This window comes from Campylobacter concisus, from assembly GCA_002092835.1.
GTDB lineage: Bacteria > Campylobacterota > Campylobacteria > Campylobacterales > Campylobacteraceae > Campylobacter_A > Campylobacter_A concisus_K.
Map to the genome: position 1 here is coordinate 1 of LVWL01000001.1, position 115343 is coordinate 115343.

The following is a 115343-nucleotide window of genomic DNA, read 5'->3' on the forward strand; positions in this document are numbered from 1 at the left end:
GGCTTGTCTATTGTACTGGGGTACAGTGTTGAAAAATTTGTGTGGCTAGCTTTTATCGTAGCCCTAAAATTTAGCCTTTGCGTTTAAAATTCTTAGCATTAGTTTTAGTAGAGATTGATTTTATTTAAAAATTTAAAGACCTACTAAAATACAAAGTAAGTCTTTAAATATGATCTTATAAAGCCTTTATATCTCCACCGATAACTCTTAGCCCTCTACTATCAAATATCGCCTTTACGCCAGCTACTTCTATCACGACGCTTGATCCTTCTATCGTTACTTTTGTGCTACCTACTTGATGGATTATCTTATCTTTGGCATTTACCTCATAAGTCGTCTCTATATTACTAAATTTTGAATCAGCAATCTCTGTGTGCTGGGCAGCTGTTTTTGTTGTGAAATTTGACTTAGCATTTATATCAATGTAGCTATTTGCCTGAAGCACAATATGCTCGTTACTAAATTCATTTATGCCTTTTTGTGAATTTAGCTTATAACCACCATCTATATTTTGCTCTTTTGTGCCTTTTACCTCTTTCATCTCATCATTATGTATAGTCGTATTAAGATTTGATTTTACTTCTACAAATTTATCATGTCCTACAAATTCATGACTATCTTGACCTACTCTTGTATTGTTATCAACAGCTACATTTAGCGTATTTGAGACGCCCACTACTGTATCTTTTGAAAGTCCGACTGTTGTTAGATATTCAGCTCCCACATTTACATTTTTTGCTAGATCTATCGTCTGAATGTGGGCTTTTTTTACTCGCTCAGTATAACTTCCATGCACCTGTGAGCTTTTATCATTTAGTATTGTTTGAGAAAAGTCGTTATTTACAAGCTCGTCATAGTCCTTTTCTGCTTTTACATAAATTTGTTCTTTATTTTTTAAATTTGATAAAGTAATCTCGTTTATACCGGTCTCATTTGCGCCAATTGTCTTTGAGCTAAGAGATGTTTGGTGATAGTTGCTATCCACATTTACAAGTGGCGTATTTGAGGCATTATATAGGCTACCGCTTACTACTGGGTTATCTATGTCATTTTGTAAAAACGAGATGATAACCTCATCGCCGATCCTTGGTATGGCAAAAAAGCCTGAGCTATTGCTAGCAATAGGCGTTATCACTCTTAGATAAGCACTCTTGTGATAGCTTGCGTTGATAGCGTCGTCTTTATCGATTATCTCTTGTGTGCTAAAAGCATTTAACCTCACCTTTACCCTACCATAGCTATCAGTATGGATCGTGTTATTTTGGCTGTTTAGCCCATCTTGACCGACTACAAGACCTAGCGTGATGTCTGGTGCTTTTGGTTTTTGTTTGTAGCTTGGGACAAATTTCACACTACTTGGAATGATGCTTATCTCATTTGTGTATGAGCTTATAAATTTTTTATCTTTAAATGGGACATTATCGCCTAAATTTAAAGTATTTTCTAAAACGCTCTCATCAATATAAGTATGCTTTAAAGCTATTATTTTAAACTCATATTCGCCCTTGCTAGCATCAATAGCTACCGAGATATTGTCATTTAAACTTAATGCAAATACATTTGAGCTAGCGGTAAATTCTTTTAAAAGCATATCGCTTCTTAGTTTCTTAAGGTAGGTGCTAACTTCAAGCAAGCTAGTATCACTAAATGAATACTCGTCCAAATTTATATGCTTATCATAGATATTTACCTGCTCGTCAAATATCTTTTCATTTTTACTCTCCAACACATTTGGATAAGCTGTATTTTGAAAAGAGTGCGTAAAGCTATTTGCTTTTAGCGTCTCGCTCTTTGTTATTTTATTTATGTGTTCGGTTGCTAGATTATTATTCAAATTTACATTAAAGCTTACTTTTCTAGCTTCCTTGCCACTGCTTGTATCGCTTGAAGTAAAATTTTCATTTTGATTGCTATAAGCTAGTATAAATGTATCATGAAAATAAATTTTTTCATTATCTTCATAAAAATATATACCACTATCATGGCAAAGTCTTGTTATAAAGGCTAGGTCGCTTTCATTGTACTGGGCTATAAATTCTCTTTTGTTGTAGTTATTTTTGATATTTGAGAAGTCTAGCTCTTTGGTTAGCCTTTGTTTATTAAAAGTCAAAATATCCTTTACTACTTCTAAAATGCTCTGGTCTGTATAAATTCTATTTGCTCTATTTATGCTTAGTCTATATAGTGGCGAAGTTAGCTTGAATTTAAAGAAGTATTTTTTATCTATATTTGTACTAGTCTCATCGTCTACGCCAAGATACTCTACATCGCTTACTATTCCACTAAAGTGCATATCGTTTGAGCTACCATCTGGAACGATATTTTTATTTGTTGAAGAAGGCCTTTTTATGCTTAGCTTTATACTTTTATCAAGATATTTATATATGCTTGAGTAACTTTTATCGTTATTGTAGATGGTGTCTAAATTTTCATAAAGCGGGTTTTTGACCAAATTTATATAGGCAAAGCACTCTATGTTAAATATACTTTCTAAATTTTCATAAATATCTGCACGTGTAACGATAAATTTATCGTTTGACTCGTTTGCTATCTGAAGAGTTGAGAAAGTATCGTTAGATACGCCGTAGTCCACAAAGCCATCTGTTGCCACTGAGTTGCTGGATGCTAGCATGACAGGCTTGGTCAGTGATGATGTTGGCGATGTTAAATTTTTGTCCATTTGTTGCTCTTTCAATCTTTTTTCGTTTTCTTCTTCTTGTTGTAATGCCTTTTCAAACATTTCAATATCGGTGTCGGTGAGATTACGATAGTTTTTAAACCACTCTATTTGGTCCATTTGCTTAGCACTTTTAAATTCTCTGTAATGTATATTATTAATAGTATCTACACCTGATTTCACTAAATCAACGACCTCATTACATGTTCCACAACCTAAAGCACCAAATGCTTTTCCAGTACCATCAATAGCATCTTTAGCTCTTGTATATTTATCTTGCTCGCTAAAGTCTTCTAAATTTGTATTATCGTTTTTTATATCAAGTTTCTTTTTATTTATATTAAAGAAATCCATTATTTTTTCCAACTATTAAGTAAAATATCTAAATCTTTTTCATCATTTATGAGTGTCAAAATATATTTTAAATATTTGTAGTCTTTAGGGTCTTGCCCGTATTGTAGTTGCTTTTCAATTAATTTAAATTTTTCTTCTTTAAATTCTTTATATTTTGGAGTTTTTATAAATTCTAGTAGCTCCTTGCTAGGTATTTTACGCTCGAATCCAACTCCATTATCTTGAAAAAAGAATAAAAATTCTGATCCCATAGAAAAAGCTAATCTATCATTTGGCTTTGTGCCCTTATCTAAAAGGTTATCAAAAGTCTTAAATTTTTTCATTAAAAAAGCGATTTCTAATAAATTTGGCTCATATCTAAGTTCATTACTTTTTAAAGTTATATTCGTATCGCAATTAAACTTATCTATATAGTAATCTATGATTTTAATGGTATTCCCATCACTTACATTTTTATCAAATATAGCGGCGAACATATCCGTACAATTTGCTTCGTGTGAATATAAAGATGTTATGAGAAATATGATTATTGCCAATTGCTTCATTGCGCTAATTCCTTTTGAGTTTCATTCTTTAATAAATTATCTAAAACCTCTTCATCATTTACAAGCGTTAGTACTTTCTGTAAAAGAATATAGCCTCTTGGGTCTTGTCCATGTTCTAAGAGTTTTTTGATTAGCTTAAATTTCTCTTCTTTAAATTCTTTATATTTTTGAGTTTTAATAAATTTAAACAACTTAGGACTTGGGGACTGTCCTTCTAGCTTAACACTATTTTCTTCGAAAAAAAGCAAAAAGTCTAATCCTATTGAACCAGCCAACCATACATTAGGTACTGCACCTTTTTCTAAAATCTCGTCAATACTTTTAGGCTTATTTGCACTATATGCAAATTCTAATAAACTAGCTTTCATTGTGAAATTCGGTAAATTTATACTAGCATTAGCATCACATCCTAGATCATCTATGTAGTATTTTATATACTTAGCCGTTTCAGCGTCACTTAAATTTTTATTAAAAATGAGCCCAAACATATCCGTGCAGTTTGCTTCATGTGAATATAAAGATGTTATGAGAAATATGATTATAACTAGGTGTTTCATATCGCATTTCGCATATCATATTAATTTAAAAGATAAAGATAAAAAGGGCTCATCTGTGTCCTTCTAGCTAGAAGATGATTTTATTAACCCTAGGGGTAAACCCTAGGTTGGTTTTAAGCTTTTTTAGTAGCTTCTCTCCAGTCATCGCTTCCGCTTGTACCTGCAGCTACGTGTTCCCAAACTATCTTTCTATAGTTCATTGAAACTTTGAAAAGCTCTGTTTTGTCGCTGTTTAGCTTATCTTGAGCATTTGGGCTTACTAGAGTAATATCTGTTATAGTTGCATCTTCTAGTTTTGTAGTAAAGAAATGCTCCGCACCACCACTAGTTGATGTTCTATACCAATAGATCTCAACCTCTGGAAGTCTTTCACCTTGTGTTAAAGCATTGTAAAGAAGTGGAACAGCTTTATTTAGTGATGTAGTAAAACTAAATGGCTTATGGACTCTTTGACCTGATGGTTGGCCACTTTGTGGATCAGTTGGAACTGTTACTATATGAGAAACCTCTTGAGCCATGATCTCATCTTCATGACCCGACTGATAGCGATTACCTATACTAGCTTCTGTTGAAGCACCACTTGAAATAAGTCCTTGTGTAGAACCTTTCACTTTAATATACACTGGTTGTGACATATTTACTCCTATTAAAAAGTTTGGATTATTCTATCTTTTATTTACTTTCTGTTTTATTAAAAACATTACTTTTTTAACATATAGCTTTGAAGAGCTTTATGTAATAGATAATTAAACGCTTCCTTATCTTCCTTAGTGCTTTTTAGTACGGCTCCTGAAAGATATTTAAAAAATGAGTTGTTCTCGACTATATCATACATTTGGCTATATAGCTCTTTGCAGATAAGCTTAACCAAAACCGCATTTATTAGCTCTGTTGAGTCACTAAGAGGAAGAGTTTTCATGATTGTTTCCATATCTTTTGTATTTAAAGTCCTAGTCTGCTCACTTATAGGGCTCATATTTGGTTGCAATTTTATACTCTCAACTATCTTTGTCAAAAGCTCATCCATGCTTTTTGCAGTTAGCATATTTTGATTATTTGCATTTTCTTCTTCATCAAAATTTTGAGCTATCTCATTTAAATTTAAAACTGCATCGTGCACATTTTCATTTAAAGTGATATCTTTTTTATCATTTATTAATGAGTTTATCTTTGGCTCTTCTTTAAAATCAACATTTGAAATTTTACCAACTGGTTCAAAACGTTTATCATCGAGTTTGTCAAAATTTTTTGTATTTTCTATTATCTTATGGGCTTTCCCTATATATTCATCAATTCTAGAAGGATCTATAAATATAAATTTTAACTCCCCTATCCTAAAGACATCGCCCAAATTTATGACACTCTCATAGTCATCTGGAAGCTTTGAATATGAATCACTATAAAAAATTTCACAATCTTTATAGCCACAAATTGTGAAAACCCCCTCTTCAAATCCAACATGAGCGTGTTTTGGTGCGATTGAATCGCTCATATCATTACAAGAAAATTTTGTAGTATCTAACGAGCCTATATCACCGCCATTTTCATCAAAAATGATAAATTGAGCTGAAAAGCTTGACGCTTTATCGTAATTTTGTATAACTGCTGCTATTTGTTGCATATTTTTTCCTTAATAAAGCATCTTCTTTGGTAAATTTATCGTTGGTATGATATCCATAAGCTCTAAAAGCTCTCCTCCATTTGGTGTTACTTCAAAGCCAAAATAAGAATCTCTTCTACCATAAAAATTAAGCGTACTAACACCAACACTACTAAAATTTGAAGCTTTTAATATCTTATACCAGCCCCATTCTCCATCAAAGCTTAGCTCTTTTCTCTCGCTTCCAGTACTTGAAACTGCATTGAATTTAAACTGTGTTGATATATCAAAATTTTTACTTGAAACTATCAAATTTGAGGCAATTGTATGATCGTAAGTCAAAGAGTTATTAGAATAGCTAATATTTATATGGCTAAAATTTGCCGATAAGTCGACAGCTTTTAAATTATAATTTAATTTTAGCTCATCATTTGAATCAAGCATTAAATTTGAAATTCTGTCTATATAGGCAATATTTTTAAGGAAATCCCTACTAAATCTTAGCTCTTTTGCATATTTTGGTCTTATTTTATAACCATCAGCAGTTTTACTTAAGATTTGTTTTAGATATCTATCATAAAAGCTATTCCAAGTTCCGTTTTTGCCAAAGAATCTTTTAAATTCTTCTATACTGACAGCCTTTGGAGATTGTTCGTTAAATGGATAAAATGGCTTGATAAGACTTTCAAAATCATCAAAAACATCATCTCTATATGCTGTTGATAAAAGCGCTGAAGCGCCATTTTCTACTTGTTTCCATGCAAGTGTCGATAACTTTTGATAATATTCATTTAACTCATCTGGAAGCTTCTTAGCATCATTATTTAAGACAACAAATGGATCGTTTTCGTTTTTTATGCCATTTATTGCATAAACTATTTTATCATCGTTGCTTTGAAGCATTTCAAAGTTATAGTCACTAACTTTTTTATAAACGCTTGTTACATCGTTGCTTATAATATCTAGCAAGTCATTAGAATTTAACGCATGATAGTTAGTAAATTTAGCACTAAAATCACTGAAAACACGCTTTATCTCACTTGAAGCAAATCCTAGAGAGTAGATATATTTTAGTAAATTCTCATCATTTAAATTTGTATTTTGATTAGTTAATTTTATTAAAGAATTTAAAGGATTTTCTCTCTTTGACAAGATGTCGAGCTCTTCTATGACCTCTTTTTTTGTAGTAAATTCATTTGGTTCTATTTCTCTTAAAATTTGGCTCCACTTATCAGCATAATTTTGCAAATAAAGCTCTATTACAGCAATGCTTAGCTCTTTCTTATCATTTGAGCTAATATCTTTTAAAGAAGAATTTGTCTCCATTAGCCAAGATTCTATTCCAGCTGTTTGATCTATGTTTGAGCTAAGCTTTGACAAGAAATCTCTTAAATTTTCTTTTGTATAAATTTTATTAAATGGCTTAAATGCTTCTTTTTCTTGGACTACTGTGTATAAATTTTCAACATCTTTTTTAATATCGTAAAAAGATTTATCGTCCTTGAATGATATGAACTCAAGTATATAGTAGAGCCTTTGTACTCTTTGAACAGGTGATAGCCTCGTATTTGCTATACTTTGAGCAACTGTATCTGCAGTTATGTTTAAATTTTCTGCCTTTAAAATAGCCTCAATATGAGCTAAAAATTCATCTTTTGCAACGCCATATTTTTCAAATTTATCCCAGTTTGTACTAATCCAAATTTTAAATAAATCCACATTTGTGTAATCTTTATCAAAGAGCGAATCATACATATAAAATGCTTTTATTAGCTTATCTGGATCGCTTTCATTTTTTAGTATATTTTCCATTTCAGTTAAAACTGTATTTTTGAAAAAATCAGCATTCAAATCATAGTAAAGTGCTTTAACTGGAGTGAAGCCTTTATAAGAAGTATCTAGTGTTATATACTCAAATTTAGTATCGCCGCTAAAGATTCTTGGATAGTCATTTAGACTTTGTTTTAGTAAATTTAGAAGCTCAATCTTTTGTGTTGGAGAGAGATCCTTGTATTTTTTACCATCAAGGTATGAAGAAATTTTATTTGCATTATTTATAGCATTTTGCTCTTTTATATTTTTGGTCTCTAGAATAAAACTAGAACCCAAATATACTCCAGCACAAAGTATGGCTACTAAAACAAAATTTACAAATTTTGTAAATCTATTTTGAGCACCAAATTTATTTAAGTTGGCTTTAAAAGCTATCTCTTTTAAAAATGATTTTACAAAATAGCTTTGTTTACTATAGTTATTTACTGCTCTTAAAAGTGGTTTTTTGATATTATATCTATCACAAATAGTGTTTGTAAGGTAGTTTATAGGTATATTTTCTTGATAAGCACTTACGAAATAAACTCCATTTATGGTTGAGCTATTTTTAAGTGCATTTTGAGAGCTTAGCTTTGTTACAAAATCTTTCACTAAAGCAAAAAAATTATCAAGTTGTTTTAAAAAGAGATATGAACGTTTTTTATCTTCCAATAAATGCGAAATCGAATTCTTACTCATGAGATGTTTAAATAATGACTCGCTTAGGTTTTTTAGTTCAGTTTCTAGTGATTGTTTTGAGAAATTTGGATCTAAGTTTATTCCTAGAGCTTTATTTGCCACATCTTCATTGAAAAGCCTGAAATAATCTCCCATGCCATCTATTAAGTCAAGTTTGCTAAAAACAATATAAATAGGGAATTTAATATTTAGATGTTTCTCGCAGTCATTAACCCTTTTTATCATATATCTAATTAATTCATCAAAATATTCTTGAGTGCCTTCGAGGAATTTTTTAGTATCTATTATTAAAACCGCACCACTTAATCTAGCGTTAAAATCATTTCGTTTTAAAAAGTGTAAAAATTCACTCCAGATACTTTTTTTAAGCAAGTAATCCCTATTTTTATCCACATCATCTTCAGGAAGCTCTTCAGTAGCTGTTGGCTGGTACAAGCTCTCTTGTGCAAAATGTATACCCTCAGTATCTAAAAGTGCGCCAAATTTTGAAATGTAAAGATTAAAGTTTGTTGTACTTTTGTGTATTTTTTTATAAGTATCTAAACTATCAGATAGTGGAAATTCGATATTTGAATAGTTTATAAACGCACTCTTTCCAGCACCTTCGTTACCCATTATCATTATTAAAGGTAATTTTTTAAAATTTATATCTTTTTTCCATGTTGTTTTGGCATCTTTCAAAGAAAGCATAAAATTTCTTTTTGCCTTACCAAAGCTATCCATAGACTCTTTTTTTATCTCTTTTAGCTTATTATTTTTTTCATCTTTTTGAGATGCTAAATAGTGCATTAATGGTTTGATTAAAACAAAAAAACAAAATAACTACCCAAAATGCAATTAATATAGTGACTCTTGAACTTATACTAGCAAAGCTATATACATCGTTAAAAGCTATAAGTGGAGCGTAAAGCCAAAATAAGATGCTTAATGCAATAGAAGCTACCAAAATGGTACTGTGTTTAAATCTAAAAAAGACAAAAAATCTTCTTAGGTAATCGATAAATGCCATTGATGCACATCCTTTTACAAATAAATATATTTCTTTAATGTAATAATAACAAATATTTTAGATTTTATATCTGAAAATTTAAGAGCAGAGCCTAAATTTTATAAAATTTGACATATTTTTATTACTTTTAAGCCTTGTACCAAGGCCTATTTTACTATAACCTTCATCCATCCCAAGCTTTAATTGCATCTTTGGAGAATAGTTTATTTTTATGTATAAATCGGCAACAAATTCATTGTTCGTAAAAAAGATAAGAGTATCTTGAAGCTCTTTAAACTTTCTTCTTTTTGGAAAAAAATCAATAGCTTCTTCATAATCTATGCCATCTATATAAACTGCTATTTTAGTTTGTTTCTCAAAAAGCTTTTTACCAAGTATAAAATTTCTGCCCAAAGTCCTATTTTTGATACCAAGCGAATTTAAATTTGAAGGCGCTATGAAAATTTGATTTGGTAGATTTTCTAGCAAAAATAGTTTATTTTTTAAATTAAAATGACGCTGCAAGGCAAACTCAATCTCTCTTTTAGGCCTTCTTTGGCTAATAATAAGCGGAGAAAATGGTAAGAATTTTTTTGCTAATTTTTTATTGCTTATGTTTAATATATCTAATAAAATCTTTGAAATTTTATCATCAAGCTCTTTTTCAAAGGATCTTGCATAATTTTTTAGGCTAATGCTATCAAAGAAAAGCCAAAGCAAGTAATTGTCAAAAAAGTCAAAAAATTTCTCAAAATCATTATCGCTACTCTTTGAAATCTTTTCTAAAATATAACTTGTAAGATGCGAGCCGCTTCCCAAAAGACCCATAAAATTTACGACGATTTTTACTGCATCCTCTTTATTTAAGCTCTCAAGCTCATTAATCGGATAGGCAAAACTTGGGCTATTTTTTAAAAAGATATCTCTTCTATCGTGGTGCTTTAGGCAGTTCTTTACTAATTTAAAAAAAGAAGCTTGATTTAGTTCTTTGTTCATATTAATTTTTTTGTACCACCCAAGAAGTCATAATTAAGCAAAATTTTACTCTTTATACACTTTATTTTAAGTTCACAAAATGAATTGATTGATGCAAATTTTGATAAAAATTTAGCCAAATTTATACCTAAAGCATAGACATTTCCAATACTCTCAAATTCACTTTCATCTATATAAAATATGCAGAGCAACCCTCTTTTTGCAAAGCCTTGATCAACTCTATAAATTTGCTTTGTTTTTATATCATAAAGCGAGTTTGCAAATTTTTTAAAAAACTCATCATCTGGCGTGCTAAAGGTATTAAGAAGTGCTAAAAAAGAGCCCTTCTCTAGTATACTTTGATAACTAAAAGATAATATGCTAACTAGTTTCCAAAGAAGATTTCCATCTATTTTTACTCGCTTTACACTAGTTGGAATGGTTAAATTTTTAGTTGTTACACCTTGATGAGATAACACTCTATCTATCTCACCAAGTCTTAGCTTACAAGGCAAATCACCATTGCAGCAAAGTGTATCTATGCTAATGGTTTGATCTTTAGAGTCGCTTTTAAAAAAAGAAATTTCTTTATATGAGTTTAGTTTTATATCTGTTTTATTGCTGACAAAATAATAATCTTTTGCTCGCTCATCATTTAAAAATTCAAATCTCTCAAAACTTTTATAGTTTTTTAATATCCTTTTTTCATTATTACTACTATGAGCGACCACCTTATTTATTGAAATGATTTCATAAGCATCGATATTTGAGCGATCTAGAAAAATTCTATATTCGCTTCGTCTATTGTTATTCAAAATAGGCTCGGCACTCATTACAAATAAATTTATTGCAGGCGTAGCAAAAAGAGAAAAATACTCTAGCCTTGGCACATATCCACTTGGCATATCTTTTGAAAATATAAATTTAATATTAAAGCTTTTTGCGGAAAAATTTTTAAGAAAGCTAAGTCCATTTAATCGCACAAAATTTAGCTTTGAAGGAAAAAATGATAGCTCTTTTAAAAGCTCAAACGCTTCAAATCCAAACTCATCACTCTTTATCAAACGCTCATCAAACTCATCTAAACTAAGTTTATCAGGGCTTAACTTTATCTCTTGATCGCTATCTTCAAAACTTATTGTAATAAATTTCAAGTAATTTTTTAGCCACATTAAGAGCGTAGAAGAGAAGTAAACATTATCTCCAAGATATAAATTTAAAAAGTCTACATCAAGTTCTTTAGTGCTAAGCTCGTCCTTTGTAACGCTTATATTTAAATTTAGAAGATAATCACTCTTATTGTTTGACATAAAAGCTTTTGTTATCTTTAAGGGAAGCAAATTTATGTCAAAGATTGTTTGAAATTTGCACGTTACGCCATTGATCTGCTTTGACTCGACTATACTTCCTTTTGGTATAAATTCTTTTACCCCAGAGAAGTCATCTCTTAATGTAAATTCTTGCATACAAACTGATGGAAAAGGATTTGTATAGCTTGGCATTAATATATTTACTAAAGACTCAGCGATTAGTGGGATATTTTCATCTAGTTCTTGCCTGATCCTCGATGTTAAAATAGCCATATTTTCTATTATACTCTCAACATCAGGATCTTTGCTTTTAGTATCTAAAAAGGGTGCTACTTTTGGAAAATTTTTAATAAAAAGGGCTCTTGTTTCATCAAGATATGCCATCTCTTTTTGAAAATAAGCTAGATTATTTTCATTATAATCCATTATAAAATCTCACAATATCTATTGTTTTTAAAAATAACTTTTAGCAAATACTCTTTAAAATTATCATTTTTATGCTTGTAGTTTATATTAAAGATGATACGCCAAGGCTTTAGTGAGTCATCGTATCCGATAGATGTTACTTCTATTCTATTCTCATTTGAGCTGATTAATTCATATATTGCCATACCAAGTTTATGACCAAGCTCGTTTATCTCAACACCCATCGACCAAAGATCAATAATACTATCATTTAATCGGCCGTAGTTACCAAGTCTAGAGTTTAAGATAGTATCAATGTGATCTTTTATGTCGCTGTCTAGATCTTTAAAATATGGACGTAGTTTTGATTCGTCACTAAATTCATATAAAATTTTATCTATCAGCGACATAGTAAGCTTACTCTTTGTCTAGTTTTCCGACCAAAGAAAGCTCGAAATTTGCTCCCATAAATTTAAAGTGAGGTCTAGCCAAAAGCTCTATTTTGTACCATCCAGGCTCGCCAGCTATATCACTGACGATTACTTTTGCGCTTCTAAATGGTCTTCTACTTCTAACATCTGCTGGTGGATTTTCCTGATCTGAGATGTATTGTCTTAGCCATTCATTTAAGCCGCGCTCAACATCGCTACGCTCTTTCCATGTACCTATCTCTTCTCTTTGAAGCACTTTTAGATAATGAGCCAAACGAGAGATCAAGAACACATAAGGCAGTTGAGTTCCGAGCCTGAAATTTGTCTCAGCAGCTTTACCTTCTGGAGTATTTGGGAAAATTTTAGGTTTTAACGCAGAGTTTGCTGAGAAAAATGCAGCGTTATTACTATCTCTTCTTAAAGTAAGAGCGATAAATCCATTTTCTGAAAGTTCAAATTCTCTTCTATCTGTGATCAAACTTCGGTTGGAATTTTTGTTTGGACGCTTCCATAATTTTCATAAGTATAAGTTGGAAGATCTTTTACGGCACCGCCACCTTTTGGCCCAATAATATTGCCGCACCATCTATAATCAGCAAAACTATCTGTAAGCCTTGTAGCAAACGCATAAGCTCCATTGCCCCAAAGCATATCATCATGATTATTTACAGTTTCTCTATAATTAAAGCTCTTTATAGGGTTATCTTCTGGCACATAAGGAGATCTTGTAAGAAATCTATTTACCATACATCCTGTGTATTTTGCATCTTCATTTTCTCTAAAAGTTCTCCATCTTGTATATTGTGGGCCTTCTAGCATGCTTTTTAGATCTTTTATATTTTCAAGCTCACCAAAATTGTCAAGTCCGAAAAATTTAGCAGAAAGAGATGTAAGAAGTGGCGAATGGCTCATTGCAGCAATTGATGACATTTTATTTAAAAAAGTCATATCTTGATTTGATTTATCTAGCTCATAGTCAGCCACTATCGCACCAACTGGTTCACCACCAAATTGTCCATATTCGGCTGAATAAATTTGTTTATAAAGTGTACTTTGAGTTATGTCTAGATTATTTTCAAAATCATCTAAAATTTCTTCTTTTGTGGCGTCTAAAAGATCAATTTTTACATTTTCATTAAAATTTGTTCTCTCAACCAAAAATCTAATTCCACGCCAAGTTGATTCTAGCTCTTGAAAAGATTTATTGTGTAAAATTTCATCCATTTGAGCAGATAAAAGGGTATCGATGTGAGCTATCATCTCATCAAGTGCGAGCTTATTTATTTTATCTTCGGCATTATTTGTTGTTATTATGTTTGAAATAAACTCAGCAACTCCTTGCTTTACAACACTATAACTCTCGTCATCTTTTGAATATTTACTCCTTTGCATTATGCTTTCAATGATAGGAGTTTTAACTTTAGTTTCAGACATTTTTATTCCTTATCTTGTTCGTCTTTAATCTCTAAAAGAAGTTGTTTTCTACTATCTTCATCTTTTATAGCTTCTAAAACCGCTTTTCTAAAATCAGGCATATTGCCCATAGGACCTTTTAGTGCAACTAAAGCTTTTCTAAGCTGCAAGAGTTTTTTTAGTTCAGGGATTTGATTTATAATATTGTCTGGATTAAAATCATGGATGCTCTCAAAATCAAGGTCAATATTTAAATCTTCATTATTAGAATTTAGCTTATTTTTTACAGAGAAATTTGTATGAATATCTAAGCTTTTCATAACCTGATCAAAATTTATTTTATTGATAGAAATCACTTCACGATCTTCAAGTGGAGTTTGGTTTTCACCAGTTAAATTTGCAACTACCATAAGTTTTAATGGAAGCTCTACATCAGCCTCTTGGTCATTTGTCTTAGTTTTATAACTATATTTATGCGTTCTTTTGGTGGGATTAGATTATCTGCCATAGTAACATCCTTTTTTCATAAATGATTTAAGAATTATATTTAAATAAAATTAAAGGTGATTTAAAAAAACATATTTTATCACACAAATGTTTTTGCCTTTATATATATGTCTGATAAATAATCTTTAAGCTCGGTATTTTCTATAAAATTAACTATTTGTGCATAGGTAGCTTTTGCATTATTATTCATGCCTTGAGCAGTAAAAATTTTTGATAATTCAAGCATAAAATTAAGCTCACTTTGAGCGCTTGAAGCATGCTTGCTTTTGTCTAGTTCTTTTATTAGATCTTCAAAACTCATATCTTTTTTACTATCACTGCTGGAAGTAAATTCCAAAGAGTTGCTTTTAATAAAAAATTTACTTATATCTTCACTAAAAAAAGCTTCTCCGCTTTGAAATTTGAGCTTTTTTATATCTGGAAATTTATCAATAAAATTTAAAACCATATCGCAAATAAGATCACTTTGCCTTGCAAGTCCAGCACTATTTAAAAACTCACAAAATATCGTAATGCCTTCTATCCAAAATGGATTAAGTGCTAAATTTCTTATAAATTTTTCTAAGTTGTCAAGATTTAATTCATTATTTTTTTAAAAAGCATAATCAGATTTTCATCAGGATAACGTATCTGTGTTATTTGATCGCTACTTGATGGGAGCGCCTTTATTCTGCCCCACATTGCTTCAAAAATTAAAGCATAAGCATTAAAATTTTTAATATCACTCCTTAAAAGCATTAGTGATAAATTTATAAAATATTCTCTAAATTCTCTATCATTAAATGTGCTAATATCATTGCCACTAAATGAAACGTTTTGATAGTAAGTTGGCTCAGTTTTAGTAATGACTTTTGGCTCTTTAGCTTTTAAAATTTCTTCTTTTTTTTCTTCTATATAAAGCGTATCAAAATGTATACCAAGCTCTTGTGAAAGCTCAGGCACAAGGTCATTAAACGCTTTTGCGTCAGCTTGATCCAAAGCTTTATCATTAGCTTGCGTAAAAAGCTCTATTGTCTGAGCTATTATCTTTTTTTTAGCAGGTAGCTGCTTTTCGTTTTTTGCAAGCGAATTTGGCTCTTTTTTCAAAATAAATAGAAAAAAAGCAAAGGCTTTTATAAGTGTCTTAAAAGCCTCTTTGTCGTTTAAATTTATAGCAGAAATCGCTAAGAAATTTAAAAGCTTGGCGTCAAGACTAAACTCACTTAAGGCTCTTAAAGATGAGCTAAATACGTAATCCCACTTTATGCTATCATGCATCAAAGTTTTATACTTTGACATTTCATCAGTTAAACTAATATAAAGCTCATTCTCTAAAAAATCTTCATTAAATTTATTACAAAAATTATCTTGCACTTACTTGTTATCCATAAAATTCTCTATCTTATTATTTAGGACACTATCGTTTCTGATATTGTTTTGATCCATAGAATATGTACTATATAAAAATGCAGCTGCGATCATAGCAATGGCTAGCAAAATGAAATAAAATTTTAAACGCTTTAGAGAAAATACCTCAAGAAAGCTTTTCTTTGTCTGTTTTAAGTAGCTCTTTTCAAATACGTTTTCATCGGCCTTTATGAGCGGAGAAACGGCCGCAGCTATATTTTCACAAAGATAAGAGATTTTTTCATTGCAATCTTCTTGGGTTTCATATTTTCCCTTATAGCCAAGCACCAAACAAGCATATATAAATTCCAAGAAATCTTTATTTTTGCCAACATTTTCAAACCACTTATCCATAATGCCAAAGAATTTATTTCCACCTAGATTTTCATTAAAAAATCTTGTTGTCAGGGTATTATTGGCCCAAAAGCTGTTCATAAAAATTTCATTTTTTAGCAAGCTCTCATCTATAAAAACACAAAGGCAATATCTAAGTCTAATAATATCGTCTTCCTCGTAAATACCTAGATTTGATATCTTTGAAGTAGTGCTTAAGATATCATTTATCAATTTTTCACGTAAATTTGCCATTTCGCTCTGTGAAAAATTTTGTAATTTTGAAACCCTATTTGCCAAAAGAAGTAATGGTAACACATGATCTAGTGCAAGGTTTGTGCCAAGACCCAAAAGATTTGTTTGACTTAAAACTGAGGTTTCATTTTGATTTTCGTTCATTTTTATCCTTATAATAAAGCCCACATTTTAATGTCAGCATTCGGTAAATTTGCCGTTATATAAACGCTAATCACATTTTGATTTGCAAAGCTTTTAAAAATTTCATCTTTTTTGTCTATCTTGTAATAGATATAATCGTTTAACTTTGGTAAAGTACTAGGAACAACAGAAATTTGCTCTACGTTTATACCTCTTAGCTGTGAAGATACTATTCCTTTTATATTTGATTGAGTATGGATCTTGCACTGCTCTTTAAAATTTTTAAGAAGATACTCATTTTTCGTATCACTGTGAATAGCAAAATAAATTTCTGAGTTTTCAATAATGCTTGGATTATCAAAAATACAGTCATAAAAACCGTGATTATTTTTAACAATCTGTGCCATTATATATTTTGGAGATAAGATATGTGAGAATAAAAGTCTTAGATTATTTATCAAAGGCACAAAAGTTTGAGTTAGGTTATTGTGATCGTAGGCGATAAATTCGCTAAAACTATTATCGTGGCTAAGTGCTAACAAATCAGCTTGGAAATCAACTAATTTTTCATACAAATACTCTGGGTGAAATTTATCTTTCTTTAACAAATAAGAGAATATCAAATGCCATTTTTTTAGCATATTTAGTATTAAATACGTCGAAAAATCAAGTCTATTTTTAGCTTGATCAACACCTCCTAGCAACCCAAAATAACTCTCTTGATGTTGCTTTGTAGCAAAGCTAAGCTCCTCTATAAAATTTGTTATGAAGGTGTTTTTACTGATATCAATACAAGTTGGAATAAATTTTTCGTCAAGTGTTATTTGCTTATTTAGGTCTATATTTTTTATTTTACAAATTGGTATGCTAAGCTCGTAAGGCATCTTTGAGCCAAATACTCCAAGAGACGATCTTTGGCTTGCTAGGATTAGATTTTCTTTATCTTGTGTAAAGGCAGAAGATAGTTCAAAATCATCTTTATCGTCTAGCTCGTTTAATATATCATTGCTAGCTTCATCATGCACTCTTGAGCTGATAAGTGCTTGCTTGGCTGTAAATTTTAGGTTTGGTAAATTATTTTGCAAGCTAACATCAACTAAACCTGAGCTAATAGGTAGTTTTAGCACTATAATGGCTGAGTTTAGCTCACTTGGGCTTATCTCAAGCGGTTCTGGCAATTCATCTTGATCTGGCGCGTTAAAAATCGTACCATCTTGAGAGATACAAGAAATTTTAGTTAGCCCTATTTTGCCTTGAAGCAAAAGATCGCTTGAAATTTCTAAATCTAAAACACCGTATAAATTTGAAAAAGAAGAGATAGTTTTTAGGTTTAAATTTCTCTCAAAATATCTTTCTTGCTGCTCGAAATGAACCTTATCAACGTTCATTCCGTTATACCAAACGACTTTTAGCTTTTCAGACATTTTATTTGCTTGCTTGTATTTTAGAGCTACTAGCGTCTAAAACATTTACGCCATTTTTTGTTATTTCAAAAACTATATTTTTTTCTTTTATCTCTTTTGTAGCTTTGTAAGCCTTGATATTTGTCTTGCTCTGATCGGCATAAAGTACCAAAATACCGACATACGGAACCTCGTCAGGATATACATTTGTAAAAGCATATCTATTTGTATTTGGCTGAATTTGTGTTTTTATAGAGTCAATCTTGTCATAACCTAGTATTTCACCATTTTTCTCGGCTAGATCGATAATGCTAGCTTCTTTAAATTTAGCTACATCTCTTAATTTATAAGCTATGATAGTTATAGGAACATTATCGCCATGATAGTTTAAATTTGAATTTGGCATATTGCTTATAATAAGATCTTTTGCGCATCCTGTAAGAAATAGCATAAATACTAAAAAAGATAGAAATTTAAATATTTTTTTCATGAGTTCCTTTACCTGATTTTAATAATATTATTTTTGCATAATTATATCTAAAAAATTTAGATGCTCATTTTAAAATTAATGTTCTTAAACAAAACTTTTATATCTGTTTTCATTCTTTTGTAAAAAATAATGCAAAATTTGGGTTTTAAGACTATAATACGCCTACAATTTTATCAAAAAGGATTGAAAATGAAAAAGCTTATCATTGTTTCAGGAGCTGCCGCATTGCTAGCGGGTAGCCTATTTGCCGCTGACGGCGCAACCCTTTACAATAAATGCAAAGCCTGTCACGGAGCCAAAGCCGAAAAAATGTATCTAAACAAAGTTCCTGCGCTTTCGTCTCTTTCTAAAGAAGAGATCGCTGAGGCTTTAAAAGGTTACAAAGAGGGCAGCCTAGATAAATTTAAGTCTTCTGCGATGATGAAACCTCTAGCAAAAGTCTTAACGACGAGGATATCGCCGCTCTTTCAGAGTACATCCCTACTCTAAAATAACCCTTTTCGGTGGAGTTTTTCCGCCGATTTTTCTCTCTTTGACGCTTCATTTTTGCAACTTTTTTATAATTTTAATTTTAACTTTTTAAGACTATAATCTCGTCTAAATTTCTATCAAAAAGGACGAAAAATGAAAATCTATCGCATCACTACCGCCGTTTTGGCGCTAAATTTATCTCTATTTGCGGCTAGTGGCGAAGCCATTTACAAAAAATGCTCGGCCTGTCACGGCGAAAAAGCGGAGACAAAATACGCAAACAAAGTGCCTGCGCTAATTAGCATCAGCAAAGAAGACCGCATAAAAGCGCTACAAGGCTACAAGGACGGCTCAAACAACGCCTTTGGCATGGGCAAAGGCAACTGCACGCCAAAAACATAAGCGACGAGGATATGGCGGCGGTTAGCGAGTATATAGATAGCCTAAAATAAGTTTGCTGTTTAAGCTCGCAAATTTACCGCAAGCAGACAAAACAAGTAGCGGCAAGCATTTGCGGATAATCGCGAGAGATTGTTTCGGCGCAGGTTTTATTTACTCGCTTAAATCAGGCCTTAAATTTGATTTTATACTTGCATCGAGGCGCGAAAATCGACGGATAAATTTAATACCGCAATTTCAGGCTTAAGGTTAAATTTAGGGCGCGCCTTTAAAGAAATTTAAGATACACGCCGTAGCGCGGGTTTACAAAATCGCACGCCCGTAAGCGGCGGTATAAAAACGCCCGTATTAATGCAAAACCGAGCTAAATTCGAGCTTTTTAGCGGTCGGCTCGGCAAAAGCGGATTTCGCAGCCAAATTCTCCGTCGCGAAATTTTAACTCGCGGTCGCAAAAGACGAGGCTAAATTTGATATTCGCTAGGACTTAGCTCTCCTCGTAAAAGTTTTCCAAAGCGCGCGGCTGCGGCATCTACGGCATCATCGCCAAACTCGCCTGGCTCAAATCCGCTGCTGATAAACGGCGCGGCAAAGTCCATCCCGCAGTAGTTTGCCGCGATCTTAAGCGGCGTTAAAATTTCATCCAAGCTAAAGCCGATTGCGCCCTGCTTAGAGTATTCGCCAAGCGGGGTGCTAACGCTTAGCGCAAGCTGCAAGACCTTGCCCTTAAGTGCGCCAGATCCCACCAGCTCGTGAGAAAAGACGATGTCGATATAGGCTTTTAGCATAGGCGGAACGTTTAGCCAGTACATCGGGTACAAAAATACGATGCGCTCGGCACCCGCTAGCGCGTCTTGCTCTGCGCGGGCGTCTATGCGCGCGATATCTAGGCCGTAAAGCCCCTCCAAATGGCGCACTTCAACGTCCGCGGCGGCCTTTGCTACCTGCGATAAGGCTTTGTTTACGTGCGATGCGGCGAGATTGGGGTGCGATAAGATCACGAGCGTTTTCATGTTGTTTCCTTTGTTAAATTTTGCGGAATCATATCGTTAAAAAGCTAAAAATAGATTAAAGAGGCTTGCGAGAGCGAACTTTTGCAAACAAGAAAGCAAAAAATTAGAGTACCAAGCCATACCCGCTCGGTGATTACAGCGATTAAATTTAACGGCTCCTAGCCGTCTAAACTCCAAACAGGTGGCATACCCGGCCGGTGCGTCAAGCCAGATCTTGATGTGATTGAGTAGCATCGCTAGACTGAGTAAATTTGGCCGATAAGAGGCTAAATTTACTGACGACCGGCTTGCTAGCAAAGGGCAGCCGATTTTTTACGCCGCAAGCTTACGCCTTGCGCGCTTTTGCTATTTTGTACGCTAAATTTACCGTCCAAAACGCCAAAATCCAATGCTCAAATTTTTGCCCGTCATCATGCCGTAGCTAGTCGAAATTTAACGACGAATTTAACCGCAACGGATTAAATTTACGGTCCAAATTCGGCTCCGAAATCCTCGCCGTCAAATTTAAAACGCAAATGCCGTCTACGCTCAAAATCAAATTTCGCGGCAAATTTTACAACCCAAAATAACCGAATTTTAGCAGCAAAAGACGAGTTAAAAGTGCGTAAATTCGCATCACTCCGGCGGTTTATAGCCTTTTTCTTTGCGGCGTAGCTCCAGCTCATAGGCGTCGTTTAGCGCGTCTTCGTCGTCAAATTTCGCCCCGTCCAAAAACTTTCGCTCGTCGTCAAACTGCCTAGTTTTGAGCCCCCACAGCAGCGCCGCCAGCCCGCACGCGCCCAGCAGCGTAGAAACCCCGATCATCATCGCCACGACCGCCCCGCTCATCGCTCGCTCCTAGCCCGCAGTGCGTTTAACACGACCGCGACCGAGCTTAGCGACGTTATGTTCGCCTTTGACAGCGTGCCTGCTGTGATAGCCGTCAGCCGTGAACCGCTCATAATCTACTCGGCTATGATTTTTGCTATTTTAGGACTTAGGACGCTTTATTTCGTACTGGAAGCCCTAAAAGCGCACCTCGTCTATCTTGAAAAAGCCGTCGTCGCATTGCTGTTTTTCATCGCGTTTAAGCTCGGACTAAACGCTACGGCGCATATCTTTCATCACGGCGTCGAGATATCGGCTCAAACCAGCCTTTGGATAATACTTGGAATTTTGGGTTTAGGCATAGGCGCCAGCTTGCTAAAGCCAGAGGGCGAATAATATGCTCCTAACTTGTCAAATTTTACGTCATTTAAGCTGACTAAAATTTGACGCTAAATTTTAAATCTAGTCTACCAAATTTAACGTCGTCTGCTTGTAGAAGTTCATCTGCTTTGAGATTTTCGTTCAAACCTTGCTTCTTTATAGTAGTATTACGGTAGTAAATTTAGCAGCAAATTCGTTCAGACAACTCTCTCATAAATTCATCGCTCGAATTTTTAGCACTAATTCGGTTTTAATTTCGCGATCACATTAAGTTAAATTTTGAAAAGACGACTACTGAAACAAAAAATAAGATCGCCGACCGGCGTCAAAAAACATCGATTGCTCGTTTCGCTATGCATCAAATTTATACCAATTTTTGCACTAAATTTAGCCATAGCCGATTTAAATTCGGATTCAAATTTAAGTATGCCCGATCCATCAAATTTTGTATTTAATTTGGCTCAATTAAACTCAAGTAGATTCTCTCTTACCAATTTTAAAAGATTTTGATATAAATTTTCTTATGTAGCTTTAGTATTATATCTAAAATCGTACTCTTTTAAATACAATAAGAGATTCTATTTCTTGAAGCCTTTAAATTTAGATAATCATGTTTAGCATATTCCCAGAAGTTTTCTATACCATTTATATGATTCTTCTCGTTTACAAATTCATTCTTAGAATGCTTCACTCTATAATGAGCTTTTAGCTCCATAATCTACAAGTCCGTCATAAGCTTTCCAACAACCAGAATAGATAGTAGAGCTATTAAGCTCGCTAAATTTAGGTAGTATGGGATTAGCTCACTAGCAGAGCGGTTTTTAACTATTTGGGCATATACCATACTGTCATGCTTTAACATCCCAAATACCGACTGCTTTCAGGAAGTAAAAGTAGCTTTTGTCAATCTCAAAGCGAAGCTTCTAGACGAGCTTACGAGCTGGAAATTTCACCTGAAAACTTAGATATCTTTTTATACTCTTTAGACATAAAAATTCTGATATTTTTAGTTATTTTGTTGATTGTTTTTCTGGGATATTAGTAAATTCGGCTATCTTACAGCTTCTATATCAGATGATAAATACCATAAAATCTCTCTAAATTTCTTCTATGAAATTCGGGAACGAATTATATACTTATTTTTTATAGCTTTCATCATAACTTAATACTCCTTTTCTTATGTTTGTATTAAATTATAATGAGCCTAATTTATTATATATTGGAGTCTTTTATTCTTAACACTTTAATAAATGATATTATAGTTCTAAGAACATATAATAGAATTGAAACCGATTGTTTTATTAGATTAAAGTAAATTTATTTTTATTTTAAATAATATTTTTTTAAATTTGTAGTTTAAATATTTGCATAAAAACTTTTGCAACACTATAAAAGCCAATTTACTTTTATGATTAATATTTATAAACTTGATTTTTGTAAAAATTTTTACAAAAAGCGTGTTAAAATTACTGCGAGCTTAAAAATTTGCTACATAAAATTTTATTTTGCTACAAACTTTAAGCTATATTTTATGAAAGGTAACTGCAATATAATATTGTAGGAATATCGAAGTTTAGGTATCTATGGTATCACGGGGGAGACTTGAACTCCCGACCTCCGGCTTATGAGATAAATTTTTAAATATCACTCAAAGCCCTGCTGCATCGCCATTACAAACAACTTTTTTCAATAAGCATTAGTCGAGTGTCCCACTTTTGTTCCACTGCAAAAGCATGGTACATCTAAAAAACCGCAATGGAATTTATTACTACCGAAGCGTATTAAAACCAAAAGTAAGAAAAGTTTTTAACTGTTCAAGGGAGCTATGTTTCTCCTTGGGGACTTGTTCCATATTAAAAGCCAGAAAATCTGCTAGAATTTATGATAGATATATTTATCTCATAACAAAGGCAGTGGACATGAAGCTAAATCAAGGAATTATAGATTCATTAGTTGATAGTTTTATGCAAGCAAAGATCGATAAGAGCATAAAAGAGCATTCACTTTATGATAAAAAGATAGATGTTGACTTTGCAGATGCACTAAATCAGCACTTCAAAGAAGCCTTAAAAAATGATAGCTTTCCTAATCTTCTAAAACAAAGCAATGAGGCTTTGATAAATAAAGCTGAAATTTTATCTAACAACTTAGATGAAGCCATAGATCAAGATGATAAAGCCAGTATAGCTCAAACCTTGCTTGAGAAACATATATTATCACTAAACTATCTCATATCAAAGCTTGATAAAAGCACAAACCTCGTTTCTAAAAAGCTTAAATGTTTAAACAAACAAGATGAAAATTATAGCTTTGAATCAAACAATATAGATAGCTTTCAGGACAATATTGAAACCCTTAATGAAACACATGTACTGCCTCTTAATAAAGAAGGCATGAAAAATTTAACTAAAAATTTCTCACACGCCATAATGACAACTGCCAAGCAAAAATATGGACTCAACACTCCTCTTAAGCTAGTAAAAATTAAAGACGATGAGAGAAGTGTAGAGCAGATACTAACTAGTGATAGTCATATCATAGGTAAACGCATAAAAGTAGGTGATAAAAGCTTTAGTGTAGGTATTTTAAATGATGAAATAAGACAAGAATATGAGATAGTACCATGCTCTACCAGCCAAAGAAAGGTGGAGAGCAAAGAGATCATCACACTAAAAATAGCATTTGAAAATTTTATAGCAAATACTAGTATTAGTCAAAAATGGTCAAGTAGCACTATGGATCTGGTAAATATAGTAGGAAACATACTATTTAAATTTTTTAGCCCAAACAAAGATATTGCAGCCATATCACGAGATGATCTGCTTAAATTTAGAAATACTTTATCTCTCATACCAACCAATCTAAATCAAAAAGCCAAATACAAAGACAAAAGCTTGGAGCAAATCATACACATAGGCAAAAACGATCCTAAGCTATCACAAGTAACTATACAAAAGTATATGATAAGGGTTATTCAGTTTTTTAAGTATTGCTATAACAGCGACTACATAAGTAAGAGCATCGTAAATGGTCTAAACGTAAAAGTAGAGATAAATCCGATGGAGCGTAAGGTGCTACCTTATAGCAAAGATGAAGCTAACACTATCTTTAAAATAGTCCAAAATTTTAAAGATGCAAACAAGTCACCAAGCAAGCGGATAAACGCAAATGATCTATATTATATAACTATGATAGCAGCATATAGTGGCATGAGGATAAATGAGATAATTCAATTAAGGACACGTGACATCATTTATCATAATAATGTACTTTGTTTTAGTATAAATAGAGATGATGGCAAGAGTACTAAAAATATAAATTCCATAAGGATCGTGCCGGTTCATAGTAAGCTAATAGAGCTTGGGCTAATGGAGTTTGTAAAACAAAGAGCCAGTACAAACAAAAGCATCTTTAAAGTAAGCAATAAAGACTTTTCTGAAATTTTTAGATCTCAAATACAACGAAAGCTAATAAGTAACGATAAGCAAAAGACTTTTTACTCGTTTAGGCACTATTTTATAGATACGCTTGTCCAACAAGAAGTAGAGCCAAATATCATAGCTCAAATAGTAGGACATGAGAAACAGTATAAAATTTTACTTGGAACCTATGCTACAAATATAAATGCTAGTGTGTTAAAAGCAAAAGTTGAAATGGTAAGTTACTAATATATCTCATAATACATTTTATTAAGTAACTTTACTTCACTATACTTATTTGACATGGTTTTACATAGGCATACTTGTTTTACTTCACTTAACTATACTTCACGTGACTTCACTATACGTAAATTACGTATACCTATTTTACATAGTTTTACTTTAGTATACGTGTTTTACCTTACTGTACTTCACTATACATGTTTTACGTAGTTTTACCTTATGTAACATTACGTAAAATTATGCTACCATACACTTTAATTATCTAGATTCACCCCTATTAAGCATCAACATTTTTATATGTTGATAAACTTACTTAGCAAGCTCGGGCTGAGCTTGCTGTAAGGTCTTAGCCAGACGGGCAAAATTTTTATTTGGAAAGATACAGCTTAAACAAAACTTTATCCATTCAAGATAACCTTTGTTGATAAAAGGTCTAAGTTTTATTTAAGATAAATATTATTTTAGGACGCTCAAAATTTCACTCATAAAATTTCTTACTTTTAAAACAATAATCCCTATCCATAAAATGCTAAAATAGCAAGCAAAATATAAATGGCTAAATTTACAAATGCTAGAAAGTGACCTTTGGGAGTCGGCGGATCTTTTGCGCTCAGGCTCAAACCTCATATCTCATCAATACTGCATGCCGGTGCTTGGTCTTATCTTTTTGCGATACGCTCTGGGGCGAGCTACCTGAGTGCTATGATGATATGAGTATCTCGGCGTGCAGAGAGAAAATTTACGAGTATGTCTATATGAGATATAGGAGTGTTGCGTAGAATATATCGCAAGTTTGTAAGCAAGCCCGTGTAAATTTATTAAGTAAAATTTATACGGCTAGCTTACTTTGGTGGCTTAAATTTATAGATTACGCATTGTAAAATTAAAGGATGCTAGCTACCCCATCTCCATCCCAACATCATCTTTTGTAATTTTACCCCTTAGCTCTGGTATCTCATTTACTATCATCTCTTCTAGCTCTGGGTTGATATTTGCTATTTCTAGTAAAAGACCTATATGTTTGTTATTGGAGTCTTTTAGCTTAGAATTTTCATTTTGCAAACTTTCGGTTTTACGTGCTAGAGATTGATTTTCTCTATCTTTGTTCTTTATCAATGCATTTTGTTCATCTATCTTTGTTTGTTGATTGGTATATGTTTCTAGTTTGTGTCTAAGAATTGTTATCTCATTATCTTGCTCAGCTTGGGTCTCTTTTAAATCATCTAGCTCTTTTTCTAGCTGTTCTTTTTCTTTTAAGACTTCTATGCTTTTCTTTTTATCTTCCTCTATGATCTTGTTTTGTTCTGTTACTTGCCCATCAAGAAGTTCTACCTTTTCTTTTAGCTGCTCATCAGATGTGATGGTTATGCTTTCTTGCATTTGTTCAAAAACAGAATTTCTAAGACCTACTATTAAAGCTCTTTTTTCATTTGGCTCTAACCTAAAGTACTCGTCGCCCAACAAAGGCTCTTTCTTTTGCATATACTTATTTGCTTCCGCTTCTATAAGCTTTTGAATTTTCTCTTTTAACTCTTGCTCACTCTTATATTCACTTGCTATTTGATGCATTTGGCTTAAGCTCTTATGTCTATTTTTACTTGGCTTACCACGAAGTATCTGACCTTCAAATGCCTCTGCTCCCATATCTTGTAGCTCTTTACCAAATTTTGCTGTTTGTGCCCTACCGCTAAATCTCAAATTTGCGTGCTTCTCAAAGTTGTAGTTTGTAAAGATAATGTGATAGTGTTTGGTCTTCTCATCATTATGTTCAGCTATAAGCAGACACTTTACACCATACTTTGCGCAGTATGCATTTATAAATCTCATTACTCTATCCATGTGTATGTTTTCATTTATAAATTTTGACTCTTCTTTGTTTAATCCTTCTTTTGGCTCTTTCTTCCTATCTGTACCAAATGTAATGATAATCTCACAAAAGCTACTCATATCTTTACGCCAAGACTTTTTTATAGGAGTTTCTTTGCCATTTCGCTTTTGTGAGTATAACTGCTTGGTATAGTCCTCTTTAAAGCTTTCTTGGTAACCTTTAAGTAAATTCTTTACAAAAGATATATTATGTAGTTCATCATCTTTGCTATTAGCATCTCTCATATTGCCATTACCATTAAACTCGCTTAGGAGCTTATAACGATTAATAGAGACTGGATTTTTGTTGAGATACTTTATATGCTTGGTTTGATTTTTCTCACGACATGCATGTGCAAATCTACCTATAGCTCTACCATATGTTAAAAAATCTGACCTTACGTTTATAACTAGGTTGTGGTTGTTTATTGTATATGCATTAGCCATGGCAAATCACCTCACTACATAAACTTTCTCTCGTGCTAGCGGTGCTAGTTACTATAAATGAAATTTTTTTCATTTTCTTCCTTTTTAAAAAAGTATTTATAGTAATTACACCAATTTTGGAAAAAATTTCGGCTAGGAATGCAAATTTTGTAAAAAAGTTTATTTTTTAAGAAAGAAAAATTAAAAATATTAAAATGATGGAGGTTAAAAATGTGTATTTAAGGGAGTTTGAGATAAAAAGATTATCCGCCCCAGATGAGACGGATGAGAGATTATTTTTTAGTAGGAGGATACATCTTCCAGCTGCTATCTACCTTCCAGTCTATCGGGTGGCAAGACATACAAGTATTTAGCTTTTGCGGATGATGCACGGCGTGGCATGACTGACGCTGAAGCATCTCGTTGGCTTTATTGTGAGTGCCTTCGTGTGGATTAGATAGGCCATAGTGCGCGGTCTTTTTCTTATGTCGGCTATCTTATGACAGCTAGTGCACTGCTCGTTTTTAAAGCCCCTTTGTTTCGCCGGCATCTCAAAGTCGCCGGTCACATACATCCTGACCTCGTTTAGCTGCTCGCCTATGGTTGGAGTGTGGCAGTCGTGGCATGTTACGTTTGCATCTTTATGCTTTTTAGCTAGTAAATTTCCCTTTGTATAAGAGTCATACTCTGGCTGCATGTTGTGACACAAGATACAAAATTCAGCCTTGTGGCTAGCAGCTTCTATCTGATGAAAAGCTATAAAGCCAACGATAGCTGCTACTATTAGTCCTATTATCGTATATTTTTTCCCTTGCTCATGCTTGTGCTCCTTTTGCGTTTGCCGCAGCTTGATAACCAGCTAAACGTCCGTAGCATAGACATGTTCCGTGGCTAGTGCCGGCTAAAACTACTGGATAATCACCCAAAAAGCGTCCGCCCATAACATTACCACAGGCATAAAGTCCAGAAATTTCGTTATAGTCGGTGTCTAGCACGTTTGCAGTGCTTGGCTCAACGGTAAAGTCACCCATAACAACTAAGCTAGCACCCACACCCATCTTGCCAGCGTAAAACCTATACTTATTGGTATTTCAACCGCATCTTTTACAGTTTTTTTGAATTGTTTATCAAACAAGGAAATGTTTTTGGCAAAAGCGGTGCGGTTTTCAAGAAATATTTTGCTTTATAAAAAGATTCTATGAAATTACTTTGGATTCATATCTAAAAATCTAGTTTATCTTGGTTTGGATTGGAAAATGGTGTTAATGCAATTTTGATATTTGATTTAACTAGTCTTAATGTTTTGCTTAAATATAAATTCAAAATAAGTATCTCAGTAATATTATGTGGTATGGTTTAGGCTAAATTTAACAAATTTTGGTCGCCACTGTGCACTTTTACCTTTAAAATTCTATAATTACAAAATGAAATTCAAGAGAAATTATTTTTATATTTTATTGGTTGCCGTTGCTGTGGGATATTTTTATCTAGTTTTTACAAACTATGATGAGAACAAACAACAAACATACAACTCTGCCGTTTCAGCCAGATAAAAACAGTGCAAAAATACAAAGCAATAATAAACGAGCGCATCGAACAACAAAAGCGACTGCTTGAGGAGACTGCTAAATTTATAGAGACAAAAGACTACATAAAAGACTATGCTACGATAAAGGGCGTGCTTAGCATTGTTGCTAGAACGGGTAGCTTTTTAGCAGTCTATGCCGGTTATCCGGATAGCTACAGATTTGTCGCAAGCAACGATATAGAGCCACAATATAATTTCTCAGACCGCCCTTGGTTTGTCGCAGCAAAAGGCAGTATGGCAACAAGTTTTACCGAGCCTTATATCGACCGCCAGCTTGGCATCTATGTCATCTCTGTCTCCACTCCACTTTTAAAAGATAACAAATTTATAGGTGTTTTGACGGCCGATCTCGACTTTGAAATTTTTCAAAAAGAGCTTGCCGCACTCTTTCCGCTTGCAAATGGCTCAGCGTTTTTAATGGTGGATGGCAAAAACATTCTTGATCAAACAGAGCAAATTTTAGACTTTTCAGGCGCTCAAACCAAAGAGGTATTGCAAAAAATTTCAGTTAAAAAACAAGGAAACGAGCAAATTTTTATCAAAAATAAGTCCTATATTTTTGTATATGATACGCTCGCAAATAGCAAATGGATGTTAGTTAGTGTGCTTGATGAGGGTATGATTTACAGGCAAATCGACAAAAAAGCATTAAAAGATCTTGGTATTTTTTGGCATTGGCATTTTTTGGTATTTGCGCCTTTGCTGCTCTTTATGTGGCGCAGCGAAAATTTTATAAAAACAAGCATCTTTTAAATCTTTTTGCCAAAAACCCAATAGGTGGGCTTGTCATCGCAGATAAAGCTGGCAATATCGCCTTTATCAACAAAGAATTCGAGAAAATCTTTGGCTTAAAATTTAAGGCAAATATTGGAAAAAATTTAAAAGATCTCTCTGATATTTTTTGCACAAATCAAACTACACAGAGTATATTTGCGCAAGTTGCCGGTAGTCCCAACAAGAGTTTCAGTCTGACCTCAAAAAAAGGTAAGTTGTTTTACAAAACCGAGTTTTTGCCGCTGCTCGATAAACAAGGCTTGTTTGAGGGCGTTTTTATCATGTCGCATGATATTACGCATGAGGTAAACTTGGAGCAAAACAAGCAAAAACAGGAACAAATTTTACTGCAAAATTCCAAAATGGCAGCACTTGGCGAGATGATAAGCGTGATCTCGCATCAATACAAGCAGCCCCTGAATACGCTTTTGCTTCTTGCAAGCGATACTCATGAGCTATTAAGCGGCAAGAATGGCGATAAAATGGCACTAAAAAACATTGAAAATATACGTATGAACGTTGAGCTTATGAATGAGACTATCGATGTTTTTAGGGATTTTTACAAAGAGGATTTTTGCGAGAAAGAATTTGACTTAATCGACGTGCTTGATGATGTTTTATACATTTGCCGACCACAGCTTCAAGTAAAAAATATCGAGTTACGCTTTACATACGACGATGGACCTCATGAGATCAAAGGCTATGCAAACTACATAAAACATGTGCTTATGAACCTTATCACAAACGCGAAAGACGAGCTGGCCAAAAAGGCAAAAAGTACCGACAACTTCATCCCTTATGTAGAAATAAATCTGCGTCAAGATGAGAAAAAATTTATTGTCACTATTGAAGATAATGCAAATGGCGTAGATAGCGAGCTTTTAGATAAAATTTTTGAACCTTTTTTTACAACAAAAGGCGATGATGGCACCGGCATGGGGCTTTATCTTTGCAAGCTAATTTTTGAGAAAAAACTACGTGGCGACATAAGACTTGCAAATGCCAAAAACCCGACAAAATTTGAAATAGAGCTATTAAAATGAACGAAATTTTTAAAGAGTTAGCGTACCTAAATGTACTTTTGGTTGAGGATGACACGCAGCTGCAAGGAGTTCTGGCTGGACTTCTTAAACCATATGTAGGGCAAATTTACAAGGCGCAAAACGGGCAAGACGGTCTTGAGAGCTTTAGCAAAAACGACATTGATATTATCATCACTGATATAAATATGACCCATATGAGCGGAACAACGATGGCAAAACGAGTTAGAGAGCTTGATGAGCGTGTGCCGATTATTTTTATTACGGCCTATGATACCGATGAAAATTTACAAAACTCGCTAAGCATACAAAATTCAAATCTGCTTAAAAAACCATTTGATAAACAGCAGCTTTTAATCATGATATTAATGGCTACAAAAAACGGCGTAAAGACTAGTAAACGTTTAAATCTAGGTCGTGGATTTAGCTATGATATGCAAGATAGATTGCTTTATAGCGAGAGTGGAAATATTGCTTTGACTAGAACCGAGCAGCGACTTTTGCATATCCTGGTGACAAATAAAGAGCGAGTTGTATCGTTTACGATGATAGAAAATTTCACATGGAGTGGTAAAGTAGCATCTTTTGAAACGATGCGAAATTACATAAACAAGCTGCGCAATAAAACCTATGCACAGCTTATCAAAAACGTTCAAGGACTTGGCTACAAGCTCTCGCTTAATGATGAAGCTTGATAGTAAATTTAAGTCTAAAAGCAATTCTGTGATTTGATTTAAAAATTGCTGAAAAATTTCGACCTAAGCCTGGAGATATAGTCCATCAAAGGCCGAAATTTTCTAGTTTATAGAAATAAAGCACAAATAAAGTTATTCTATCGGAGCTTTACTTTGTAAAAATCTAGTCAAAGTTTGCGTTTCCGTCTCATCAAGTCCAGCGTTGCCGATCATAGTTTTTATAACACTTGGCCAAACATTTACGTTAAACTCATCGTATCCGTGTAGTGCATGGCACGCCCCACATCGCTCTTTAAACAACTCTTCGCCAGGCTTATAAACCTCGTCTAAATTTGGCTTTAAGGCCTTTTTTTCGACCGCTCCCTTCACACTAACTTTGATCCATTCATTGTCATAGTCGTCTTTTTGGACGCCATTTTTCTTGAAATTTTTATCGTTTTTAACACTTATGTCACTCTCTAGGACACCTAGTCTAGCATAAGCCGTATTGCCCTCGCCAGGCACAAAGCCGTTATACTCGACTTCGGCGAAATTGCCGCTATCTTTTAATACCTTGACTTTTGCGCCCACGAAAAGCTGACCGATCTCTTTGCCGCCAACCTTATCTAAAATTTTAGCTGGCGTACCGACATAGGCATCGTTAGCAAAAAGCGCAGCACTAAGCCCTAAAAACATAACTATTTTTTTCACTTCTTATCCTTTTTTTGCAAATTTTGGCTGAGAAAAGACCTCTAGGTTTGGCAATTCACCCTCAAATTTCTCGATTTGCACGAGTGCGGTTGCTTGATTTCCCATAGCAAGGCTTGAGGTTGGCTCGTTTGGTATTAAAACGTTTACGTTTCCGTGCCTGCAAAGTCCGTTTTTATCTGGATCCCACCAGCTGCCCTCTTGCATTCTAACAACGCCTTGTTTTACGTTTTTAGTTACGATAAGTCCTGCTAAAGTTTGACCGCGATCGTTGAAAATTCTTACCACATCGCCGTTTTCAAGACCTCTAACTTTTGCATCGTCTGGATGCATCCATACAGGCTCTCTGCCTTGAACTTCTTCAAGGTTTCTAAGCCATGTGTTGTTTAGTTGGCTGTGAAGGCGATATTTTGGGTGCGGAGTTACTAAATTTAACGGATATTTTTTTGTTTTTTCCACATCTCCTAGCCACTCCATCGGCTCCATCCAAGTTGGGTGCGCCTTGCAGTCATTATAAGCCGCTTTTGCGATCTTTTTAGACAAAATTTCAAACTTGCCAGATGGTGTTCCTAGGCGGTTGATGATAGGATTTTTTCTATACTCAGCCATAGTTACGTATTCGTGAGCGTGAGGCGGAACTTTAAACTCAACATAACCTTTCGCCCAAAACTCATCAAAACTAGGCATACCTAGTTTTGCATCATCGCCCTTTTTCTTTGAGGCATTATAAAACTGCTTGATCCAGTCCATTTCACTCTTGCCCTCGCTAAATGCCATGTACTCTTTATCGCCAAATTCTTTTAAAATGCCGCAGTAAATTTGGTAGTCGTTTTTAGCTTGCTCGTATGGCTCAGCGATCTTATGCATAGCTATAATAAATTTATTTGTATGAGATTTTGTGATGTCATCTCTCTCTTGCTCGGTGGTAGCCGGCAAAACTATGTCAGCCATGCGAGCCGAAGCCGTCCAGAAGCAATCTTGCACGATAAACGTATCAAGCTTTTCAAAAGTTTTTGCCATTAAATTTGTATCTGGTGCGTGATGGAATGGATTGCCGCCAGCCCAGTATGCCATTTTTATAGTCGGATAGGTGATCTTTTTGCAGTTAAAATCAACCTCTTTGCCAGGGTTGTTTATACAATCAAGAATCCTTGAAACCGGTATAGCGATATTGCTGCGGTCTTTCCACTCGCCCTCAGTTGATGGTACGATGCCGATAGCTCCTAGTCCAGGGAAAGCCGTAGATGTCGTAGCCGAGCCGCTTGCAAGCGCAAGTGCGCTACCGTTTGGCGCAGCTGGGCTTGGGCAACCGCCGTCAGAGTAGTGGTAACCAAAGCCATATCCGCCACCAGGCAAGCCGATCTGTCCAATAAACGCAGCAAGAGTTATCATCATCCAGTGAAACTGCTCGCCGTGATGTGCGCGCTGTGGTCCCCAACCACCCATTAGCATAGTTCGTTTTGAACCAAAAATTTTAGCTAATTTTACAATCTCTGCTTCGCTTACGCCACAAATTTTTGCCGCCCAAGCAGCATTTTTTACAACTTTATCCTCGCTCTCGCCTTTTAGATAAGCGATAAATTGCTCTGAGCCGCTTGTATATTTTTTTAGAAATTTCTCATCAGCCACGCCAGCGTTCATCATCTCGTAGCATATCGCCATCATCATGGCAACGTCGGTTGTTGGGTTGACGAAAATGTGCTCTGAATTTAGATAGTTTGCAGTGTTGTTATAAACTGGATCGATTGTAATGACTTTGATGCCACGCTTTTTCATCTGCTCTTTTAACTTACGAAAATAAATGTAGCTCTCGTGATCTGGCACTCCCCATGCGATCTGGTTTGTATTGATCGGGTCAGCTCCCCATATGACGACAACTTCGGTGTTTTTTAAGTATCACAGGCCACGCAGTAACAAGAGAGTTGCCCTCGTCAGAGCCTGCAACGTGTGGCGTGATCGCACTAATAGCATGCTGCGAGTAGTTTAGCGTGCGAGTCGTGTAGCCGCCAATGATATTTAGCATACGCCCAAGAAGCGTTTGCGGATTGTTAACGCTACCAACGCTATACCATCCGTAGCTACCGCCGTAGATTGCGCTACCGCCATATTCTTTATTGACGCGTTTTAACTCGTCGGCTACTAGTTTAAAAGCCTGCTCCCAGCTTATCTCAACCCACTCGTCCTTACCGCGCATTGATTTATCGCTTTGATAGCCTTTTTCTAGGTATCCTTTACGCACGCTTGGACGCGCGATACGAGTTTGATCGTAGGTTCTAGCAACCACGCCTTGAGTTAGACTAACTGGGTAAAAGTCAATCTCGCTGGCATCTAATACACCTTCAAATTTGCCGTTTTTAACCAGCCCTTTGATAGCGCCAAAATGGCTTGCGCTCATCTTTGCAGGCGTGTCGCTCATTAGGTTGTCACTTATGAGACTTGTTGCGTTTAAGCTACTTGCACTAGCGGCTGTAGCTGCTGCAGCTTTTAAAAAATCTCGTCTTTGCATCTTTTCTCCTTTGTGAAATTTTGTAGTTAGTTTAAAATATAAATGTAATTTTAAATAAAAAGCATAATAAAAGTATAATTTTAAAAAACTTGTAAAAAAATGCCCGAAGAGCTCGGACACTATATGTTTTATGCGTTAGGTTTTGAAAACACCTTTACTCTTGGAGCATTGCCTGTAAATTTCTCTATATTTACAAGAGCTGTGTGAGATATATTGCCTTGTGCAAGCTTTGATGTGCCCCTATCAATAGTTAGGACATTTACATCGCCATGAACACACATAGATCCTATCTCACCAGGATTTTGTGGATCATACCACGCACCCTATGCTACGCAAACTACATCTTTTCTGACATCATCTGTTACAACAGCACCACATAAAATTTGCCACGTTTTGATGAAACAACGACTAGATCACCATTTTTATGCCTTTTTGTTTAGCATTTTCTGGATCTATCAGAACTGGCTCACGCTACTTCGCCGAGGGATACAAGCTGGCAACGACTCTAAAACTTTTTGCGTCGATAAACAAAGACGCACTATCTTAAAAAATGGAGAAACCATAGCGCTTACAAAAGCGGAATTTGACATCTTTATCTACCTTTATGAAAAAGAGGGGATAGTCGTATCAAGAGAGGATATTTTGTTAAATTTAGGTCAGGCTAAATTTCAAAGCGGGCTAAAAAGCATCGACGTAGCCATAGGACGCTTGCGCCAAAAGATAGGAGACGACCCTAAAAATCCACACTTCATCCACCCTGTGCGCGGTATAGGGTATAAATTTATCAATGCGTAATATATCTATCATCAAACTCATATCATTTTTCTTTTTTACAGCGCTTATTACGGTAAATTTGGCATTTTTTATTGAGTCAAAAAGGTAGGTAAGAGATGCAGAGTATCATACTTATGAACGCTTTATGCTAGGTATGTGTATACGAGGACAAGTAGAAGGTAACGCAGCTAAGCAGCTATCGCAAATAGGTCTTAAAAACAGTGAGCTTGATCCTATTGAGAGCAGGCGAGGAGGATAAATTTAGGCTGATAAAAGTAGAGGCAAACGACGAAATAGGCCAAATCGCTGGCGAATTTAATACGACTATGCAAAAGATAGACGTCATAAAACAGGCTAGGGCGCTCTTTTTGCGCAATATCTTGCACGAATTTCGCAACCCGATAATGAAAGGGCGGATCATGGCGGATATGATCGCTGAAATTTTACAAGATGATAAGGCGGGAGACAGGTTAAAACAAATTTTTATAAGACTTGAGATGATACTAGGCGAAGTGGTCAAGGTCGAAAAACTAGTGTCTAATGAGTGGGAGCTTAAAAAGAACAAGCACCGAGTCATAGACATCGTCGATCACTCGGTAGATATGCTTTTACTAAAAGACACGAGCCGCATAGATGTGCGAACAGATGGCGATATAAGCGCTGTTGAGGTTGATTTTGAGCTTTATGCGACTGGAGTTAAAAATTTGATCGATAACGCCTTAAAATACTCTAGTGACAAGGTTATCGTCACCATAGATAAAGGTGCTCTGTGCATAAGCAGCGTAGGAGACGAGCTTGAGCCAGAAAGACTTGAGTTTGATAGGGCGTTTAACAGAAGAGTAGAAACTTCAAATTCTGGACTTGGACTTGGGCTTTATATAGCAAATCAAATTTTCAAAAAGCATGACCATACCCTAAAATACAAACACGAAGATGGCAAAAATAATTTTTTGATCTGTTTTGTATAAAAAAGATAGTTATTATGAAGCTTTTGAGCTTTCAGGTTGCCCCAAAAGCTCATATAAATGTTATTTTACTAGCTCGTAGCTGTGTTCTTTTGTGCCGTCGAGTAGATTTAAGACTTTGTAGCCTTTGTCGCTTAGCGTTTGAGCTAGTTTAGCGCTGCGGTTGCCGCTATAGCAGTGTGTGACGATAGTTTTGTCTTTGTTTGCTTCAAGCACGTCTTTGTAGTTATCAACAGGCTCGCCGTCTGGGATGTTAATAGCGCCTTTCATATGTCCAGCATCATAGTCTTTTTTTCTCTAACGTCGATGATTAGGACGTTTGGATCGTTTGCGATCTTTTTAAATTCCTCTGCGTTTATGCTGCCGAATTTAACTAGATCGTAGCTAAATTCTTTCACGCCTTCAGCGTTGCTAAGCTTTTTAAAGCCTTTTGATTTTAGTATGTCTAGCGCCTTGCCGCTGCGGTTGCCGCTATTGCAGTAAAGCACGACGTTTTTGTCTTTGTAGGCGCTTATCTCATCTAGTCTAGCCTCGATCTCTTCAAGAGGGATGTTTATAGCGTGTTTTAGGTGGCCAGCGTTATACTCGTCTACCTTTCTAACGTCGATAACAAGGTAGTCCTCTTTTTTCTTGTTATCAGCTTGTATCGCAGCTAGGTCAGCGCCCTTAAATTTAGCGTCCGCTGGCGCTTTTGTATCGCTGCAAGCTGTGAGAAAACCAAGTGCAAAAAGCACGACTATACCTTTAGCTATTTTACTTTTGACGAACATTTCGTCTCCTTTTGTTTTGATAAAATTTCACTATTTATTTTGCCTAAATTTTGCAAAGGTCTATCGGCGACCGCCGACTTTTAGGCAGGATTGTATATGAAAATTTATTAATTTCATATTAGTAAATTTGCCAAAATCCGCCAAGCATCGCCTCTTTTATCTCGCCCTCGCTACCATTTGCTATGCGGTCTCTATACGAGATCACAGCTGGGCTTTGAGCCTGCCAAATTTGATCAAACCAGCCTAAAAACTTCACCGCATCGTATCGCACAGGAAGTGCCTCGATATAAATTTCGCCGTGTTTAGCGCGGTATATCGCCTCTTTGCTAGGCTTAAGCGCGATGCGAGTTATGAGCCCATAAAGCTTGCCGGCGAAATTTGGCATGCCAGCCGCGCCGTTATTTATCACTACGCCATTTTCTAGCGCTATGGCGGCAGGGGCGCATGTGTGCGTGCAGGCTAGCACGTCAAATTTACGCTCTTTAAACCACAAATTTAGCTCATCTTGTCTATCTTTTTGAGCCAAATTTTCACTAGAGCAGCCCCAGCCAGCTAGAAATTTCTCATCTCCGTGCGTGATAGCGATATTTGCGCCGCCGACGCTTACTAGCTCGCATTTGGCACGCTTTTTAAAAATTTCTATAAACTGCTCGCACCCCTCTTTTATAAGGCGGCTTAGGCGTGCATGGATCAAATTTGAGCGATTTATGGTGCCAGCGTCGGTGCATGAGGGATAGAAGCAGCCGCATCCGTTTTGTCCGCTTGCTAGTTCGAACTCTACATTGCCATTTATCGCCGTTAGAGCGCGTTTTTCTATCTCACGCTCTATCTGGCAAAAACTCTTTGTCTCCGCGTCAAACCAGTGGATGTCGCCGTTAAAAACGACATCCGCACCCTCGGCGTCCGCCATAGCTAAAATTTCATTGAGCGCAAAGACGTTGCCGTAAAGTCCGCCTACGACATATAGGCAGCGGCTTTGAAATTTTGGCCCCGGAGGGAAATTGAGCGCGTAGCTAAGCGGGCAAGAGCTCATCCTTTATCTTTGCAGCCGCAAAGTAGCCCAGGCAGCGCATAGGCAAGCGTGCAAGCGATGAGTCCATATAAATTTATGCCCAAGAGCATTGCGTATTTGCCGCTGCCGATCGCTAAAAACTCAGGGAAAATTTTCGCGTCAAATGCAAATGCGACACCCAAAAATATCCCCAGCCAAAAGCTAAGATGAAAGCCGAGCTTTGTTGGGCTCACAAATCCATGCAACAAAAATACCGGCGCTAGGCCGATCACCATCGTGCCACTAATCGTCGTAGCCTTTAAGATATCGGTGCCCACGATCATTGGTAAATTTCCAAAAATGGCAAAAAGTATCATCGAGATGATGCCGATTTTTATGGAAATTTTAGCGACGTCTTTGTTTAGCATCGCTGGGATATCGTAGCCAACTAGCTTTGAAAGGCTTGCAAAGGTCGAGTCCAGCGTCGATCCAGCAGCCGCTATCATGACGGCTGTCATCAGGATAGTTGAGCCAATCCCCATGGTTTTAGCTAGCTCGGCTGGGATGTTGCCCTTTGCGGCTATGCCCTCAAGCGAGCCGTAAATGCCGATAAAGCTAAAAATGACGATGGCTACAAAGCCTAAAATGCCAGAGATCACAAAGCTTTTTAGCATCGTTTTTTCTTCGCAGATGAAGCCTCGATCGGTTAAAACAGGGTCGTGAAAAGGGTAGCTAACTAGCTGCAAAACAGCGACTAAAAGCAGATCCACGCCGCCGCCTAAGCTCCAGCTGCCAGTGCTAACTAGCTCGCCCACGCCGTGCTTTGGCAAGATAGTCACGATAACCCAAAGCGTGGCGATGATGAAAACTAAAGCCTGAATGACGTCTGTCACGATAGAGCCCCTAAGTCCGCCGCGAACCGAATAAACTAGCGTAAAAAGCGTAAAAAGCGAGGCTGCGATGATAAAAGGCATGCTGCCGCTATCTCCGTAGTAGCCGCCCACGACTGCGGTGTTGCTCCAACTTCGTTAAAAAGCCTAACCAAGATCGCCACGCAAAATGCGATGCTAGCCGCCGCGCCGTAGTTGCTAGTTAAAAACTGCACGAGTCCGGTCGCTTTAAATTTGCGCCTTAAGCGGTAGATGACGATGCCGGCTATTGGTATACAAAGCCAGTATGTTGCGTACGCTACGCCTCCGACGATACCGTAGCTAGCGCCTAAATTTGCGGCGTTTGTGACTGATTTTGCAAATATCCAGCTGATAAAAATGCTAGTTGTTAGCAAAAATGGCGACACCTTTACGCCGCCTTCGCCTTCGCCTTTAAAAAACGATCCGATACTGCGCGCCTTTGGTGAAAAAGCGTACATTATCACGCCGTAAACGATCAAAAAGCCCCAAAAAAAGAGCGACTGATACTCTTGCATTAACTCTCCTTAAACTCTAAAATTTGATCCAAAGCCCTCATGCTATCGCTTATAGCGCAGGGGCAAATTTTCGCAAAGAGCCCTTTTTGCATTATCGCTTCAAGTTCATCCGGCTTGCTTAGATCATGCCCCAAGACCTCTTTGCAGATGCTAGATTTTTGCGTTTTAAAATATATCTCTTTAAAGCGCGCCAAATTTGCATTGTATTTTTCTTTATCATCGCCGTAAGCAAGCCCTAAAACTAGCACCGCCGCTAGATATGCGCCGCATACCGAGCCCTCCTGCATGCCACCTAAGAGCCCAAAACTAAGCTTCATAAGCTGCGCTTCGTCTGCTCCTAGATACCGCCCGTAGCGCGCTAAAATCATCTGCGCGCAGTTTTGCTCGGCAAATTTTTGCGCTATCTCTTCATTACTCATCATTTTTTATCCTTTAAATTTAGGCTAGTGTGCCGCAGCAGCTCGACCCAGCACCTGCTGTACAGGCGTAGCAGTAGTCTCGAAAGACAATCTGCCTACCAAGCTCGCCGCTTTTAGCTAGCTCAAATATATCCTTTGCGCCGTGCGCCTTAAGCCCCTGCATCTGGTTAAAATCGCAATCATAAAGGGCTCCGTCATATCCAACTGAAATTTGCGCTCTACACATTATATTTTGTGCAGCATTTGGGTTAAAATTTGCTTCTAAAAGCTGCATATAGGGCTCAAATTTACCGCTTTTTTCAAGCGATCTTCTAAATCTGCCAATCGGCACGTTCGTGATTGTAAAAAGATGATTAAATTCCACACCAAAAGCGCTTTTTAGCTCTCTTTTGTAGTCCGCTTCAAGCCCAGCTTGATCGCCTGGCAAAAATGCACCGCCCGGGTTATAGACTAAATTTAGCACCAAATTTCCGCCCTTTCCGTATCCTAGTGCATTTAGCCTCTTTAGCGCCTCTATGGAGCCATCAAATACGCCTCGCCCGCGCATCTTATCGACGTTTTCTTCGGTGTAGCAAGGCAGACTAGCGACTAGCTCCACGCCGTGATCTGCGTAAAATTTAGGTAGATCCTCGTAGCCATTTTCAAGTAGTATGGTCAAATTTGTTCGCACGATGATGTGAGGCGTGATCTTAGCGGCCTCATCGATAAACCAGCGAAAGTGCGCGTTCATCTCAGGTGCGCCGCCAGTGACGTCAAGAGTGCTAAATTTATGTGCGCTAATAGCCTCCAAAACAGCCTGCAAAGTCTCCTTGCTCATCGTCTCCGTGCGCTTTGGCCCAGCCTCGACGTGGCAGTGCGAACAGGCGAGGTTGCATATCTTGCCTAGATTTACTTGGATAGTTGAAATTTTATCAGTATGCTTGATCTGCGGTGCTATACGCTCTGTGAAGTTCATTTTCTACTCCTTTTATAAAATTTTAAACTAAGTACGTTTTTTAGATAAGCGGTGTTTGGCGCTTCGTTTACGCCGCTCATCACCGTGGCGAAGTGTTTTATGTTTTGCACGCCGTTTTTGGCGAAATTTCCGCAGCAAGTGGCGCAGTAGGTGTAGAGATTTGGTAAATTTTTATCCTTGATGGCCTGCGGATATCCTGCGGCGATTTGCGGCTCGCTGCTTCTAGCAAGCCCGCCCAACCCACAGCAGTTTACATCCTTAAAGCTATTTTTGAAATTTGGCACGTACTTTTTAAAGGTCTCAAAAATAGGCTTGTGGATGCGCTCAGGGCAGGGATAAAAGATGTGTGCCTCCTCTGTGATCTCGCGGTTTAGGCCAAGCTCTTCAAATTTCTCGTATATGGTTTTTATCTTGACATCCACCTTATCTTTTAAAAAATGGTAGCAGTTTGGACAGGCCAAAATGAGCGTCTCTACGCCCTTTGCGGTAAAAAGCTCGTTTAGATGTGCCTTTGTCTTGTCAAAATTTGTATTTGCTTCAAAAAGGGGCTTGCCGCAGCAGTCTATACTAAAATCAACCCCTAAAGGCTCCAAAATTTCGATGATCTTTCGTGTAGTTTTAGGCAAAAAGCCTGGGAAATTGCAGCCAAAAAACATTAGCTCGCGGCTCTTTTTGGGCGAGTTGTTGGCGTAAAGATAGGGCGATTTTAAGAAATTTAGATAGCGAAACGGCTTTTTTATCTGCTCTCTGTGCTTTAGCGCGATCTCGTTGCCGCTGATGTCTTTTGGGCAGACCTTGTAGCACTCGTCGCACAAAAAGCAGCTAAATGCGAGATCTTTTCGCTTTGAAAAATCAAGCAAATTTATATCGTATTTGGTCAAAAACTCGCAGTGTTTCGTACACGCTCCGCACTCTATGCAAAGCTCTGGCGGGTTTTTAATAACTTTTTGCGATCTCATCAGCGCTAGCTCCATTTCTAAATTTATACTGCAAAATTTGCATTTTTATGAGTGTTTTTATGACACCCTCGCACCTAAATTTACGCGCATTTGTCACTATATTTTGTCCTAGCTGAGAAAATTTCACACCAGATCTTTTTAGCTTCATGCTTAGTTTATAATCCTCCATAATAGCTAAATTTTCAAAGCCGCCAACTGCGTCAAAAAGGCTTTTTCGTATAAAAATCCCCTGATCGCCGAACGCGATATTTCTAAGCTTTACGCGTAAATTTGAGCAAAGCGCGATCAAATTTAAAAGCACTCCGCTCTCATCAAATTTAAGCCTAAAGCAGCCAGCCTTGCAGCGATCAAGCGCCCTCTCAGCGGCCAGAATCGCCCTCTCATCGCAAAACGCGCTATCAGCGTGCAAAAAGAGAAGCTTCTCAAATTTAGCTACGCTCGCCCCAGCGTCTAGCTGCGTGCCTCTGCCTTTTTTGCAAGGTAAAATTTTAAATCTCTCAGGCGTGAAAATTTTGTTCAAATTTAGTGCTAAATCAAAATTTTTGCTCTCATAGAAATTTGGCTCGCTAGCATCAGCAAATATCACTTCAAATTCACCTTTTTGAGCTGCCAAAAGAGCACAAAAACGCTCCAAATTTTCGCACGGCTCGTTATAGATCGGCGTTATTACCGAGATCGCCACGTTTTGCTCTTATCTTTTTTGCGCCCCAGCTAGAAAGTACCACAAGCGCCGCCATCAAAACGCAGGCTATGATAAAGCCGTTTGAGCGCATATCAAGGGCTTTTTCACCCAAATTTACCATTATAAAAGTTGCCGGCACGATGCCTACAAAGGTCGCCACCACGTAGTCGCGCAGGCTCACGTTCATCACGCCACATGCGTAGTTTAGGGCATTATACGGCACTAGCGGCATTAGGCGAAGGATCAAAATCAGGCTAAATTTACCGCCAGGCTCGCCAAGTGTTTTTAAAATTTTGCTCTTTGAGTTTTGCGTGAAGTCGCTAACGGCGCGAAATCCCAAAAATCTTGCGATATAAAACATCAAAACGGAATTTATCATCGCGCCTATTATGGTGTATAAACTGCCGGCAAATAGCCCAAATACCGCACCTGCAACGACAGCCAAAACCGGCACTGGAAACAAAAATATCGGCAAGATAGCAAAGCATAGGACATAGATCATTGGAGCAAATAGTACATGCTCGCCGATGAGCTCACGAAGCTCGCTAACGCCGATCTTTTGCATCAAAAATACAGCCACGAGCATGATCGCAGCGATGATAGCAAATTTAAGCAGCCTTGTTTGCTTCAAGCTGCGCCTTTTTAGCCTTTTTATCATCTAAAATTTTCTTTGCGACGTAGGCTACGATCGAGAAGGCAAATAGTATAGTAAGACCCACAAATAAAATTTTACCACCGCCCATCAAACTGCCGCCAAAATACGAATATACAATCGTCGCAGGAAGCTGGCCGATACCAGTCGCCCAGAAAAATCCCCAAAATCTCATCGATGTAAGCCCTGCTGCGTAGCTTACTAGATCAAAGCTCACAAACGGCAGCAAACGGCAGACGATGATCGTGTGCTTGCCAAATCTCGTGAAAAACTCGTCCGTAGCTGCAAGCGCCTTTTTGCCAGTTAGCTTTTCAACGACGTCGCGACCTAAAATGCGTGCTATGTAAAAGCAAAGCGCAGCGCCCACCATAGCCGAGCTCCACGATAGCACAGCGCCCCAGACCCAGCCAAATATCATCGCATTTGAAAGCGTGATGAGAAAAGCAGGTACTGGCGCCATGATACTTTGAAGCACCATCAAAAAAAAGCTCACGCAAGCTGCCGTAGTCTTGTCAAAGCTTTGCAAATATGCATAGACTTCATTTAGGTCAAATTTGCTAAGCATCACGACTGAGTCGGTGATCTGCTTGTTTACCGCAGGGATAAAAAAGTATGCCAACGCGACTATCGCGACGGCGACTAGGAGAAAAATTTGGGATTTTTTCATCTAAATTCCTTAAAATATTGTTGTAAATTCGACAAAAACTTGTCGCTAAGATAGGCTTTTATCTTGTTAAAAGTGTATTCGTTTTTAATGGCTCTAGCACCGTTATACTCGATAAATGCCATCGCGCACCAGCTTGTTCCTCGCAAGCAAGTCATCGTAAAATACTCTTTAAATTTTCGCCTATCTATCATTTTTTTCGAGTAGTTTTCATATAAATTTATAAATTTTTCTATCTCATCAGCACTAAATATCACGTCCGTCTTCCAAAACGTGGTCGTTGGCACACTAAAATGTGCCAGATCTTGCTCACGCTCGCCAATTATCGGCTTTTCCCAGTCGATGATGTATGAGCTCTCTTTACCGATGATGAAATTTGAAGAGTTTAGCTCGGTATTTATGATACAAGGCTCCTCTATCTCGCGCTCAAGGTCAAATTTCTTTGCTATTTTTAAGAAAAATTCGATCATCTCAGCGGTTTTTGGCTGGGCTAAATTTGAGTCAAGATAGATGTTAGCCATCTTTTCGCACTCTTCAAACATCGCTTTTAATGGCTTTTGCGCAGTGATTAGGCTGTGATTTGACGGGATCTTGACTGTGTGCACGCTAGCTAGCAAACTAGCTGCCGTCTCAAGATCGCTCTCGTATCTTAGCGCGCGCCCTTTTAAAAACTCCATACTCATCGCCCCTCGCGGTAAAAGCGGGCTTGGCTCGTAGTACTCTAACGGCGCTGGCGTGACCTTTGAGCTTTGTAAAATTTTAAGCGCATCAAATTCATATTTTATTTGATTTTCAAGCGCCATTTGCGACTTTGTATTTATGCGAAATACCTTTTGTCCGCCTTTGCGAAATTTGTAGTTTATGTTGTATTCGCCGCTAGCAAGGGGTTTTATAGCGCTTGGTCGCACGCCCAAGACGTAAGCGAAAATGTCCTCTTTCGTATCGATGTCGCGAAGCGGTTTAAATTTGACGTAGCTTAAATTTAGCTCTTCAAATTTAGCGCAAACTCCATCGCATACGCTCTGCCTTAAAGAATAATCGCTTGAGAAAATCTCATCTCTTAGGCTGGCGCTTCTTAGAGCGATCGCGCAGTATCCGCCGTCAAGCGTAGGGGCGATAGCGGCGTCGTTTTTGCTAAGTGCTTTAAAATAGCTATTAAAGCCTTGGGTAGTGAAATTTACAATGTCGCTGCCGATTAGTAAAATTTGCTCATATCCAAGCGTCTTTACATGTTTAAAGGCATTAAGCATTCGCTCGCTTAGTGAGCCTCCTCTTTGAGGGATAAACTCATACTTTTCGCCCAAAATTTGCTCTAAAATTTTAGCCTTATCGCTTGGCGTAAAAAAGATGAAAATTTTGACGTTTTTTAGCTTTTGAAGCTTGGAGTTTATATCTTTTAGTAAAAATTTATGCAAATTTGCCGCTTGTTGTGGCGTCAAAAAGTCAAGCAGCCTGGTTTTAGTCTTGCCAGCGATCGGAGCTCTGGTAAAAAGTATCAGCGCTTTTTTCAAATTTTACCCTTTGTGGCGGTAAATTTAAATAGAAAAAAGATATTTAGAAAGGTTAAAATTCCCAAAAATAGGTATTTCACTTGAGCTAGAGTTAAAATTTCTAAATAGCTCTCTTTGATGAGATAAAAGAGTAGCTCTTGCTTGCCAAGCCAAAGTGTGACTAAAAATAGCAAACTTTGGCTAAAAATTAGCGCAAAAACAGCCGTGCGCTTTTGAAAGAGCCCATAAAGTAGCCCCGCTACGAAAAATCCAGCCACGATATAGCGGTTGTGCACGCGCATCTCGAGCCAAACTGATAGCGAGACTAAAAGCGCCGCGCTAAGCCCTAAAAGCAAAGCGCAAAACGCGTAATACAAGGCTCTAAAAGCTTGCATCAGTTTGCAACCCTAAAGCTTATAGCTACAAATGTGCCATCAGGCGGTAAAACGTCTTTGTTGCCGTGAAATACGACTTCGTTGCGTTTTTCAACTGCGCCGTGAGTGTAGGTGTGGTTTGAGATGATGCCGACTGAGCAGCTATCTAGGCAAGCGATGCAGCCTGTGTTAAAGCTCTTTGCGGTCGCTTCGTTGCCGCCAAAACGCATGTCGATTTGTTTGCCGTTACTATCTGTGATGACTTCGTTGATGTCGTAGCTTTTTGGTGCGCCGTTCCATGTTACTTCGATCTTGATCTTGTCGCCTTCGACGTGTGTTTCAGGGCCATTTTTTAGAGTCATATTGTTGCCTGGTTTGGCGCCTATTTTTTTCATAGCTTGGTAGAAATCGTTTTGATTTGCAAGTGCGATAAACACAGGCTTATCGCCAAATCTTCCATCTTTGAAAACTACTGCGTGGCGAGTGTTTTCAGTAAAATACTTGCCATTTACCTTGGCTAAAACAGTGATAGTTTTGGCGCTTTCATCTACTACCATCGGATTTTGAGCGCTTACTACGCCAACTTGATCGTCGCTAGCTTGAACGCTTGCGGTAAAAAACAGACTAAAAATAGCCATAAAAATAGCTTTTTTAAACATATTAGTGCCTTTCTGTGAAGAAAATTTGAAATTTGATTTACGAAAACTTTAGAGAATTTGTAAATGTTGCAGGCGAACCTCGCCTAAAAAATATTTTTGAATTATATTTTGTTTAAAATAAAAAATTGTTTAAATGACATTTTGTTCATAATGTGCAAAAATTGGTATTTTTCATTGTTTTAGAAGTGTAAATGAGATATAATTTTGGGATTTTTAAGAGGCTGTCCCACTTTGGTAACTAAGTGTTCCACTCTTAAAGGAAATTTTAAAGAAAGGGAAAGAACAAAAGCATCACTGCTAGTGCCTAAAATAGGGTGTTTTGGTGTCACGTGGGAGACTTGAACTCCCGACCTCCGGCTTATGAGGATTTTTTATATGAGCTCCTGAAAGCCTGAAATACGCACTTTAGACGATTTTTACTTAGTAGTTACATAAAACTGTTCCATTTTTGACCGGTTGGCTATTAAATATGGGACAACACTTAAGGGAGCGAAACGGTATATATTACTACCGAGCCACACTTGCTCCAAGCATTAGAAAATTTTTTAACGAAAAGCGAGAAATTTGCTTCTCCACATCCACTAATCTCTTGGAAAAAGCCAGAAAAAGGGCTAAAATTCTAGACAACAATCTTTACTTGATAAAAAGGGCGGTTCACATGAATCTTGGTGATAGCATAATCCAATCTTTTGTAAATTCGTTTATGAAAGTAAAGCTTAGTAAGAGCATCAAAGAGCACTCTCTTCTTAATAAGAAGATGGATGTAGAATTTCTAAATGCGCTCAATGACTACTTTAAACAAAGTTTGATAGATGGCGGTCTGCCTCAAATTTTAATTAAGGATATAAGTAATATCACTAACACTGCTGGCGCTCTTGGTAGCAAGAATAAAGAGAACATAGGGCAAACTCTTTTAGAGAAAAACATACTAACACTTAACTATCTTGTATCAAAGCTTGAGAAGAGCAGTGTGCTCTTTGATGACAAGCGTGAGCACTGTTTCCTTGAAGATGATTCTAGTGATAACTTAGCCAAACATGCCAAACCTAGTTCGTTTGACGCTAAGGACATAGCTTCATTCCAAGAAAATATAAAAGAGCTTGAAGATAGCGGTTGTTTGCCTATTACGGATGGACAGCTTAAGGCTATGGCTCAGAGGATTAGCGAAACGGTTTATGCCATACTAGATCAAAAGTATGGCTCAACTTCAAATTTAAAGCTAGTAAGAACAAAGAATAGCCATAGAAGCATGGAAGATATCATATTGGATCCAAATCCACCAAAAAATATCAAGATAAAATTAGATGACGATAGTAGCTTTAGTATTTTTAATCCTAGCGCCCAAGTAACACAAGAGTATGAGATCAGGCAAGCATTGCAAGTGGCATCTGGCTCTAGCAATCAATTCTCAGCTTTAAATTTAGAAGATCAAAAGAGCTTAAAGGATGCATTCGAGATATTTGAGACAAACACTAAAAGAGCTGACAAGTGGTCGCCAGATACGCAAAGACTAGTTACTGGCGTAAAAAAGCTCTTATTTTTATACTTTAACGAAGATACGCCAGTTTATAGGATCACAAGAGATAACTTGCTTGAATTTAGAGATCTTCTTTATAAAATTCCAACTAAGCTAGCTCAAAAGAGCAGGTATAAAGATAAAAGTTTATCTCAGATACTTAAGCTAGGAGAAAATGACGATAAACTCTCTGAGCCTACTATCCAAAAATATATGATAAGGGTTATTCAGTTTTTTAACTACTGCTTTGATAGCGGCTATATAAGTAAAAGCATAACTGCAAAAATGAATGTCAAGATAGACATAGACCCTAGCGAAAGGGCAGTGCTTCCATACGAAGCATCAGAAGCTAGAAAGATCTTTGAGATAGTAACTAGTATCAAACAAAGTGGTAAATCACCAAGTTCAAGGATAGAGGCTAGTGAGCTCTACTACGTCACAATGATAGCTGCTTATAGTGGCATGAGGATAAAAGAGATCACACAGCTTCATAAGGAAGATATAGCTTTAAAAGATGGGATTTACTGCTTTAACATAAACACAAATGATGGTAAAACCACCAAGACCAAAAACAGCATTAGGTTTGTGCCTATTCATAGTAAGCTCATAGATCTAGGTCTGCTAGAATATGTTAATAGCAAGAAAAGCGGAAATATATTTAAGGTAAGCAATAAGGACTTCTCTGAAATTTTTAGAAGCCAGATCCAAAGAAAGTTTATAGACAAAGACTCTAAAAAGACCTTCTACTCTTTTAGGCACTACTTTATAGACTATCTAGTGCAACGCGAGGTAGAAGCTAACCTTATAGCCCAGATAGTAGGACATGAAAAGCAGTATAAAATTTTACTAAACACTTATGCCAAGCCTATTAATGCAAACACACTAAAGGCTAAAGTAGAGATGGTATCGTATGATAATGAGTAGGGATAAATTTCAAAGCATAAACTTTTAAGACTATCTTTATATCTTATTTAGTATTATTTTAGGTATTAAATAAAGGATAAAAATGCAAACTATACAAGCAAATTTTACAGCTAGCATAAGTGAGCTAAAAAAGTCTCCAGCTCAAATTTTAAAACAAGCTGGAGATAATGTCGTAGCTATACTAAACCACAATGTCCCTAGTGCCTATCTAGTACCCAGCTCTGTCTATGAAAAAATGGCAGAGATAATAGAAGAGTATCATCTAAGTAAAGCAGTAGATGCTGCTCTAGCAAGTGGTGAAAAACCAGTAAAAGTAAGCTTAGATGAGCTATGAGTTAGAGTTCTTACCAGGCGCTTTAAAAGAGTGGCAAAAGCTAGACAATAGCATAAAAGTGCAGTTTAAAAAGAAGCTAAGTGAGCGTCTAGAAAACCCAAAGGTTGCCAAGGACAAGCTACGAGGCTACGAATATGTCTATAAGATCAAGTTAAGAGATGTCGGCTACCGCTTGGCATATCAGGTAAAAGATAGTGAGATAGTAGTGTTAGTGCTAGTTGTCGGCAAAAGAGAGAACAACGAAGTATACGAGATGCTAAAGGATAAATTTAACTAAGCATAAAGCTAGACTTTAGTTATCTGTGATTTGCTAGTAACTAATTTTATGTTATTAGCTTGTCCTATCTAAAGTGCTCTTTTATGATGAGCATAACCCCTATATTTTTATTATTTTATTTTCTTAATTTCATACTAGACTAAATTTTTAAGAGAAAATCCAGAAGCTACAAAAATTATATTATATATTTCATAGTATTTTTAAAAAACACGCATTTTAGCGGCCTGAAGCCTACCGAATTCCTTGTTTTAGGCTGTGAAATTTTATAAAATAACCTTAAAAGATATTTAAAGAGCAAGTCTGACAAAAATTTTTATGGCATAGGATTTTTTGAGTGGCTTCTTCTTAGATTGGGAGTAAATTTACGTGAGTTCTGAAAAGATAAAAAAACGCAAGGTAACCAAAGTCATAACTAAAAGACTTAGGCTAAGTAATGCAGAATGGTTGGTGATTAATAATAAATTACAAGAAAGTGGCCTAACTTTCTCAAAATTTGCCCTAAGAGCTATGTTGTCTAAGCAGATTTATGCACCAATTATAAGGGAACTTCTAATTGAGCTATCTAGACAAGGACAAAACATAAACCAAATAGCCACCAAATTAAATAGTGGGCAAAGCCTAGATAGAGTTGGTATTGAGATCATAGCCGACGATAATAAGATCTTACATAAAATTTATGAAATATTGGGTAAAAAATATGTTTCTTGATTCGCCTTGTATCAATACAAATAAAGGCACTAGTGATGCTAGTTAAATTTCTTCGTACTTATACTGGTGGTGGCCTTGGGAGCATAAATTATCTTTTAAATGAGAGAAAAGCTGCTGGAACAGCAAGAGTTATAAAAGGTGATGAAAATTTAACTAGAGCTATTATAAAAGGCATCACCTATAAACAAAAGACCTGTTTTGGTGTTTTATCATTTGAAGAGAGGCATGACTTTTTAACTGAAGAGCAAAAACTAAAAATTATTAAGGATTTTGAATATGCTCTTTTGGGTGAATATATGCTTGAACGTACAAATGTATTATGGGTAGAACACTCAGACAAGGATGGACGGCTTGAGTTAAATTTCCTTATCCCTAAGATAGATCTTGAAACAGACAGGTCATTTAATCCTTATTTTGCCAAATATGATCAAACGAGAATAGATCTAATCAAAAAGATCATTAACGATGAGTATGGACTATCAAGTCCAGATGATCCAGCAAAAGAGCAAACTATATTGTCTAGCAAGAAAAACATCAATCATTATAAAAATTTAGAAGAGCTAGACCAAAAGTTGCACGATCTGGTTAAGCAAGGCTATATTAAAAATAGAGACCACATGATTGAACTTCTTAAACAAAATGGTATCGAAATAACCAGGATCAACAAAAAAGGCATAACGATCATACTGCCTACTAAAAAAACAAAAAATCGTCTAAAAGGAGGAATATACGATGCAGACTTCACCAGTGCTCAAAGACTTGGAGAACTCAGCCAAAGCTCAAGCAGAAGAATTAGAGAATTCCATGATAGAAATACACAAGCAGAGTGCAGAGAAAATAGGCGAAAACTTGAGGAGCTTATTGCTAAAAGAGATAGATTTAATCAAGAAAGATATGTCGAAAGAACTTCAAAAAACAATATCCTTGCATCACAAGGACAGATCGGTGATAATCTCGCTATCAGCGGCTACCGCACTAATTTTGGGAATAGCAATTGGCTGGGTAGTGCACGCAATGATATTAAAGGAAGAAGTAGCTTGGACGATACCAAAACAATGGAGATACAGCCAACCTACTGCGGACAAGACCCAGAGGGAGTATTACATATCGATTCCAAAAGACAAAGAGATAATAGAGAACGAGAGCAGGAAATTTATATTAATGAAAATGGAGTAGAGGATGACAGCATTAGAGAAAGCATTGCTAGAAGAGAACGAGCGCTTGACGAAGACGATCGAAGACGAAAGGAGCAAGCACGAATTAGAAACAATGAATTTGCAACAAGACTGCGAGAAGAAGCTCGCGATATTACAGACAAATGTGACAGAGCTAACAAAGAAAGTCAAGAGCTTGAACAAAGATTGCAACGACGCCTTAACGGAATCTTTGCAGCAACAAAGAGATATGTACGAGAGTTCAATATCTTGCTTGGAAGAAAAATTAGAAAATTTAGAAGAAAAATTCCAAAATTTGAGAGAAGAATACGAGAGCTTACAGATAGAGCACAAGATGCTACAAGAATATGTAGAGAATTTATAGAGGAGCGTGAATACTCCCAAAAAGCCAGCATATATCACCATGTGGGTGATGTATGCAAGGAAAAAACTCAAAGTCTAGATATGTTTTAAACGTAGAGACTCTACTAAGTTTATTACATAATCATCTCATTTATTACTTCCAAACATTATTTGTTACGTTGCCATTTTAAAAATATACTAAAATATATTTTGTAGATCATAAAAAATAATTTAGTCTAATTATTTTTGTTCTTATGGCTGCCTTTAATCAACTTAAGCTTTTATTAAAAAAGCCTATCTTGCATGGCCACTTTAATAAAGAAAATATTTTTTAAGCGTGGGTCAAGGGAGCGGCAAGCTATCCTTGCGAGCCTCTATGGAGATGCAAATGGTAACATTTTGTAGCTACATAGAGTATGCTCGCCCTAATATCTGAATTGAATTTTGGCGCATACTGGAATTAAATCAGTCCCACCAAAGAATGACTTAGTAAAAGTAAATTTTTGTAATTTTTGTGATTGGCATATTTGTCACTTGTTTATTTTGACTGATAAATTTGGATAGTCAATTATTTTATGGTTACTTTAATTAAAACTTAAAAAGCAAGAAGCTAGGAGGCAAACCACGAATGATATTAGCATCTTAAGCACCAATATAAATTCATACACTAAGCAACAGCACAAACAAGGCAGGTCTGCAAATTTTAGTGATATTTTTAACCAAAAGACCAAAGAAAAGATTAGCGAGCCAAACCTGTAACAACTTGTCAAGGACTTTCTAATCATTTTTATCATTTTTTTGATGTTTTTCACTCTCAATTTCTCTAAGCATTATGCGTTTCAATTTGTCTTGCATTGTTTCAGTAGTATTTTTATTAAAATGTACAACAACTTCATAGGTAGTTTTTCCAATCTTCTTTATTGTTTTTGTTTCTGTATTATTTTTTTGCATATCATCATTCCTTTTCTTGCAATTAAAAAGCGATTAGAATTTTTTTACTTTTCCAATCGCTCTCATTCATCTATTAAGTTTTGTGCTTTCTTCAGCTTTTCTTTGCTCTGTATTTTTCTTCTATCAAGTCCCGTTATCCTAAGAGGTAAACACATCTCGATTATCCTTGAATAAATCCTGCCAAGCATTATATCTTCCTGTTCTTTTTCTATATCTTTGAAATTAAGGTTAGTAGTTATAATGGTTGGTCTTGCCTTTAGGTATCTTGCATTGATTACATTGTAAATTTGCTCTAAGGCATATTCTGTATTTCTCTCTATTCCAAAATCATCAAGAATTAGTAGGGTAGGGCTTGTTATCTATTCGATATATTCGTTTCTATCAAGATTAAAGCCGCCTTTTTGTAAGTCGTTTAATATCTGTGCAAAGTTCCTCATTTTTACTGTATGGCTATATTCTGTAATTATAGCGTTGGCAATAGCACAAGCTACATAGGTCTTGCCACTTCCTACATTTCCGTAAAGTAACAGTCCAACATTATCTTTTCTCATTTCTTCAAAATGTTTTACATAGTTCTTTGCTTTTTTGATGATTTCCTTATCTGTATCTTCATCGGCATTTTTAAAGGTGTAGGCTATTTGATTTTTGGATATAAAGCAGCTTTGTCTCAACCTATCTTGTTTTAACAGTTTTTTCTTGTTCAGCTCTATCTCTATCACATTTACAAGCCGTTCTGATAATCATAGGCTTATCCAACATCGGAATTACCTTACCGTCTATTCTTTCATTACAAATCTTGCAATAGATATGTCCGTCTTCTTCATAGTGAGTATCTTTGTTGTAGATAAAATCTGTCCCTTGAATTTTTGTAGTAATCATATTTTCTTTATCATTCATAATTTTAGTCTCCTTTTCTACATCAGGCTCTATAATGCGTTTTTAAGGCTTATTTTTATCTTAACCATAGTCTGACACCTCTTTTATGATTAAACCCTTAAAAACACCTTTTATAGGCTGTCGCTGTCTTCATAGTTGGTTGAATAGGTTCTATGGCTTTTATTTTGATTATTTTTCTGTGATAGCTTTTCTTTATCCTGTTCATACCAATTCATACCAATTAAGGATTGTTACATAGTGGTCTTTGTAGTCTGTGCCTTTACTTTTGATATATCTTAATAGCTTTTCAGTCATTGTATCTGTATGACCTTTCAGCCTATCTTTTAGATTTTGGTATTTTTCATCGGTTAAATGAATATTTTGATACTCTCCATAAAGGGACACTGGGGCAACCTGTTCTATTCTCCTCTTATCTAATCTACCCTTAACTATACTATGCGGACAAACGGTTGACACTTGGTTGTCATTTGGTATACCAAGATTTTCAACCTTGATATATGCTCCATTTTCCGTTTGCGTTATACTTTGCTTTTCTTCAAGATACATCGTTTCTTTTCGTCTGTCATTTCTGATGTAGTTATTTATCTTCCAATAGGTAATGACTATAACCCCTCTTTAAAAGACAATTACAAAACCTTTTGTAATTAGAATCTTTAAGTCATCATCATCTGCCCTCATAGATAGATGAAAATACAGGCATTGGCTACTTAATGGCATATCCAAAAATAAGTCGCTATCCACTATCTTTATTGAAAACATCCTTTTATCTGCCATTTTTCTCTCCTATCTTTTGTTATGAAAATGTAGCAACAAATCGTTACTCCTTTTATCTTTTAAGGAAGTCGTGTTTCACTACCCCCTTTGATTAGTACTGTCTTTGATTTAGGTACACTCCCATTTTGGGAATGTGGCATTTGTCATCTTCTTATTTTTCTTTTGTTGTTTTAGATGTCGGTCTTAAAAATACTTTTGCTTTTCTATAAACTGAATGAGCGTTTTGAAACGGTACAATAGAAAAAGCCGACTATACTTTTAACTTTTGTTGTTTCAGTATGTCGGCTTAATGTAAGCTATCTGTTTCAAATTTTTATTGTCAAGGGTGAGCGATAGTGAATGCGCTTTACCCTTGATGATAAAAAAGCGAATGAATTATATTCAGTTGTCTTTTGCCTTTAATACGGAAAAATGCTTCGGCTTTTTTCTTTGCTCCCCGCAAGGGTAAAAGCACCGCAGGTCGCAAGGACACCTAAAGGGTGTATAATTGCGCCCTTAGAAAATCTAAGGGAATTACAATTATACTATGTCCTTGCGTTTCTTAGTCTTTTTGAAATGCTCTTTGCAAAATAGCCTTTATTTCTTCATTACTTTTCTCGCTTGCTCCCTCAATTAAACTTTCTAAGATTGCTCCTCGCTCTATCAATCTATGGTTTCGCTTTTTTCTTTCTTCAAGGCTCGTTTGCTTTCTGATTTTCTTTTCCTGATTTTTAAGCTGAGATAGTTTCTTTTCATATTTTTTTTCTTCTTACTTGCTTTCAATCTTTTCTTTTACTTTTTCTAATTCTGTTTTTATTGTCCATAAATTTCATCTCCTTTCAAGTTTTTTTCATAAGAAAAGACGATAGATGTTTTACTTTCTATCGTCTTGAATCTGTATTATTCAGCTCGACAAACTGAAATTTGACTTACTTCTTGTATTTCTCAACGATTATGCCTGCTACAATACCTACAATAAATCCCGCCGTAGTAACAGCCGAAAACTTAAACTTACCCCAAAGAGAAGGAAGCGCAGAAATCGCAAGTGCATACCAAAACAGATTACTACTGAGCAACCAACCATATAAATAACTATGCTCACCAGTTGGAATATTAGTAAATAGCCAACCAATCAAGTTGCTCTCACCAATATATCACCAGATATACAGCTATGTATCCCAATGTTATATAAACATTTTTCTTTCTCAAGTATAATCACAATCCTTTGTCAAACGGGAATTTTATTCTCCTGTCACTCGTTTATAGGATCATAGTCGGAAGGGACAGGTGCTACTATACTTACAAAGATGATATCCTCATCTCCAGTATTTTTTGCTCCGTGGCAGGAGTCTTTCTTCGATACTATGACATGGCCTTTCTTGAATGGAACCTCTTCATTAGGCTGGGGGTAGAATATTCCCTCTCCCTGAAGGACGATCCATATATCGTCGGAATTGTGGTGATAGTGCTTTTGCAATGTCTGACCGGGTTTGATAACCCAGACCGATCCGCCTGTAGATTCTGTCTGATAAAACGGTGTTCTGACAGCCTTTTCCGGATCCTCTTTTTTTACAAGGTCCATGCAATAGATTCTCTGTTCGCTCATGATTATTTGCTCCTTTGTATTCCATAGTTTAATCGAAAAAATTCGATTTAATGATATACCGACAAATTCTAATTTGTCTACTTCTTTATGTTTTTTAATCGCTCATCATAATATTCTTCTACAAATTTATGATTTTGGTGTTTTTCAATTTGCTTAGTGATAAGCTCTATCATTTGCTCATTTTGTTCTACTGTGTAGTTGAAATTTTTCCAATGAGAAACATTGTCTAAACATATTTCAACCAACTTTTCAAAGGTTAATACCCTTTCATTATCGGAATAATATGTTTCTTTTATATTTTTTGTTGTTGTAACTTGTATATTAGCCTCATGAAGTATCAAGAGTTGCTAAAAACATTTCTCTTGCACCTGTTCTTCCCATTTCTTCAGGTACTTCTTGCCATCTTTCTCTTAATGTGGTTTTTGCACTAATTAAGACAGTATTTCTCTTATTTACAATGTATTCTAAAACACCCGGAGAAACTAAATCTACCAATTTACCAAGACCTTTATTGACAAACTCTTGTTTACCTATATTACCTTGACTGTCAAGTGGAATCCCTGCACCAATCAAAATGAGTTCTATAATACTTTCAAATTCTTTACCTGCTCTACTCCTCCTACTTTGAGTATTTGACAAAGTCAAAGCATATATATGTTCCGGAAATTCTTCCACAAACCAAGTAATTGCCTCTATTGGTGTAAGAGTTTTGATATACTCATCATCAACTAACTCTTTTAGCATTTTTGAAGTAAAGTCTTTTTCTAATGGCTGAAATTCACTCCAACAGCTATTTCTAAGTTTTTCAACAACTTCACTTGCATTACTTAAAAAGAATTCTTTAGGGGCTTTGTCGTATCCTAATGTAATAAAATTATCATAAACTAAGTCATAAGGCTGTTTAAAGCCTTCTTTCCTTTTTTCTTTAACTAAGTTTTTATATTCATCAAGAGAAATATTTGCCATAACTCTTTTCCTTTCTTGAAAAATTTTCTTCTATATGGTACAATAGTGTCAAATAGAGGACAGTTAGTCCTTGAAATAACATATATAAATATAAACTTGAAATAACATATATAAAAAGGATAATATATATGAATATTATACCACAAGTCATAGATAATTCCCCTGCTATTTTAATAAAAAATAAGCGTATCAGATTACAAATGACTTAAAAAGAATTAGCTGATGCTGTTGGTATGTCCAAATTCGGAGATAGGACAATTCGCAGATGGGAAAATGGAGAAAGTCAGCCATCGTCCATTGAGCTGAAACATATTTTATCATTTCCTGAAAAAGTACCTTTCCCCAATAATGAAAATGCCCCCTATAAAATCATTGATTTATTTGCCGGAATTGGTGGTACAAGGCTTGGATTTTACCAAACAGGTAAAACAAATGTCGTATTCAGTAGTGAAATTGATAAATTTGCAGTAAAAACATATAAGGCAAATTTTGGTGAAACTCCTTTTGGAGATATTACAAAAATATCTGAAAAAGATATTCCTAATCATGATATTATTGTCGGTGGTTTTCCTTGTCAAGCATTTAGTCAAGCCGGTAAAAAGCTTGGTTTTGAAGATACTCGTGGAACATTATTTTTTGAAATTGCAAGAATTATTAAAGAGAAACGACCTAAGGCATTTCTTCTTGAAAATGTCAAAAACCTAAAATCTCACGATAAAGGTCGTACCTATAAAACAATAGAAAAAACATTAAAGGATTTAAACTACGATGTTCATTCTATTATACTTAAAGCAAAAGACTTCGGTGTTCCACAAAATAGAGAGCGTATTTACATTGTTGGATTTGATAAGGATAAAATAGATAACTATAAAGATTTTTCTTTTCCAATTCCTCCCTGCCCAGATGTTTCTGTGGGAAATATTTTAGAGCAAAATGTTGATACTAAATACACCATTTCAAATGCACTTTGGCAAGGTCATCAACGACGAAAGAAAGAACATAAAATAAAGGGAAATGGATTTGGTTACACATTGTTCAATGAAAACAGTCCTTATACAAATACATTATCTGCAAGATATTATAAAGACGGGAGTGAAATACTTATTGAGCAAAAAGGAAAAAATCCACGAAAACTAACACCTCGTGAAGCTGCAAGACTTCAAGGCTTCCCCGAAAACTATATCATTCCTGTAAGTGATACTCAAAGTTACAAACAGTTTGGTAATTCTGTTGCCGTTACTGTTATCCATGCAATTGCAAATAACATAATTGATATACTTGATACCTGTACTAAAAAAGAGATTAACTAACTTCAATCTCTTTTTTCTAACTTATTAACTTGTATACCTGCCCTTTTCAGAACCTTTAATTTTTCTTGTTTTCTCTGTTCTCTCCTTGCCTTATACCTTTCCTCATATTCCTGTTGTTTTCCATTTACTTTACGCTTTAAGTAGTTTTGATGAAGTCTATCTTTTCTTTCCTTGATTTTTCTCTCTTCTTCCTCAATTTTTAATCTTTCTTCTTCTTCAGTCAATTCTTCTTTTGGTGGCTCATAGTTACCGATAAAATTAAAATATATCTCTATTTTTTTGCTTTGATGTTTGACTACTTTTTCTATTCCTTTCATGAACAATAATCTTTTCTACAAACTCATTTATCATTGTAGTTGTAAGTTCATCAAAATTTTCATATCGGCTTATTAGAGATATAAACTTTTTCGCCTTATCTGTTTCTTTTTCATATCTTAATATTGCAAACTCTAAGTCTTTAATTTCTTTGCTTAAAGCTATTTGCTCTGTTTCATATTGACTGTTAAGTATCTCATATCTATTACTTGGTATTTTTTCAAGTATCATATCTTCGTAAATACGGCACATCAATCGTTCAAGTTCCTGAAGTCTGTTTTTACTTTCCATTAATCTTATTTTTGTCTTTTCTATCTCTACTTTTTCCTTTTCTTCCATTTCATTTTAAATGGAACGGATAAAGGCTTCGTGATCTTCATCAAGATATTTTTTAATGTCTTTTAAGGTTTCCTGTATAAGGTTTAAGACTGCTTCCGCTTTTATCCTGTGAGTAGATGGACAAAGCGTTCCACAGGGTACTTTCGTGTAAGCACTGCAAGTGTAGTAGGGAATATTTTTGTAATTACTTGTTCTATGAACATACATTTTACTGCCACAATCTGCATAATACATAAGGCCCAGTTAAAGGGTGATATTCTCCCCAACCATCGGGATACCTTTTTACATTTCCTCTTATCCTTTGCACATTATCAAAGGTTTCTTGGTCTATAATTGCCTCGTGGGTATTTTCAAATATCAGCCAGTTTTCTTCAGATACATATTTGCTTTTCTTATCCTTGAAATGCTTTCTTGTTTTGAAGTTTACAGTATGACCTAAATATTCCTGTTTCTTTAAGATACTTACAATTGTAGAACTGCACCAACGATAAGGATGTTCAAACACTTTGCTTTGATGTAGTCCATATCCTAATTTTTGCTGATGGTAAGCAGGTATATCTACTTTTTCACTTTCCAATATCTTTGCTATTCGATACGGACCATTGCCTTGCATGGTCAGATTGAATATTCTCCTTACTATCTCCGCTGCTTTTTCATCTACAATCCACTTATCTTTGTCTTTTTCATCTTTGATATATCCATAAGGTGGAGAGCTTGCCGTATGCTTTCCGCTTTCCCCCTTTGACCTGAATGTAGATTGTATTTTTCTTGAAGTATCTCTTGTATACCATTCATTCATAATATTTCTAAAAGGGGTAAAATCATCTTCTCTATAAAAGCTATCTACATTATCATTGATAGCAATGAGCCTAACTCCCTTTTGTCTTAAGATTTCCATACATTGACCGACTTTAAGATAGTCTCTGCCAAGTCTACTCATATCTTTTACGATTATACAACCTATTATATTACCTTGATTAACTCCGTTCATCATTGCCATAAAGCCCGGTCTATCAAACTGTGTTCCGCTTATTCCATCATTTGTAAAATGTATGATGTTGCTTAAATTATTTTTACCTGCATATTCTTCAAGGATTTTCTTTTGATTTACAATAGAATTGCTTTCTCCTTGAAGTTCATCATCACGACTTAATCTCTCATAGAGTGCTGTTATCTTTTCATAATTCCTCATTTTTACCCCCTTTCTCTTAGTTTCTTAAATAAAAAAGAATTAAGAAGTACATATTTCACTAATATAGTGATTAAGTGTTCTCCTTAATTCTATTACTCCAAGAGCCAGCTAAATTTACTTATACTATTCCCTCTCAAAACAGTCTCGTCTCTTTAAATTTTAATGACCTTCAAGCTTATGGCTACACAGTGGATAAAGCAGGTTTTATGGGAGCTGATTTTAACAAAGCCGCAGGCTTGCCAAAGGACTTTAAAATCCATAAAAGCACACTTGATGAGCTTAGTAGATTTGCCGAGCGCAACCATGTGCTAAACCGCATCAAAAGCAAAGACGAGCAGATAAAGATCTTTGATAACATCGATATGGCTGACACCATAAAGCACTACTACAGACTATTTGATCAAATGACCTCTGCTTTAGGCGATGATAAAAAGAGCTACACCCTTGCAGATATAGGCAAACTACCAAAAGGCTACAGCACAAAAGGCACTCGCTATGATGCCAAAGGACACCTACTAAAAGATCTATCAAACTCTACTATCTCAAACATCTACTCTAGCACTGATGAGCTAAATAGCACTAAATCTCTTAGCAAAGAACTTTCAAGTGCAGGCGTTAGGCTCATAGTAAAAGAGGTTGATTTTACGATGAGCGAAGCAGGCGATGAGTTTAGCTTCAACCCTGATATGTCGGTATATCAAGCAGATGAAGGTTACAGCAAAGAGGCTCTTTTTATGGGATTTTTGCGCAGCTCTAGACCGCTACCAAGTGATAGTGCAAAGACTAAGCTTAGCAGTGCTGCCTTAAATGATATCTCAAGCACTGGAGAGCATAAAGAGTATTTTGTGGATTTTGAAAAAGTGGGTAAGGATAGTGAGAGCATAAAAGCGCTCATAAAAGAAAGACTTAAAGAGCTAACACTTTTAATGTATGCAAGATCAAAGAACATTAACGCAGAAAGTGTTACCTCAAACGAATATGAGAAATTTAAACCAACTAGCGAGGATATAAATTCTCTAGCAAATTCTTGGAGTGAGAGGATAAGCTCTATTAGTAAGACTTTTGTGTAGAGATAAGTCATATATAAACTAAATCGCTAAAAGGTCGATTTAGTTATTGATTATACTCTAGCCCATAAAAGCATTAAACCTAAGTAGGTTGAATTTATATTCTTTAGCTGAATGTGTGTTAGTGTATAAAACAGCATTGCTGGATAGGTGGTAGCAAGATGCTCTAATGCAAATTAATACCATAAAAAGAATTAAAACCTATGAAAGAGATGCTGGAATACCTAAACAAAGTGAGACCTTAGCAATGCTTAATAATATAACCTATTCGCCAAATCTAAATAACAACTCACTATTTGAAGGAAAAGAATTCGCAAGTAGAGTTAATTATAAGAAAGTGATGGGCAATAGCACAAACTTTACTGGAGCTTTTAAATCCTACAATGATGATAAACAAACCATTTGGGGCAAAAAATCAGATAATGATCTAGAAGGACAAAAGATACGTCAAACTTTAGAAAGATTTGGTGTGTCTTTTAGTAATGAGGGTCGCGAGCTCCTTGAATCGTCTAATATAAGTGTGGATGAATTTATTGAGAGATATTCTAAGGTTATAAATAGGGGTATGCCGCAAGAGGTTGGTGACTATGGGCTAATGGATCAAAAAAGCGATCATGAAGAACAAGACAATCAAACTGACACGCAAAAACAAGAAGCCTTTAAACCTATGCAAGTAACTAAAAAATTTAAAACTTATGATATGCAAGCCGATGAAAAATTTAAAGAATTTTACAAATTTATAAAAACTGAATTTGATAATGGCGAAAGTATATTCGAAATTTTAGAAAAAGTCGCAAATAAAAAAGTGGATAAAACCGTATAAAAGGACTAAATTTAGAGCAATCATTGCTTTCTACAATAAAACAAAGTAGCTATTTTTTATTCATCAAGCCATCTTATTTAAAATTTGCTTCTTATCTATCTTTTGCATAAGCTCTAAGACATCTATGCCTCTTTTTTCTTTGAAATTTAAAAGCTCTCTTGCATAGAGAAATTTTTGATCCTTGTTGATATCATAGGTCTCATACTTCTTCTTAACCTGCATAGGTTTAAATTTCTTCTCGCTTTGCTCTTTGGCTAAATTTGCATTGTATTCTTGCTCTTCTTTGTGTAGTTTGGCTAGAAATTCTTTATGCTCTTTTGTAGTTTTTTCTACATCTTCTCTATAAAGCTTCTTAAACTCTTCTATGTTTAGATCAGCTCGGCTAAGTAGAGCTGAGCCTTTTTTACTTGACATCGCATCATCAGGCAGTGATCGCATAAAATTCTCTAGCTCCGTTTCTTCTTCTTTTGTGCCAAGACCAACCATCAGTCCAGATATTGTTGGCTTGCCATCTACTGAGTAGGTAAGTAACCAGTCCATGTGTCCTTGTAAGACACTAATCTCGAGCTCTTCCATGTTTTCTGGATATTTTGCTATCAGCGCACGTCTTTGCTCGATAGTAAAATCATATTTCTTAGAAAGCATAGTATCTATCTTGTTTATAGTATCCGTTATCCAGCCCTCTTTACTTTCATCTATATCAATAAATTTTGGCAATACTTCTGCAAGTGGTTTGTGCATTAGTTTATCTATTAGAGCCTTTTCTTGCTCCTTTGACATTTTTGCATTTTCTTTTTGGATAGTGTTATCTTGTATTGGTGTATTGCTAAGTCCGTTTATGCTAGTTATCATTTTAACTCCCCCTTACGCCTTTATATCAACATCTCTTTTTATACCAAGCATATCTACTAGATATTTTCCAGCTGGGTTTTCATTTAGCTCTTTTACTAAATTTAAAGGTGGCATGCTAAATTTTAAAAAGCTATCCATAAAGTCTTTGCTCTTTTTGCCATCTTTGTCTATCTCACCAAAGAGTAGCTTTAGCATTTTTAGATTATGCTCCATCATCTTTTTAAATGATAGTTCGTCTTCTTCATATCCCCTACGTCTATCTTCAGGAGTGCTGACAAAGCCACTTTGTAAGTCGATATAGATAAAGTCTCTTTTAGATCTAATGTGATCTTGCATATATTTAGGCATACCTGCTATATCGTTATCGGTAGCATTTATAAAGCCAGGTCCAAATTTCATCTCGCCCATAAGTTCAAACAGCTCAAATGCCCTACTAAATTCTTTGCTATCTATGCTCTTATCAAAGCCTTGCTTCTTTCCAAAAACGGTAGTTTCACCTTCTTTGACGTCAAGGTTGCTATTTATAACTGCTGCTAAAAGTCCGCCTTTGGTTATTGAGCCATCTTTATTTGTATATCTTTCGCCGTGCAGATCGATAAAAACACCACTTCCCACACTCTCCTTGCCGCCATTGTTGTTGTTAAAGATATCTGTTGTTGGCTTTAGTGGCTGCCTGCCATCTCCGCCGCTAAAGCTTGGGTTGAAAAAGAGCGTGCTTATCATCTGCTTATTTGACTCTTTGTAGTTAAAGCTAGAAGCAGCTGCATCGAAGTCATAAATAGAATTATGAATTTTTGTTACTTGCATACTTTGGCGGTTATACTCAAAGCCTTGAGGGAAATTTCTTATCTCATCTAAGCTAAAGCTTTCTTTTGAATTTAGTATATCTTCGCCAACTACTTGTGAGAGGATTTTATAAGCATTGCCAGCAGTCTTTGCTATATCTATGCTTTTAAAGGTGCGACTAAAAAATGAAGTCCCCTCTGCAACATTTACTAACGACTCCAGCGTGCTTGAGTGAATTTTATAATCACTTGGTATGCCAGCTTGCTTGTTAAACTCATCTGTAAAGTAGCCATCTTTATCTACCTTGTAGCCTAAAACTAAAGACCTCGTTTGGTTGGTAGAAGCTTTGGTTGATACCTTTATGTTCTTCTCTAAATTCAAGGGGTAGCTACCAAGTGCGTTTATCATCTAATATCCTTTTAGCTTCATACCAAAGATATCGTCTTTTTTGTGAAAAGATTTATTTTACAAAGGTTTTTAGTTTGCATAAATTTACTCCTAAACTCTCGTATCTACCTTTTTATAAAGCCTATCTTTGCTAGATAGCTCTTTAAATTTTAGGTCGTTTTCAAGATAAGTGATGTTGTAAATTTCTTTAGTGGTGATGCTTTTGCCGTTTTCAAGTCCGATTAGGAATTTACTTGTAAATTTATCAGTGAGGTTTTTAACGAGCTTTGCTCCAAGCTCTTTTAGGCTAGATATCTTCTCATCTTGCTTTATACCTATATCTTTAAAGTCAAGTCTATTTAGCTCGATATCATTCATGCTCTTAGCATCTAAATTTATACTTGCTCTTTTACTATCTTTGTCATCTTTGCTTATGAGCTTGCCAGTGTCGTTATAAATTTCTTTTACCTCTAGCTCTCTTCCGCTATCAAATTTAAGCGTGATCGTGCCATTTTTGTTTAGCTTCATAGCTATTACGCTGTCTGTGTCCTTGAGAGCAGCTGCTGCCTTGCTCGTATCACTCTCAAAAGCATGCTTTACTCTTTCTAAATTTTCTAGGCTAAACTCAAGCCCAGTTGCTTTTTCAAATTCACTCTGCATAGCGATCATATAAGATGACTTTGTGGCTTTTAGCTTTGAGATGAGATCATCTGCGTCTTCTACATCATTTTCTTTTAAATTTTTGCTTATCCACTCTACATCTTTGCTGTGAGCGCTAGACTCTTTTTGGTAGTCGTTATAAAATTTCATAAAGCTATCTTTTTGATAGCCTGCGTATGAAAAGCTCTCATCTTGTTTAGATCCAGTAGGTTTTATGACAGGGTTAAACTCGCTAAGCCTTTTCTTGCCGTCAAAGCCAACTTTCTCATAGGCAAAGTTGTTTAAGCCGCTCTCTTCGTTAAATATCTTATTATCCCTAAGATCTACCCAGCCGTCTTGGTCTGCATGGTCTTTGAAAAATTTATTAGTCTCTTCTTTGCCTATCTTTTGGTAGCGATACTCGGCCGAGAAAAGAGTATAAGGGTTTGAGTTGTTTAAACTAACTCTGTAATCAACCGTGTTTTTGCTAGCAAAGTCCATAGTCTCATGGCTTAAATTTCTAATATCCTTTTTGATAAAGTCGTTAAGGTTTATCTCGCTTACAACTTCGCTTAGTTTGAAAATTTTCTCATTTCCGTCTTTGTCGTAGCCTCTAACCTTTAGCTTGTCAAAGTATTTATCACCAGAATTTATCACTCCGTCCTTGTTGCTATCAAAGTTAAATAAAAATCCATTTGCATCTAGCTTGCCTATGCCTAGTTTGTCATTATCGTCATAAAGATCCAAAAAGACCTCTACATCACCCAGTGAGGTTTTTATCGTTTTTTCATAGGCGTAGTCATTTAAATTTGTAAATTTAGTATCTGCTGCCGCAATGGGCTTAATGGGAGTTTTTGAATTTATAGATGAGAAATAGGTTCTAGTTTGATCCACTTTCCTTAGTGCTGAGGCATCTTCGCCAAAGAGATACTTGTTCTCAAAGTCCTTTTTGTCCCAGTTTTTTCGCTGGATATCCACGTAAGAAAAAGCATCATTTGTCCCGCTATCTGCTTTAGCATACTCTGACTTCACGCCACTGGTGCTGGCACTTTGGATGATAGAGTAAGTGCTATTTGAGATAAGCTTAGTAGCGATGTCTTTAAGCTCAGACTTTAAATTTGTATTGTCTAAAGTTTGCACTCTATCTACGCCAAGAAGGACCCTTGAATAGATCATATCTTTGGGTAAATTTATATTTATGGGCTCTAAATTTGGTGATATATTCATTTTAAATCCTTTTAAAATATATATCTTATATCGGCAAATATAAAAAATGTTTAGTAGTTTATAGTCTAAAAGGGCTTAGAGCGAATGCCTACTATGTTATATTTTTTAAAGCTCTCTTGTCTTCGTCCTCTCATCAAATTCTTTTAAAACGTCCATTATCTTGCTTGCTAGTCCCTCAAGCGTTTGATCTTTTTTAAGCTCTAAATTTCTAAGCTTTAAAATCCTGGCTAGTATATCTTTTAGATCTTTTTTACCAGATAGTATCTCATCATAATAAGCCTTTGGTATGCCTATCTCGCTTCTATCTTGTTTTGTAAGTATGAGTTTGTCTCTATATACACTAAGAGCCTCGTCGGTTATCCTTGTTGTGCCACCTTGTAGCACAAGACCTTGCTCGTTTTTTAAAAATGCAACAAAGATTTGTTCCTTTGTATAGCCTTGTTCGTTATCATATACAGACATGTCAGGCTTGAAGTCATATCCAGCACTACTAACCCACATATAAGGGATAGTATGCTCAGTTGTCATCACTTCTGGAGAAAAGTCAAGGAAATTTCCATTGACTTCTACATTTATATCGCTTAGATCATCCCACAGCCTATGTGCATCGTCTGCATCTTGTGTTGTCCTGAAGACATGAGTTATCTTTTCATTGCTCCTATCAGTTAGCCCATCTATCTCATCACTTGACATCCTACCCATTAGATATTCAGAATAATCTATTTTTTTATCTTTTGAAAAGTAGCCCTTTGGCATCTTTGCTAGATCTTCATTTGAGTAAAATTCTTTACCTTTACTGATCACTCCAGCTGAAATTTGATCAAAAATTTTATAGTATTGCTTTATGGTATTTGCTAGATCGATATTTGCAAAACTATCCTCTCCAAAGAGTTGGTTATCTTTTTTTGTTTCCATTGAAAAATTTATACTATTTGGGTGCTTTTGATTGTGTAGCACTATCGCATCAAGTGTGCTTTTGTGGATTTTAAAGTCCTGCGGCAAACCTGCAGCTTTGTTAAAATCAGCCCCCATAAATCCTTTAGCATCTACACTATATCCATAACCCTCTTGTGAAGTAAATTTAGCCTGATAAAGAGAGTCGATAGCGCTAGATGAAACAAAGTCATTTTTAGGAGTAGTGGTTTGGTTGATCGAATTTATATTTGGAGTGTTAGGCAAGAAATTTGCAAAGCCTTCGCTTTTTGTCTGCTTTTGGTAGTGCTGTTTTGTTAAGATGGAGTTATAAGAGACTTTCATAGCTTACTCCTTGAAATTTAGCTTCAAAGAGTAAGCAAAAGTTGTGCCGAAAATTTAAGCGAGATAAATTTATGTTTGCTCGCTTTGAAATAAAATTTTACCTATGGGCAAAAATAAAAGCAAATTTATAGAAAGCATCTTGTAAAATAAATCAATCCTGAAAAAATGTACCGCTTTTTATAAAAACTGTACCATACTTTTAGGAAATTTTAAAGAAAGGGGAACTGCAAAAAGGGCAGTTAAAGTATCGATAAGTAGGACATCTATGGTGTCACGGGGGAGACTTGAACTCCCGACCTCCGGCTTATGAGACCAGCGCTCTAACCAGCTGAGCTACCGTGACACTTTAAAATAAGTTTCGGATTATATAATTTTTAAACTTATTTGTAGATAAAAACCATCTTTATCTACAAACACAAAGTAAAAGCACCAAGAATCAATAAAACGTCTATTTTACGAAATAATTTTGAGCTAGAGATTTATCCTCAGGTGTGATACTAAATTTCTCGCCAGCGACGCTAACTTCAAATTCATTCTCTTTACTTGCTTTTGTATAAGCTAATGCGAGCCTTGCGGCCAGCTCTTTGTCAGCTTTACTAGCGTTTTTACTTATGAAGCTAACGGCTCCTACGATGTCATCACTCTCTTTAAAATTTACTTGATCAAATTTATCATTTGGATGTGCTAAAAGTGCGTTATTATCACTCTCATCACGACCTATTATCATTTTTGCACCATCTGGCAAGCGCAGATGCCTACCAAGCTTTAGCCACGTTACATCGATATCTCGCATCTCTTTATCAAAATTTAGATAATCCTTTATCTTCACAGCAAAGCTCTCGATCGTTAGCAAACATCCACCTCCAGGCGTTGCAAAGTCCTCAAAGCCAAATTCCTTTGCCAAAGCAAGTTGCGGCTTTCTGTCGCGTCCGCTTATATCAAGCAGCTTCTCTCTATCGACCCAGCCCTCGCGCTCTGGCTTAGTTGGTGGCAAGAGCTTAGCGCACATCGGACGAAGCACTAGATCATCCTCGTCATCAGCTAGGTGCTTAACCTGAAAGAGTGCATCTCTGCGCTGACTCATCGGTCTTTGCCCCAGAACTTCGCCTGTGATGATGAAATTCGCATTTTCACTTTTTAGCATATTTAAAGCTGTTTTAAACATGTACCCGTGACAATCAATACAAGGGTTAAACTGCTTGCCATAGCCGTATTTTGGGTTAAAAAGCACATCACGAAGATACTCGTTTCTCATATCAACCACCTTTAAGCTAGCCCCTGCCAAGGCTGCACGGCGCCTTAAAACTTCGTACTTCTCCTCATCCACGCCAAATCCAGTATCCATATAAAGTGCGACCACTTCGATATTTTGATCGCTTATTAGTTTCATCGAGAGCATGCTATCAAGCCCTCCGCTAAACAAAGCTAAAGCCTTCATTTTTATCCTGAAAGTAAAATTTAAAGCCTAAATTTACTAAATCTAGGCTTTTATGAAGTTTATTTAGCAGTGTTAATTACGATTTTTTTAATCACTTCGCTTGCGGCTTTTAGACTGCTAACTGGCAAATACTCGAAGACGGAGTGAAAGTTGTTTGCCCCTGTGAATAAATTTAGTGTTGGCACACCTTTTGCAGATATCACAGCGCCGTCATATCCACCACGCATTGGCTTTATATTTGGTGTGATATTTAGCTCTCTAAAGGCATCTTTTGCTAGTTTTATCGGAAGTGAGTTTTCGTCTTTTAAAAATTTAAAGACATTTTCATAGCGTGTTTTTAGCGTGATTTCGCAACGATCTCCATAAATTTTGTTAAAAGAATTTGCCATATCGCTTAAAAACTCAAGCCTTTTTTGAAATTTCACCTCATCAAATTCTCTTATGTCGATCTTAAGAGTTGTTTTTGCGCTGTTTCCGCTAAGCTCTTTTACCCAGAAATACCCCTCCTTGCCCTCGGTGCACTCTGGTACTTCGCCGCCTGGCAAAAGCGAGATAAATTTATGCGCAAGAAGTAGCGAATTTACAAGCTTGCCCTTTGCGTTCATCGGATGAGCCGAAACGCCTTTAAAGACCATCGTGCAGTCAGCCGCATTCCAGTTTTCATATATTAGCTCGCCTATCTCGCAGCAGTCTAAACAGTAACCAAAATCAGCTCCAAGCAAATTTACATCAAGTGCTTTTGCCCCAAGTAAGCCCTGCTCCTCATCAGGCACGAAGCAGATCACGATCTTACCGTGCTTTACATCAGGATTTTGCATAAAGTAGCTAGCCATATTTACGATGCTAGCGATCGCAGCCTTATCATCAGCCCCAAGCAAGCTAGTGCCATCAGTCACGACTATGTCGTCACCAACGTATTTTTTAAGCTCTGGATTGTCGTTAAATTTTAGATAAATTCTCTGCTCTTCATTTAGGCAGATATCGCCACCTGTGTATTTTACTATCTTGGCTTTGGTGTCATTTTTTTGCTCACTACTTGTATCTAAATGCCCAAAAAAGGCGATACTTGGAGCATTTTCGCAGTTTGCAGGAATTTTTGCTATCAAGATAGCATTGTCTTGCAAAATGATATCTTTTATACCTAGCGAGCTAAGCTCTTCTTTTAAAAAACGAGCCAGCTCATACTCGGTTGGATTAGAAGGCATAACGCCTTTTAACCCATTTTCTTTATTTGTTGTGGTGTTAAATTTCGTATAGTTTAAAAATCTCTCTACGATATCCATTTTTTATCCTTTTAGATGACAAAAAATGCAATCGCTACAACAGAGATAAACATACCCAAAAATGTTCTTTTAGCGATTTCAACCGGGCTAACCATAGCAATGCCTGCACAAACAATAGCAGCACCGGCAATCGGAGAAGCCGATCTACCTAAAGCTCCAGCAATAGCTGCTGCCATACCAAGCTTGTCTTGTTCAAAGCCAAGTGCGGCGGCATTTGTTGTGACAGCTTCGTTAAATGCAAATGTAGCAGCATCGCCTGAACCTGTAACTATACCCATGATAAATGGCACAAATGTTCCGCCAAATTTAACGTAACTTTGATCTGTTTTGAGCCATGCAATGACCACATCAACGGCTCCACATGCCTTTAAGCCAGCGACAAAGACACCAGCTGCGATGATGATACCCATAACATCGGCATAAGCGTGGCCCATTCCGTTAAAAAATTCTTTTGTGATCTTTTGCGGATTTGTAAGTGTAGCAAAGATAGCTATGATGGCACCTAGTATCATCGCCTCAGCAACGCCCATCTTTGTCCACGCAAGAAAGCTATAATCTTTTGCTAGGCTTGTTCCGCCAATAACCAAGATAACAAGTGGAACTAGAGGCATAATAGCGTAGATGAAATTTACTTTAAATAGCGACTTCTCTTCGCTAGCAGTACTACTTTCAAGAGTGAAATTTGTATTTTTTTGATAGTCTTTAAGCAGTATCGCAACAACAACTAACGCGATCACTACGATAACAAGAGCAGTAAATGCACTTGGAATTTGCACTTTTATGACATCTTGAACTGTGTAGCCCTCAACCGTCTTTTTAACAAGATCAGCCACATAGACGTTGTGAGCCGATCCTGGGCTTAAAACTCCACCAAATGTCCCTGCAAAAACAGCAGCACCAGCCATAGCTGGGCGGATACCTGAAGCCATTAAAAGCGGTATAAGCGTCGCACCAACAGCGGCGGAGCATCCTGCAGCTGAAGGGATAGCGATATTTATAAAATAAGTTAGCACGGTTGTTGCTGGGATCAATATAAAACCCACATTTTTAAGTGGCTTTGTAAGAAGTGCAACAAGGTGTTTATCGCACATTGTGTATTTCATAACAAATGCAAAACCCATACTCGCACAAATCGCCTTTATAAGCCCTGCTTTAGTCATATAGTCAGTAAAAGCGCTTAGTGCCCCCATCGGTTTTAGTGCGATTATACAAAGCACCAAACCAACACCTATTAGCACCGTTCTTGTCTCTTTTTTTAAGACTAGAAGTGCCACAACAGCTGCGATGCCAAGAATGGCAGCAATTAGTTTAAATGTTTCCATACCTCTCTCCTTGCTTAGATTTTAAATTTAGTTCCAACTTCTATTTTTTCTATCTCTTTTTGATACTCAAATTTTAAAATTTCACTGTGTCCTATAACCTCAGCTTCGCTACCCTCTATGAGCAAAGCCGTACCCTCAGGCAACGCGTAGATAGTATCTTTTGGATTTGCTATTAAAAACTCCTCCAGCCTCTCATCCCTGCTCTCGCCGTTATGACCAGCTAGCTTGCCACTTATAAAGTGCGGATTTATCTGATATGGGAAGATATTTAGACTATCAAATGACTTTGGCATGATAATAGGCATATCATTTGTAGTCATCATCGTCTTGCCAGCGATATTTGCACCAGCTGACCAGCCAAAATATTTTGTGCCGTTTGCCACCGCCTCTTTTATAGGCTCAATCAAATTTAGCTTATAAAGCATATGAAGTAGCATGAAGGTGTTTCCGCCACCAACTGCAATACTTTTTGCATTTTTGATAGCAGAAATTTTATCCTCATAGCGATGGATGGACTTGATATTTTTGCTATTTAAGCACTCTTGCACCTTTTGCTCATACTCGTCATTTGTGCGTCTAACGCCAGCATAAGGGATAAAAAGTATCTCCTCATCCGCGTCACTACCTAAAAATTCCTTAATCCAACCCTCGCAGTGCCTTAGATAGCCAGTATCTTTGTAACTTGAAGCACTAATTAGTAAAGCGTTTTTCATTTTTTTACTCCATTTAGTTTGTAAGCAGATCTTAGATAGACATCAACTCCGGCCACCAAACACTCCTCGTCAAAGTCAAATTTGTAGTTGTGATGGCCTGCTTTTAGGTTTGTTCCTATCATCATATATCCGCTCTTTGCGCCTTTGTCTTGCAAAGCTCTCATAAAGTGAGCAAAGTCTTCACAAGCACCAAAGTCAAGCTCTTTTACGATCTTATCATTATCTATAAATGGACTCTCTTTAGCTGCTTCATAGAAAATTTCTGTTACCTCTTTATCGCTGTCAGCTCCGCTTGTGCCACCAGTCATTACGACTTTACTCTCTACGCCGTAAATTTGGCTAACGCCTTTAACGATATCCATGCATTTTTCATACATAAATTCGTTTAAATTTGTATCCTCGCCTCTTGTTTCGCAAGCTAGATAGCCATTTGGCGCGATGACGTTTCTACCCTCACCCGCTTTTAAAACGCCCACATTTATCCTAGTTACACCCTTTGCATGTCTTGTGATGCCATGCATATTTAAAGCCATTTGTGCTGCGGCTAAAAGAGCATTTGCGCCGTCTTGTGGTGCTCCAGCTGCGTGGGCCGAGCGACCTGTGATATGCACGTCAAATTTAGAAGTTGCAAGTAGCTTGTTTGTTCCACATATGATGCCGCCGTTAGTTTTTGCCTGAAAGCCAATATGTCCGCCAAGTAGATACTCGATCCCCTCAAGCACACCAGCGGCTTCCATAGCCACAGCACCTCTTGTGCCCTCTTCTGCAGTTTGAAATATAAATTTAAATTTGCCATTAAACTCATCTAAATTCTGAGCTATAAGTTTTGCTAGTCCTAAACCGATAGATGCGTGTCCGTCATGTCCGCAAGCGTGCATGATACCAGCTATATCTGCACCAAAGCCCTCTTTACAAGGTCTGTGATCCGCATCCTCGCTCTCCGTCACATCAACGCTATCTATGTCAAATCTAAATGCTGTAAATTTACCAGGCCTTTTTGTATCTATAAAGGCAGTTAGGCCAGTTAGTCCATCTTTCATATAAGGAAGATATTTTGCTTCTTCAGGACTTAGGAGTTTTTTGGCTCTTTCTATTGCTTTTTCGCATTGCTCTTTTGAGCCAAGACCAAGCCTTGCATCGGCTTTAACCACCTTGTCGCCAAGGCTTATTTCATAACCAAGATCACTAAGCCTCTTTGCTAGCACAGCGGTTGTAAAAAATGTAAACCAGCCAGTCTCTGGATGTGAGTGAAAATACCTGCGATCCTTGATCAGCTCATCTTTTAAAGAAAGAGCCAAATTTGCTATCTTATCCATAGATTTCTCCTTATTCATTTGATAGTTTAATTAGTGCATTTGTTAAAATTTGTGTAGCTTTGAAAGCATCATCAAAATTTATAGCTTCTGCTATATTGTGACTGATGCCGCCAACGCAAGGTATAAAAAGCATGCCAACGCTACTTGCAAGTTTTGTTAGATTCATCGCATCGTGTCCAGCTCCGCTTGGCAAAGTAAGCGTTTTTATGCCCAGTTTAGCAGCCTCTTCGCTTAGTAAATTTATAGCATGCTCGCTTAGTTTTACTGGTTCGTCACTGCTTAGTTCTCTTATCTCATAACTAAATTTTAGCTCATCACTTAGCTCTTTTATAAAATTTCTAAGCTCTAAATTTAGCTCTTCTAAGCTTGTCTTATCAATATCTCTTAGATCAACTCCAAGCCTTGCCTCGCCTGGTACAACGTTTAAAACACCTGGCTTTGCATGAGCATAACCAACGGTTGCTACAGCTGTTTTTTTGTTTTTAGCAAATTTATTGGCTGCGATTATGATATGTGAAGCAGCTAGCAGCGCATCACTACGCATATTCATCGGCGTTGCACCGCTGTGATCTGCCTTACCATGAATAATAATTTCAAATCTAATAGGAGCGGCGATACCGCTTACTACACCAACGCTTATGCCACTTCGCTCAAGCACTGGGCCTTGTTCAATGTGAAGTTCTAAATATGAATGAAGTGAGTGTTCTTTTAAAATAGAATCGTTTAAATTTTGTGGGTCAAGTCCAAATTTACTCATCGCTTCAAAGAGCGAAATGCCATCTTCGTCTTTTAATTCATGAAGCCTTTGTAGACCAAGTTTGCCGCTTATTATCTTGCTGCCAATGGTCGCTGTCTTAAACCTACTTGACTCTTCACAGCAAAAATTTATCAGCCAAAGCGGACGCTTTAGTTTAATGCCAGCTTCTTTTATCGAGGTTAGCGCCTCAAGTCCAGCCATAACGCCAAGCGTACCATCATAAAAGCCGCCATTTGGCACACTATCTATGTGAGAGCCCACACAAACTGGCTTCTCGCCTGTCTCACAGCCATCATCATAGATGGCAAAGATGTTGCCAATATTGTCAATTTTAAGTTTAAAGCCATTTTCTTCTATTAAATTTATAAGAAAATTTCTAGCTTCCAAGTCTTCTTTGCTAAATGCAAGTCTTGTTAGCCCTCCACCTTTTAATGCTCCAAATCTGCTTATAGCATTAAAATTCGCCTCAAATCTTTTAAAATTTATCATAATAAATCCTTAAAAATAAAACTAATCTTAAAAACATTTATTACTTTGAACATTTTACATTTAGTTTTATGATTTAAAGCTGAATAAGTGTTAAATTTTGAAATCTAATTTTTTTGTAGTTTGTTGTGTAAGCCTTTAATGATCTCTGAAATTTTTTGCATTATTTCGATTTTATTTGGTTTTTGTGATTTTCTAGTATCTTCGCGAAACTTCTCATAGTATTTTAGCTTTAGCTTTAAAATGGCCTCTTTAAGGCTATCTTCACTAGAAGCTACATTTGAGCTTTCATCAACATAAATTTCTCTAACAAGCACCGCGTTATCTTCAATATTTGGCAATAAAACAGCCTGAAAATAATCTTTATGATGCAAGAAGAATTTCTCCTCAAGCTCGTTTAAAACGATAGTTTCGTAATTTTTATTTGCAAGCATGCTCTTTAAAACGCTAAATTCCAAAATATCAGTTTTATCTTTTTTTTGAGCCATTTGTTTATTTATTGCAGCATTTGTAAAATTTTGATCTTGTCTATTTATATATCTTTGCTCATGAAGACTAAAAGTATTTAGCTCTATTTTGAGTAAATTTGATACCAGTAATTCGTAGCTTTTTGCGATTATTGGCTTTAGAGAATTTGTAAATTCCACTATCTCTTCTAAACATTTTTGCTTTTGCACTGGGCGTGTAATATCATATTTTTTTACAATTTGCTCAATATAAAACTCGCCAAGCTCAGTCCCTGAGCCAAACATCTCTTTTAGCTCGTCGCTTCTACCTGCAAATACCATATCCGCAGGGTCTGCACCATCTTTTATAATTACAACGCTTCCATCTATTTCGTTTTGCACTAAAAGACGAGATGATTTTATAGCGGCATTTATACCAGCCGAGTCACCATCAAAACAAAGTACTATGCTTATCTCTCCTCTTTTTAAAAGTGGCAAGTGATTAGTCGTAAGCGCAGTCCCAAGCACGGCAACGGCGTTTGTAAAGCCAGCAAAGTGCAGCATGATAACGTCCAGATATCCCTCTGTGATGATAATCTGCTTCTTTTCAAAAATACTTTGCCTAGCTAAGTGATAGCCGTAAAGCAGCTTTGACTTGTCAAAAACTATGCTTTGTGGAGAATTTACATATTTTGCAGGATGATCCAAGATCGTTCTGCCACCAAAGCCAACTAGCTTTGCCGTGTGCGCATATATTGGAAATGTGATACGCTCGATAAAACTAGCATAAATTCCCTTCTCGTTTTGCTTTACGATTCCAACTTCAAGCGCCTCTTTTGGCTCGATATTTTCATTTTGTAAAAGCCTAATGGTGCTAGCGCTCTCCCCTGCCCAGCCAAGCTCAAATTTCTCGATCATCGCATCATTTATGCCACGAGAATAGATATATCTCACAGCGGCTTCATGCTTGAAAAATTCGCTCCTATAAAAAGCATTTGCCTTTTCTAAAATATGCTTATTTTCTTTTTGTGTTGGGGCTTTATCGCTTGTGTATTCGAGGCTAAAATTTACAAGGCTAGCTATTCTTTCGATAGCTTCTGGATAGGTTAACTTCTCATAATCCATTACAAATTTGATCGCATCTCCACCGGCCTTGCAAGCAAAACAGTGAAAAATTTGCCTACTTTGACTTATGCTCATGCTAGGATTTCTATCATCGTGAAATGGGCAGACGCATTTGTAGTTTGCACCCATTTTTTTGACTGGCAAATAGTGCTCTATAATGTCAACGATATCGATTTGATTTTTGAGTTTTTCTATGGATTTTGGATCTATCATAAGCAAAATTATACAACCGCTTTGTTATAATTAAAGTAAAATTTTATTACAAAGTATGAGCGTGGATATTTTTTTCATTGGGCACAGAGATCCGATATTTAGCCTTATTATTTTATTTAGCATTATTTTGATGATAGCTGCATTAAGCTATGCTTGGGGTATCTTTTCGAGCAAAGATGAGAAAAAACGCATTGAAAAATTTATAAGAAAATTTGATAGCAAAGATGGCATAAGTAGCGAGCATAAACAGATGCTACAAAGCCCAGAGATAGACGCTCAAAGCCTTTGCATGCTAGGGCAAACTTTTGCCAAAAATGGTGATTTTGAAAAATCAATTAGTGTTTATCTCATAGCACTTGGCAAAGTTAGAGATAAAAATGAAAAAGAATTTATCCTAAACGAGCTTGGAGAGGTCTATTTTAAGGCTGGATTTTTAAAAAAAGCTAGCGAAGTCTTTGAAAAAGTGCTTGAACTAAGCCCAAGAAATGTGCTTGCACTTCGCTTTTTAACGATGATAGATGAAAAACTTAAAAACTACAAAGAAGCTCTTTATGCGTTAAATTCTCTTGAAGAACTTGGTGTAAATGTAAAAGATCAAAAGGCCTATATAAAGGCGATCAGCACGCTTGATGATAGAAATTTAAGCTTTAGCGAAAAGGTAGAAATTCTCTCTCGTCTTAGCCAAAATTTTGAGCTTTTAAGACGTATGATCTTAGCACTTTTCATGAGGCACAATGAAAATTTAGAAAATTTAAAAGATTTTGCTCGTTTTGAAGACGTGATCGATCTGCTTTATAATCTAAAAACGCCTATAAATTTAAGCGACCCAAAATATAAATCGCTCTTTTATGCAAAGGGCGATATAGATGAGCCATGTGAAATTTATGGTTTTGAGCTAAACGTCATCAAAAAACTAAAAGACGCTAAATTTGACGCAGCAGGATTAAGCTTTAACTACGTTTGCAAAAGCTGCAAAAACTCATTTCCTATGCATTTTTACCGATGTCCGGTCTGTCACGAGCTAGGAAGTGTCAAAATTTTATCCCACATCACAGAAAAATCAAGTGAAGATAGTAACACTTTTTAGCGACGGCTCGTGCCTTGGAAACCCTGGAGCTGGCGGCTGGGCTTACATCTTAAGATTTAACGAAGCGCAGAAAAAAGCAAGCGGCGGAGAGGCATATACGACAAATAACCAAATGGAGCTAAAAGCTGCGATAATGGGGCTAAAAGCGCTAAAAGAGCCCTGCGAGGTAAGGCTTTTTACCGATAGCTCATACGTAGTAAATAGCATAAATGAGTGGCTTTCTAACTGGCAAAAGAGAAATTTTAAAAATGTAAAAAATGTCGAGCTTTGGCAGGAGTATTTAGAAATTTCAAAGCCTCACAAAGTCATGGCAAGCTGGGTTAAAGGGCACGCTGGACACCCTGAAAACGAGGAATGCGACCAGATGGCAAGAGATGAGGCATTAAAAATAAAAGATGAGAATGAAAGATGAAAATTTTAGAAGAATTTGAAGAAAGTCTTAGATATAAATTTAAAAAAACTAAACTTTTAGAAGAGGCGCTAACGCACAAGAGCACCAAGCAAGCGCTAAATAACGAAAGGCTCGAGTTTTTGGGCGATGCGGTGATGGATCTGCTCGTGGCTGAGTATCTTTTTAAAAAATTTAGCAAGATCGCAGAGGGCGACATGAGTAAGCTAAGAGCTGCACTTGTCAATGAAAAAAGCTTTGCAAATATGGCAAGGCATCTAAAAATGGGTAAATTTTTAAGGCTAAGCACGGCTGAAGAGAATAATGGCGGGCGCGAGAAAGATAGCATTTTAAGCGACGCATTTGAGGCTGTGATGGGTGCTATCTACCTTGAGGCTGGACTTGATAAAGTGCGAGAAATTTCGATCGCCCTGCTTGAACTTTGCTATCCACAGATCGACTTTGCACACCTTGAAAAGGACTACAAAACCGCTCTTCAAGAGGTCACTCAGGCCAGTCTTGGTGTCATACCAACATACGAACTCATCGGCACGTCAGGTCCTGATCACAAGAAAGAATTTGAGATAGCCTTGCTACTAAATGGAAAAGAAATTTCACGCGCCGTTGGCAACTCTAAAAAGCAAGCCCAACAGCTTGCAGCAAAAATCGCACTAGAAAAAATCAAAAAATAGGAAAAATTTTGAATACATTTGGCAAAAAACTAACCTTAACAACCTTTGGCGAGAGCATGGAGTGGCGATCGGTGGCGTGATAGACGGACTTCCAGCTGGGCTAAAGATCGATACAGATTTTATCCAAAGTGAGCTTGACAAGCGTCGCCCAGGACAAAGCAATTTCACAACCGCAAGAGACGAGGCTGACAAGATAGAAATTTTTAGTGGTCTTTTTGATGGTATAAGCACTGGGGCGCCGATAGGCTTTGCCATTTTTAATAACAATCAAAAGTCAAATGACTATGACAATTTACGTGAAATTTTCCGTCCAGGCCATGCGGATTTTACTTATTTCAAAAAATATGGCTTTAGAGATCATAGAGGCGGCGGACGCTCAAGCGCAAGAGAAACGGCCGTTAGAGTAGCTGGTGGGGCTTTTGCGCAGCTACTTTTAAATGAGTTTAATATAGAAATTTTAAGTGGAGTGCTTGGTATAGGCAAAGTTTTTAGCGACAAAATAGACTTTAACTTTGCTAAAAATTCTCAAATTTATGCTCTTGGCAATGAAGAAGCGATGAAAGAAGTGATAAATAAAGCTAGAAGCGAGCACGATAGCGTGGGAGCTGTGGTTTTAAGCGTGGCTAAAGGCGTACCAGCTGGTCTTGGCGAGCCACTTTATGATAAGCTAGATAGCGCTTTAGCAGCGGCTTTGATGGGAATAAACGGCGTAAAAGCCGTAGAGATCGGTGCTGGCGTGAATGTAAGCTCTATGCTTGGCTCAGCGAACAACGACGAGATGGACGAACTTGGCTTTTTGAGCAATAACGCTGGTGGCATACTTGGGGGCATAAGCAGTGGCGCCGAGATCGTGCTAAAGAGCCATTTTAAGCCTACACCTTCGATATTTAAAGAGCAAAAGACGCTAAATTTAGCTGGCGAAGTGGTAGACTTTGAGCTAAGGGGTAGACATGATCCTTGTATAGGCATACGAGGAAGCGTCGTTACAACCGCGATGATAAGGCTAGTTATCGCCGATATGTTACTACTAAATGCTAGCACAAAGCTTGAAAATTTAAAGAAAATTTACGGCTAAATCTATAAAACGAGTAAAATTTAGTGGCCTAAAAGCCACTAAATTTTAGAATCTATAAGCAAACTGAAGTTTTGCGCTGCTTTGATCTTTTTTACCAAAAGATTGTGCTATGCCAAAATTTATGAGTGTCACATAAGTTGGCGTATATCTTAGACCGACCTCAACCTCTGAACTTGTACCTTTTTGAGTTAGGCTGATCTCCTCGTCTTCTTGGATCACCGCTATTTTTGACTTGGTGTTAAATTTATACTCAGCGCTAATTTTTCCATAATGATTAAATTTACCAGCATCATAGGCTATTTTTGAGTAAATTTTAGCTCTACTTGATGTAACGCTGCTAAATTTTAATGTACTTTGTCCGATATATGCCTCATCGCTACCGACATAAGAGAGCACGTAGTTTAGCCCGCTATCAAGTATAAAACTATCAAATTTTATCTTTTTACCGACGCCAAAGCTAGCATTGTAGTATGGCATCGAGATTTTATAATCTACATCTTTCGCATCAACCTTAGTCTGGCTCCTGCCAGCTTTTGCCATGAGATCCATATAAAAATCACGTGGTAAATTTAGCCTTGAAAAAATACCAAGTCCATAGTTTCTAACTCTGCTATCTATTTTGGCATCTTCGTTGCTGTTATCAAATTTAGCGTACGAGTTCTCTATAAAAGCTCCATAAATGTTCTCTTTTGCACTAAATGCTACACCGGCTGATAAGCCAACGCCTTTTAGATCAATGCCGCTCTCATAATAGTCTGCCTTAAATCCATTTACATTTGCAAAACTGATCACATTTCTTTCATCGCTTTCGTATGCTGGCTGATACGCGTCGCTTCTATAGCCAAAGTCATCGGCAAACGCATATTTAGCAAGATGAGATGTACCAAATAAATTTGCAACTTCTAGTGCATTTAGATCAAGCTCAATAGCTCCCATTGAGTCGCTCATAAAGTCATTCATTTTAAAAGTCACATCACTTCTATCTGTTAAACCAATATAAACACCTGATTGTCTACTTTTTTCGATAGTAGAACCAATTATATTAACTTCGTTGTGCGTTGCATTTGCTCTGGCTCCACTAGTAAAATTTATCCATTTTGCTTATTTTGTTTCTAAAAAATTTTTTATTAGAAATTTTAGCTTTAAGATCGATTTTTCAAAAACGAACTTTTACTAATTTTCATCTATAATCACTCCATGAAAAACGAAGCACAAAAATTTTATGCCGTCATTGATCTAAAGTCATTTTACGCCTCAGTTGAGTGTGTGGAGCGAGGGCTCGATCCGTTTAAAGCCGATCTAGTCGTGGCTGACGATAGTCGCGGCAACGGAAGTGTTTGCCTAGCCGTTAGCCCAGCTCTTAGAGCCAAAGGCGTGAAAAATAGATGCAGGCTTTTTGAAATACCAAAGGCTATAAAATTTATCATTGCACCGCCTAGAATGCAGTTTTATATCGACTATGCGGCTAAAATTTATGAGATATATCTAAAATATGTCTCAAAAGATGATATCTATGTCTATTCTATTGATGAGGCCTTTATCGATCTTACTTCTTATGTTAAATTTTATAATACCGATGCAAAATCCATAGCCAAAAAGATAATGGATGAAATTTTAAAAACTACTGGCGTGACGGCCACCTGTGGCATGGGCACAAATTTATACCTCGCAAAAATCGCCCTTGATATCCTGGCTAAGCATAGTGATGATGGGATTGCATTTTTAGACGAGCAACTTTATAAAGAACGTCTTTGGACGCATCAATCGCTAGATGACTTTTGGCGTATCGGTAAGCAAACTAGGCTAAAGCTGGAAAAACATGGAATTTTTTGTATGAAAGATATAGCAAATGCTCCGCGAAGCTTGCTTGAGAAATTTTTTGGAGTTGATGCCTATATAACGATAGATCACGCAAATGGCATAGAGCCAACGACAATAGCTGACATAAAAGCATATAAACCAAGCACAAAATCCTACTTTAGCTCTGAAATTTTACCAAGAGACTACGAGCGTTGCGAGGCGGTAGTCGTACTAAAAGAGATGGCTGATAGACTAGTGCTTAGGATGATCAACAAAGAAGTAATGGCAAGTGGAATAACAATAAATATAAAATTTGCCGACAAACTCGAGCCACACCAGCGTGCAAGCGTTCGGTTTAAGACACCAACAAATGTCTCAAGCGTGCTGATGAGCGCGGCTGAGGAGCTACTTTTAAACAAGATAAAAAATGTTGGGCTGATTAGGCAAATTAGCATCAGTGCAAACGACGTAGTAAAAGAGAGTCTAGCTCACTCTAGTCTTTTTGAGGATGATACTAAAGAAAAGGCGGTTTTAAAATCCCTAAATCTCATAAAAGAAAAATTTGGTAAAAACTCGGTTTTAAGAGCTATCGATCTACTACCAGAAGCGACTGGGCAAGATAGAAACAAAAAGATCGGAGGGCACAAGAGCGGTGAGTAAAGATAGGGCGAAAATTTTTAGCTCGTTTAATCCTCTCTCAACATTAGAACGAGCCTTGCGACAAAAAGAGCGAGAAAAATGCGAAAAACTAGAGCTTGATGAGAGCAAGATCGATGAAATTTTAAAAACGGTAAGCGAGCTAAAGATAGCTGATGAGGTGCGTGTGAGCTACCACGACGGCTTTACTTACGTAAAAACTAGCGGACTAGTTTCAGATGTAAATTTCAAAGATAAAATCCTCATGATCGTAAAAACTAAGATCAAATTTGAAGATATAAATGAGGTGGAGATAGTTAGAAGACATTAATTTTTTTTAAGATTTAGCCCCCAAACGAGGGCTAAATTTATATAAATTCTACAAAGATTGCAAAATTTTTGGTTTAGAAAAGGCAGTTATTGGTTTGATCTCGCCTTTATATTTTTCAAGATCAGCTAGTATCGTGTGTCCGCAGTTGCTTTGAGCGATGCTAGATGTGCCTTTGTCGCGAGTTAGGACATTGACGCAGCCATGCTTGCAAAGGCTCTTCTCGCCTAGCACTTCAGGATCGTACCACGCACCCTCGCATATGGCGATGACGTGCTCTGGGATGATGTCAGTGACAAGCGCACCGACTAAAATTTCGCCCCTGTCGTTAAATACTCTCACCACGTCGCCAGTTGCTATGCCTTTTGCTTTGGCATCATTTACGTTTATTAGCATTGGCTCGCGCGCGCATACTTCAGCGTAGTTTCTGATTATTGAGTTATTTAGCTGTGAGTGGAGGCGGTATCTTGAGTGCGGGGTTGTGACGCTAAATGGATACTTTTTGGCTTTTTCGCTGCCAAGCCACTCAAACGGCTCGATCCAAGCAACGTGCGGCGCAAAGTCTTTGTAGCCAAATTTGGCGATAGTTGGAGAGTAGAGCTCTATCTTGCCAGATGGCGTGCCTAGGCGGTTTTTGTGAAGATTTTCTCTAAAAGCACTAAGCCTTGTGTAGTATCTGCTTGCTTCGTCATCTTGCTCAAATCTAACATATCCCTCTTTCCAAAACTCATCAAAGCTTGGCATCTTGACATTTATGCCTTTAGCTTGCTCTACGGCGTCTGCGTAAAATTCTTTCGCCCAGCCAAGCTCATCTTTGCCCTCAGTAAAGACCTCTTCTCTGCCCCAGCGTTTGCAGATTTGTGAGCAGATCCAGTAGTCACTCCTACTCTCGCCCATAGGCTCTACGACAGGCTTGTAAGCCACGATGTACTCGTTTGTAGGCACGCTTTGGTTGATGTCATTTCTCTCGACTTCAAGGGCTACTGGCAAGACGATGTCGCTTAGTTTTGCTGTGCTTGTCCAAAATGGCTCAGCTGTTATTACGGTGTCAAATTTACGCCACGCTTTTACGGCGTTATTTACGTCTTGATGCCTTGTAAACATCGATCCAGACGCCATGTAAGCCACTCTCATGTGTGGGAGTTTGATTTTTGAGCCGTCATAGTCTATCTCTTTGCCAGGGTTTTGCAAAGCCTCGATCGATCTTGAAGATGGGATGGTGACGTTTTTAAATTTCTTCCAAGGAGCGCCATCTACATTGTCGTATTTCTCGCTTATGCTAGTGCTGATGCCTTTTAGTGACGGAGCGATCTTGTCTGTAGCGCCATTTGAGTGGTAGAGGTTAAACTCAAAGCCAAGTCCCTCTTTGCCGATCTGACCTAACATCGCGCTAAGTGTTACGATACCCCAAAAGCTCATCTCGCCGTGATCTTGTCTTTGAAGTGATCTGCCTGCGATGATGACGCTTGGCTCTTTTGCAAGTGCTGTTGCAAATTTAGCGATATCCTCAGCTTTTACGCCACAAATTTTACTCGCCCAGTTGATATCTTTTACCACCTTGTCGGTTGTGCCAAGTAGATAGTCTTTAAATTTATTAAAGCCAACTGTGTATTTTTTGATAAATTCCTCGTCATAAAGCTTGTTTTCATATAGATAGTGGCACATGCCAAGCATCATTGCTACGTCAGTGTTTGGACGAACGATGATAGTTTCAGAGTCAAGGTATCTTGTGGTGTCATTTTTAAAGACGCAAACACTATAGGTTTTAATGCCAGCATCTTTTATCTTTTTAATACCAAGATAACCATCGTGTGTTGGTGGCTGCCATGAAATTTGACCAGTTACAAGTGGATCAGTACCCCAAAATACAATGTTCTTAGCATTTTTAACCATAGCTTCCCATTTTGTAGGAGCGTCATAAACCGCACTATTTCCAAGGACGTGAGGCATGATGACAAGGCCAGCACCTGTTGAGTAGTCACCGCTCTCTTCTACATATCCGCCCAAAACCTTTAACATCCTGTGACCAACAGTCCTACCCCAGCTGATCTTACCACTGCCACCCCACCAGTAGCACTCGCCGTAAATGCTTTCAGGACCATATTTGTCAAAATTTTCTTTTAGAGCTTTTGCAGCAAGGTCAAGCGCTGTATCCCAACTAACACGTACAAATTCTTCTTTGCCACGAAGCTCGCTTTTTGCCGCGCCTTTTGCCTTTAAGTAGCTTTTTCTTACGTACGGATAGAGTACGCGACTTTCATTTTGGATGAGATCTGGCAAGCTGTTATTCATTGTATTTGGGAATTTATCACCATCAAATGGATCAACAGAGACGATTTGATTTGAGTTGGTATTTGCCCAAAATAGACCAAATCTATTTGCTCCAAAAGTTTTCTTTTGGTCAAAAATGGTTTTTGTCACACCTTCAATCCTGTTCGCCTGTGCCGCAGTGGCGGCAAGTGCAGAAAATTTTATAAAATCTCGTCTTTTCATATTTTCTCCCTTATGAAAAATTTATTTTACTTTTTTGGCATTGTGTTGTAAGTATTTAAGCACTAAATTTAGGTCAGTTTCGTCTAGTGCTACAAATTTTGCATCGACCATTCCAGCTAAATTTGCTGGCCACTGAGCCGCTGTAAAGCTATTTGGCTCATGAAGTCTATGACATGCAGAACACGTCTCTTCGTAAATTTGTTGTGCTTTTACGTAAAGCTTTTTTGTATCGCCACCAAGTGCGTCATTTGGTACTTCGTAAATGCCCTCTGCTTGGTACCATATTTCGCCATACTCATCTTCAATATCTTTTACTTTTTTAAAATTTGTCCCACTTTCATCATTAAAAGCGATAAAAACTTCCGGATCTTCTATACTTCTTTGAAGCTGGGCTAAATAGTTCGTTGAAACCACACCATTAACCTTTATCTTGCTCGTCTTTTCACCTTTTTCTATAACATCAACTGGCGTTAAAACTTCGATCTTTCCGATATTTTTGCCATCTAACGTTACATTGGCATCTTTTGCGACGACATCGGCACCAAAGGCAAGACTACAAGCTAGCATAGGGGCTAAAAATAGCATTTTCATGTTGCAATCCTTAAAAATAAAATTTAAAAAAATTTTATAACCTAATGACTTAAAAATACATTGTTATATTTAGCTTTATTTAAGAAAGTTAATATTTGCTTTTATTAAAAATAAGATTTAGCAGAAAATTTATCAATGAGTTTTATTTATTGTCTTAATGATCAAAAGTATAAGTAAATTTTATAGTTTGCAAACTCTGCAAAAATTTTACTTTTGAGTCTAGTGAAGTAAAAATTTAACCTTACTTCACTAGCTACTATAAAAAAGTATGGCAAAGCTTTTATAAACTTAAAAACATAAATTAGTAAACTTCTTGCAGAATTCAAAAATATGCTAAAAGTTACTACTCTACATTGCTAGCCATGTTAAAATTTTCTAGAGTTTTATCGTTTTAAAATTTTTTATCAAAACGCCTTATTATCAATCTAACAGCTTTGCTTATCGCCTAGCTCGCACGCCTTTTTTCGCATTTGCTTTGCCTTTTTCGAGTCTTTTTTTACTTGCTCGTATCTATTTTCGTTGAAATTTCCCTCATACAGCCACGCCGCCCTCTCGCAGCCGCCTACGTAGCCTAGCTTACACGAGCGCTCGTAATACTCCATCATCTCGCCTATATCGCCTCCCGTTCGCTCTATCATCCAGCCCACGTTGTAGCATCCGGGAGCGTATTTTTTGTTGCATAGGGTATTGTTTATCGCAAACGACTGCGCCTCGTCGCCCAACTCTTCTTGCATGAAATTGGCTAGCGCCAAGCAACCCGGCAAATACTCGTAAAGGACGCAGCTAGCCTTGTAATACGCGCTAATCTTGGTCTCGCGCTCGCTCTTATCCGCGGCCTTTACTAGATTATTTTTATAAAGTTCGCCAAGATAAAAGCAGCCCTCGCCGTCTCCTTTGGCGCAGGCTAGACTAAATAGCCCCTCCGCCGCGCCGTAGTCTTGCTTTAAGTTAGCAGCTACCATGCCCGCTTGCACGCACTCTTTGGTAGCGTTTAGGTCGGGATTTTTGCATTTTTTGACCTTTTCTAGCGTATCTGCGGCTAGCAATGGCGAAAGGTCCGGCTCGCTAGCGAATAAATTTAACGTCGCAAGTAGCGCAAATAATAAATTTTTCATTTTTATCCTTTAAATTTACCTAACCCCCTCGCTTTGGCGATGCAAGCGGCGACGGCCTGCATCAAAGCGCCGCGAAATCCGCCGTTTTCAAGCGCGGCAAGTCCCTCGATCGTGGTTCCCGCCGGCGAGCAGACCTCGTCTTTTAGCGCGGCCGGGTGCTTGCCGCTTTGGATCAGACGCGCCGTTCCTTCCACGGCCGCACAGACAGTATCGTAGCAAAGCTGCCTAGCAGTCCGCCCCGCACGCCGGCATCAGCCGCAGCCTCGATAAAGGCGCACGCATACGCGGGCAGGCTTCCCGCGATGCCTGTAAATGCGGCAAACTCGGCCTCGTCTATCTCGTAAATTTTACCGATTTTTGCGATTATCTCGCGCACGGTCTCTTTCTTGGGCTCGCTAAATCCCGCGTCAAAGCAAAGAGCCGTAGCCGACGCGCCGATGCAAGCGGCGATATTTGGCATCGCGCGAGCGATATAAACGCCCTCGCCTACGATTTGCCTAGCGCGCTTTATGTCAAAACTCGGCGCCAAAAGAAGCAAAATTTTGCCCGCAAGCTCGGGCGCGATCAGGCGCAAGATAGCCTCGTAGCTAGCGGATTTAGTAGCCAGCACGACCGCGTCCGCTTCGCGCGCTAGATCCGCTTCGCTCGCTGCTATTTTTACGCTAAATCTTTGCCGCAAAGCCTCGTTTTTACTTCTGGCATAGGCTAGGATTTCAAATTTTGCCTCTTTTTCGCATTCGCGTTGACTCGCGTTTTTATCCGTTTGCGCTAAATTTTCCGTCCCGCGAGCCTCGCTACCGCCGCTGGATTTTCGCTCGTCCTCGGCCGAGCTTCGCCCCGCGTCTGCTTCGTCAGATTGCGCGTGCCAAAGCGCCTCTATCATCGCGCCGCCCATATTTCCGCCGCCGATAAAGCCTATTTTTACGTTTTTCATTTCGCCGTCTTTTTTAGAGTGCCGATTTTGACCGCTTTGCCCGCGATCGCCGTATTTACCGCCGCGCTATCCGCCCAGATAGCCCCCGTAACCTGCCCAGGCGTCAAGGTATAAACGCTGCCCGTCTGCGCCTCGTCGCTAGCCTTAAACTCGTTGCCCACGACTAGCTCATAGACGTCCTCGTGTCGTTTTCAAATTTTATCGCCGCTTTTAGCGTCGGCGCTTCGCCCTGTTTCGCCGCGCCCGCGTACTGCTCGAGCATATTTTTACTAAGCTTGCCGTAGACGTCGCCGTCTTGGCCTAGATATATCCGCACGGCGCGCTTATCCGAGTTTTTGCCGCCTTTTTCACCCTTGCCGGCGCTAACGCTCATCTCATATGCGGTTTCTCCCGTCGGGAAGTCCTTAAATTTAGCGTCCGGGACGAAAACCCGCACGTTGTCCGTTACCGTTTTCGTAACGTGCGTCTGCGGCGTTATGCCCGTTAGCACGATCGTGGATTTCACGTCTGAGCCTTTGTCCGAAACAAGCGCGGAGATCGGCACGCGCGTAAGCAGCGTCGTCTCGTAGCAACCGCTAAAAATAAACGCTGCGGCGAGAGCGAAGATAAATTTTAGCTTTTTCATCGGTTTCTTTTAAATTTTCGCCGATTCTAGCATAAACTAAACATTTTTGTATTGATTACATTAAAAGCAAAAATAGAAAAGTAAGTATGGTGTTTTAAAGCATAAATAGTTTTAAGATTGATAAATTTTAATCGTCTTAAGCAAAGCCAACTTAAATAAATAATGCAAAAAAGATATGAGAAATTTATATAAATTTATTTGCTGTTTTTAGAGTTTAATTATTAGCCCCTTTACAAAGGGGCTAGATGATAAATTTTGATTAGAGTTTTGCTTTTCTTTTGCGTTCTGTTGGATCTAAATAGCGCTTGCGAACGCGGATATTTATAGGCGTAACCTCGACCAACTCGTCATCTTCTATCCACTCTAGCGCGCGCTCAAGGCTTAGCTTTCTAGGTGGGACAAGCTTGATCGCATCGTCACTACCGCTAGCACGCACGTTTGTTAGGTTTTTACCCTTGATAGGATTTACATCAAGGTCGTTTGGACGGCTGTGCTCGCCGATGATCATGCCCACATAGACTTTTGCTTGCGGATCAAGGAAAAGCACACCACGATCTTGCAAGTTAAATAGCGAATAAGCAAGCGTTACGCCGTTTTCCATCGAAACTAGAGCACCATTTGTTCTATGCTCGACGGTACCGCTAAGTGGTCTAAACTCCAAAAAGCTGTGGTTCATAACGCCCTCGCCTTTTGTATCAGTCAAAAACTGGCTTCTAAAGCCGATAAGCCCACGCGCTGGGATCTCAAACTCGATCCTTGTTTGGCCATCGCCTGTTGGGTTCATAGAGACCATTTCCGCTTTTCTTTTGCCAAGTTTTTCTATGACTGTGCCTGTCGTATCATCAGGTGCGTCGATCACTAAAAGCTCGTATGGCTCGCATTTTACGCCGTTTATCTCTTTTACGATGACCTCAGGTCTGCCAAGTAAAAACTCATACCCTTCGCGGCGCATATTTTCAGCCAAAATAGTAATCTGAAGCTCGCCACGGCCACTTACTTTAAATTTGCCCTCGCCGATATTTTCATACTTCATCGCGATATTTGTCTTCATCTCGTTTGCAAGGCGCTCATCGATCTTGTTTGATGTGACGTGTTTGCCCTCAGTACCTGCCAATGGGCCGTCATTTACAGAAAATACAACGCTAAGTGTCGGCTCTTCGATGTGAAGAGGATCTAGTGGATGAGGATTGTTTGGATCAACGACGCTATCGCCAACGTCAAGCGCATCAAAGCCAGCGATCGCTACGATGTCGCCAGTACCAGCTTCGTTAATATCGGTTCTTTCAAGACCCATAAAACCAATTAACTTTGAAATTCTACCAGTTGTCTTTGTGCCATCAGCCTTTGCAAGCATGACATTTTGGTTTTTTGATATCTTGCCGTTAAAAATTCTCGCAATGCCGATCTTACCGACGTAGTTATCATAATCAAGAGTAAACACTTGAAGCTGGAGTGGGTTTTCATCACTACCGCTTGGAGCTGGTACGTGAGCCAAGATAGTCTCAAAAAGTGGCTGCATATCTTTGTTTTCATCGCTTAGTTTTAGCTTTGCATAGCCATTTTTAGCAGCTGCATAAACTACTGGGAATTCTAACTGCTCGTCATTTGCATCAAGTGCTACAAAAAGGTCAAAAATTTCATTTATAACGCGGTCTGGATCGCCTGCTGGCTTATCTATCTTATTTACGACAACGATTGGGCGAAGTCCTAGTGAGAGCGCCTTTTTAACGACGAATTTAGTTTGTGGCATAACGCCTTCTTGCGCATCGACAAGTAGTAAAACGCCATCAACCATCTTTAACACGCGCTCAACCTCACCACCAAAGTCGGCGTGGCCTGGGGTGTCAATGATGTTGATCTTTGTATCTTTGTAGCGAATAGCAGTATTTTTAGAAAGAATCGTGATGCCACGCTCCCTTTCGATGTCGTTACTATCCATTACACGCTCGCCAAGGTTTTGATGCTCATTAAATGTTCCTGACTGTTTCAAAAGCTCATCAACCATTGTTGTTTTACCGTGGTCGACGTGTGCGATAACGGCTATATTTCGTATCTTTTCCAAAGTTTTCTCCGTTTATTAGTTTGCTATTTTCGCTTCATTAGTTTTAAAATAGGGGCAGATTATAGCCAAATTTTTATAAATTTTAAGCTGATATCAAGAAATTAATTTTTGGAATAGATTTTGCATGCTTGACATTAAGTTTAAAAATTTGAAAGGTTTAAATGCAAGCTTATACAGCGAAAAACAACGTAGATTTGCTGGCTCCTGCTGGGAATAAAAAACCGTCTGCTTCTAAGAAATCTCAAAACAACGGCGAATTTTTGTCTATGGTTTTAGATGCAGCTGCGAGCAAGGCAAATAGCGGCCAAAAAATCACTGAAAAAGATGTCAAAGAGATAGTAAAAACGGTTATCACTCAAAAAGAGACACTGCAAAAAGCTCAAAGCGAAAGTGCGGCAAAAATTTCAACTGCACTTGAAGAAAATTTGGACGAAAACACAAAAAATGAGCTCTATGAAAATGCAAATTTCATGCAGCTTTTGCAAGTTTTAGAAATTCTAAACGGTAATGAAAAAGTAAGTAAATTTCCAAATTTCAGCGACAAAATAGCAAATTTCTTAAGTGTGCCTGAAAACGTCGAAGAGCTTAGCAACGTTAAAAGCGTTAGCGATCTTATCGACCTTGCTAAGAAATTTGATCTTGGCCTTGAAAATATAGAAATTTCAAACGAAGATGTGCCAAAACTAAATGAGATGTTTAAAAATTTAGGCAAGAAAGAATTTTTCACACCGATAAAGACCGAAGACAAGCCTTTTTATCTAAAAGAGCTAAAAAATGAGGTCGAGCAAACCATCATCAAAAATGAACCAAAAGAGGTAGTAAAGCTTGATACCTTGCTAAAAGAGGTAGTGGCAAATCCAACTAGCGAAGCTAAAAATTTAGTAAAAGAAGAGCCTAAAAAGCTAGATAGTGAAGTAAAGCTTGATGATGAGATAGTGGATGTTGAGCCAGAGGAGCAACCAAAAGTAAAGGTAAATTTACACGAGCAAAAGGCACAAAAAGCCCCAACTTTAGAGTCGCTACTCTTTCCAAAAAGAGAGCAGATGAGCGAGCCTGAGCCAAGCGAGGAGACATTTAGTAACGATAATAAATCAGAACTAAATCAAATGGTAAAAGATATCGCTAGTAGTGCTAAACACCAGCTTCAAACAAAGGCTGAGATAAAAGAGACGCTTAGCAACTTCTCTTCTACATTAAAAGAGCAGGTGCAAAACTACAAAGCGCCGATCACTCGCTTTAACATCACGCTTAACCCGCTAAATTTAGGCGAGGTCGAGATCACGATGGTAAATCGCGGCAATAACTTACATGTAAATTTTAACTCAACCACGGCTACGATGAATCTCTTTTTGCAAAATCAAGCCGAGTTTAAAAATAGCCTTGTAAATATGGGATTTACCGAGCTTGAGATGAATTTCTCAGATCAAAATCAAAGACAAGATAAAAAAGAACAAGCAAAGAATAAATACAGCTCAAATCAAAGCGATGAGAGCGAAAACACTCAAGCAGAACAAAGCTTGCTTGAGCTAGTAATACCAAGATATATTTAGGAGAGATCATGGCTTCAGTTTCAGATATAACTACACAAACAACACAACAAAAAAACGCCGAGAAAAAGGCAAAAGCAAAGCAAGATGCGGCAGCTGGCACAGGAACTAACCCAAATGCACAGCTAGATAAAGATGCATTTATGAAGCTACTTTTAACAGAGCTTCAGTATCAAGACCCAACAAGTCCTATGGATACTGAAAAGATGCTTACGCAAACTAGTCAGCTAGCTTCACTAGAGATGCAACAAAATACAAACTCAGCTATGAAAGAGCTTGTAAATCAGTTAAAATCAAATGCAAATGCCTACGCCATATCAGCTCTTGGCAAAATGGTCTCAACTGGTTCAAACTCAGTTTTACTAACAGATGAGCAAAAAACTGTAAATTTTGCACTTTATTTTAAATCAGATCTTGCAAATGGTAAGCTCGAAATTAAAAATGCAAATGGAGAGGTCGTTCGTTCAATCGATATAAAAGATCTAAAATCAGGAGTCCGCAGAATATCTTGGGATGGCAAAGATGATTCTGGAAAACAATTACCAAACGGCGCATATACAGTCTCTGTTAATTACACTGGAAAAGATGGTAATTCATACAAGACTCAAGTAGGTAGCTATCCAGTTGAGGCAGTAAAATTTGTAGACGGCAAAGCTATGATAAAAATCGCAGGCGAATATGTCCCAATGGATAAAATATCTGAATTTTACGAAGGATAAAAGCCATGATGAGAGGTTTTTACAACGGAATTAGTGGTATTAAAACACAAAGCTTTGGCATGGATGTTTGGGCAAATAATATCTCAAATATCAACAACGTAGGTTTTAAAGCTTCAATCCCTGAGTTTAAAAATTTAATCAATCAACATATGGCTTCTGCTGGAAGTGGTCCAACTAACAATCAAGTAGGTCTTGGAGCTACAAAACAAACGACAGCTTTAAAGATGACAAATGGTAGTTTTCAAAATACTGATAATAACTTTGACCTAGCCATAGGCGGTAAAGGCTTTTTTGGCGTCGTTGATAAAAACGGTAGAAACTACTACACAAGAACAGGTAGCTTCGATATAGATGGGGCTGGAAATTTAGTAGATAATAAAGGCAACTTGCTTCTTGGTACGTTAACAAGTTTTACTCCAGTCACTCCAAGTGCTAATGCTCTTAGAAAATATGGTCAAACAAAAGGTACCACGCAGGCATTTACAGCAAAAGAAGAAGATATAAAACTAAGAGATACTGGCTCACAAAAAGGTATAAATTTACCTCATTTTTTATTTATGCCAGCCAAGCAAACAAAAAATATAGATTTAAAAGGCAACCTAGACTCAAGCCTTATAACAGATAAGCGAACAACAGCCATTGATGCGGCAAATTTTAACTATACACTCGATAATACAAACAAAACTATCTCGCTAAATGGACAAATCCCACTAAGTCAGACGAACTTTGGTGCAAAAGCAGGTGACAGCGTGGTGGTAAAAGTAAAAGACGGTGATGGTAAATTTAGTGAGTTTTCGACTACACTAGAGAGCGATGGCAGCTGGCATATAAACAATAAAAGCCTAAAATTTATGAATTTTGCTAGCTTAGATGTAAAAGCTGAAGTTACATCACTAGTTGAAGTAGCTAATAAAGAAAAACTAAGCTCAGAGATATATAACAGTGATGGTACAAAGAGCTTAGTAACTATAAATTTTACAAAGCAAATCCCTCAAGGTGGCAATCAAACTATCTGGAATGCCACAGCTACGATAACTGATGCTAATGGTGTTGTACAAAATACAGCTATGGGAACACTTACTTTTGATGGTAGCGGTAGGCTTGTTACAAATACATTAACAAGCGTTGGAAACGTAGCTTTAAATTTTCTTGGCGATGGAGATGCAAATGTCTATAATGGCATAACAAGCTCGGCTAATTCGAAAAAAGACTTTGTCATAAAAGCAGATGGCTACGCCGAAGGAAATCTCACAAAATATAGCGTTGATGATCGTGGAAATATCATGGCAAATTTTGACAATTCGCGCTCATTTATAGTTGCAAAAATAGCTCTATATCACTTCCAAAATGAACAGGGCGTATCAAAAGTGGGTGATAATCTCTATGAAGCAACTCCAAATTCAGGCGAGGCATTTTTTTATAAAAATAAAGCTGGTGAGACTATTTATGGCTCACAAATTCTTGCAAATAAACTTGAAATGAGTAACGTCGATCTTGGTCAAGCGCTAAGTGAGGTTATCGTTACGCAAAAGGCTTATGAGGCTAGTGCAAAAAGTATCACAACAAGTGATGAGATGATCCAGACTGCTATTCAGATGAAGAAATGATTTTTATACTAGTTGATGATTAAAAATTTAAAATGAATGATAATTTCAAGAATAGAGTTTGACTTCGTTTATTAAAAACTCATAAACTCTTTGCTGAACTAAAATTTCTTCCTCACAGCCACTCATCAAGCGACGAAGGTGAGAAAAATCTATCTTTTTGGCGTATCTTTTGTGATCTTTTAGGTCTTTATCAATGCTTAAAAGTAGTGCATCAAGTGTGATCCTATCGTTTCTTTTAACTCTTGCTACATACTCTTTAACAGTTTGGATCAAAAAGTCTTTTCTGGTTTGGTCATTTTCATAAATTTCATTTGTAATGTCGTTTAAAACAAAAAAATCATCTTCGTCTGGGTCAAATTTAGCAGAGATCATAGCGGCAAAAATTTTGGCACGAAATTCTAAAGATTTGTGATGATAGATAAAAAAATCTCTAAAAGCTGATAAAAAACGAAGTTTAAACTTTCCAGACATTACTCTACTTTTTATGAAATTTGGGCTGATTATATACTTTTAAAGCTAAATTTTTAAAAATGTAACTATAAAACAAAATTTAAGTATAGTTTCTGTATGATTGTGAAGCTCCTTCTTAGACCTGTGCAATGCTTTTTATGAGCACCGCTTCAGGGTGGGAACACAGCAGAGCACTTGTATTAAGTGTGTGCCGCAGTTATCTGAGAGGGGGTCTTTCTAAACCAAAATGTTCATTAAAATCATCACAAATTTCTAAAAAATCCACTCCGTCGATCTTAGGTTTTTCGCTAAAAAATTTATACATATTATTAAAGCCATCAGTTAGCTCTTTTGACTTGACGCCGTAGCTTATAGAAATTCCGGCTTCGATGTAGGCTGAAAGTTTGTCGCAGTATTTTAATGCTTTGCCATCGATCGGGTTAAATTTATCCTCATTTACGTTCTCCATCGTCCCTTCGTGGCATATGATTTTACGCTCGTAAGTTCTATTTTCAAACTCATCTTTTATAAATTTTTCACCATCTTTTCTGATGCCAAGGATGTAGCTAAACTCATCTTTGATCTTTTCCGGTACAAATGGCAAAATCCTCTCATCAATAAGCCTCATCTCATACTCGCTGATGATCTCATTTAGCCCCTTTACACCGTATTTTACAGGGCTTATGATGTCCCTTGTGAGGCTCTCTGGTAGGTCGTGAAATAGTGCGCAAAAGAAGTTATTTTCTAGACGCTTTTTGCAAGCTTTTGCTTTGAGTGAATAAAAATAGCTAAGTATCGCAACAACTAGCATATGTCCTAAGACCGCAGTTTCAGGGATACGAGGCGTTTGTGCCCAGCGCTTTTGAAACCTTAGCCTGCCACTTAGATCAACAAGGCGGGCTAATTTTTGATTCATAGCGATCTTTCTAACGCCAATTAGCTCGTAATAATCCTCCATCTCCTCTTCAACCTTAGCTTTAAGCTCGTCGATGTCGCTTAAAAACTGGCTCGTTTGATAGACGATAGAAAATTCCCATCTAGTGGCAAGATAGCTGGCTGCTTTTAGGATCAGGCGCTCTTTTTCATGCTTTTTATCATTTTTAAAGTGGTTTTTAAATCTCTCTAAAAATTTGCCATCTTCGATCTCTGAGATCAGCTCCTCTAGGTTGTTTAAGACCCAGCTATTTATCTGCTCTTTTTTTGTCTTTTGGATGTGATGAAAGACGTCTGGACGTATGTCTGTTACTACGACCCTACTTAAAAACTCAAAAATTCCGGCCTCAATGATATAGTTCATATCGGCGTCTTGCTCTTGTTTTGCTATGAAATAAGCGATGATAAATTTATGAGCCTGCTTATCAAGCTCGACTAAATTTGCCATCTTTGGATAGTCGTTCCAACGTGATATAGATGCTGCTTTAAAGATATGTTCTATAAGCTTAGCACTTATCATTATTTATCCTTTTTGACTACTTTTGGCTTCTTATCATCGGCATAGCTTATCTTTCTAAAGCCCTCTTTGTTTGAGCTTCTTCTTGGTTTGTCATCTTTTTTAAATTTATCATCTCTACTGCCTCTATTGCCACGATCACTAGTGCTTCGTCTCTCGCGTGGCTTGTCACTAAAGCTTCTCTCCCTACTTTTTGGAGTAAAATCTTTTTCCTCAGCTGGTTTTTTTACGACTAAATCAGAGCTGATCTCGATAACTGTATGGACATTTCCACGTGGGTTGAAGTCGCCAACTATCTTCATAAATTTAGGCTCTAGTTTTTTCTCTAAAACAGAGTAAATTTCATTTATACTATCTTCATGGCTGATGTTACGGTTCATAAAGCTATTTATATAAAGCTTTATCGCTTTTAGCTCAACAACTAGCTTATTTGGGATGTACTCAAGGTAGATCGTCGCAAAGTCAGGATAACCAGAGCGAGGGCAAAGGCAGCAAAACTCAGGCAGAGTGATCTTTATGACATAGTCCCTTGTTTGCTTATTTTCCCAGACCTCAAGGTCACTCTCTACGTCAAATTCTTTCAAAATTTTCTCGCCATATTTCATCTCTAGCTCTTCGCTCATTTTTTATCCTTTATTTTTTTGCTAATTAGATCAAATTTAAATTTGATCACCTTTTAAATATCTAAGTGTTTAACGTCTTTTGCGTGGTCTTGGATGTAGTTTCTTCTTGGCTCGACCTCATCGCCCATGAAGAGATTAAACGTGTCAGAAGCACTTATAGCGTCGTTTATATCAATTTTTAAAAGTCTTCTGTTCTCAGGGTTCATCGTAGTCTCCCAAAGCTGTTCAGGGTTCATCTCACCAAGACCTTTATAGCGCTGGATGTATGCACCTTTTTTCGCATTTTTCTCTACTTCATCAAGCACATCTATAACGTCACTATGCAAGTCTAGGCCACGCTCTTTTATCTTTTGACTGATATAAAGCGCCTCTTCATAAAGTGGGTTTGTGAATAAATTTTCATTTACCACAAGCTCTTCTAGGCCGCTCTCTGTTTGGACGTAAATTCTAATCTCATCTTCGCTAACGTAGTGGTTTAGGATATTATGACCCTCAGCTTTTAAGAAATCTCTTAAAATTTCAAAAATTTCATTGTAGCTTTTTGAGACGATGTCTGGATTTTCTATCATATAGCGGATCACTGAAAGGACGTTAAAGCGTTTTTCAAGCTCTTTTAATACGCTTCTATAAGCTGCAACAATCTTTAAGAAGTCGATGAGATCCGCACTGCCAATCCCCTCTATGTCAACGCCTTCTATACCAGTTTCGATAAGAAATTCGTTTAATGCCTTTTCATCTTTTAGATAAATTTCTTTCTTACCTTTTTTATAACGGTAAAGTGGCGGTTGAGCTAGGTAGATATGGCCGTTTTCTACAACTTTATTTAAAAATCTAAAGAAGAAAGTTAAAAGCAGCGTCTGTATGTGACTACCATCAACGTCGGCATCGGTCATGATGATAATCTTATGATATCTAAGCTTCTCAGCATCAAATTCATCTCCGATGCCGCAGCCTAGCGCTGTTATCATATTTTTTATCTCATCAGATTTTAAAATTTTATCCAGTCTTGCCTTTTCAACATTTAGAATTTTACCCTTTAGCGGCAATATCGCTTGAAAAACTCTATCACGTCCTTGCTTTGCAGAACCGCCCGCAGAGTCGCCCTCCACTAGGTATAGCTCGCTGATAACTGGGTCTTTACTCTGACAATCAGCTAACTTACCAGGGAGTGTGCCTACGCTCATGCTCTCTTTTTTGCGAGTTAGATCCCTAGCTTTTTTAGCAGCTTCTCTACCACGAGCTGCCATTAGGGCTTTTTCCATTATAGCTCTTGCTTCGATAGGGTTTTCTTCAAAATACTTTGTAAGTACGTCAAAAACCATCTTTTGAACGATAGGTTTTACGTAGCTTGAGCCTAGTTTGCCCTTTGTTTGTCCCTCAAACTGCGGCTCTGGTACTTTTACACTTACAACAGCGATAAGTCCCTCGCGGATATCTTCGCCAGTTATCTTTGTATCTTTTTCACGTGCAGCAGCATTTGCTGAGACGTAGTTTGTGATAACTCTTGTAAGGCCCGCTCTAAATCCAGCTTCGTGTGTACCACCATCTGGAGTTTTGATGTTATTTACAAAGCTTAGTAAATTTTCACTATAAGTGTCGTTGTAAAGCAAGGCAAAATCAACTAACACATCATCTTCGCCGCCGCTAAATGAGACCGCTTTGCTGACTGGATTTGCCTTGTTCATATCAGTTACAAAGCTCTCTAACCCGCCTTCATAGTGAAAGCTCTCGCTTCTACCGTTTCTTTGATCTTTAAAATTTATAGTTATCTTTGGGTTTAGATATGCTAGCTCGCGAAATCTCTTTGTTAAAATTTCATCATCAAATTCAGTCACTTCAAATATACTATCATCTGGCCAAAACTCGACTTGCGTACCTGTGCGGTTTGTAGTCTTTATAACTTCAAGATCACTTTGTGGGATACCACATGAAAACTCTTGTCTATGAAGCTTGCCATCTCGTTTTATATTTACGACTAGTTTTTTAGAAAGAGCATTTACAACAGATACACCAACACCGTGAAGACCGCCAGAAACTTTATAAGTGTCCTTATCAAATTTACCACCAGCGTGAAGTACAGTTAAAACAACAGTCGCAGCTGAAATTTTCTCAGTTGGGTGCATATCTACTGGGATACCACGGCCATTATCGCTAATGATCGCTGAGCCCTCACGTGTAAGCTCAACATCGATAGTATCGCAGTATCCTGCCATTGCCTCGTCGATAGAGTTGTCAACGACTTCGTAGATCATATGGTGAAGACCACTGACGTTTGTATCGCCTATATACATGCCTGGGCGTTTTCTAACTGCCTCAAGTCCTTTTAGTACTTTAATATTTTCTGCGCCGTAATTATTTTCCATAACCTAGACCTTATATTATAAATTTATCGGCATTATCACTGTTGTTAGTTCCTTTGAACTTACAACAAATGCCAACGAGCTTTCATTAAATCCAAGCTCAAAATTTTCATCTTCGATACTAGTTAAGAAATCAAGCAAGTATCTATTTTTTATGCCTATAAAGAATTCATCTTCTAAGCCAGTTTGATAATCAATCATAGTTTTTGCTTCAGAGTTATCTTCTATAACACTTTCAAATGTTATGTTGTCTCTTGCAAAAGTTATTTTCATTGTATCACTTAGCATTGAGATAGTTTTTATACCCTCTATCATCTTATCTCTACTTAGTTGAAGTCTTTTTCTTACTTCTTTTGGTATGACACGCTCATAGTCTGGAAATTTACCATTTATAAGTTTTGTGAAAAACTCAAAATTTTGGCTTTGAGCGATTAAGATATTTTCATCATAGTAAATTTCTATCTTGTCAAAAAATAGTTTTTGTATTTCATTGATAGCTTTTTTAGGGATTATAAGTGAAAATTCCTTTTCAGTTGGTGTTTGAAATTTAAATACACTAAGTCTTCTTGTATCAGTACCAACGATATTTATAAAGTCTTGTTTAATATCAAGGAAAGCACCATTTAGTTCAAATTTTGGGTTATTACTATCAATGCTTGGTAAAATTTTCTTTAAACTTCTTCCTAACATAACAGCATCAACATCAAATTTTGATTTACCCTCAATCGTTGGAAATTCTGGAAAATCTTCAAATTTATACATTGGAAGTTTGTATTTTGAGTTTTTTTGTTTTATATAAAGATAGTTATTTACAGTTTCTAACATCACTTCTTCGTCTTTTAGACTTTTTATAATGTCAAGTAGTTTTTTACCGTTTGCAGTTGCATAACCTTGATCAACGATTTTTACATTACTTAACTTATATGCTAGTCCTATCTCATGATCAGTTGCTTTTATATTTAAAACTCCATCTTTTGCTGAGATATAAATATGAGAAGTTATAGCACTAAGATCTCTTTTTTCAAGATATGGATTTGTATTTGTTACTATGCTTTCAAGCATATTTTTGTTTATTAAAACTTTCATTAAAAACTTCCTTCTATTTTTAAATTTAATTTTTTTGTTTTAGTAGGTGATGTTAAAAAGTGAAAAGTGCTTTTCAACACCGAAATACAGCTATTTGAAATGTGAAAAATTATATTTTCTTTTTCACATTTATTCACAAATTTCATATTGTATTTTATCCTTTTGTCAAAATTTTGTTTTTTAATTCAGTAACTTTTAGACTAAAAATTTCATTAGTTTGTATTAGTTCATTTATCTTTTTAATATTATGACTAACGGCACTGTGATCTTTCATGCCAAAATAGTTTGCAATTTGTGGCATTGAATTTGTAGTGAGCATCTTTGCAAGATATATGATTATTCGTCTAGCTTCTACAATATTTGCAACTCGTGATTTGCTTTTTATATCACTTTGTTTGATATTTAGCTCTTTACTAACTATTTCGATGATAGTATCGAAATTTATATTTTCACGTTTTTCTTTAATCAAATCTTTTAATATACTTTTTGCAAGATCAAGTGTTATCTCTTCTTTCATAAGAGTTTTAAAAACATTTAAATTTATGATAGCTCCCTCGATCTCACGGATATTATCTCCCATGTTTGTAGCTATGTAGTTTATAACCTCTTTATTTAGATCGATTTTATCAAATTCACATTTTTTGATGATGATGGCTATCTTTGTATCAAGTTCGGGCGGCGTAATATCAGCCATAAAAGCTTTATCAAATCTTGAAATCATCCTATCTTCAAAGCCTTTTAGCGTTTTTGGAGGTCGATCTGAAGTCATAACTATTTGACCATTTTTTGCTAAAAGTTCATTATATGTGTTGAAAAATTCCTCTTGGATTTTATCAGTTTTGCCAAGAAACTGTACATCGTCTATTAGTAAAACATCACAGTTTCTATATTTTTCACGAAATTTTGGCATTGAGTGGTTATTTATATGACTGGTAAAATCTATCATAAATTGTTCACTAGTCACGCAAATAACGGTTTTTCCTTTATTTAGGCAGTGATTTCCGACTGACTGGAGTAAGTGAGTCTTGCCAAGTCCCGTCGTGCCATAGATAAAAAGTGGATTATAAAGTACACCAGGTTTTCAGCAGCTGCTTTTGCGCTTAAAAATGCGTATTGATTTGACGCTCCACAGACAAAATTTTCAAATGTGTAGCTTGGATTTAAAATGCTACTTTGTGTTTTTATTTGCTTAACATTTATTTGATTTTGTTTTGATGTCTTGCTACTTTTAGTAGATGAAATTTCTATATTTGGTTTTATGCCTGTTTTAACTTCATATAGATGAGCGATTTTATCAGCATATCTTGTATTTATAAATTTAGCCATCAACTCATTTGGTGCAGTAAATACGATAATATGATCGTCTGAAGCCTTTTCGTTAAATTTTAATTGTTTGATATAACTTTGGTATTCTTCAGGTGAAATTTGTGTTGAAAGATTTTCTAAAATTTCGTCTGCTATCAAATTTTTATGCCTTAAATTTCGAGAATTTTTATAGTGATACTATCTTAATTTTAATAAAACCTTTGTTAAACTCTAACAAACTTTTTCACATCGTGAAAAAGTCGTGAAAAAGTATTGAAAAGATAGTGATGAAAATTTTAGGAATCGACCCAGGTACGAAGAATTGTGGTTATGCAATACTTGAAAAAAATAAATTGAAAACTACTCTTCTTGAAGCAGGACTCATAAAAATAAAACCAAACACACTTCAATATCAGATTACCGAGCTTTGCGAGGGGCTTGATCTCATCTTTAAAAACCATAAATTTGACGAAGTTGCGATTGAAGATATATTTTTTGCTTACAATCCAAAAACGGTTTTAAAGCTCGCTCAGTTTCGAGGAGCACTTAGCCTTAAAATTTTACAGCTTCATGGTGATTTTGCCGAGTATACGCCACTTCAGGTAAAAAAAACTGTCACTGGCAAGGCTAAAGCTGATAAAGAGCAAGTGGCATTTATGGTGAAGAAAATTTTAGGAATAAATAAAGATATAAAACCGCTTGATATCACTGATGCGATCGCGATCGCGCTAACTCACGCAAATAATTTAAGAATAAGCTAAATTTTGATAGGAAAAAGATGGCAACATTAAAAGCTTTACTAATTGGCGAGGTGAAAAACTATGGCTCGCAAAGTGCGACTGATAAGCTAAATACACCATGGAGTTCAGCTATATTTAAAATAGCTCAAAATGGCGAAATTTTCGCAAATGAACTTGGCTTTGTGGGTGATAGTGTCGCTGATACAAAGCACCATGGAGGCCCTGAAAAAGCTATATTTGCAAATTCGTTTTCAAACTATGCTGATTGGGAAAGTTTTTTAGGATTAAAAAACATGGCTTATGGTGCGATGGGTGAGAATTTATGCATTGACGGTCTTGATGAGAGTAGTGTCTGTGTAGGTGATATCCATAAAATCGGCTCACTAGTCCTTCAAGTATCGCAGCCAAGAAAGCCTTGCTTTAAGCTCTCAAAAAGATGGGGCAATGAAAATATGGCTACTCACATCTTTGAAACTGGCCTTACTGGCTGGTATTACCGCGTCATAACACCAGGATCGTGCAAAGTGGGCGACGTGATAGAAGTTATAGAAAAAGATCCAGTTTATATGAGCATTTTAGAAGTAAATAGACTTTTTTGCGCTCCAAGTAAAAATTTAAATTTACTAGAGAAATTTAACTCTCTTACTACTCTTCCAAAAAGTTGGTATAGTGACATGGAAAGACGTATTCAAGGTATTTATAGTACAGAATATATGAGAAATTTATAATAGTAAGTAAAATTTTTATTATTTTAATACCCACAAACATTCAGATATTACAAGGCTTATGTGAAATTTTGCATGAGCCTTTAAATTTTAAACATTTTTTACGCTAGAATTACCAAAAATTTAAAGGAGAAGATATGCCATTACTTGATAGTTTTTGTGTAGATCACGTAAAAATGCAAGCCCCAGGAGTAAGACTAGCAAAAAGTATGAAAACGCCAAAGGGCGATGATATCAGTGTTTTTGACTTGAGATTTTGCAAGCCAAATGAAGAAATTTTGCCAGAAAAGGGTACTCACACTTTAGAGCACCTATTTGCTGGCTTTATGAGAAACCATCTAAACGGCAATGGAGTAGAGATCATAGACATCTCGCCGATGGGCTGTAGAACTGGCTTTTATATGAGTGTCATTGGCGCACCTAGCGAAGAAGCCGTAAAAAAGGCATGGCTTGCTTCTATGAAAGATATCTTAGAAGTCAAAGATCAAGATAAGATCCCAGAGCTAAATAAATTTCAATGCGGCACTTATAAGATGCACTCACTTGAAGAGGCGCATGCCATAGCAAAGAAAATTCTTGATCACGGCTTAGTCATCATAAACAACGACGAGATCAAGCTTGACGTTGATGCTATGGGACTAAAAAAGCACTGATTTGAAGCCAGCTAAACAAGAAAATCAAGCCTATCTAAAAGAGCAAATTTTAACCTATCTTGGTAACAAACGCTCTCTTTTAGGCTTTATCGAGCGAGGCGTAAAATACGCAAAAGACGAGCTTAAAAAAGAGAAGCTTAGCTGCTGCGATCTCTTTAGCGGAAGCGGCGTGGTGGCTAGGTTTTTAAAACAAAATAGTGAATTTCTAGTCGCAAACGATTTGGAGCTTTATAGCTTCATCACAAACTCATGCTACCTGCAAAACGCCACAAATGAGCTAAGAGATGAGATAAATTTCTGGCAAAAAAAGCTTGAAAAAGAGATAGAAAAGAGCCTTTCTGAGGGCTTTATAACAAGGCTTTATGCCCCGCAAGATGATGAAAATATAGCTTTTGGCGAGCGGGTCTTTTACACGAAAAAAAATGCTAAATTCATCGACACTGCAAGAAGGCTCATAGATGAGATGTTGCCAGAGGAGATGAGAAAATTTTTCATAGCTCCACTACTTTATAATGCAAGCGTGCATGCAAATACAAGCGGAATTTTTAAAGGTTTTCATAAAAATAAAGAGGGTATCGGTCAGTTTGGTGGACGAGGGCAAAATGCCATATCAAGGATAACTTCTGATATAAATTTGACTAAGCCAATTTTCTCAAATTTTAACGTGCCTTTTGAGGTCTATCAAAAGGATGCAAATTTACTGGCAAAAGAGCTTGACTACCTTGATCTAGTCTATCTTGATCCGCCCTATAACCAGCACCCATACGGATCAAACTACTTCATGCTAAATCTCATCGCAAGCTACGAGGAGCCAAGTAAAATTTCAAAAGTTTCAGGCATAACAAAGGACTGGAACAGATCAGTCTTTAATAAAAAATCATCTGCAAGCGAGGCATTTTTCGAGTTGATAGAAAATTTAAAGGCAAAATTTGTACTCATTTCGTTTAACTCAGAGGGATTTATCAACCAAGATGAGTTTGATAGAAATTTAAAGCAGATTGGCAAGGTTCATCTGCTTCGTCAAAAATACAATGCCTACCGCGGCAGCAGAAATTTAAAAGCTAGAAACATCCACGTAGACGAGCTTCTTTACGTTTTAAAAAAGTAAATTTAGCGTGCTCGTTTCATCACTTCTAAATCACAAACCACGCTAACGTAAATGTTAGTTTTGCTCATCATCTGGCAAACACTTCTCAAAGATAAATTTATGTTCTTCAGGTAAGACATCGTAGATAGCATTTGCTAAATTTCTTATCTCCCAAAGGGCTGATTTTGAGCTTCTTAAAGAGATGAAATTTTGTAAGCTTCTAGCATTTATGCTCCATGTAAGCTCAGTTTTATAGCACTCTGGCAAGCAGTATTTGACGATGTCAAGGCTTTTTGTAGTTGAGGCTAAAATTTCACGTAAATTTTCAAGCGCTTTTATGCTTGCGTTATCGACTAGCTCGTCATTTGTTAGTACAATAAATTTAGCTGCACGCTCAAACTGCCCTACTTCAAATTTTTCCTCTTTTTTTAGCTCTTTTAGCGTGTAGCGGGTTGATTTGACGCTTAGGCTTGCTAGGCGGTGACGAGCTAGCTCTTGAAGTAATGCTCGTGAGATACCTTGGATGTAGAAGTTGTAGTATAGGTGCTCTAGTGTTGAAGCGTGTTTAAATTTATTACCTACTCTATCTATTAGCTCAACATCTTTTTCGCCGCCGTTGTCACCTTTTTCAAAGCTTTGCCAGCATGTTCGGATCGCGTGAGAGCAGATATTTAGTGGAGTGTGATTTAGTAGTGTTACTTGCATTTTTTCTCTTTTGTAAAATTTTTTAACATTTTACAAAAATAAGGCTGATTTTATTTGTAAATTTAAAGCACAAATTTCAAAGGGAGGCAAACGCTCCCTTTTGTAAAAGTCTTAGTTATTATTGTTTTAATTGAAGAAGTGTATTTAGCATCTCATCGCTTGTTGTGATCGTTTTTGAGTTTGCTTGGAAACCTCTTTGGATTACGATAAGATCTGTTAGCGCACGGCTTAGATCGACGTTACTAGCTTCAAGTTTTGAAGCTGCGATCGTGCCTTTATCACCAGTACCAGCTGCGCCGATGACTGCTTCGCCTGAATTTGCAGTTTGTGAAAAGACATTTCCACCCTCGCTTTGAAGACCTTCGTTGTTTGTAAAGGTAGCAAGTGCTACTTTAGCTAGGCCAAAGCTTTGTCCATTTGAAAATGAGCCTATTATCGTTCCAGTCTCATCTATTTTTATGCCATTTAGAGTGCCACCTGTGTAGCCATCTTGTGAGATTGACTCAGTTGATGAGTCTTTATCAAAGCTTGTTAAGCCGTTAAAGTCAGTTCCCAGACCAAAATTTAAACTAATGTTTTGACCACTTTGTGAGCCGTTGTTAGCTGAAAATGTTATCGTTGCTGGATGGAAACTTGCAAGTGAGCCATTTGCGTTAAATCTAGCTGTTCCAGTTATAACATTATCCGGACCTTCGCCTGTGTAGTTTATCTTAGCTGGCTCTGGTACTTGGATAATCATGCTCCACTCTGTACCACCATCTGTTGTAGTGCCCGTTTTTGCCCATTTTATACTAACTGTGTGTTTTGAACCAAGTGAGTCAAAAATTTCTGCCGTTGAGCCGTGGCTTGACATCATCATCTTTCCACTTGCTCTTAGAGCTTGGCCCGGGCTTAGTGCGCCATCAAGTGCTTTCATAATAGTTGTAAGTCTAACATTTTCATTTATAGCCGAATTATTTGTACCTTGAGCTGGCTTTGTAAGACCAGTTGTTGTCATATAAAGTGCATGATCTGCTACTTCATTTGATGGATTTTCTAGTTGAAATTGACCTAGTTTATTTACAGTAATCTTTGTGCCATCATTTAAATCATCAGCAAGTTTTTTAAGTGCTTCGATACCAGCTGCGTGTTTTGCATCTGGAGTACCAGTTGCAGCGTTATAAGCATTATTATAAGCTGTTTGGCATGTTGTATCAGCTATAGCTGCTCCACCAGTACCCGGAGTTATATTATGAGCTTCTGTTGCTTGTTTTATAGCATTAGGTACAGCTGAGTTTACTCTTATTTGACCGTCTCCATTGTAGTCAACGTAACTCCTTGCATCTTTTTGCATAGCAGCACGAAGATCTTCTGTTGTAGTTACTTGCCTTTCTTTCGCATCATTGTATTCGTGAACTGCTGTTGTTTGTGAGCTCGTATAGACATATTGATAAGCTGTGATAATATCTCGATTTTTTAAACCACCATTTGCCACTCCCATTGCTGTCGTTGCTGCTACTAATTCATCACCAGTATTGACAGTTAAGTGAATATTTTTTGTCTCTTTTGTAGTACCTGAGTTATTTCTATTTATAAGTGTTAGTTTATTACCTTCTGAAATTTCAGCTCTAACGCCAGTTTTATTATACTGAGCGTTGATAGCAGCTGCAACATCGCTTATGTTTGTTACATCTCCGGTTATATTTACACCATTTAATGTTATATTTAATTTTTTTGTAGTTCCATTATTAGTAAGTGAACCAACATTATTTGGTGATTTACTTCCTATTTCAAATTTTTCAGTTTTAGCATTTGCATAGCTCACCCAGATACCTTGTCCATCTCTTAAAGCAAGACCATTTCCAAGCTCATCAAATGTAACACCAAGATCGACGCCACGCTCTGTTAAGCTTTGTTCTTTTCTTGAGTTTGTATAAAACTGATCATTATTTACATCATTTTCATTGTGGACTTCATTTGGATCTAAAATCCCGTCATTGTTATAGTCACGTCCACCAGCAACTGAGTCTAGTGAATAAATAGGCGTACTTCTTTGTCCTATGGTATTGCCTGAGTCAAGGTTGCCTTTTATCTTTACTTCTGTTGTCGCTCTTGCTGGAGTAGTAAGACCCTCTTTTATCACAATATTTTTTATCGGTCCAGTTGAGTCAATAGTGCCAGTCTCTTCATCTCTTGTCCAGCCTTGAACGACATAGCCGCTATTGTTTACAAAATTTCCAGCTTTATCACGGACAAAGTCACCATTTCTTGTATAGTATCTTGTAGTTCCGCCATCTGGAGATACGACAAAGAAACCATTTCCTTGAAGTGCAAGGTCTGTTTGCTTATCAGTAGATGTTAATGTGCCTTGCGAGAAAATTCTTGTAGTTGAGTTTATAGTCGTTCCTAGACCTATTTGCATAGCATTTTGACCGCCTAGCTGACCTTGTGGAGCGGTAGCTACTCTTGGAGTTTGGCTTAGTATATCAGCAAAATTTGCACGGTTGTATTTATAACCATAAGTATTGACGTTTGCGATATTGTTGCCTTCTACGTCCATGGCTATCTGGTGGGCTTGTAGGCCTGAAACACCAGACCAAAGTGATCTCATCATTGACTTATCCTTTTTGCATTTTAAATTTTTATATTTTTCAAAAGCAAAAGATGTTCCAAAATTTATATTGATAAAAAGTAGAAGAAATAAAAAGAATTTTGGCGTAATTAACGCCAAATTTTATCCAAGTATCATAGCTCCAACTATGCCACCGATGATAAGTGGGATATTGAAAAATACAAATGTAGGTACACAAGTATCATATATGTGGTTGTGCTCACCATCAGCATTTAGACCGCTTGTTGGCCCAAGTGTGCTATCGCTTGCAGGACTTCCAGCATCTCCTAGAGCCGCAGCTATACCAACTAACAAGATGATGCTGGTACGCCAAAACCAAGACTAACGCATAGTGGCACATAGATAGAGGCTAAGATAGGTATCGTGCCAAAGCTAGTGCCTATGCCCATCGTAACGAGAAGTCCGATAAGCAGCATCAAAAATGCTCCGCCTATCTTGCCACCAGATACCAAGCTAGCGTATTTTACAAGCTCGTCTATTCCGCCACTCTCTCTTAGGATAGTGCCATAACCTGCAGCAACTAGCATGATAAAAGCGATAAATCCCATCATAGCAAGGCCATTGTCCATGATCTTATCTACTTTTTTGTATTCTATTCCGCCAAAAACGACCATAACCAAAAGTCCAAGTAGTGCGCCAAGAGGTAGCAGCTCAGTATAAATTTGCACACCAAAAGCCACAACTGCACCAGCTAAAACCGCCCACTCTTTTTTAGTCATCTCAAGGCTTTTTGCGCGCTCGATCTCATCAAGCTCTTCTTTTTCAAATTTTGAAGTTTTATAAGCTCTTTTTTTGCCATAAAAAAGTATAGCAAGGATAAGTCCGATAAGCATAGAAGCACCACCTATCCACATAACAGAAGAGATATCAGAAATAGATGTTGTTATGCCGTTATTTGCTAGCTCTTTTTTTAAGATATTGTGAAAAAGCAGACCAAAGCCAACGCTAAGGCTTACATAAGGTGCTTGAAGACCAAATGTCAAAGCACAAGCCACTGCACGTCTATCTATTCCCATTTTGTTCATAATAGCAAGAAGCGGCGGGATTAAAATAGGTATAAAAGCTATGTGAACTGGGATTAAATTTTGAGATAAGCACGCTATAAATGCGATAGTTAGTATAAAAATCACTTTATTTGAGCTAAGGAATTTACTCAAAGCATTTATCAAGATAGCAGTTAAATTTGTATTTGCGATAGCGGCTGCTAAAGCACCAAGTAAAATATAACTAAGCGATGTTTCAAGATTGCCTTGCATACCGCTTATGAGGCTTTGTGTAGTCTCTTTTAGGGCTGTAAAGAGACTATCGATCCCACCTGCAATGCCACTTTCAAATCCACTAAATCCATGCTTATACATTACTCCCGCAACAAGAGCAGAGATAAGGATAGAAAGCAAAATGTTAAAACGCAATAGACAAAGTATCGTCATTACCAAAATGCTAAAAACAACAGGATTAAATATAAGCATGAGCGTCCTTTTTGTGAGTGTTGAGAGATTATACAAATGTGTGGCTTATTAAATTTTAAAAAGAGTGGCTTAAGTGGGCTTGTGTTAAGATTTTGAGTAAATTTTAAAAGGAAAAAACGATGGATTTAGAGAAAATTTATAAAGAGGCTGGGGCGTATTTAGAGGGACATTTTTTGCTAAGCAGTGGCAATCACTCGCAGTTTTATCTCCAAAGTGCAAAGGTGCTTGAAGACCCAGCTTTGGCTGGAAAGCTAGCTGATGAGCTTGCCCGTGTGATAGAGAAATTTGGCATTAGATTTGATAGCGTTTGCTCGCCTGCACTTGGAGGAATTTTAGCTGGCTATGAGCTAGCTCGCGCAGCAAAGAAGCGTTTTATATTTACAGAGCGAGTTGAAAAGGTAATGAGTCTTAGACGTGGTTTTGAGGTGAAAAAAGGTGAGAAATTTATCATTTGTGAGGATATCATCACGACTGGCGGCTCGGCACTTGAAGCAGCACACGTGATAGAGAGCCTTGGTGGCGAGGTAGTTGGCTTTGCAGCACTTGCGAATCGTGGCTTTTGTAAGGTCGCAAATTTAGGCAACGACTCAAAACCAAATGCAAAACTGCCAAGCGATAAGCCATTTTTTGCTTTAGGAAATTTTGAGTTTGAAATTTATGAGCCTGAGCATTGCCCACTTTGTAAAAATGGAAGCAAAGCGATCAAACCTGGAAGCAGAGGCAACTAAAATTTATACTATAAATATAGCTATCTTTCTTTTTTAAAATTGATCGATAGCTAAAATTTTTAGAAAAATCCAAAAATAGTACTCATAGAAAAATTTTAATCAAGACTTCAAATCACTTCAACAAAAATTTATAGTTTAATTTTTAAAAATAATCTGTTTTTATATTGGTATGAATTATTTTTTAGATAATCTTATTTTTTAAGCTACCAAGTGATAATATCTACTCAAAAAGCGAGATGAAGCTATGCAAGAATATGATATTTTAGACGTTTTATCAAACAAAAAGGTCCTTTGCCTTGAAGATGAAGAGGCGATTTTAAAAAATATTTGTGCTTCTTTGGAACTATTTTTTGCCGAGGTAAATGGCGTAACAGATGGCTATGATGCACTTGAGCTAGCGATGAGCGATGCTTATGATGTTTTAGTGCTTGATATAAGCGTGCCAAATATCGATGGGCTAGAGATCGCTAAAAAAGTAAGAACTATAAATCAAAAAATTCCTATCGTGATCTTATCAAGCCACGTCGAACAAGAGTATTTGTGGAGAGCAGTTGAGTTAAAGATCACAAGGTATCTTGCAAAGCCATATGATAAAAAGTCATTTATAAAAGCCCTAGAAGACGTTGCTTTAGAGCTTGTTGGACGCAAGCCGACTCTTAGGCTAAATGATGAATTAGAATACGATTTTGGTAAAAAAGTACTTTATATAAATGGTGAAATTTCTCATCTAAGTAAGAGTGAGAGTAGACTTTTAGAGTACTTTTTAAACAACAAAAATCAAACTATAACTTATGAACAAATTTTTGATTATATTTGGGAGTATGAGCAGCCAAGCAAAGAAGCGATAAAGACGATCGTAAAAGAGCTTAGAAGGAAGCTTGGCAAAGATGTGATTAAAAATTTATACGGTGTAGGTTACCTTTGTGAAATATAAATTTCAGCTAATCGTTGGTGTTTTTATCTTTGTTTATCTCTTAATATCCGCACTTGTTTTAAATTTTTATAATAATCTTGCAATGAAAGATGCCAAAAAAGAGGCGTATTATGTGCTTGAGAGTATAAATTCTGTAAGAGAGTACATCGCAGGCGTTCAGCGTCCGCTAATAGAGCAGCTAAAGCATGATGGCATTATAAAAGAGGATTTTTTTGACGAGAGATTGCTTTCATCTTCATATATAAGCCGTGAAATTTATAATATCCAAAAGAAAAAATACAATCTTGACTTTGACTACAAACTAGTCGCTATGGCACCTTTAAACAAAGCTCATGAGCCAAATGAATTTGAAGCGCAGGTATTAAGAGGCTTTAAAGAGAATAAATTTAGTGAGTTTTCAAAGATTATAAAAGATGAAAATGGCTCACAATTTTTTGTAGGACTTCCTATAAGAAGTCAAAATACATCTTGCCTAGCCTGTCACAATAGTGAAAGTGCTCCAAAACAGATGTTGGATCGCTATGAAATTTCAAATGGAAAAATTTCTGAAGCAAGTGAGATGATGGCAATGCTATCTTTTAAAATCCCACTACGTGCCATTTTTTCTTACCATTTAAAAGAGGTTGTCATCATAATGAGCGCGATAGCCTTTGTATTTGGGATATTTTTGCTACTTGTTTATAAGATGCATAGGCGTGGCGAAGAGAGTAAAAGACAGACTGAGCAGCTAATGATACATCAAAGCCGCCTAGCCTCAATGGGCGAGATGATAGGCAATATCTCACATCAGTGGAAGCAACCTTTAGCTCAAATCAGCTCAGCTTTAATAAATTTAGAACTCTATCAGGAGCGAAAAAAGCTTGATGAAGCAAAAATTTATGAGTTTATAGAAGAGACTAGCAAACAGATAAATTTTATGTCTGAAACGGTTGATGATTTTAAAAACTTTTTTAAACCAAATACTTTAAAAAGGGAGTTTAGCGTAGAGGAAGTTATAAATCAGACTATAAAAATTCTAAACGCCTCACTTAAGAAATATCAAATTGAACTAGAGATAGATATAAGAGAAAATTTTACGATTTTTGCAAATTTTAATGAAATAATCCAAATTTTAATAAATATTATAAATAACGCAAAAGATGCATTTAAACAAAGCTATGTAAAGCCAAGAGTAATAAAAATTTATACTTTTATAAAAGATAATCGTAAAAATTTATGCGTGCAAAATAATGCAGGAGCGATAAAAGCTTCGTTTTTAAAGGTTATCTTTGAGCCACACTTTAGTACAAAAGAGTCTGGTAGCGGGCTTGGCCTATATATGAGCCGGCTAATCGCTAGTAAAAATAACGCCCTAATCTTTGCTAGAAACGTAGATGAAAATAGTATTACATTTACAATTAGTTTCGAAAATTTATAATTTATTAAAATTCCCCCTTTTCTACCCTTTTTTGGTGTTAGTATTATCAGTATGAAATCATTTTGATTTTAGGATAAAAATTTAAAGGAGGGCACATGAGAAATCTACAAAAAGCCTTAGCTGGTTTGCTCATGGGTGTTAGCATCTTCGCTTCACAAGCCTGTTGCGAAGAGCATAATATGCAGATGTCCGATAAAGCACGTGATGTTATCGCAAATCCTAAAGGCACACTGCAAAGTAGAGGTGTTATCTCCTTGCAAGACTACGTTGTAGAAGAGCAAGAGATGTATAACTGGTTATTTAAAAACCACCCTATTTTTACAAAATATGGTGGTAAAACCGTCGGTAAAATGGTCGTTCACGACCGTGGCTTAGAGTGGCTTGCCGAGGGACATGGCTTTGATATGTCAAAGCTTAGTAAAAGAGATGGCGGTAAGGGCTATAGCTCTATGATGTATAGAATTCCAGCCACTTCATCACTTCAGTTTCCTAACAAATTTGTAGGTCCAGAAAAGTGCGGTGAGTGTCACCCAGCCCAGTATGAAGTGTGGAGCAGATCTCGCCACGCAACTACTATGCGTTTCCCTGGCGAGCACCCAGAGGTTAATAACAACCTAACTGAGCCAGTATTTGACAAAGATACCGCTTCTATCCTTCCAAAAGGTATCACTCCAGATGTTATCTACGCAACCGTTGGTCACTTAAGAACAAAAATGGGCTATGTTGATGCGTGGCTACTTCGTGGTACTTACTACGTTGAGGGCGGTTTGCTAAGAGATGGTACAGGTCAGATCGTAGCTGGTGGTAACCAATGGCAAAGAACATGGGCGTTAAATTTAGACGACGCTACTGTTAAAAAGATAAAAGAGCTTGTCCCAGAATTTCCTGGCACTCTTGAAGAGTATGGCGACAATGGCGGATATGTCAGAGGTCTAGCTTCATACGCTGCAAAACACAAAAAATCAATGTTTTTCCAAGCAAACTCATCATATTGTGAAGTTTGTCACCCAGTTAAATTTGATTTCAAATCAAAAGCAGAATTTTACGCAGCACTTGGTAATGCCAAAGAGCTTCAAAAACACACTATCTCAAAAGGCGTAAGCTGTGAGGAGTGCCACGGAGCTGGCGGTCACCTTGATGGGGCTACAAATTTTAGAACATCAAACTGCGAACGCTGCCACCAAAGGTTTAACTTTAGCCCAGATCTAGCTCGTGCTAATCCGCTTAATAACGGTAAGCTTGATCTCTCACTTAGCTCTAAATTTAAATCAATGGGACCAGGATGTGGTTCTGAAGGTTCACAATCATACTTTACAGCTCACTATGATAAAGGTATGAGATGTGTTACTTGCCACGATCCACACGATAACACAGGTCCAGTTGTAGGCGATAAGAGCGTAACTGGTATGAACTATAACTCAGAGCAAGGCTATCTAAGCTCATTCTATACTAAACCAAAAATTAGAAAAGAGTGTAAAGATTGCCACGAGACTCAAGCATATATCGCATCTAAAGCAGATACTCACAAAGATAATACTTGTGCATCTTGCCACATGCCATTTATGATGAGTTGTGAGAATTTCTACGCTGTTCAGTTCCAAGACAACGCTGGCTTTGATACTCAAAGAAGATCTCACATCTGGAAGATCATGGTTGATCCAAAAGAGAAATCTCTAGTACCAGGCGATGCTGCTAAAGGTCCAAGAGATGCTAAAGATTGGCACTTTGAGAGAGATAAAAATGGCCATAACTACGTTGACTTGATGTGGGCTTGCGCTAGAACATCTTGGGCTGATAAAGATATGAAAGATACCAAAGGCTGCCATAGCCCAGTATTATCTGAGCTAAAACCAACACTTCACTTCAAAAACCAAAAACAAGTTTATGATGAAGTTATGGGATGGCAAACTCCAGTTAAGAATGAATTCTCTGAAGTTAAGATTGGTATTGAAGGACTTTACTCACTACTTGAGACTAAAAAACTTGATGCAAGTGATAAAGTAAGAGTTTATGAGCTTATCCAAAATGCTCAAGAGATCATCGATATGGTTGAAAAAGATGGTTCGTGGGGTATGCACGGATTTAAATTTACTAAACAAAAACTCGATGCATCAAAAGAGTATATAAAAGAAGCTCAAAGAATTTTGAATAAAAATTTATAGCATTTAGGGGCTAGTTTTAGCCCCTTTAATCTTAAGGGTCCGATATGAAAAATAAGGTTTTAAAATTTACACTACTTCTTAGCTTAAGTACTTCTGGTTTGCTTGCAAATGTAGATTCAAATGAGTCTTATGCTATGGGAGCAACAAGTGGTGGATATGTTTTAAAAGGGTTACTTGAACAAAAACAAATAGGCATTAGCTACGATGCTGAGGCTGTTATCAAAGGTTTTAGTGATGCACTAAAAGGAGAGCTAAAACTAAGCGATGATGAGATAGCAAAGCTACTAAACAAAAGAGCTGAAAATTTAGACAAGATAGTAAAAGAAAAAGAAGCCGCCATACTTAAAGAGAATTTAAAGCAAGGCAAGGCTTTTATGGATAAAAATGCAAAAAATAAAAATGTAAAAACGACAAAATCAAAATTGCAATATGAAATTTTAAAATCAAGCAAAAAGGGAGCGACTCCAAAACAAGAGAGTATCATCATAGCAAACTACAAAGCTAGCTTTATCGATGGTAAGGTCTTTGATGAGACAAAAGAGGCTCCAGCTCATCTTTCTATGCTAAATTTGATCCCAGGTCTTGAAGAGGGCTTAATGCTCATGAAAGAGGGCGATAAGTTTAAATTTGTTATCCCGCCAGAACTTGCGTACGGCGATAGCGGCATGGAGGGCATACCTGGAGGCGAGACTATCGTTTTTGAGATAGAGCTTGTTAAGGTCTTAAAGCCAGGTGAGTTAGCCGAGGCTGCAAAGAAAATTCACGAAAAAGAACTAAATGAGGGCATCAAAAAGCCTCATTAAGATATAAAAATGGAGTTAAAAATGCAAAATCAAAAAAATAGAAGAGCCTTTTTAAAAAGCATGGTAGTTGTGGCTGCTGGTGCTGGTGCGGCAAGTAGTGGTTTTGCTTTTAAGAGTGAAGAAAGTGTAAAAAAACCACACTTTGGTATGATATTTGACCAAAATAAATGTGTTGGCTGTACAGACTGCGAGATAGCTTGCAGAAAGGTAAATTTAGTCCCAAAAGGACAGATGAGACT

The 115343-nt window shown here is 37.0% G+C and carries 91 protein-coding genes, 1 tRNA gene, 1 other RNA gene and 18 pseudogenes (1 of these 111 running past the window's edge); 37 read left to right on the forward strand and 74 right to left on the reverse strand.

Annotated elements, in window-relative coordinates:
* Positions 1-175 precede the first annotated feature (175 nt).
* The 17 genes and pseudogenes from A3835_00005 to A3835_00085 form a co-directional block, all read right to left on the reverse strand.
* Positions 176-2740, reverse strand: a complete 2565-nt coding sequence (locus A3835_00005) for a hypothetical protein (protein ID ORI10874.1) — start codon at positions 2738-2740, stop codon at positions 176-178.
* Positions 2741-3030: 290 nt separating this feature from the next.
* Positions 3031-3576, reverse strand: coding sequence for a hypothetical protein (locus tag A3835_00010; protein ID ORI10752.1), 546 nt, complete (start codon positions 3574-3576; stop codon positions 3031-3033).
* Positions 3573-4064 carry a hypothetical protein gene (locus A3835_00015; protein ID ORI10753.1) on the reverse strand — a complete coding sequence of 164 codons (492 nt, stop codon included), beginning with the start codon at positions 4062-4064 and terminating at the stop codon, positions 3573-3575. The genes A3835_00010 and A3835_00015 overlap by 4 nt, the downstream gene beginning before the upstream one ends.
* Positions 4065-4246: 182 nt before the next feature.
* A complete protein-coding gene (locus A3835_00020; GenBank protein ORI10754.1) occupies positions 4247-4768 on the reverse strand; it encodes a hypothetical protein in 522 nt (173 codons plus the stop codon).
* Between the two features lie 65 nt (positions 4769-4833).
* Entirely contained in the window at positions 4834-5754 is a 921-nt protein-coding gene (locus A3835_00025) for a hypothetical protein (protein ID ORI10755.1), read from the reverse strand.
* A 9-nt stretch (positions 5755-5763) separates the two neighbouring features.
* On the reverse strand, positions 5764-9033 hold the full coding sequence (locus tag A3835_00030) for a hypothetical protein (protein ID ORI10756.1): 3270 nt from the start codon (positions 9031-9033) through the stop codon (positions 5764-5766).
* Entirely contained in the window at positions 9005-9253 is a 249-nt protein-coding gene (locus tag A3835_00035) for a hypothetical protein (GenBank protein ID ORI10757.1), read from the reverse strand. Before A3835_00035 ends, A3835_00030 begins: the two co-directional genes overlap by 29 nt.
* Before the next feature lie 78 nt (positions 9254-9331).
* Positions 9332-10228 carry a hypothetical protein gene (locus A3835_00040; protein ORI10758.1) on the reverse strand — a complete coding sequence of 299 codons (897 nt, stop codon included), beginning with the start codon at positions 10226-10228 and terminating at the stop codon, positions 9332-9334.
* Positions 10225-11943, reverse strand: a complete 1719-nt coding sequence (locus A3835_00045) for a type VI secretion protein (protein ID ORI10759.1) — start codon at positions 11941-11943, stop codon at positions 10225-10227. Before A3835_00045 ends, A3835_00040 begins: the two co-directional genes overlap by 4 nt.
* The gene (locus A3835_00050) at positions 11943-12332 is read right to left on the reverse strand and encodes a hypothetical protein (protein ORI10760.1); all 390 of its coding nucleotides are present in this window, start codon (positions 12330-12332) and stop codon (positions 11943-11945) included. Before A3835_00050 ends, A3835_00045 begins: the two co-directional genes overlap by 1 nt.
* Before the next feature lie 7 nt (positions 12333-12339).
* Positions 12340-13787, reverse strand: a pseudogene (locus tag A3835_00055) (type VI secretion protein).
* A gap of 2 nt (positions 13788-13789) precedes the next feature.
* Positions 13790-14274, reverse strand: a pseudogene (locus A3835_00060) (type VI secretion protein).
* A 78-nt stretch (positions 14275-14352) separates the two neighbouring features.
* A complete protein-coding gene (locus A3835_00065; protein ORI10761.1) occupies positions 14353-14721 on the reverse strand; it encodes a hypothetical protein in 369 nt (122 codons plus the stop codon).
* A gap of 128 nt (positions 14722-14849) precedes the next feature.
* A complete protein-coding gene (locus A3835_00070) occupies positions 14850-15626 on the reverse strand; it encodes a hypothetical protein (GenBank protein ORI10762.1) in 777 nt (258 codons plus the stop codon).
* Positions 15627-16391 carry a glutamyl-tRNA amidotransferase gene (locus A3835_00075; protein ORI10763.1) on the reverse strand — a complete coding sequence of 255 codons (765 nt, stop codon included), beginning with the start codon at positions 16389-16391 and terminating at the stop codon, positions 15627-15629.
* A gap of 8 nt (positions 16392-16399) precedes the next feature.
* Positions 16400-17794: a type VI secretion protein gene (locus A3835_00080; GenBank protein ID ORI10764.1), complete on the reverse strand. Its 1395-nt coding sequence runs from the start codon at positions 17792-17794 to the stop codon at positions 16400-16402.
* Position 17795: 1 nt separating this feature from the next.
* The gene (locus tag A3835_00085; GenBank protein ORI10765.1) at positions 17796-18263 is read right to left on the reverse strand and encodes a type VI secretion lipoprotein; all 468 of its coding nucleotides are present in this window, start codon (positions 18261-18263) and stop codon (positions 17796-17798) included.
* Between the two features lie 189 nt (positions 18264-18452).
* Here A3835_00085 and A3835_00090 point away from each other — a divergent pair.
* Positions 18453-18757: pseudogene (locus tag A3835_00090) on the forward strand (cytochrome C).
* A gap of 130 nt (positions 18758-18887) precedes the next feature.
* Positions 18888-19186: pseudogene (locus A3835_00095) on the forward strand (cytochrome C).
* Positions 19187-19594: 408 nt separating this feature from the next.
* Here the strand turns inward: A3835_00095 and A3835_00100 are convergent.
* Positions 19595-20143 (reverse strand): potassium transporter KefF, encoded by a 549-nt coding sequence (locus tag A3835_00100; GenBank protein ORI10766.1) that lies wholly within the window; start codon positions 20141-20143, stop codon positions 19595-19597.
* Positions 20144-20758: 615 nt separating this feature from the next.
* Positions 20759-20971 carry a cytochrome C oxidase subunit II gene (locus A3835_00105; protein ID ORI10767.1) on the reverse strand — a complete coding sequence of 71 codons (213 nt, stop codon included), beginning with the start codon at positions 20969-20971 and terminating at the stop codon, positions 20759-20761.
* Between the two features lie 57 nt (positions 20972-21028).
* On the opposite strand from A3835_00105, the gene A3835_00110 reads away from it, so the two are divergent.
* Together A3835_00110 and A3835_00115 are read left to right on the forward strand one after the other, a co-directional pair.
* Positions 21029-21346, forward strand: a complete 318-nt coding sequence (locus A3835_00110) for a hypothetical protein (protein ORI10768.1) — start codon at positions 21029-21031, stop codon at positions 21344-21346.
* A 1904-nt stretch (positions 21347-23250) separates the two neighbouring features.
* Positions 23251-24999 carry a hypothetical protein gene (locus tag A3835_00115; GenBank protein ORI10769.1) on the forward strand — a complete coding sequence of 583 codons (1749 nt, stop codon included), beginning with the start codon at positions 23251-23253 and terminating at the stop codon, positions 24997-24999.
* 891 nt (positions 25000-25890) lie between these two features.
* On the opposite strand, the gene A3835_00120 is transcribed toward A3835_00115, so the two are convergent.
* The 3 genes from A3835_00120 to A3835_00130 all read right to left on the reverse strand — a co-directional run bounded on the left by A3835_00120 (position 25891) and on the right by A3835_00130 (position 28343).
* Positions 25891-27306 carry a hypothetical protein gene (locus A3835_00120; GenBank protein ID ORI10770.1) on the reverse strand — a complete coding sequence of 472 codons (1416 nt, stop codon included), beginning with the start codon at positions 27304-27306 and terminating at the stop codon, positions 25891-25893.
* A 349-nt stretch (positions 27307-27655) separates the two neighbouring features.
* Positions 27656-27982, reverse strand: a complete 327-nt coding sequence (locus A3835_00125) for a hypothetical protein (GenBank protein ORI10771.1) — start codon at positions 27980-27982, stop codon at positions 27656-27658.
* A gap of 118 nt (positions 27983-28100) precedes the next feature.
* On the reverse strand, positions 28101-28343 hold the full coding sequence (locus A3835_00130) for a hypothetical protein (protein ORI10772.1): 243 nt from the start codon (positions 28341-28343) through the stop codon (positions 28101-28103).
* Positions 28344-28843: 500 nt separating this feature from the next.
* Between A3835_00130 and A3835_00135 the strand changes: the two genes are divergently transcribed.
* Genes A3835_00135 through A3835_00145 form a run of 3 tightly spaced genes read left to right on the forward strand, consistent with a single transcriptional unit; the run spans position 28844 to position 31382 of the window.
* A complete protein-coding gene (locus A3835_00135; GenBank protein ORI10773.1) occupies positions 28844-29626 on the forward strand; it encodes a hypothetical protein in 783 nt (260 codons plus the stop codon).
* Entirely contained in the window at positions 29548-30690 is a 1143-nt protein-coding gene (locus A3835_00140; GenBank protein ORI10774.1) for a hypothetical protein, read from the forward strand. Before A3835_00135 ends, A3835_00140 begins: the two co-directional genes overlap by 79 nt.
* A complete protein-coding gene (locus A3835_00145; GenBank protein ORI10775.1) occupies positions 30687-31382 on the forward strand; it encodes a hypothetical protein in 696 nt (231 codons plus the stop codon). Before A3835_00140 ends, A3835_00145 begins: the two co-directional genes overlap by 4 nt.
* 132 nt (positions 31383-31514) lie before the next feature.
* Here A3835_00145 and A3835_00150 read toward each other — a convergent pair whose 3' ends face one another.
* Together A3835_00150 and A3835_00155 are read right to left on the reverse strand one after the other, a co-directional pair.
* Complete coding sequence (locus tag A3835_00150; protein ORI10776.1) at positions 31515-32072, reverse strand: hypothetical protein; 558 nt, start codon at positions 32070-32072, stop codon at positions 31515-31517.
* A gap of 3 nt (positions 32073-32075) precedes the next feature.
* Positions 32076-34575 (reverse strand): annotated as a pseudogene (locus A3835_00155) (trimethylamine N-oxide reductase I catalytic subunit).
* Positions 34576-35046: 471 nt separating this feature from the next.
* On the opposite strand from A3835_00155, the pseudogene A3835_00160 reads away from it, so the two are divergent.
* A pseudogene (locus tag A3835_00160) lies at positions 35047-35370 on the forward strand (DNA-binding response regulator).
* Positions 35363-36317: pseudogene (locus A3835_00165) on the forward strand (two-component sensor histidine kinase). Before A3835_00160 ends, A3835_00165 begins: the two co-directional pseudogenes overlap by 8 nt.
* A 60-nt stretch (positions 36318-36377) precedes the next feature.
* Here the strand turns inward: A3835_00165 and A3835_00170 are convergent.
* The 13 genes and pseudogenes from A3835_00170 to A3835_00230 all read right to left on the reverse strand — a co-directional run bounded on the left by A3835_00170 (position 36378) and on the right by A3835_00230 (position 46355).
* Positions 36378-36584 carry a hypothetical protein gene (locus A3835_00170; protein ORI10777.1) on the reverse strand — a complete coding sequence of 69 codons (207 nt, stop codon included), beginning with the start codon at positions 36582-36584 and terminating at the stop codon, positions 36378-36380.
* On the reverse strand, positions 36581-37084 hold the full coding sequence (locus tag A3835_00175; GenBank protein ORI10778.1) for a hypothetical protein: 504 nt from the start codon (positions 37082-37084) through the stop codon (positions 36581-36583). Before A3835_00175 ends, A3835_00170 begins: the two co-directional genes overlap by 4 nt.
* Before the next feature lie 118 nt (positions 37085-37202).
* Positions 37203-38117, reverse strand: coding sequence for a hypothetical protein (locus A3835_00180; protein ID ORI10779.1), 915 nt, complete (start codon positions 38115-38117; stop codon positions 37203-37205).
* Positions 38114-39501 (reverse strand): annotated as a pseudogene (locus A3835_00185) (sodium:solute symporter). The gene A3835_00180 and the pseudogene A3835_00185 overlap by 4 nt, the downstream one beginning before the upstream one ends.
* Positions 39501-39923 (reverse strand): hypothetical protein, encoded by a 423-nt coding sequence (locus A3835_00190; protein ID ORI10780.1) that lies wholly within the window; start codon positions 39921-39923, stop codon positions 39501-39503. Before A3835_00190 ends, A3835_00185 begins: the two are co-directional and overlap by 1 nt.
* A 16-nt stretch (positions 39924-39939) precedes the next feature.
* Positions 39940-40875, reverse strand: a complete 936-nt coding sequence (locus tag A3835_00195; protein ORI10781.1) for a radical SAM protein — start codon at positions 40873-40875, stop codon at positions 39940-39942.
* A complete protein-coding gene (locus A3835_00200) occupies positions 40872-41834 on the reverse strand; it encodes a hypothetical protein (protein ORI10782.1) in 963 nt (320 codons plus the stop codon). Before A3835_00200 ends, A3835_00195 begins: the two co-directional genes overlap by 4 nt.
* On the reverse strand, positions 41812-42516 hold the full coding sequence (locus A3835_00205; GenBank protein ID ORI10783.1) for a hypothetical protein: 705 nt from the start codon (positions 42514-42516) through the stop codon (positions 41812-41814). Before A3835_00205 ends, A3835_00200 begins: the two co-directional genes overlap by 23 nt.
* The gene (locus A3835_00210; protein ORI10784.1) at positions 42485-43147 is read right to left on the reverse strand and encodes a hypothetical protein; all 663 of its coding nucleotides are present in this window, start codon (positions 43145-43147) and stop codon (positions 42485-42487) included. The genes A3835_00205 and A3835_00210 overlap by 32 nt, the downstream gene beginning before the upstream one ends.
* Positions 43125-43835 (reverse strand): hypothetical protein, encoded by a 711-nt coding sequence (locus A3835_00215; GenBank protein ID ORI10785.1) that lies wholly within the window; start codon positions 43833-43835, stop codon positions 43125-43127. Before A3835_00215 ends, A3835_00210 begins: the two co-directional genes overlap by 23 nt.
* On the reverse strand, positions 43832-45343 hold the full coding sequence (locus A3835_00220) for a hypothetical protein (protein ORI10786.1): 1512 nt from the start codon (positions 45341-45343) through the stop codon (positions 43832-43834). The genes A3835_00215 and A3835_00220 overlap by 4 nt, the downstream gene beginning before the upstream one ends.
* A complete protein-coding gene (locus tag A3835_00225) occupies positions 45340-45717 on the reverse strand; it encodes a hypothetical protein (GenBank protein ORI10787.1) in 378 nt (125 codons plus the stop codon). The genes A3835_00220 and A3835_00225 overlap by 4 nt, the downstream gene beginning before the upstream one ends.
* Positions 45717-46355, reverse strand: coding sequence for a hypothetical protein (locus A3835_00230; protein ORI10788.1), 639 nt, complete (start codon positions 46353-46355; stop codon positions 45717-45719). Before A3835_00230 ends, A3835_00225 begins: the two co-directional genes overlap by 1 nt.
* A gap of 658 nt (positions 46356-47013) precedes the next feature.
* On the opposite strand from A3835_00230, the gene A3835_00235 reads away from it, so the two are divergent.
* From A3835_00235 to A3835_00255, 5 genes are all read left to right on the forward strand, one after another.
* A complete protein-coding gene (locus A3835_00235) occupies positions 47014-48795 on the forward strand; it encodes a site-specific recombinase (protein ID ORI10789.1) in 1782 nt (593 codons plus the stop codon).
* 82 nt (positions 48796-48877) lie between these two features.
* Positions 48878-49129: an antitoxin gene (locus A3835_00240; protein ORI10790.1), complete on the forward strand. Its 252-nt coding sequence runs from the start codon at positions 48878-48880 to the stop codon at positions 49127-49129.
* A complete protein-coding gene (locus tag A3835_00245; GenBank protein ID ORI10791.1) occupies positions 49119-49406 on the forward strand; it encodes an addiction module toxin RelE in 288 nt (95 codons plus the stop codon). The genes A3835_00240 and A3835_00245 overlap by 11 nt, the downstream gene beginning before the upstream one ends.
* A 366-nt stretch (positions 49407-49772) precedes the next feature.
* Complete coding sequence (locus A3835_00250; protein ID ORI10792.1) at positions 49773-50114, forward strand: hypothetical protein; 342 nt, start codon at positions 49773-49775, stop codon at positions 50112-50114.
* A 35-nt stretch (positions 50115-50149) separates the two neighbouring features.
* The gene (locus A3835_00255) at positions 50150-51742 is read left to right on the forward strand and encodes a mobilization protein (protein ORI10793.1); all 1593 of its coding nucleotides are present in this window, start codon (positions 50150-50152) and stop codon (positions 51740-51742) included.
* Between the two features lie 666 nt (positions 51743-52408).
* On the opposite strand, the gene A3835_00260 is transcribed toward A3835_00255, so the two are convergent.
* The 8 genes and pseudogenes from A3835_00260 to A3835_00295 form a co-directional block, all read right to left on the reverse strand.
* Positions 52409-52582 (reverse strand): transposase, encoded by a 174-nt coding sequence (locus A3835_00260; GenBank protein ID ORI10794.1) that lies wholly within the window; start codon positions 52580-52582, stop codon positions 52409-52411.
* Positions 52583-52941: 359 nt separating this feature from the next.
* Positions 52942-53301, reverse strand: a complete 360-nt coding sequence (locus A3835_00265; protein ORI10795.1) for a hypothetical protein — start codon at positions 53299-53301, stop codon at positions 52942-52944.
* On the reverse strand, positions 53255-53479 hold the full coding sequence (locus tag A3835_00270; protein ORI10796.1) for a hypothetical protein: 225 nt from the start codon (positions 53477-53479) through the stop codon (positions 53255-53257). Before A3835_00270 ends, A3835_00265 begins: the two co-directional genes overlap by 47 nt.
* Positions 53480-53589: 110 nt before the next feature.
* Positions 53590-54253, reverse strand: a pseudogene (locus tag A3835_00275) (replisome organizer).
* 541 nt (positions 54254-54794) lie between these two features.
* A pseudogene (locus A3835_00280) lies at positions 54795-55049 on the reverse strand (hypothetical protein).
* A gap of 112 nt (positions 55050-55161) precedes the next feature.
* Positions 55162-55368: a hypothetical protein gene (locus A3835_00285; GenBank protein ORI10797.1), complete on the reverse strand. Its 207-nt coding sequence runs from the start codon at positions 55366-55368 to the stop codon at positions 55162-55164.
* A gap of 116 nt (positions 55369-55484) precedes the next feature.
* Positions 55485-55838 carry a cupin gene (locus tag A3835_00290; GenBank protein ORI10798.1) on the reverse strand — a complete coding sequence of 118 codons (354 nt, stop codon included), beginning with the start codon at positions 55836-55838 and terminating at the stop codon, positions 55485-55487.
* Positions 55839-55915: 77 nt separating this feature from the next.
* Positions 55916-56804 (reverse strand): annotated as a pseudogene (locus A3835_00295) (restriction endonuclease).
* 128 nt (positions 56805-56932) lie between these two features.
* On the opposite strand from A3835_00295, the pseudogene A3835_00300 reads away from it, so the two are divergent.
* A pseudogene (locus A3835_00300) lies at positions 56933-58114 on the forward strand (DNA cytosine methyltransferase).
* A gap of 2 nt (positions 58115-58116) precedes the next feature.
* Here A3835_00300 and A3835_00305 read toward each other — a convergent pair.
* Positions 58117-59960 (reverse strand): annotated as a pseudogene (locus tag A3835_00305) (recombinase TnpX).
* Between the two features lie 206 nt (positions 59961-60166).
* On the opposite strand from A3835_00305, the gene A3835_00310 reads away from it, so the two are divergent.
* Positions 60167-61030, forward strand: coding sequence for a flagellar biosynthesis protein FlgG (locus A3835_00310; GenBank protein ID ORI10875.1), 864 nt, complete (start codon positions 60167-60169; stop codon positions 61028-61030).
* A 562-nt stretch (positions 61031-61592) separates the two neighbouring features.
* Positions 61593-61850 carry a hypothetical protein gene (locus A3835_00315; protein ID ORI10876.1) on the forward strand — a complete coding sequence of 86 codons (258 nt, stop codon included), beginning with the start codon at positions 61593-61595 and terminating at the stop codon, positions 61848-61850.
* Between the two features lie 63 nt (positions 61851-61913).
* Here the strand turns inward: A3835_00315 and A3835_00320 are convergent, their stop codons facing one another.
* The 12 genes from A3835_00320 to A3835_00375 all read right to left on the reverse strand — a co-directional run bounded on the left by A3835_00320 (position 61914) and on the right by A3835_00375 (position 76097).
* Positions 61914-62702, reverse strand: a complete 789-nt coding sequence (locus tag A3835_00320) for a cell surface protein (GenBank protein ORI10799.1) — start codon at positions 62700-62702, stop codon at positions 61914-61916.
* Between the two features lie 12 nt (positions 62703-62714).
* Positions 62715-63896: a hypothetical protein gene (locus tag A3835_00325; GenBank protein ID ORI10800.1), complete on the reverse strand. Its 1182-nt coding sequence runs from the start codon at positions 63894-63896 to the stop codon at positions 62715-62717.
* A gap of 90 nt (positions 63897-63986) precedes the next feature.
* Complete coding sequence (locus A3835_00330) at positions 63987-65741, reverse strand: response regulator (protein ID ORI10801.1); 1755 nt, start codon at positions 65739-65741, stop codon at positions 63987-63989.
* Between the two features lie 105 nt (positions 65742-65846).
* Positions 65847-66998 (reverse strand): hypothetical protein, encoded by a 1152-nt coding sequence (locus tag A3835_00335; GenBank protein ID ORI10802.1) that lies wholly within the window; start codon positions 66996-66998, stop codon positions 65847-65849.
* Between the two features lie 266 nt (positions 66999-67264).
* A tRNA-Met gene (locus A3835_00340) sits at positions 67265-67341 on the reverse strand.
* Positions 67342-67446: 105 nt separating this feature from the next.
* On the reverse strand, positions 67447-68436 hold the full coding sequence (locus A3835_00345; GenBank protein ORI10803.1) for an ATP-binding protein: 990 nt from the start codon (positions 68434-68436) through the stop codon (positions 67447-67449).
* A 59-nt stretch (positions 68437-68495) separates the two neighbouring features.
* The gene (locus A3835_00350) at positions 68496-69719 is read right to left on the reverse strand and encodes a peptidase M20 (protein ID ORI10804.1); all 1224 of its coding nucleotides are present in this window, start codon (positions 69717-69719) and stop codon (positions 68496-68498) included.
* 11 nt (positions 69720-69730) lie between these two features.
* Entirely contained in the window at positions 69731-71041 is a 1311-nt protein-coding gene (locus A3835_00355; protein ID ORI10805.1) for a C4-dicarboxylate ABC transporter, read from the reverse strand.
* A gap of 14 nt (positions 71042-71055) precedes the next feature.
* The gene (locus A3835_00360) at positions 71056-71754 is read right to left on the reverse strand and encodes a dipeptidase E (GenBank protein ORI10806.1); all 699 of its coding nucleotides are present in this window, start codon (positions 71752-71754) and stop codon (positions 71056-71058) included.
* Positions 71751-73070, reverse strand: a complete 1320-nt coding sequence (locus tag A3835_00365) for a peptidase M20 (GenBank protein ID ORI10807.1) — start codon at positions 73068-73070, stop codon at positions 71751-71753. The genes A3835_00360 and A3835_00365 overlap by 4 nt, the downstream gene beginning before the upstream one ends.
* Before the next feature lie 10 nt (positions 73071-73080).
* The gene (locus A3835_00370; protein ID ORI10808.1) at positions 73081-74316 is read right to left on the reverse strand and encodes a Zn-dependent hydrolase; all 1236 of its coding nucleotides are present in this window, start codon (positions 74314-74316) and stop codon (positions 73081-73083) included.
* A 104-nt stretch (positions 74317-74420) separates the two neighbouring features.
* Positions 74421-76097 (reverse strand): DNA primase, encoded by a 1677-nt coding sequence (locus A3835_00375; GenBank protein ORI10809.1) that lies wholly within the window; start codon positions 76095-76097, stop codon positions 74421-74423.
* A 61-nt stretch (positions 76098-76158) separates the two neighbouring features.
* On the opposite strand from A3835_00375, the gene A3835_00380 reads away from it, so the two are divergent.
* The 4 genes and pseudogenes from A3835_00380 (at position 76159) to A3835_00395 (ending at position 79339) form a co-directional block, all read left to right on the forward strand.
* Positions 76159-77184, forward strand: coding sequence for a hypothetical protein (locus tag A3835_00380; GenBank protein ID ORI10810.1), 1026 nt, complete (start codon positions 76159-76161; stop codon positions 77182-77184).
* Positions 77162-77596 carry a ribonuclease HI gene (locus A3835_00385; protein ID ORI10811.1) on the forward strand — a complete coding sequence of 145 codons (435 nt, stop codon included), beginning with the start codon at positions 77162-77164 and terminating at the stop codon, positions 77594-77596. Before A3835_00380 ends, A3835_00385 begins: the two co-directional genes overlap by 23 nt.
* Positions 77593-78264, forward strand: a complete 672-nt coding sequence (locus A3835_00390; GenBank protein ORI10812.1) for a ribonuclease III — start codon at positions 77593-77595, stop codon at positions 78262-78264. The genes A3835_00385 and A3835_00390 overlap by 4 nt, the downstream gene beginning before the upstream one ends.
* A gap of 8 nt (positions 78265-78272) precedes the next feature.
* A pseudogene (locus A3835_00395) lies at positions 78273-79339 on the forward strand (chorismate synthase).
* A 45-nt stretch (positions 79340-79384) separates the two neighbouring features.
* Here the strand turns inward: A3835_00395 and A3835_00400 are convergent.
* Complete coding sequence (locus A3835_00400) at positions 79385-80311, reverse strand: hypothetical protein (GenBank protein ID ORI10813.1); 927 nt, start codon at positions 80309-80311, stop codon at positions 79385-79387.
* Between the two features lie 225 nt (positions 80312-80536).
* Between A3835_00400 and A3835_00405 the strand changes: the two genes are divergently transcribed.
* The gene (locus tag A3835_00405) at positions 80537-81799 is read left to right on the forward strand and encodes a DNA repair protein (protein ORI10814.1); all 1263 of its coding nucleotides are present in this window, start codon (positions 80537-80539) and stop codon (positions 81797-81799) included.
* Positions 81792-82106, forward strand: coding sequence for a hypothetical protein (locus tag A3835_00410; GenBank protein ID ORI10815.1), 315 nt, complete (start codon positions 81792-81794; stop codon positions 82104-82106). The genes A3835_00405 and A3835_00410 overlap by 8 nt, the downstream gene beginning before the upstream one ends.
* Before the next feature lie 48 nt (positions 82107-82154).
* Here the strand turns inward: A3835_00410 and A3835_00415 are convergent, their stop codons facing one another.
* The 6 genes and pseudogenes from A3835_00415 to A3835_00440 all read right to left on the reverse strand — a co-directional run bounded on the left by A3835_00415 (position 82155) and on the right by A3835_00440 (position 89923).
* Entirely contained in the window at positions 82155-84596 is a 2442-nt protein-coding gene (locus A3835_00415) for a trimethylamine-N-oxide reductase (GenBank protein ID ORI10816.1), read from the reverse strand.
* Positions 84597-84617: 21 nt separating this feature from the next.
* Entirely contained in the window at positions 84618-85187 is a 570-nt protein-coding gene (locus tag A3835_00420) for a hypothetical protein (GenBank protein ID ORI10817.1), read from the reverse strand.
* Between the two features lie 425 nt (positions 85188-85612).
* Complete coding sequence (locus A3835_00425) at positions 85613-86302, reverse strand: hypothetical protein (GenBank protein ORI10818.1); 690 nt, start codon at positions 86300-86302, stop codon at positions 85613-85615.
* A 2-nt stretch (positions 86303-86304) separates the two neighbouring features.
* Positions 86305-87236 (reverse strand): annotated as a pseudogene (locus A3835_00430) (pyrroline-5-carboxylate reductase).
* Positions 87233-87861: pseudogene (locus A3835_00435) on the reverse strand (hypothetical protein). The pseudogenes A3835_00430 and A3835_00435 overlap by 4 nt, the downstream one beginning before the upstream one ends.
* Before the next feature lie 259 nt (positions 87862-88120).
* A complete protein-coding gene (locus A3835_00440; GenBank protein ID ORI10819.1) occupies positions 88121-89923 on the reverse strand; it encodes a GTP-binding protein TypA in 1803 nt (600 codons plus the stop codon).
* A 161-nt stretch (positions 89924-90084) separates the two neighbouring features.
* Between A3835_00440 and A3835_00445 the strand changes: the two genes are divergently transcribed.
* Genes A3835_00445 through A3835_00455 form a run of 3 tightly spaced genes read left to right on the forward strand, consistent with a single transcriptional unit; the run spans position 90085 to position 93796 of the window.
* Positions 90085-91473: a flagellar hook-length control protein FliK gene (locus tag A3835_00445; protein ORI10820.1), complete on the forward strand. Its 1389-nt coding sequence runs from the start codon at positions 90085-90087 to the stop codon at positions 91471-91473.
* A gap of 8 nt (positions 91474-91481) precedes the next feature.
* Complete coding sequence (locus A3835_00450; protein ID ORI10821.1) at positions 91482-92189, forward strand: flagellar biosynthesis protein FlgD; 708 nt, start codon at positions 91482-91484, stop codon at positions 92187-92189.
* An 8-nt stretch (positions 92190-92197) separates the two neighbouring features.
* Positions 92198-93796 (forward strand): flagellar biosynthesis protein FlgC, encoded by a 1599-nt coding sequence (locus tag A3835_00455; protein ORI10877.1) that lies wholly within the window; start codon positions 92198-92200, stop codon positions 93794-93796.
* 45 nt (positions 93797-93841) lie between these two features.
* On the opposite strand, the gene A3835_00460 is transcribed toward A3835_00455, so the two are convergent.
* Positions 93842-94267 carry a hypothetical protein gene (locus A3835_00460; GenBank protein ID ORI10822.1) on the reverse strand — a complete coding sequence of 142 codons (426 nt, stop codon included), beginning with the start codon at positions 94265-94267 and terminating at the stop codon, positions 93842-93844.
* A 112-nt stretch (positions 94268-94379) separates the two neighbouring features.
* On the opposite strand from A3835_00460, the gene ffs reads away from it, so the two are divergent.
* Positions 94380-94477, forward strand: an RNA gene (gene ffs / locus A3835_00465) — signal recognition particle sRNA small type.
* Here ffs and A3835_00470 read toward each other — a convergent pair.
* The 5 genes and pseudogenes from A3835_00470 to A3835_00490 all read right to left on the reverse strand — a co-directional run bounded on the left by A3835_00470 (position 94464) and on the right by A3835_00490 (position 101229).
* Positions 94464-95699 carry a hydrolase gene (locus tag A3835_00470; GenBank protein ORI10823.1) on the reverse strand — a complete coding sequence of 412 codons (1236 nt, stop codon included), beginning with the start codon at positions 95697-95699 and terminating at the stop codon, positions 94464-94466. The genes ffs and A3835_00470 overlap by 14 nt on opposite strands.
* Positions 95699-96301: a 7-cyano-7-deazaguanine reductase gene (locus A3835_00475; protein ID ORI10878.1), complete on the reverse strand. Its 603-nt coding sequence runs from the start codon at positions 96299-96301 to the stop codon at positions 95699-95701. Before A3835_00475 ends, A3835_00470 begins: the two co-directional genes overlap by 1 nt.
* Before the next feature lie 71 nt (positions 96302-96372).
* A complete protein-coding gene (locus A3835_00480; protein ORI10824.1) occupies positions 96373-98682 on the reverse strand; it encodes a DNA gyrase subunit B in 2310 nt (769 codons plus the stop codon).
* A 15-nt stretch (positions 98683-98697) separates the two neighbouring features.
* Positions 98698-99765: a DNA polymerase III subunit beta gene (locus A3835_00485; protein ORI10825.1), complete on the reverse strand. Its 1068-nt coding sequence runs from the start codon at positions 99763-99765 to the stop codon at positions 98698-98700.
* A 154-nt stretch (positions 99766-99919) separates the two neighbouring features.
* A pseudogene (locus tag A3835_00490) lies at positions 99920-101229 on the reverse strand (chromosomal replication initiation protein DnaA).
* 128 nt (positions 101230-101357) lie between these two features.
* Here A3835_00490 and A3835_00495 point away from each other — a divergent pair.
* From A3835_00495 to A3835_00510, 4 genes are all read left to right on the forward strand, one after another.
* Complete coding sequence (locus A3835_00495) at positions 101358-101831, forward strand: crossover junction endodeoxyribonuclease RuvC (protein ORI10826.1); 474 nt, start codon at positions 101358-101360, stop codon at positions 101829-101831.
* A gap of 17 nt (positions 101832-101848) precedes the next feature.
* On the forward strand, positions 101849-102538 hold the full coding sequence (locus A3835_00500) for a sulfurase (protein ORI10827.1): 690 nt from the start codon (positions 101849-101851) through the stop codon (positions 102536-102538).
* Between the two features lie 134 nt (positions 102539-102672).
* Positions 102673-103188, forward strand: coding sequence for an S-ribosylhomocysteinase (locus A3835_00505; protein ORI10828.1), 516 nt, complete (start codon positions 102673-102675; stop codon positions 103186-103188).
* 1 nt (position 103189) lies between these two features.
* Complete coding sequence (locus A3835_00510) at positions 103190-104296, forward strand: DNA modification methylase (protein ID ORI10829.1); 1107 nt, start codon at positions 103190-103192, stop codon at positions 104294-104296.
* 54 nt (positions 104297-104350) lie between these two features.
* Here the strand turns inward: A3835_00510 and A3835_00515 are convergent, their stop codons facing one another.
* The 3 genes and pseudogenes from A3835_00515 to A3835_00525 form a co-directional block, all read right to left on the reverse strand.
* The gene (locus A3835_00515) at positions 104351-104980 is read right to left on the reverse strand and encodes an FAD-dependent thymidylate synthase (GenBank protein ORI10830.1); all 630 of its coding nucleotides are present in this window, start codon (positions 104978-104980) and stop codon (positions 104351-104353) included.
* Positions 104981-105098: 118 nt separating this feature from the next.
* Positions 105099-107573: a flagellar hook protein FlgE gene (locus A3835_00520; GenBank protein ORI10879.1), complete on the reverse strand. Its 2475-nt coding sequence runs from the start codon at positions 107571-107573 to the stop codon at positions 105099-105101.
* Between the two features lie 120 nt (positions 107574-107693).
* Positions 107694-109060, reverse strand: a pseudogene (locus A3835_00525) (sodium:proton antiporter).
* A gap of 119 nt (positions 109061-109179) precedes the next feature.
* Between A3835_00525 and A3835_00530 the strand changes: the two are divergent.
* From A3835_00530 to A3835_00555, 6 genes are all read left to right on the forward strand, one after another.
* Positions 109180-109788 (forward strand): orotate phosphoribosyltransferase, encoded by a 609-nt coding sequence (locus A3835_00530; protein ORI10831.1) that lies wholly within the window; start codon positions 109180-109182, stop codon positions 109786-109788.
* Between the two features lie 244 nt (positions 109789-110032).
* Positions 110033-110722: an NAD(P)H-flavin oxidoreductase gene (locus A3835_00535; protein ID ORI10832.1), complete on the forward strand. Its 690-nt coding sequence runs from the start codon at positions 110033-110035 to the stop codon at positions 110720-110722.
* Positions 110712-112139, forward strand: coding sequence for a histidine kinase (locus tag A3835_00540; GenBank protein ID ORI10833.1), 1428 nt, complete (start codon positions 110712-110714; stop codon positions 112137-112139). Before A3835_00535 ends, A3835_00540 begins: the two co-directional genes overlap by 11 nt.
* A gap of 95 nt (positions 112140-112234) precedes the next feature.
* Entirely contained in the window at positions 112235-114301 is a 2067-nt protein-coding gene (locus A3835_00545; GenBank protein ORI10834.1) for a cytochrome C, read from the forward strand.
* A 44-nt stretch (positions 114302-114345) separates the two neighbouring features.
* A complete protein-coding gene (locus A3835_00550; protein ID ORI10835.1) occupies positions 114346-115104 on the forward strand; it encodes a peptidylprolyl isomerase in 759 nt (252 codons plus the stop codon).
* Positions 115105-115125: 21 nt separating this feature from the next.
* Positions 115126-115343 carry the 5' portion of a nitrite reductase gene (locus A3835_00555; GenBank protein ID ORI10836.1) on the forward strand. The gene runs 454 nt beyond the window's last position, so 218 of the gene's 672 nt are visible here — the first part of the coding sequence; the start codon lies at positions 115126-115128; the stop codon falls past the right edge of the window.

Bases quoted from the DNA above. Each gene is read 5' to 3' on its own strand.
- A3835_00005 (ORI10874.1), bottom strand. From the start codon at position 2,740: ATGTTTGAAAAGGCATTACAACAAGAAGAAGAAAACGAAAAAAGATTG.
- A3835_00010 (ORI10752.1), bottom strand. From the start codon at position 3,576: ATGAAGCAATTGGCAATAATCATATTTCTCATAACATCTTTATATTCA.
- A3835_00015 (ORI10753.1), bottom strand. From the start codon at position 4,064: ATGTTTGGGCTCATTTTTAATAAAAATTTAAGTGACGCTGAAACGGCT.
- A3835_00020 (ORI10754.1), bottom strand. From the start codon at position 4,768: ATGTCACAACCAGTGTATATTAAAGTGAAAGGTTCTACACAAGGACTT.
- A3835_00025 (ORI10755.1), bottom strand. From the start codon at position 5,754: ATGCAACAAATAGCAGCAGTTATACAAAATTACGATAAAGCGTCAAGC.
- A3835_00030 (ORI10756.1), bottom strand. From the start codon at position 9,033: ATGCACTATTTAGCATCTCAAAAAGATGAAAAAAATAATAAGCTAAAA.
- A3835_00035 (ORI10757.1), bottom strand. From the start codon at position 9,253: ATGGCATTTATCGATTACCTAAGAAGATTTTTTGTCTTTTTTAGATTT.
- A3835_00040 (ORI10758.1), bottom strand. From the start codon at position 10,228: ATGAACAAAGAACTAAATCAAGCTTCTTTTTTTAAATTAGTAAAGAAC.
- A3835_00045 (ORI10759.1), bottom strand. From the start codon at position 11,943: ATGGATTATAATGAAAATAATCTAGCTTATTTTCAAAAAGAGATGGCA.
- A3835_00050 (ORI10760.1), bottom strand. From the start codon at position 12,332: ATGTCGCTGATAGATAAAATTTTATATGAATTTAGTGACGAATCAAAA.
- A3835_00065 (ORI10761.1), bottom strand. From the start codon at position 14,721: ATGGTTTTAAATTTTATTGATAAATTTCCAGATATAAAAAAGCTCAAA.
- A3835_00075 (ORI10763.1), bottom strand. From the start codon at position 16,391: ATGAACGAAAATCAAAATGAAACCTCAGTTTTAAGTCAAACAAATCTT.
- A3835_00080 (ORI10764.1), bottom strand. From the start codon at position 17,794: ATGTCTGAAAAGCTAAAAGTCGTTTGGTATAACGGAATGAACGTTGAT.
- A3835_00085 (ORI10765.1), bottom strand. From the start codon at position 18,263: ATGAAAAAAATATTTAAATTTCTATCTTTTTTAGTATTTATGCTATTT.
- A3835_00100 (ORI10766.1), bottom strand. From the start codon at position 20,143: ATGAAAACGCTCGTGATCTTATCGCACCCCAATCTCGCCGCATCGCAC.
- A3835_00105 (ORI10767.1), bottom strand. From the start codon at position 20,971: ATGAGCGGGGCGGTCGTGGCGATGATGATCGGGGTTTCTACGCTGCTG.
- A3835_00110 (ORI10768.1), top strand. From the start codon at position 21,029: ATGTTCGCCTTTGACAGCGTGCCTGCTGTGATAGCCGTCAGCCGTGAA.
- A3835_00115 (ORI10769.1), top strand. From the start codon at position 23,251: ATGAAGCTAAATCAAGGAATTATAGATTCATTAGTTGATAGTTTTATG.
- A3835_00120 (ORI10770.1), bottom strand. From the start codon at position 27,306: ATGGCTAATGCATATACAATAAACAACCACAACCTAGTTATAAACGTA.
- A3835_00125 (ORI10771.1), bottom strand. From the start codon at position 27,982: ATGCAGCCAGAGTATGACTCTTATACAAAGGGAAATTTACTAGCTAAA.
- A3835_00130 (ORI10772.1), bottom strand. From the start codon at position 28,343: ATGGGTGTGGGTGCTAGCTTAGTTGTTATGGGTGACTTTACCGTTGAG.
- A3835_00145 (ORI10775.1), top strand. From the start codon at position 30,687: ATGAACGAAATTTTTAAAGAGTTAGCGTACCTAAATGTACTTTTGGTT.
- A3835_00170 (ORI10777.1), bottom strand. From the start codon at position 36,584: ATGAAAGGCGCTATTAACATCCCAGACGGCGAGCCTGTTGATAACTAC.
- A3835_00175 (ORI10778.1), bottom strand. From the start codon at position 37,084: ATGTTCGTCAAAAGTAAAATAGCTAAAGGTATAGTCGTGCTTTTTGCA.
- A3835_00180 (ORI10779.1), bottom strand. From the start codon at position 38,117: ATGAGCTCTTGCCCGCTTAGCTACGCGCTCAATTTCCCTCCGGGGCCA.
- A3835_00190 (ORI10780.1), bottom strand. From the start codon at position 39,923: ATGATGAGTAATGAAGAGATAGCGCAAAAATTTGCCGAGCAAAACTGC.
- A3835_00195 (ORI10781.1), bottom strand. From the start codon at position 40,875: ATGAACTTCACAGAGCGTATAGCACCGCAGATCAAGCATACTGATAAA.
- A3835_00200 (ORI10782.1), bottom strand. From the start codon at position 41,834: ATGAGATCGCAAAAAGTTATTAAAAACCCGCCAGAGCTTTGCATAGAG.
- A3835_00215 (ORI10785.1), bottom strand. From the start codon at position 43,835: ATGAAAAAATCCCAAATTTTTCTCCTAGTCGCCGTCGCGATAGTCGCG.
- A3835_00225 (ORI10787.1), bottom strand. From the start codon at position 45,717: ATGCAAGCTTTTAGAGCCTTGTATTACGCGTTTTGCGCTTTGCTTTTA.
- A3835_00230 (ORI10788.1), bottom strand. From the start codon at position 46,355: ATGTTTAAAAAAGCTATTTTTATGGCTATTTTTAGTCTGTTTTTTACC.
- A3835_00235 (ORI10789.1), top strand. From the start codon at position 47,014: ATGAATCTTGGTGATAGCATAATCCAATCTTTTGTAAATTCGTTTATG.
- A3835_00240 (ORI10790.1), top strand. From the start codon at position 48,878: ATGCAAACTATACAAGCAAATTTTACAGCTAGCATAAGTGAGCTAAAA.
- A3835_00245 (ORI10791.1), top strand. From the start codon at position 49,119: ATGAGCTATGAGTTAGAGTTCTTACCAGGCGCTTTAAAAGAGTGGCAA.
- A3835_00255 (ORI10793.1), top strand. From the start codon at position 50,150: ATGCTAGTTAAATTTCTTCGTACTTATACTGGTGGTGGCCTTGGGAGC.
- A3835_00260 (ORI10794.1), bottom strand. From the start codon at position 52,582: ATGCAAAAAAATAATACAGAAACAAAAACAATAAAGAAGATTGGAAAA.
- A3835_00270 (ORI10796.1), bottom strand. From the start codon at position 53,479: ATGAATGATAAAGAAAATATGATTACTACAAAAATTCAAGGGACAGAT.
- A3835_00290 (ORI10798.1), bottom strand. From the start codon at position 55,838: ATGAGCGAACAGAGAATCTATTGCATGGACCTTGTAAAAAAAGAGGAT.
- A3835_00310 (ORI10875.1), top strand. From the start codon at position 60,167: ATGGGAGCTGATTTTAACAAAGCCGCAGGCTTGCCAAAGGACTTTAAA.
- A3835_00315 (ORI10876.1), top strand. From the start codon at position 61,593: ATGCCGCAAGAGGTTGGTGACTATGGGCTAATGGATCAAAAAAGCGAT.
- A3835_00320 (ORI10799.1), bottom strand. From the start codon at position 62,702: ATGATAACTAGCATAAACGGACTTAGCAATACACCAATACAAGATAAC.
- A3835_00325 (ORI10800.1), bottom strand. From the start codon at position 63,896: ATGATAAACGCACTTGGTAGCTACCCCTTGAATTTAGAGAAGAACATA.
- A3835_00330 (ORI10801.1), bottom strand. From the start codon at position 65,741: ATGAATATATCACCAAATTTAGAGCCCATAAATATAAATTTACCCAAA.
- A3835_00335 (ORI10802.1), bottom strand. From the start codon at position 66,998: ATGAAAGTCTCTTATAACTCCATCTTAACAAAACAGCACTACCAAAAG.
- A3835_00345 (ORI10803.1), bottom strand. From the start codon at position 68,436: ATGAAGGCTTTAGCTTTGTTTAGCGGAGGGCTTGATAGCATGCTCTCG.
- A3835_00350 (ORI10804.1), bottom strand. From the start codon at position 69,719: ATGGATATCGTAGAGAGATTTTTAAACTATACGAAATTTAACACCACA.
- A3835_00355 (ORI10805.1), bottom strand. From the start codon at position 71,041: ATGGAAACATTTAAACTAATTGCTGCCATTCTTGGCATCGCAGCTGTT.
- A3835_00360 (ORI10806.1), bottom strand. From the start codon at position 71,754: ATGAAAAACGCTTTACTAATTAGTGCTTCAAGTTACAAAGATACTGGC.
- A3835_00365 (ORI10807.1), bottom strand. From the start codon at position 73,070: ATGGATAAGATAGCAAATTTGGCTCTTTCTTTAAAAGATGAGCTGATC.
- A3835_00370 (ORI10808.1), bottom strand. From the start codon at position 74,316: ATGATAAATTTTAAAAGATTTGAGGCGAATTTTAATGCTATAAGCAGA.
- A3835_00375 (ORI10809.1), bottom strand. From the start codon at position 76,097: ATGATAGATCCAAAATCCATAGAAAAACTCAAAAATCAAATCGATATC.
- A3835_00390 (ORI10812.1), top strand. From the start codon at position 77,593: ATGAAAATTTTAGAAGAATTTGAAGAAAGTCTTAGATATAAATTTAAA.
- A3835_00405 (ORI10814.1), top strand. From the start codon at position 80,537: ATGAAAAACGAAGCACAAAAATTTTATGCCGTCATTGATCTAAAGTCA.
- A3835_00415 (ORI10816.1), bottom strand. From the start codon at position 84,596: ATGAAAAGACGAGATTTTATAAAATTTTCTGCACTTGCCGCCACTGCG.
- A3835_00420 (ORI10817.1), bottom strand. From the start codon at position 85,187: ATGAAAATGCTATTTTTAGCCCCTATGCTAGCTTGTAGTCTTGCCTTT.
- A3835_00425 (ORI10818.1), bottom strand. From the start codon at position 86,302: ATGAAAAATTTATTATTTGCGCTACTTGCGACGTTAAATTTATTCGCT.
- A3835_00445 (ORI10820.1), top strand. From the start codon at position 90,085: ATGCAAGCTTATACAGCGAAAAACAACGTAGATTTGCTGGCTCCTGCT.
- A3835_00450 (ORI10821.1), top strand. From the start codon at position 91,482: ATGGCTTCAGTTTCAGATATAACTACACAAACAACACAACAAAAAAAC.
- A3835_00455 (ORI10877.1), top strand. From the start codon at position 92,198: ATGAGAGGTTTTTACAACGGAATTAGTGGTATTAAAACACAAAGCTTT.
- A3835_00460 (ORI10822.1), bottom strand. From the start codon at position 94,267: ATGTCTGGAAAGTTTAAACTTCGTTTTTTATCAGCTTTTAGAGATTTT.
- A3835_00470 (ORI10823.1), bottom strand. From the start codon at position 95,699: ATGATAAGTGCTAAGCTTATAGAACATATCTTTAAAGCAGCATCTATA.
- A3835_00475 (ORI10878.1), bottom strand. From the start codon at position 96,301: ATGAAATATGGCGAGAAAATTTTGAAAGAATTTGACGTAGAGAGTGAC.
- A3835_00480 (ORI10824.1), bottom strand. From the start codon at position 98,682: ATGGAAAATAATTACGGCGCAGAAAATATTAAAGTACTAAAAGGACTT.
- A3835_00485 (ORI10825.1), bottom strand. From the start codon at position 99,765: ATGAAAGTTTTAATAAACAAAAATATGCTTGAAAGCATAGTAACAAAT.
- A3835_00495 (ORI10826.1), top strand. From the start codon at position 101,358: ATGAAAATTTTAGGAATCGACCCAGGTACGAAGAATTGTGGTTATGCA.
- A3835_00500 (ORI10827.1), top strand. From the start codon at position 101,849: ATGGCAACATTAAAAGCTTTACTAATTGGCGAGGTGAAAAACTATGGC.
- A3835_00505 (ORI10828.1), top strand. From the start codon at position 102,673: ATGCCATTACTTGATAGTTTTTGTGTAGATCACGTAAAAATGCAAGCC.
- A3835_00515 (ORI10830.1), bottom strand. From the start codon at position 104,980: ATGCAAGTAACACTACTAAATCACACTCCACTAAATATCTGCTCTCAC.
- A3835_00520 (ORI10879.1), bottom strand. From the start codon at position 107,573: ATGATGAGATCACTTTGGTCTGGTGTTTCAGGCCTACAAGCCCACCAG.
- A3835_00530 (ORI10831.1), top strand. From the start codon at position 109,180: ATGGATTTAGAGAAAATTTATAAAGAGGCTGGGGCGTATTTAGAGGGA.
- A3835_00535 (ORI10832.1), top strand. From the start codon at position 110,033: ATGCAAGAATATGATATTTTAGACGTTTTATCAAACAAAAAGGTCCTT.
- A3835_00545 (ORI10834.1), top strand. From the start codon at position 112,235: ATGAGAAATCTACAAAAAGCCTTAGCTGGTTTGCTCATGGGTGTTAGC.
- A3835_00550 (ORI10835.1), top strand. From the start codon at position 114,346: ATGAAAAATAAGGTTTTAAAATTTACACTACTTCTTAGCTTAAGTACT.